The sequence below is a fragment of the Phytohabitans maris genome, from assembly GCF_031085175.1.
Classification (GTDB): domain Bacteria; phylum Actinomycetota; class Actinomycetes; order Mycobacteriales; family Micromonosporaceae; genus Phytohabitans; species Phytohabitans maris.
This window is the reverse complement of record NZ_JAVHUY010000042.1, coordinates 1-90,810: the sequence shown is the minus strand read 5'-3', so window position 1 is coordinate 90,810 and position 90,810 is coordinate 1. Positions and strand designations below refer to the sequence as shown.

The 90,810-nt window shown below is 73.3% G+C and carries 76 protein-coding genes and 1 pseudogene; 38 read left to right on the top strand and 39 right to left on the bottom strand.

Features of this window, described 5'->3' with window-relative positions:
• The first annotated feature begins 55 nt into the window (after positions 1 to 55).
• Complete coding sequence (locus RB614_RS33795) at positions 56 to 637, top strand: LURP-one-related family protein (RefSeq protein WP_308716767.1); 582 nt, start codon at positions 56 to 58, stop codon at positions 635 to 637.
• Between the two features lie 588 nt (positions 638 to 1,225).
• Here RB614_RS33795 and RB614_RS33790 read toward each other — a convergent pair.
• Both RB614_RS33790 and RB614_RS33785 read right to left on the bottom strand, forming a co-directional pair.
• Positions 1,226 to 1,741, bottom strand: a complete 516-nt coding sequence (locus RB614_RS33790) for a class I SAM-dependent methyltransferase (RefSeq protein ID WP_308716766.1) — start codon at positions 1,739 to 1,741, stop codon at positions 1,226 to 1,228.
• A 27-nt stretch (positions 1,742 to 1,768) separates the two neighbouring features.
• A complete protein-coding gene (locus RB614_RS33785) occupies positions 1,769 to 2,161 on the bottom strand; it encodes a hypothetical protein (protein ID WP_308716765.1) in 393 nt (130 codons plus the stop codon).
• Between the two features lie 60 nt (positions 2,162 to 2,221).
• Between RB614_RS33785 and RB614_RS33780 the strand changes: the two genes are divergently transcribed.
• The 6 genes from RB614_RS33780 (at position 2,222) to RB614_RS33755 (ending at position 6,215) form a co-directional block, all read left to right on the top strand.
• A complete protein-coding gene (locus tag RB614_RS33780; protein ID WP_428983155.1) occupies positions 2,222 to 2,500 on the top strand; it encodes a hypothetical protein in 279 nt (92 codons plus the stop codon).
• 176 nt (positions 2,501 to 2,676) lie between these two features.
• The gene (locus tag RB614_RS33775) at positions 2,677 to 3,501 is read left to right on the top strand and encodes an alpha/beta fold hydrolase (RefSeq protein ID WP_308716764.1); all 825 of its coding nucleotides are present in this window, start codon (positions 2,677 to 2,679) and stop codon (positions 3,499 to 3,501) included.
• 73 nt (positions 3,502 to 3,574) lie between these two features.
• Complete coding sequence (locus tag RB614_RS33770) at positions 3,575 to 3,916, top strand: hypothetical protein (protein ID WP_308716763.1); 342 nt, start codon at positions 3,575 to 3,577, stop codon at positions 3,914 to 3,916.
• A 261-nt stretch (positions 3,917 to 4,177) separates the two neighbouring features.
• On the top strand, positions 4,178 to 4,879 hold the full coding sequence (locus RB614_RS33765; protein WP_308716762.1) for a TetR/AcrR family transcriptional regulator: 702 nt from the start codon (positions 4,178 to 4,180) through the stop codon (positions 4,877 to 4,879).
• On the top strand, positions 4,876 to 5,712 hold the full coding sequence (locus tag RB614_RS33760) for a YndJ family transporter (RefSeq protein ID WP_308716761.1): 837 nt from the start codon (positions 4,876 to 4,878) through the stop codon (positions 5,710 to 5,712). Before RB614_RS33765 ends, RB614_RS33760 begins: the two co-directional genes overlap by 4 nt.
• Positions 5,703 to 6,215: a DUF1990 domain-containing protein gene (locus RB614_RS33755; RefSeq protein WP_308716760.1), complete on the top strand. Its 513-nt coding sequence runs from the start codon at positions 5,703 to 5,705 to the stop codon at positions 6,213 to 6,215. The genes RB614_RS33760 and RB614_RS33755 overlap by 10 nt, the downstream gene beginning before the upstream one ends.
• A 20-nt stretch (positions 6,216 to 6,235) precedes the next feature.
• Here RB614_RS33755 and RB614_RS33750 read toward each other — a convergent pair whose 3' ends face one another.
• The 4 genes from RB614_RS33750 to RB614_RS33735 all read right to left on the bottom strand — a co-directional run bounded on the left by RB614_RS33750 (position 6,236) and on the right by RB614_RS33735 (position 8,165).
• Positions 6,236 to 6,430 carry a hypothetical protein gene (locus RB614_RS33750; protein WP_308716759.1) on the bottom strand — a complete coding sequence of 65 codons (195 nt, stop codon included), beginning with the start codon at positions 6,428 to 6,430 and terminating at the stop codon, positions 6,236 to 6,238.
• Between the two features lie 33 nt (positions 6,431 to 6,463).
• The gene (locus tag RB614_RS33745) at positions 6,464 to 7,165 is read right to left on the bottom strand and encodes a 4a-hydroxytetrahydrobiopterin dehydratase (protein ID WP_308716758.1); all 702 of its coding nucleotides are present in this window, start codon (positions 7,163 to 7,165) and stop codon (positions 6,464 to 6,466) included.
• 67 nt (positions 7,166 to 7,232) lie between these two features.
• Positions 7,233 to 7,811 (bottom strand): hypothetical protein, encoded by a 579-nt coding sequence (locus tag RB614_RS33740; protein WP_308716757.1) that lies wholly within the window; start codon positions 7,809 to 7,811, stop codon positions 7,233 to 7,235.
• A 9-nt stretch (positions 7,812 to 7,820) separates the two neighbouring features.
• Entirely contained in the window at positions 7,821 to 8,165 is a 345-nt protein-coding gene (locus RB614_RS33735; protein WP_308716756.1) for a hypothetical protein, read from the bottom strand.
• A gap of 689 nt (positions 8,166 to 8,854) precedes the next feature.
• On the opposite strand from RB614_RS33735, the gene RB614_RS33730 reads away from it, so the two are divergent.
• Positions 8,855 to 9,145 carry a DUF2795 domain-containing protein gene (locus RB614_RS33730; RefSeq protein ID WP_308716755.1) on the top strand — a complete coding sequence of 97 codons (291 nt, stop codon included), beginning with the start codon at positions 8,855 to 8,857 and terminating at the stop codon, positions 9,143 to 9,145.
• A gap of 253 nt (positions 9,146 to 9,398) precedes the next feature.
• On the opposite strand, the gene RB614_RS33725 is transcribed toward RB614_RS33730, so the two are convergent.
• Positions 9,399 to 9,743, bottom strand: a complete 345-nt coding sequence (locus RB614_RS33725; RefSeq protein ID WP_308716754.1) for a DUF3140 domain-containing protein — start codon at positions 9,741 to 9,743, stop codon at positions 9,399 to 9,401.
• Positions 9,744 to 9,812: 69 nt separating this feature from the next.
• Here RB614_RS33725 and RB614_RS33720 point away from each other — a divergent pair, with 69 nt between their 5' ends.
• Entirely contained in the window at positions 9,813 to 10,748 is a 936-nt protein-coding gene (locus RB614_RS33720; protein ID WP_308716753.1) for an AEC family transporter, read from the top strand.
• A gap of 522 nt (positions 10,749 to 11,270) precedes the next feature.
• Here the strand turns inward: RB614_RS33720 and RB614_RS33715 are convergent.
• Together RB614_RS33715 and RB614_RS33710 are read right to left on the bottom strand one after the other, a co-directional pair.
• Positions 11,271 to 11,753 carry a universal stress protein gene (locus RB614_RS33715; protein ID WP_308716752.1) on the bottom strand — a complete coding sequence of 161 codons (483 nt, stop codon included), beginning with the start codon at positions 11,751 to 11,753 and terminating at the stop codon, positions 11,271 to 11,273.
• A 7-nt stretch (positions 11,754 to 11,760) separates the two neighbouring features.
• Entirely contained in the window at positions 11,761 to 13,425 is a 1,665-nt protein-coding gene (locus RB614_RS33710; RefSeq protein WP_308716751.1) for an MDR family MFS transporter, read from the bottom strand.
• Between the two features lie 120 nt (positions 13,426 to 13,545).
• Here RB614_RS33710 and RB614_RS33705 point away from each other — a divergent pair, with 120 nt between their 5' ends.
• A complete protein-coding gene (locus RB614_RS33705; RefSeq protein ID WP_308716750.1) occupies positions 13,546 to 14,145 on the top strand; it encodes a TetR/AcrR family transcriptional regulator in 600 nt (199 codons plus the stop codon).
• 7 nt (positions 14,146 to 14,152) lie between these two features.
• Here RB614_RS33705 and RB614_RS33700 read toward each other — a convergent pair whose 3' ends face one another.
• Entirely contained in the window at positions 14,153 to 16,153 is a 2,001-nt protein-coding gene (locus tag RB614_RS33700) for an alpha/beta hydrolase (protein WP_308716749.1), read from the bottom strand.
• 246 nt (positions 16,154 to 16,399) lie between these two features.
• Here RB614_RS33700 and RB614_RS33695 point away from each other — a divergent pair, with 246 nt between their 5' ends.
• The gene (locus RB614_RS33695) at positions 16,400 to 18,550 is read left to right on the top strand and encodes a bifunctional diguanylate cyclase/phosphohydrolase (protein ID WP_308716748.1); all 2,151 of its coding nucleotides are present in this window, start codon (positions 16,400 to 16,402) and stop codon (positions 18,548 to 18,550) included.
• A 10-nt stretch (positions 18,551 to 18,560) separates the two neighbouring features.
• On the opposite strand, the gene RB614_RS33690 is transcribed toward RB614_RS33695, so the two are convergent.
• On the bottom strand, positions 18,561 to 19,532 hold the full coding sequence (locus tag RB614_RS33690; protein WP_308716747.1) for an alpha/beta fold hydrolase: 972 nt from the start codon (positions 19,530 to 19,532) through the stop codon (positions 18,561 to 18,563).
• 70 nt (positions 19,533 to 19,602) lie between these two features.
• On the opposite strand from RB614_RS33690, the gene RB614_RS33685 reads away from it, so the two are divergent.
• Positions 19,603 to 22,785: an ATP-binding protein gene (locus tag RB614_RS33685; protein ID WP_308716746.1), complete on the top strand. Its 3,183-nt coding sequence runs from the start codon at positions 19,603 to 19,605 to the stop codon at positions 22,783 to 22,785.
• A gap of 15 nt (positions 22,786 to 22,800) precedes the next feature.
• On the opposite strand, the gene RB614_RS33680 is transcribed toward RB614_RS33685, so the two are convergent.
• The gene (locus RB614_RS33680; protein WP_308716745.1) at positions 22,801 to 23,481 is read right to left on the bottom strand and encodes a GntR family transcriptional regulator; all 681 of its coding nucleotides are present in this window, start codon (positions 23,479 to 23,481) and stop codon (positions 22,801 to 22,803) included.
• A gap of 77 nt (positions 23,482 to 23,558) precedes the next feature.
• Here RB614_RS33680 and RB614_RS33675 point away from each other — a divergent pair, with 77 nt between their 5' ends.
• The 5 genes from RB614_RS33675 to atzF are packed head-to-tail and all read left to right on the top strand — an operon-like array spanning position 23,559 to position 29,795.
• Complete coding sequence (locus RB614_RS33675; protein ID WP_308716744.1) at positions 23,559 to 25,046, top strand: ABC transporter ATP-binding protein; 1,488 nt, start codon at positions 23,559 to 23,561, stop codon at positions 25,044 to 25,046.
• On the top strand, positions 25,043 to 26,107 hold the full coding sequence (locus RB614_RS33670) for an ABC transporter permease (protein WP_308716743.1): 1,065 nt from the start codon (positions 25,043 to 25,045) through the stop codon (positions 26,105 to 26,107). Before RB614_RS33675 ends, RB614_RS33670 begins: the two co-directional genes overlap by 4 nt.
• Entirely contained in the window at positions 26,104 to 27,018 is a 915-nt protein-coding gene (locus tag RB614_RS33665) for an ABC transporter permease (protein WP_308716742.1), read from the top strand. Before RB614_RS33670 ends, RB614_RS33665 begins: the two co-directional genes overlap by 4 nt.
• Positions 27,019 to 27,030: 12 nt before the next feature.
• Entirely contained in the window at positions 27,031 to 28,161 is a 1,131-nt protein-coding gene (locus tag RB614_RS33660) for a BMP family ABC transporter substrate-binding protein (protein WP_308716741.1), read from the top strand.
• Positions 28,158 to 29,795 carry an allophanate hydrolase gene (atzF, locus tag RB614_RS33655; protein ID WP_308716740.1) on the top strand — a complete coding sequence of 546 codons (1,638 nt, stop codon included), beginning with the start codon at positions 28,158 to 28,160 and terminating at the stop codon, positions 29,793 to 29,795. Before RB614_RS33660 ends, atzF begins: the two co-directional genes overlap by 4 nt.
• Positions 29,796 to 29,865: 70 nt before the next feature.
• On the opposite strand, the gene RB614_RS33650 is transcribed toward atzF, so the two are convergent.
• A complete protein-coding gene (locus RB614_RS33650; RefSeq protein ID WP_308716739.1) occupies positions 29,866 to 30,387 on the bottom strand; it encodes a hypothetical protein in 522 nt (173 codons plus the stop codon).
• 63 nt (positions 30,388 to 30,450) lie between these two features.
• Between RB614_RS33650 and RB614_RS33645 the strand changes: the two genes are divergently transcribed.
• Entirely contained in the window at positions 30,451 to 31,335 is an 885-nt protein-coding gene (locus RB614_RS33645; protein ID WP_308716738.1) for an alpha/beta fold hydrolase, read from the top strand.
• Between the two features lie 31 nt (positions 31,336 to 31,366).
• Here the strand turns inward: RB614_RS33645 and RB614_RS33640 are convergent, their stop codons facing one another.
• On the bottom strand, positions 31,367 to 31,903 hold the full coding sequence (locus RB614_RS33640; protein WP_308716737.1) for a DNA mismatch repair protein MutL: 537 nt from the start codon (positions 31,901 to 31,903) through the stop codon (positions 31,367 to 31,369).
• A gap of 199 nt (positions 31,904 to 32,102) precedes the next feature.
• Here RB614_RS33640 and RB614_RS33635 point away from each other — a divergent pair, with 199 nt between their 5' ends.
• The 5 genes from RB614_RS33635 (at position 32,103) to RB614_RS33615 (ending at position 36,319) form a co-directional block, all read left to right on the top strand.
• Complete coding sequence (locus tag RB614_RS33635) at positions 32,103 to 32,786, top strand: response regulator transcription factor (protein ID WP_308716736.1); 684 nt, start codon at positions 32,103 to 32,105, stop codon at positions 32,784 to 32,786.
• Positions 32,783 to 34,057: a sensor histidine kinase gene (locus RB614_RS33630; protein WP_308716735.1), complete on the top strand. Its 1,275-nt coding sequence runs from the start codon at positions 32,783 to 32,785 to the stop codon at positions 34,055 to 34,057. The genes RB614_RS33635 and RB614_RS33630 overlap by 4 nt, the downstream gene beginning before the upstream one ends.
• 91 nt (positions 34,058 to 34,148) lie before the next feature.
• Entirely contained in the window at positions 34,149 to 34,910 is a 762-nt protein-coding gene (locus tag RB614_RS33625; RefSeq protein WP_308716734.1) for a lytic polysaccharide monooxygenase, read from the top strand.
• Position 34,911: 1 nt separating this feature from the next.
• On the top strand, positions 34,912 to 35,505 hold the full coding sequence (locus RB614_RS33620; RefSeq protein ID WP_308716733.1) for a DUF305 domain-containing protein: 594 nt from the start codon (positions 34,912 to 34,914) through the stop codon (positions 35,503 to 35,505).
• A gap of 73 nt (positions 35,506 to 35,578) precedes the next feature.
• Positions 35,579 to 36,319 (top strand): SDR family oxidoreductase, encoded by a 741-nt coding sequence (locus tag RB614_RS33615; protein ID WP_308716732.1) that lies wholly within the window; start codon positions 35,579 to 35,581, stop codon positions 36,317 to 36,319.
• Between the two features lie 126 nt (positions 36,320 to 36,445).
• On the opposite strand, the pseudogene RB614_RS33610 reads toward RB614_RS33615, so the two are convergent.
• Positions 36,446 to 37,138 (bottom strand): annotated as a pseudogene (locus RB614_RS33610) (DivIVA domain-containing protein); the annotation flags it as partial.
• A 235-nt stretch (positions 37,139 to 37,373) separates the two neighbouring features.
• On the opposite strand from RB614_RS33610, the gene RB614_RS33605 reads away from it, so the two are divergent.
• On the top strand, positions 37,374 to 38,174 hold the full coding sequence (locus tag RB614_RS33605) for an SDR family oxidoreductase (protein ID WP_308716731.1): 801 nt from the start codon (positions 37,374 to 37,376) through the stop codon (positions 38,172 to 38,174).
• Between the two features lie 94 nt (positions 38,175 to 38,268).
• Here RB614_RS33605 and RB614_RS33600 read toward each other — a convergent pair whose 3' ends face one another.
• Positions 38,269 to 39,123: a transposase family protein gene (locus RB614_RS33600; RefSeq protein WP_308716730.1), complete on the bottom strand. Its 855-nt coding sequence runs from the start codon at positions 39,121 to 39,123 to the stop codon at positions 38,269 to 38,271.
• A gap of 112 nt (positions 39,124 to 39,235) precedes the next feature.
• Between RB614_RS33600 and RB614_RS33595 the strand changes: the two genes are divergently transcribed.
• The 4 genes from RB614_RS33595 to RB614_RS33580 all read left to right on the top strand — a co-directional run bounded on the left by RB614_RS33595 (position 39,236) and on the right by RB614_RS33580 (position 43,295).
• Positions 39,236 to 40,486 carry an HNH endonuclease signature motif containing protein gene (locus RB614_RS33595; RefSeq protein ID WP_308716729.1) on the top strand — a complete coding sequence of 417 codons (1,251 nt, stop codon included), beginning with the start codon at positions 39,236 to 39,238 and terminating at the stop codon, positions 40,484 to 40,486.
• Between the two features lie 897 nt (positions 40,487 to 41,383).
• Positions 41,384 to 41,755 carry a VOC family protein gene (locus tag RB614_RS33590; RefSeq protein WP_308716728.1) on the top strand — a complete coding sequence of 124 codons (372 nt, stop codon included), beginning with the start codon at positions 41,384 to 41,386 and terminating at the stop codon, positions 41,753 to 41,755.
• A 10-nt stretch (positions 41,756 to 41,765) separates the two neighbouring features.
• Positions 41,766 to 41,927 (top strand): hypothetical protein, encoded by a 162-nt coding sequence (locus RB614_RS33585; protein WP_308716727.1) that lies wholly within the window; start codon positions 41,766 to 41,768, stop codon positions 41,925 to 41,927.
• Positions 41,928 to 42,098: 171 nt separating this feature from the next.
• Positions 42,099 to 43,295, top strand: a complete 1,197-nt coding sequence (locus tag RB614_RS33580; protein WP_308716726.1) for a metallophosphoesterase — start codon at positions 42,099 to 42,101, stop codon at positions 43,293 to 43,295.
• A gap of 266 nt (positions 43,296 to 43,561) precedes the next feature.
• On the opposite strand, the gene RB614_RS33575 is transcribed toward RB614_RS33580, so the two are convergent.
• From RB614_RS33575 to RB614_RS33560, 4 genes are all read right to left on the bottom strand, one after another.
• Entirely contained in the window at positions 43,562 to 47,527 is a 3,966-nt protein-coding gene (locus RB614_RS33575) for a ThuA domain-containing protein (protein ID WP_308716725.1), read from the bottom strand.
• A 16-nt stretch (positions 47,528 to 47,543) separates the two neighbouring features.
• On the bottom strand, positions 47,544 to 48,716 hold the full coding sequence (locus RB614_RS33570; protein WP_308716724.1) for a multicopper oxidase domain-containing protein: 1,173 nt from the start codon (positions 48,714 to 48,716) through the stop codon (positions 47,544 to 47,546).
• 14 nt (positions 48,717 to 48,730) lie between these two features.
• Positions 48,731 to 51,826: an OmpL47-type beta-barrel domain-containing protein gene (locus RB614_RS33565; RefSeq protein ID WP_308716723.1), complete on the bottom strand. Its 3,096-nt coding sequence runs from the start codon at positions 51,824 to 51,826 to the stop codon at positions 48,731 to 48,733.
• Positions 51,827 to 52,358: 532 nt separating this feature from the next.
• On the bottom strand, positions 52,359 to 53,129 hold the full coding sequence (locus RB614_RS33560) for a phosphotransferase (protein WP_308716722.1): 771 nt from the start codon (positions 53,127 to 53,129) through the stop codon (positions 52,359 to 52,361).
• Positions 53,130 to 53,281: 152 nt separating this feature from the next.
• On the opposite strand from RB614_RS33560, the gene RB614_RS33555 reads away from it, so the two are divergent.
• The gene (locus RB614_RS33555) at positions 53,282 to 54,007 is read left to right on the top strand and encodes a DedA family protein (RefSeq protein ID WP_308716721.1); all 726 of its coding nucleotides are present in this window, start codon (positions 53,282 to 53,284) and stop codon (positions 54,005 to 54,007) included.
• Here the strand turns inward: RB614_RS33555 and RB614_RS33550 are convergent.
• From RB614_RS33550 to ppk2, 3 genes are all read right to left on the bottom strand, one after another.
• Positions 53,985 to 54,704: an SDR family oxidoreductase gene (locus RB614_RS33550; RefSeq protein ID WP_308716720.1), complete on the bottom strand. Its 720-nt coding sequence runs from the start codon at positions 54,702 to 54,704 to the stop codon at positions 53,985 to 53,987. The two genes, RB614_RS33555 and RB614_RS33550, sit on opposite strands and share 23 nt — an antisense overlap.
• Before the next feature lie 10 nt (positions 54,705 to 54,714).
• Entirely contained in the window at positions 54,715 to 55,518 is an 804-nt protein-coding gene (locus tag RB614_RS33545; RefSeq protein ID WP_308716719.1) for an AraC family transcriptional regulator, read from the bottom strand.
• Between the two features lie 665 nt (positions 55,519 to 56,183).
• Entirely contained in the window at positions 56,184 to 57,098 is a 915-nt protein-coding gene (gene ppk2 / locus RB614_RS33540; RefSeq protein WP_308716718.1) for a polyphosphate kinase 2, read from the bottom strand.
• A gap of 176 nt (positions 57,099 to 57,274) precedes the next feature.
• Between ppk2 and RB614_RS33535 the strand changes: the two genes are divergently transcribed.
• Both RB614_RS33535 and RB614_RS33530 read left to right on the top strand, forming a co-directional pair.
• A complete protein-coding gene (locus RB614_RS33535; protein ID WP_308716717.1) occupies positions 57,275 to 58,339 on the top strand; it encodes a MerR family transcriptional regulator in 1,065 nt (354 codons plus the stop codon).
• A 131-nt stretch (positions 58,340 to 58,470) separates the two neighbouring features.
• Positions 58,471 to 58,827 (top strand): hypothetical protein, encoded by a 357-nt coding sequence (locus RB614_RS33530; RefSeq protein ID WP_308716716.1) that lies wholly within the window; start codon positions 58,471 to 58,473, stop codon positions 58,825 to 58,827.
• Between the two features lie 201 nt (positions 58,828 to 59,028).
• On the opposite strand, the gene RB614_RS33525 is transcribed toward RB614_RS33530, so the two are convergent.
• Positions 59,029 to 60,045, bottom strand: coding sequence for a LacI family DNA-binding transcriptional regulator (locus RB614_RS33525; protein WP_308716715.1), 1,017 nt, complete (start codon positions 60,043 to 60,045; stop codon positions 59,029 to 59,031).
• Positions 60,046 to 60,301: 256 nt separating this feature from the next.
• Between RB614_RS33525 and RB614_RS33520 the strand changes: the two genes are divergently transcribed.
• Both RB614_RS33520 and RB614_RS33515 read left to right on the top strand, forming a co-directional pair.
• Positions 60,302 to 63,868 carry a LamG-like jellyroll fold domain-containing protein gene (locus tag RB614_RS33520; protein WP_308716714.1) on the top strand — a complete coding sequence of 1,189 codons (3,567 nt, stop codon included), beginning with the start codon at positions 60,302 to 60,304 and terminating at the stop codon, positions 63,866 to 63,868.
• 25 nt (positions 63,869 to 63,893) lie between these two features.
• Entirely contained in the window at positions 63,894 to 65,600 is a 1,707-nt protein-coding gene (locus tag RB614_RS33515) for a hypothetical protein (protein ID WP_308716713.1), read from the top strand.
• Between the two features lie 83 nt (positions 65,601 to 65,683).
• On the opposite strand, the gene RB614_RS33510 is transcribed toward RB614_RS33515, so the two are convergent.
• The 5 genes from RB614_RS33510 to RB614_RS33490 all read right to left on the bottom strand — a co-directional run bounded on the left by RB614_RS33510 (position 65,684) and on the right by RB614_RS33490 (position 72,035).
• Positions 65,684 to 67,309, bottom strand: coding sequence for a family 43 glycosylhydrolase (locus tag RB614_RS33510; RefSeq protein ID WP_308716712.1), 1,626 nt, complete (start codon positions 67,307 to 67,309; stop codon positions 65,684 to 65,686).
• Positions 67,306 to 68,820 carry an arabinosylfuranosidase ArfA gene (gene arfA / locus RB614_RS33505; RefSeq protein WP_308716711.1) on the bottom strand — a complete coding sequence of 505 codons (1,515 nt, stop codon included), beginning with the start codon at positions 68,818 to 68,820 and terminating at the stop codon, positions 67,306 to 67,308. The genes RB614_RS33510 and arfA overlap by 4 nt, the downstream gene beginning before the upstream one ends.
• 47 nt (positions 68,821 to 68,867) lie before the next feature.
• Positions 68,868 to 69,788: a carbohydrate ABC transporter permease gene (locus RB614_RS33500; RefSeq protein ID WP_308716710.1), complete on the bottom strand. Its 921-nt coding sequence runs from the start codon at positions 69,786 to 69,788 to the stop codon at positions 68,868 to 68,870.
• Entirely contained in the window at positions 69,785 to 70,666 is an 882-nt protein-coding gene (locus tag RB614_RS33495) for a carbohydrate ABC transporter permease (RefSeq protein WP_308716709.1), read from the bottom strand. The genes RB614_RS33500 and RB614_RS33495 overlap by 4 nt, the downstream gene beginning before the upstream one ends.
• Before the next feature lie 76 nt (positions 70,667 to 70,742).
• Positions 70,743 to 72,035, bottom strand: coding sequence for an ABC transporter substrate-binding protein (locus RB614_RS33490; RefSeq protein WP_308716708.1), 1,293 nt, complete (start codon positions 72,033 to 72,035; stop codon positions 70,743 to 70,745).
• Between the two features lie 365 nt (positions 72,036 to 72,400).
• Here RB614_RS33490 and RB614_RS33485 point away from each other — a divergent pair, with 365 nt between their 5' ends.
• Positions 72,401 to 73,444, top strand: a complete 1,044-nt coding sequence (locus RB614_RS33485; protein ID WP_308716707.1) for a LacI family DNA-binding transcriptional regulator — start codon at positions 72,401 to 72,403, stop codon at positions 73,442 to 73,444.
• Positions 73,441 to 74,178 (top strand): SDR family NAD(P)-dependent oxidoreductase, encoded by a 738-nt coding sequence (locus tag RB614_RS33480; RefSeq protein ID WP_308716706.1) that lies wholly within the window; start codon positions 73,441 to 73,443, stop codon positions 74,176 to 74,178. Before RB614_RS33485 ends, RB614_RS33480 begins: the two co-directional genes overlap by 4 nt.
• A gap of 4 nt (positions 74,179 to 74,182) precedes the next feature.
• On the opposite strand, the gene RB614_RS33475 is transcribed toward RB614_RS33480, so the two are convergent.
• From RB614_RS33475 to RB614_RS33465, 3 genes are all read right to left on the bottom strand, one after another.
• Positions 74,183 to 74,551: a hypothetical protein gene (locus RB614_RS33475; protein WP_308716705.1), complete on the bottom strand. Its 369-nt coding sequence runs from the start codon at positions 74,549 to 74,551 to the stop codon at positions 74,183 to 74,185.
• A 566-nt stretch (positions 74,552 to 75,117) separates the two neighbouring features.
• The gene (locus RB614_RS33470) at positions 75,118 to 75,777 is read right to left on the bottom strand and encodes a YceI family protein (protein WP_308716768.1); all 660 of its coding nucleotides are present in this window, start codon (positions 75,775 to 75,777) and stop codon (positions 75,118 to 75,120) included.
• A 238-nt stretch (positions 75,778 to 76,015) separates the two neighbouring features.
• Complete coding sequence (locus RB614_RS33465; RefSeq protein WP_308716704.1) at positions 76,016 to 76,387, bottom strand: hypothetical protein; 372 nt, start codon at positions 76,385 to 76,387, stop codon at positions 76,016 to 76,018.
• 302 nt (positions 76,388 to 76,689) lie between these two features.
• Here RB614_RS33465 and RB614_RS33460 point away from each other — a divergent pair, with 302 nt between their 5' ends.
• Positions 76,690 to 77,028, top strand: coding sequence for an ArsR/SmtB family transcription factor (locus tag RB614_RS33460; RefSeq protein WP_308716703.1), 339 nt, complete (start codon positions 76,690 to 76,692; stop codon positions 77,026 to 77,028).
• Between the two features lie 65 nt (positions 77,029 to 77,093).
• Here RB614_RS33460 and RB614_RS33455 read toward each other — a convergent pair whose 3' ends face one another.
• From RB614_RS33455 to RB614_RS33430, 6 genes are all read right to left on the bottom strand, one after another.
• The gene (locus RB614_RS33455; protein ID WP_308716702.1) at positions 77,094 to 80,579 is read right to left on the bottom strand and encodes a ThuA domain-containing protein; all 3,486 of its coding nucleotides are present in this window, start codon (positions 80,577 to 80,579) and stop codon (positions 77,094 to 77,096) included.
• 288 nt (positions 80,580 to 80,867) lie between these two features.
• Positions 80,868 to 81,611, bottom strand: coding sequence for a cellulose binding domain-containing protein (locus RB614_RS33450; protein WP_308716701.1), 744 nt, complete (start codon positions 81,609 to 81,611; stop codon positions 80,868 to 80,870).
• Between the two features lie 44 nt (positions 81,612 to 81,655).
• Positions 81,656 to 85,138: a WD40 domain-containing protein gene (locus tag RB614_RS33445; RefSeq protein ID WP_308716700.1), complete on the bottom strand. Its 3,483-nt coding sequence runs from the start codon at positions 85,136 to 85,138 to the stop codon at positions 81,656 to 81,658.
• Positions 85,139 to 85,236: 98 nt separating this feature from the next.
• A complete protein-coding gene (locus RB614_RS33440) occupies positions 85,237 to 85,632 on the bottom strand; it encodes a carboxypeptidase-like regulatory domain-containing protein (RefSeq protein ID WP_308716699.1) in 396 nt (131 codons plus the stop codon).
• A 113-nt stretch (positions 85,633 to 85,745) separates the two neighbouring features.
• Positions 85,746 to 86,753, bottom strand: a complete 1,008-nt coding sequence (locus RB614_RS33435; RefSeq protein WP_308716698.1) for a trypsin-like serine peptidase — start codon at positions 86,751 to 86,753, stop codon at positions 85,746 to 85,748.
• 172 nt (positions 86,754 to 86,925) lie between these two features.
• Complete coding sequence (locus RB614_RS33430; protein ID WP_308716697.1) at positions 86,926 to 87,342, bottom strand: winged helix-turn-helix transcriptional regulator; 417 nt, start codon at positions 87,340 to 87,342, stop codon at positions 86,926 to 86,928.
• A 64-nt stretch (positions 87,343 to 87,406) separates the two neighbouring features.
• On the opposite strand from RB614_RS33430, the gene RB614_RS33425 reads away from it, so the two are divergent.
• The gene (locus tag RB614_RS33425; protein WP_308716696.1) at positions 87,407 to 88,306 is read left to right on the top strand and encodes an LLM class flavin-dependent oxidoreductase; all 900 of its coding nucleotides are present in this window, start codon (positions 87,407 to 87,409) and stop codon (positions 88,304 to 88,306) included.
• On the top strand, positions 88,303 to 89,613 hold the full coding sequence (locus tag RB614_RS33420) for an FAD-binding oxidoreductase (RefSeq protein WP_308716695.1): 1,311 nt from the start codon (positions 88,303 to 88,305) through the stop codon (positions 89,611 to 89,613). The genes RB614_RS33425 and RB614_RS33420 overlap by 4 nt, the downstream gene beginning before the upstream one ends.
• 9 nt (positions 89,614 to 89,622) lie before the next feature.
• Here the strand turns inward: RB614_RS33420 and RB614_RS33415 are convergent.
• Positions 89,623 to 90,810: UDP-glucose dehydrogenase family protein (locus RB614_RS33415; protein WP_308716694.1), on the bottom strand; the 1,188-nt coding region annotated here is incomplete at its 5' end.

Below are 90,810 nucleotides of genomic sequence, written 5' to 3'. Positions count from 1 at the left end.
GCGCCCCCCCGGGGGGCCCCCCCCGCTTGCGGGTCTGTGGCAGACTCGCGCACTTATGAGCACCCAACAACTTCAGAGCCTGCAGACGCTCATCGTGCGGCAGCGCATCCGCATGATGGTGAACCAGTACGAGGTGCACGCGGCCGGGCCGGACGGGTCCGAGGCCGGGATGATCGCGTTCGCCCAGCAAAAGCGGATGGCCTTCAAGGAGCAGGTCACCCTATACACCGACGACACCAAGCAGCAGCCGGTGCTCGGGTTCAAGGCCCGCAAGGTGATGGACCTCGGCTCGGCGTACGACGTGACCGACCCGTCCGGCGCCGCGATCGGCGTGTTCCGCAAGGACTTCAAGCGGTCGCTGCTGCGCTCGACCTGGATCCTGGAGCAGCCCGGCCTGCCCGCCGCGACCGGCCAGGAGCGCAGCCAGCTCGTGGCGATCCTGCGCCGCTTCATGGACTCGCTGTCGTGGCTGCCGTACCACTTCGACTTCGTCTTCGAGGGCGAGCAGCCGGCGTTCTCGGTCGTGAAGAAGTGGGGCCTGCGCGACAAGTACGTCGTGACGATCCACGACCCGCGCCTCGACCGGCGGATGGTCATCGCGATGGCGGTGGCGCTGGACGCGCTGCAGAGCCGCTGAAACTCCGTTGCCACAACGGATCGGGCGGCCTACGTTCGATACCAACAGCTTGTGGCTAGCTGCGGCCGGCACCCTGTGGCGGGTGCCGGCCCCCGCGGCCGGCGGACACCTCTCTCGCCCGCCGGCCGTCGTGGGCTCAACCCACCGGACCGCTCTGCCCTCGCTCAGGGCACCGGAATCCAGGCGCCCTGCTCGGCCGTCCAGGGGCTGTCCGTCCACGAACCTCGCCGCCGGGCGGGGTGGATGTGTGTGCGCGGGAAGCTCTCGAGCTGCCCCGTCTGTGCGTGCGGCCTTCCGGCTTCCACACACCCGCCGCGGGCGGTGAGCGCGGGGTTCGGCGCGAGCCTCGCTCGTGCTGCCCCGTCGGATCTGACCAGGCACGCGCGGCGGGCGGTGGGCGCGAGCCTCGCCGCGAGCCTCGCTCGTGCTGGCGCCGGGATGGGCTTGTCGCGCGGAGCCGGCAGCGGAGGCCGGGGATCTCGGTGAGCGCCAGCTCGCCGCCGGCCGCAGCGGTGCCCGCGGGAGCATGCGGTCCACAGCTCAGGCGGACCGGGGAAAATCCCGTCTGGCCGCTTCCGAAAGCTCTTCCTAGGCGTTCGTGGCGGTGACCGCGGCGCGGGTGCCGGTGACGGTCGCGGTCACCAGGGTGAAGGCGCGCGTGCGGAGCGCGGCCGCGGCCTGGCCGGCGACCGCCTCGACGGCGGCGTGGGTAGGGCGCTCGGCGAAGACGCGCAGCGTGCCGCCGGGGACGAGGAGGCGGCCGATCCGGTCGAGCAGGCGGGGCGGGGTGGCGAGCCAGAAGAGGCTGACGTTCACCGCGAAGACCGTGTCGAACGACCTCTCCGGCAGCTCGACCGCCGTGATGTCCGCTTGCCGGACCTCGACGGTGCCGGCGCGGATGTGGGCGGCGTTCCGCTCCCGCGCCCGGCGCACCGCGCTGGCCGCCCGGTCGATCGCGAGGACGTGGCCGCCGCGGAGCCGCTCGGCGGCCAGCGCGGTGGCCGTGCCGCCGCCGCAGCCGATCTCGAGCAGCCGGTCGTCCGGGCCGACGGCGAGCGCCTCCACCACCCAGCGCCGCCGGTCGACCGCGCTGACACCCGCCATGGTCGCGAGCCTACGTGTGGTGGGAGCTCACCCCGTGTTGAAGTTGTCGTCCACGTCGTCGCAGAGCTGGCACATGGTCTCGTCCAGCACGTCCCGTACGCTGCGCGGGTCCAGGTCGACGCCGTCGGCGCTGACCACCACGTGCACGCGGCTGCCGCCCGCCGGGTCGTCCTCGACGACGGCGGTGCCCTGCACGCGCGGCGCCTCGACGGAACGCAGCGTCAGCCGCTTGTCCTCCACCGCCGTGTCGACCTCACACTCGGCCGAACCGAGCGGCGCCACGACGCGTACCCGGTCGGGGCCGCACCGCTCCAGGCTCACGCCGAGCGGCAGCCACCGGTGCACCCGGTCGGGGTCGGTGAGGTTGTTGAAGACCACCTCCGACGGCGCGTGAAACCCGTACCTGCCACTGATCTCCATGCCTACGTCATACCCAGTGTGGCGGCGGTTACCGGGGACCGCGGCGGGTATCCCGAACACATGTCTGAGCGCACCCCTGGTGAGAGCACGGAGACGATGGACGAGGCGACCCGCCGCGACGGCGGGCCGACGCACGGGCAGGGCGCGGTGACCACGACCGGCGGTACGGCCGGCCCGGCCAGCATCCGCCGCCGGACAAACCGGGACACCGGTGACGGCAAGGTGGCGCCGACCACCACCGGCGACGCGACCAGCGGCGGGATGAGCACGCCCGCGAGCGGCACGACCAGCGACGGTACGAGCAGCGGGGCGACCGCCGGCAACTTCACCGACCGCTGACTTTCGTTCCGGCCGGTCCTTGCTTCCGGCCTTTGGGTGCCGCGCGTTTCGCGCCGGCCGTCGTTTTCGTGCCGACCGCCGTTTGGTGCCGGCTTTTCGCGCCGGCGGCGATGAGTTCGGCGGCGCCGCGGAGTCTGACCCGGCAAGTACGAGCCACGACTCCGAGGAGCGACACCATGAGTGACACCACGACCGGCCGGTACGCCGACGTCAACGGGATCAGCCTCTACTACGAGACGCACGGCACCGGCCGGCCGCTGGTCCTGCTGCACGGCGGCCTCGGCTCGGGCGAGATGTTCGGCCCGATCCTGCCCACGCTCGCCGAACGCCACCAGGTGATCCTGCCCGACCTGCAGGCCCACGGCCGTACCGCCGACATCGACCGGCCGATCGACATCGCGCTGATGGCCGACGACGTCGCGGCGCTCATCGACCACCTGGGGCTCGACCGCCCGGACGTGGTCGGCTACTCGCTCGGCGGCGGCGTGGCGCTGCAGGTCGCGGTGCGGCACCCGGAGAAGGTGGGGCGCCTGGTCACCGCCTCCGCGCACATAAGCACCGACGCGATTCCGGCGGAGATGCGCGAGCAGCAGGGCCAGGTGAACGCGGCGGCGGCCGAGTTCATGAAGGAGACCCCGATGTACCAGTCGTACGTCCGGGTCGCGCCCCGCCCGGAGGACTTCCCGCGGCTGCTCGACAAGATCGGCGAGGCGATGTCGCACGACTTCGACCTCACCGAGGAGGTACGCGGCCTCCAGGTGCCCACACTCATCGTGGCCGGCGATGCCGACATGGCCCCGCCGAGCCACTACGTGGAGGTCTTCAAGCTGCTCGACGGCGGCCTGCGGGACGGCGGCTGGATGGGCGAGGGGCGCCCGAAGGGTGGGCACGCGCTGGCGATCCTGCCCGGCCTCACGCATTACAACCTCTTCGCGTCGCCGCTCTTCGCCGCGGTGACGCTCGCGTTCGTCGACCCGGAGGAGCAGGCCTGGGTGGGCTAGCGCGGGACCTTCCATGCCGCCGATCGTCGGACTTTCCGGGCTTAACGCGCCCGTGCGTGGGTACGGTCAGGGCGTGGAAGGACTCGGCGAACCGGTGGCCTACACCGTCCTGCCGGACGGCGTACCCGTCTACGACCGCAACCGGGTCCTCGTCGGCGAGGTGGAGCACGTCCTCGCCGACGAGGGACCGGACATCTTCCACGGCCTGATCGTGCGGACCCCGGACGGCCACGGCTTCGCCGACCGCGAGCAGATCGCCGAGCTGCACCGGCGCGGCGTACTGCTCACCGTCCCCGGGACCGACCTGCGCGCGCCGAGCGCCGACCCGGTCGCCGCCGACGCCGACCGCCCAGCTGGCGAGCAGCTACAGGAGGGCCTGCGCCGCGCCTGGGACTGGCTGAGCCAGCCCCGCTAGGCCTGCCGGGCTTGTCCTCGGGGTTCCGCCGGCGTTCTCGCAAGGGTTCCGCCCGGCTTCCCGGATGGGCGGGCGCGCGTCGTTCGGGCCGGAGAGCCCGTGGGGTGAGCGCGCGTGGTGCGCCGGAGGATCCGCGGGGTTCGCGCGCGTGGTTCGCGCGGGAGTGCCTGTGGGGTGAGCGCGCCCACTCTTGAACTAGTTCAAATCCAGGGCTACCGTAAGCGTGATTTGAACTAGTTCAAGTCCGGAGGTGCCGTGGGGATGTCCGAGCCGGCCGGCGTGCCACCGGGGCGGGTGGGCGAGCGGCGACCGCCCGCGCACGGCGAGCGCACGCGTGAGCTGATCGTGCGGACCGCGCTGCGGCTCTTCGCCGAGCGGGGCTACGAGCGCACGACGATGCGGGCGATCGCCGACGCCGCGGGCCTGTCGGTGAGCAACGCGTACTACTACTTCCGCTCCAAGGACCACCTGGTCCAGGAGTTCTACGCGGACATCCAGCACCGCCACCGCGAGGAGGCGGCGGAGGCGTTGAGCCGCACGGGTTTCGTCGACCGCCTCCGGGGCGTGCTGCACGCGGGCGTGACCGTGATGGCGCCGTACCACGGGTTCGCCGGCTCCTTCGTCGGCGTCGCGATCAACCCGAGGTCGCCGTCGAGCCCGTTCAGCGACGCGTCGGCAGCGGCCCGCGAGGCGGCGATCGGCCTCTTCCGCGACGTGGTCGAGGGCGCCAAGCCGGCCGTCGACCGGCAGGTCCGCGCCGACCTGCCCGAGCTGCTCTGGCTGGCCTACCTGGGGCTGACGCTGTACTGGGTGCACGACATGTCGTACGAGCAGGACCGCACGCGGCGGCTGATCGACCTGGCGACCCCGTTCGTCGGGCGGCTGATCCGCATCTCCCGGCTGCCGGGCATGCGCCCGATCACCACCGACCTGCTGTGGCTGGTGCGGAAGGTGCGGTCGTGAGCGCCTGGAGCCACGCGCTGCTCGGCGCGCTGATCTGCGTCGGGCTGCTGGTGGTGATGCCGCTTGGCCTGCGCCTGGTGGCGGCGCCCGGCCTGACCCTCGTACACCGGCTGTGGTTTGCCGCCGCGGTGCCGGCCGCGGCCTCGGTGTGGCTGCCGCGCGGCTGGCTCGCGGCGGTGTCGGCCGCCGCCTACCTGCCGGCCGCCGCGGCGCTGCTGCTGAGCGCGGGCCGCGTGGTTGGCGCCGGGCACGGCCGCCTTCCCGGGCCGCGCGCGGTCGCCGTCGCCACCGCGCTGGCCGCGCCGTCGGTGGCGGGGTGCGCGCTGGTGGCGGAGCGGGCCGGGATCCGGCTGTTCGGGTTCGAGCTCGACGTGCTCGCGCTGACCGTCGCCCACTTCCACTACGCCGGCTTCGCCGCCGCGCTCGTCGCCGGACTCGTGTGCACTGTGGACGGTGACGGACCGGCCGGGCGGGTCGCCGCGCTCTGCGTGCCGGCCGGGGTCGCGGTCGTGTTCGCCGGCTTCTTCACCAGTGAGTGGGTCGAGCTCGCCGGCGCCGCCGTGCTCACCGCCGGCATGTGGCTGGTCGGCTGGCTCACCTGGCGCCGGGCCCGCGCCGGCGCGGCCACCCGCGGGCTGCTGGTCACCTCGGCGCTCACGCTGGCCGCGACGATGGTCCTGGCCCTGGACTGGGCGCTCGGGCAGGCCGCCGGCCTCCCGCACCTGCCGGTCTCCTGGATGGTCGCGACGCACGGGCTGGCCAATGCGCTCGGCTTCGCCCTGTGCGGGCTCGTCGCCTGGCGGCGGTTGGGGGTGCGCGCGGGATGGCGCTGACCACGTACCCGGAGGCCGGCGCCACCCGGCGCGGGCCGCTCCCGGCGGGCTACCGCCACCTGCGTTACCGCACGCGGGTGGGTGCGGGCGCCACGGCGTTCGCGGGTGCGGTGGAGGCGGTGCTGAGCTGGCGGATGCACGAGGCGATGGGCGTACCCGTGCGGGCCGACGCCCCGCGCGCCGCGCCCGGCGTCTCGGTATCGACCCGCCCCGGCCTCGGCCCGTTCCGCATGGACGCCCCCTGCGTCGTGGTCTGGACCGAGGAGGGCGAGCGGCGGGGCGGCTTCGGGTACGGCACGGTGACCGGCCACCCGCTGCGCGGCGAGGAGGCGTTCGTGGTGACGCGGGACGCGGACGGCGTGGTGTGGCTCGAGGTTGTCGCGTTCAGCCGAGCGGTGCGCTGGTGGGTGTGGCTGGCCGGCCCGCTGCTGCCGCTGTTTCAGCGCTTCTACGCCCGCCGCTGCGGCGCCGCGCTGCGCCGCCTCACCACTGCCCGCCGCTGACCGACGCCCACGGCGGTCGGTTACACGTAGCGGAAGTTCCACACACCGGTGGGGTCGGCGACCGGCTCCGGCACGTCGCGCTTGGGGTCGACCTCGACCAGCTCGACCCGCTCGGCGGGGAGCACGCGGTCGGGCAGCCGACCGAAGCGCAGGAAGCGGAAGAGCGCCGCCTCCTCGTCGCCCATCGGACCGATCCGGTCGGACTCGATGCTCATACGGTCCATCGTGGCGCACCCGCCGCCCGTTTGTCACGGCCCGGCCATGCCGGCCCCCGCCTCGACGATCGCGTCGTCGACCTGGTGGGCGAGGTCGACGTCGAGGCGGGTGACGGCGTCGACAGATCCCGTGTACACGGTGAGGGTCGCCGTCTCCCCGTCCCGCTCGACGTCCGGCGCCCGCCCCGTCTCGGCGCGCAGCCCCTCGACGCGTTCGAGGACGCGGCGCAGGTTCTCCTCGGGCAGCTGGATGGTCCGCCGGATGGCACGGTGGCCGCCGGTCCAGTACGGCAGGTTGGCCAGCGCGGCGGCGAGCTCGTCGTCGGTGAGCGGTGCGGTGCGCCCGCGCGGACCGGTGATGCCACCGCCGGGCGCGGGGTCGCTGATCAGGTCGCGGATGTCGCCCGGCAGCTCCAGCTCCCCCACCAGCCGCGGCTCCTGTCGCGATAGTACGTAAAGCACCGCCTGCACCCGTTCGCGCGCCTCCTCCGGCGCGGTGCCGGTCAGCCACGACACCTCGGCGACGAAGTCGTCGTGGTCCCACGCCGGCCCGGGCGCCTCACCGACCTCCTCGGCGAGCAGGGTGGGTACCGCGTCCAGGACCCGCTGCCGCTGCGGCTCGTCCACCGTCCGTACGAGGGTCGCGATAGTCGCCTCGGCGGCCCGCCGCGCCTCGTCCACGCTGACGCCGATGTGGTCGGCCACGGTCGTGACCAGGTCTCGATGCTGCACCATGTCAGAACTTCTCCCTCCGGCCCGCCGGTCCCGCTCCCCGTGGCGGGCCAAGCCCTTCCCGTCTCGCCTACGTATCCGGCCACTCGCCCGCCGCGGAAGTCCCGCGCGGCCAGCCGGGCTCGCGGGCCGCACTGGCCTCGCCTGTCGCGGCGGGCTCCTGCGCTGCGGCGGCCTTGCCTGGTGCGGCGGGCTCGCCTCGTCTGGCGGGCTCGCATTCCGCGGTGGCCTCGCCTGCTCCGGCGGGCTTCTGCGCTGCGGCGGCCTTGCCTGGTGCGGCGGGCTCGCCTCGTCTGGCGGGCTCGCCTGGCCTGGCGGGCTCGTCTTCCGTGGTGGCCTCGCCCGATGCTGCGGCCTCGCCTGGTCCTGCGGGCTCCTGCGCTGCGGCGGCCTCGCCCGGTCCGGCGGGCTCGCCCGGTCCAGCGGTTTCGCCTGGTGCGGTGGCCTCCTCGGGCTCGTGGAAGATGTCGGGTTGGCCGCCGGGCTCCGTCGGTGCCAGGTCAGGTGCGGGCGCGTCGTCGTCGACCGCGGCGGCGGTCCGCTCCAGCTCCTCGACCGGCCGGATGCGCGGCTCCCCCGGCGGTTCGGCGCCCAGCTCCCGGGCGGCCTCTTCGAAGTCCTCGTAGTCGCGGCTGCCGGCCTCTGTCACGGGCCCTCCTCACCGCGGCACGGCGCCTGACCGCCCGGTCAGGCCACCACCCGGCGACGTGCGCGACCCGGCGGTCGGATCGCCAGCGTGGGTGGCGTGGCCCGGGGAGCCGCCCGGATCGCCGGCGCCGGCCGCCCGGCGGGTGGAGCCGGTCGAGTCGCTCGGATCGCCGGCGCGGGCCGCCTGACGGGCGGGACCGGTCGGGTCGGTGGGCGACGGGCCGGGCGGCGGTGGGGGTACCGGGGCCGGATCGGGTGCCGGCCCCGGCGGCGGCTCGGCCGGTGAAGGCGGCCGCGGCGGCGGACCCGGCTGCGGCGGTGCCGGCGGGGCCGGTGGCTCGGTCACTGTGCTCATGACGTCGGGGTACCCCGGCGGCGCGCGCCGAACCCCTTCCCCAGCCGGGTGGGCCTCACGGTCCCGAGGCGAGCCTGCCCGAGGCGAGCCCGCCCGAGGCGAGCCCGCCGGACGCGAGCCCGCCGGACGCGAGCCTGCCGGACGGGGGCCTGCCGGACGCGAGGCCGCCGGACGCGAGGCCGCCGGACGGGAGCCTGCAGGACGTCGCTCACCGTGCGGCCGGGTCGGCACGCCCCCGCCGGACCGGCCGCTTGCGGGGTCCGCCGCGGACCGGGCCGGGTCGCCGAACCGCCGCACGCCAGACCGGCCGGCTCGCGGGACCGCTGCGGGCCAGGCCTGCGGGTCGAGTCGGACGCGGACCGACAGCGCCGAAACGGACCGGACCAGCACGGCCCAAGCCGACCGGACCAGCGGACCGAGACGGCCCAAGCCGGCCGGGCCGACACGGGCCAAGCCGACCGGGCCGACACGGGCCAAGCCGACCGGGCCGACACGGGCCACGCGGACCGGACCGGCAGGGCCGGCACGGGCCGGCCGGCACCGCCGAAGCGGGCCGAACCGGCGCGGCTGGCCGCTGTCGGACCGGACCGACAGGGCCGACACGGGCCGGCCGGCACCGCCGACGCGGGCCGGACCGGCGAGGCCGCTGGCCGCTGGTTGGGGCGCGCCAGAGCGGGTAGCCCAGCGCCATGGACGAGACCGGCTGGAACGGTGTGCGCGCGGCGCTCGACGACCTCGACTACCCGGCGCGCAAGGAACAGGTGGTGGGGCACGCCGAGCGGCGGGGAGCGCCGGCGGCGGCGATGCGGTTGCTGCGCGGGCTGCCGCTGGAGACGTACCGCAACTTGGACGAGATCCGGAGTTCGGTGCCGCTCGACCCGGCCGCCGACGACGGGCAGACGCCGGACGAGAGGGCCCGGCGGGCCCGGTCGCCGCACAACCACCGGATCGCCCAGCACCTGCGGGACCTGCGCACCTGACCGCGGGTTGGCCTCCAAGGCCAAAGGTCCAAGCGGCCCTCAGCGGCCCCAGGCCCGCAGGCCGCAGTCATCAGCCCCGCAGTGCCCCAGGCCCGCAGTCGCCCCAGGCCCGCAGGCCGCAGTCATCAGCTCCGCAGCGCCTCAGGCCCAGCGCCTCAGCGGCGCAGACCAAAGGCTCCAGGCCGCCAAAGGCGTCTGGCCCCAGGCCCCAGCGGGCCCAGCGCCGCCGGCCGCAGGCCAAGAGGCCGCAGCCCTACCGCAAGTCGCGCCAGGGGTCGTGGCCCACCGCCATCAGGCTGTGCCGCCACGGTTCCAGGTCCACGTCGTCCGCCGGGCGCTGGGACAGGCGGCGGTTGATCAGGTCGGTCACCTCGCGCATCAGCGTGACGTCGTCGCCGGTCAGGTCCACCCGCCGCTTGCCCAGTACGCGCAGGACGTGGTTACCGAGGTCCATCACATCGACGTCCGGTTCGGGCGGGTACGTGTCGTTGAGCGCGGTCTCGGCCAGCAGCCAGTCGCGCAGCTGGGGCGAGGTCATGTTGACCGCCGCGTGGAAGTCCTGCCACACGCGTTCCAGCTCCGGATCAGCACCTGCCATCTGTGGTCACCCCCTCAACCCCACCCCTACCCAGTCGGGGGCCCGGCAACCGCCCGCCATGCTTACCCGGTGCGTGGCGTGCTGGCCGGCTTCGCGGCGATCTGGGTCGTCACCCTGGTCGGGTACCTGATCGGGCGGTTCGAGCTGCTCGGCCCCTCGGGCCCGACCGTGCTCGCCCGCCTCGTGTTCTTCGTCGCCGCGCCGGCGCTGCTGCTCACCACGCTGGCCCGCTCCTCGCCCGGGGAGGTGTTCACCCCGGCACTGGCCGCGTTCGTGCTGAGCACGGTGCTCACCGCCGGCGCGTACCTGGCGATCACGCTGCTGGCACACCGCGGGCGGGACCGGCCGGACACCGGGACGCTGACCGTCGGCACGCTCGCCGCCTCGTACGTGAACGCCGGCAACCTGGGCATCCCGGTCGCCGCGTACGTGCTGGGCGACGTGTCGTTCATCGCGCCGGTGCTGCTCTTCCAGACCATGCTGGCGGCGCCGCTCGGGCTGGCCGTGCTCGACGTCACCACCGGCGGGCGGCGGCCGTCACCGCGGGCGCTCGCGGTGCTGCCGCTGCGCAGCCCGCTCACGCTCGCCTCGGCGGTGGGGATCACGGTCGCCGCGACCGGGTGGCGGCCGCCGGACGAGGTGTTGCGGCCGTTCGACCTGGTGGCCTCGGCCGCGGTACCGCTGGCACTGCTCGCACTCGGGATGTCGCTGCCGGGCAGCCGACCGTTCCAGGCCGGGCCGGACGGGCGAAGCCGGTACACCGCGGTGGTCCTGAAGGCGGTCGGGCAGCCCCTGCTCGCGTACCTGATCGGAAGGCACGCCCTCGGCCTCGACGGGCCGGCGCTGCTCGCCGCGGTCGTGACCGCGGCCCTGCCCACCGCGCAGAACATCTTCGTCTTCGCCAGCCGCTACGACCGCGCGGTGACCCTGGCCCGCGACACGATCGTGCTCACCACCCTGGCCGCCGCCGCGACCCTCGTCCTGATCGCGGCCTGGCTGGGCTGAAGGCGCCGATGGTCTGTGATCGAAGCTCCCTTCACGTCGTTCTAGCGACTTGAGGGGAGCTTCGATCACGGCCGTGGGGGACCGCGCCGTCTCCAGAACCGGAAGACCAGATTTCGAGCTGCCGCGACGTCCGCGGTGGTCCGGACCGTTGCGCGGGGCCCCCGGGGAAACGTGGAGCGCAGCGGAGCGTTTTCTTGGGGTGCTTTCCCGCGGCCGCACCCTTCGCGGTCGGCGGCCGCCACCCCGGCCCCTGCGGGGAGCCGGCGGACGCCCGGGCGTCCGCATCCGCCACACTCACCCGCCGCGCCAGCGCCGGGCTGTGTGCCGGCGGGAGGCTCTCGAGCTGCCCCGTCCATGCGTGCGGCGCGACAGCTTCCGCCCGCACAGGCCGCGCGTGCCGCACGGGGCTTGCCCCGTCTGTGCGTGCAGCTCGAGAGCTCCGCCGGCCTATGCCCGATCCGCCGGCGGCGCGGGGAAACCTGCGGACCGGCAGCGGAGGCCGGGGACCCTACCCACGCTCGGTCAGGGCACCACCGTGATCGGCCAGCGGCCGAGGCGGACCAGGCGGTTGGCCACCGAGCCGCCGAACAGCCGGTGCGCCTGGGTCGACGCGCCCACCACCACGATGTCCGCCTTGACCTCGCCGGCGACCTCGCGCAGGCAGCCGTACGCGTCGCCGCGGCGGCAGACGAAGCTCACCGGGATCCGCATCTCCTCGGCCAGCTGCCGGATCTCCGCGCGCAGCTCGGCCTCCAGCTCCTCGTGCGCGGCGACCAGCATGGGCGCGGCGCCGGGGATGGCCCAGGCCCAGGTCTGCACGGGCGCCGCGTACGCCACGACCAGCCGGCAGCGTTGCCGCCTCGTGAGGCCGCAGGCGTACGCGGCGGCGCGCATCGACGTGTCCGAACCGTCCACGCCGACGAGGATCACCCGAGGTCCGTCGGTCCCGCGCTCGAACGGCGGCGGCGCCCACCGCGGCCCGTACTGCTCGACGGCGGATCGCATGACCCCGCTACCGGCCCCTCGCGTTGGACACGGGCTCGTCCGCTTCGCCCCCGGAAGCGGACGACGAGCCGGAGGCGGCAGCCGAGTCGGGAGCGGCAGCCGAACCGGAAGCGGACGACTGCGGGGCCGACGGGCCGGCGGGCGGGGCGGAGTCGAGGCTGGTGCGCAGCGGCGCCGGCTTGAGCAGCGCGGCGGCGATCACGCCGAGGACACCGATCGCGGCCGAGATGAGGAAGATGTGGCCGGTCGCGTCGCCGTACGCGGCGCGCACGATGTGCTGCACCGTGTCCGGGAGCGCGTTGAGGTTGAGCGTGCTGGTGCCGCCCCCGCCCGAGGTGGGGAGCCCGGCCGCGGCCAGGTCGTGGGTGATGCTGTCGGTGACCCGGTTGGCGAGCACCGCGCCGAGCACCGAGACGCCGATCGTGCCACCCAGCGAGCGGAAGAACGTCACCGAGGAGCTGGCCGCGCCGACGTCGCGCAGGGGCACGGTGTTTTGCACGGCGAGGATCAGGTTTTGCATCGACATGCCGACGCCCGCGCCGACCAGGAACATCGCCGCGCCCACCACGACCAGCGAGGTCTCGTGGTCGATGATCGACAGCAGCGCGAACCCGGCGACGAGCAGGATGGTGCCGGCCAGGATGTACGGCTTGACCCGCCCGGAGACGCTGATCAGCCGGCCGGCGACGATGGAGGTGATCAGCACGCCGGCCATCATCGGGATGGTGAGCAGGCCGGCCTCGGTGGGGCTGTAGCCGCGGCCGATCTGGAAGTACTGGCCGAGGAAGACCGCGCCGCCGAACATCGCCGTGCCGACCGCGAGGCTGGCCACGATCGCGAGGGCGGTGGTCCGCTCGCGCACGATGCGCAGCGGGATGACCGGCTCGGCGGCCCGCGACTCGACCCGCAGCGCGGCGGCGAGCAGCACGACCGCGCCGCCGACCATCGCGCCGGTCTCCCAGGAGAGCCAGCCGAACGAGTGGTCGACGAACGAGACCCAGATCAGCAGGATGCTCACCCCGGCCGCGATGAGCGTGGCGCCGAGATAGTCGATCTTGACCTTGCGGCGGATGGTGGGGATGTGCAGGGTGGCCTGGAGCAGCAGCAGCGCGACGATCGCGACCGGTACGCCGACGAAGAAGCACCAGCGCCAGCCGAGCCACGCGGTGTCCGCGATCAGGCCGCCGAGCAGCGGGCCGCCGACCGTCGCGAGGGCCATCGTGCCGCCCAGGTAGCCGTTGTAGCGGCCCCGCTCGCGCGGTGGGATGATCGCCGCGATCACGACCTGGACCAGCGCCTGCAGGCCGCCGACCCCGATGCCCTGGAACGCGCGGGCGGCGATCAGCTCACCCGCGTTCTGCGCGAACCCGGCGACCATCGAGCCGACGACGAAGATGCCGATCGCGATCTGCACCAGCAGCTTCTTGTTGAGCAGGTCGGCGAGCTTGCCCCAGATCGGCGTCGACGCGGTCGCGGTCAGCAGGGTCGCGGTGACCACCCACGTGTACTGGGTCTGGCTGCCGTTGAGGGCGCCAATGATCTTGGGGAGCGCGGTCGAGACGACGGTGGAGCTGAGCAGGGCCACGAAGAGCACCAGCAGCAGGCCGCTGAGGCTCTCCAAGCGCTGCCGGTGGCTCATGACCTCGGGAGCGACAGAAGCGGACGCGGTCATACGACGCGGGCCTCCAGGGGAGTGGACGGATTGGTTCACGGCAAGCATCCCGCAAAACATGCTCAGTGCGCAAGTTTTCTCACTGGGAAGAACGTCACGCGGCGCGTAGGCTGCGAGGCGATGACGGTGACGACGAACCCACCCGGGCTGCGGGAGCGGAAGAAGGCCGCGACGCGGCAGGCCCTGCACGAGGCCGCCGTGCGGCTCGCGGCCGAGCACGGCGTGGAGCACGTCACCGTGGAGGCGATCGCGGACGCGGCGAACGTGTCGCGGCGCACGTTCTCCAACTACTTCGCCAGCAAGGAGCGGGCGCTCCTGCACACCGACTACGCCCGGGTGGGCCGGCTGATCGAGCTGGTACGCGACCGCCCGGCCGGCGAGGCGGCGTGGACCGCGCTCACCCGCGCGATCGAGGCGTCGGCCGCGGAGAACGCCGACGAGGACCCGGAGTGGCGGGCCCGGTACCGGACGCTCCGCCGCGACCCGGCGCTCGCCGGCGAGCTGGTCAGCTCGTACGCGGTGGCCGAGCGCGAGCTCGCCGGCGTGATCGCGGGACGGCTCCCGGCCTCACCGGACGCCCCGCTGCGCGCCCGGCTGCTGGCCGCGCACTTCCTGGCGGCCGTCCGGGTGGCCAACCAGATGTGGCTGGAGCACCCGGACGAGCCGCTGGCCGACGTCGTCCGCCAGGCCCTGGCCACGACGGCCGAGCCGTTCACCTAGCCGGTGATCAAAGCTCCCTCGAAGTCGCTAGAACGACGTCAGGGGAGCTTCGATCACGGGAGCGCGCGGTGCGAGCCACGTCCAGCGCGAGCACGGCGAGGTTGGCGGCCAGGACCGCGCCGAGGATCCCGGCGAGCGCGCCGGCCAGGCCCGCTACCGCGTGCGCGCCGAGCCAGGCGCCGGCCAGGCCCCAGGCCACCGCCGCGCCGAGGGCGCCGTACCGCAGGCCCGGCCGGACGCCCCGGCGGAGCCAGGCCAGGTACACGCAGAGCCCGACCGCGAGCCCCGACGCCACCATCGCGAGCCCGCCGCTGGCGAACAGCCCGGGCCACACGGCCGCCGCTACCAGGATCGCCAGGAACCACCCGCCGAGCCCCGCCACGGCCGCCGCGAGGCTGCGCAGCAGTACGCTCGCCACCACCCCGAAGCCGCCCCGGCGCCACACCCACAGCGCCATCCCGCCGAGCAGCGCCAGCGCGAGCAGCGCGCCACCGGCCAGGACGGCGAGGACCACCCGCGCCACCGCCGGCATCGACGTCCCCACTTCGAAGTCGACCGGCTGTGTCGTGTACCCCGAACGGTCCACGACGCCGCGGTCGTAGAACGTGTTCAACAGCCGCTTGCCGGCCGCCGGCTGGTTGCCCCAGAAGTCAGCCGTGTGGCCGAGCTCGGCGAGCACGACCTGGTGGCCGTTGGGCAGCGCGGGCATCAGCTCGGCGGTGGCCACGGTCGGCGGCGCGGTGAAGTCGACCGTCCCGCCGATCACCAGCGTCTCCACATCGGACGGTCGGACGCGCTGGTAGTCGGCGTGGTCCGGGCTCGGCGGCCACGCCTCGGCCATCTGCCCGCGGGCCCAGATGAAGTCGGTGGCCGCGTTGCCGAGGATCGTTCCGGGGTCGCCACCGCCCGCGTAGTACGCCTCGACGGCGGGCGCGTCGATGCTGACCGTCGCCGCGGACTCGCCCCACACGAACGACTCCGGGAAGACCAGGTCGGCCAGCACGCCGAGGGCCCAGAGCCCGCTCGGGTCGCCTTCCGCCGCGCTCAGCCAGGCGTCGAACGTGGTCGGCCCGTTGAGCGGGGCCGCCGCGCCGGTGCTCTCGTGCAGCCCCCACATCGTCGCCGCCCGGACGGTGCCGGTCTTGACCCGCAGCGGACCCCACCGGTCCGGTGCGTCCGCGACGGTGGCGCGCAGCTCGGCGGCCAGATCCGGGGTACGGGCGGCGCAGCCCTCGTCCGCGGCGCAGAGTCCGGCGTAGTAGCGGATCTGCTCGTCGGTGATCTCCGGGTCCCACACGAAGTGGCCGGGCGGGTTGGCGCCGATCATCACCGAGCGGTGCAGCGCCTCCGGGTACCGCCACGAGTAGATCATCGCGGTGCGCGTGCCGGCGCTCTGGCTGAGCAGGTCGATCCGCCCGTAGCCGAGCGCCTCGCGGGCCGCCTGCAGGTCGTCGACGCGCTGCGGCAGCGAGTACCCGTCGAGGTCGACGCCGTCGCCGGTCAGCCGCTGGCGGCAGTCGGTCAGCGCCGCCGCGAACCGCTCGGCGGTCGCCGCGGAGGTGAAGTCGGCCGAGCGGCGCAGGGCCCCGGTCACCTCCGGGCAGTCGAGCCGGACCGACCCGTCGACGCCCCGGTAGCCGACCAGCACGACGTCACGGCCGCCGGAGATCCAGCCGGCCTCGGGAAAGTCCATGTTGGACTGTCCCGGCCCGCCGACCAGCCGGAAGACCGGCTCCGCGGCCGGTCCGGCGGTCGCCCGGACGCGTACCACCGGCAGCGCGATCAGGCGCGAGTCGGGGTCGCGCCGGTTCTCCGGTACGACGAGCGTGCCGCAGTCGGCCGCCCGGCTCCCGCCGTCGGTCTCGTACGCGCACGGCTCCAGCGCCAGGTCGCCGGCGTGCGCGCCGTCCGGCACCGCGGGCCGGGAGTGGCCCGACCATCCTATGTAGACCAGACCGAGCGCCAGGAGCCCGATCACCGCCAGGGCCACGGCCCTTCTCCACACCATGACTCTCGAGTCTGGTGTGGATCGGCGCCCGGTTCGATGGTGCCAACCGGCGTATCCGAGGTAAGGAGAACCCCACCCCCGTCGATGGTGCCGGCGCGACAGCAGTCCTCTCGTGTGGCGCACGTTCTACCCGGATGCGCCCATATTTGTGCGCATTTAGGGGTACACAGAATCTGAGAATGTGATCCACAATACTTTCCGTGGCCCTGGTCGAGGGCACGGAAGGCGACCACAGCGGAGGCGGACGTGAGGGTCGATGGTGACCAGCGGCGTTTCGTACGCCGGGCAGCCGGCGCCGCCGTGGCGTGGCTGGCGCTCTTCGCACTGCTCACCGGGGTGAGCCAGGGCTCGGAGACGCTCGCCAGGTTCGTCGGCAACGTGGTGTACGTGGTGCCGGTCGCACTCCTGGCCCCCCTCTCCTACCTCGCCGCCCGGCGCGCCCGCGGCCGGCTGCGCACCGCCTGGCGGCTGCTGGCCGTCTCCAACCTGCTGTGGCTGGCCGGCGAGCTCACCTGGAGCGGGTACGCCTACCTCCGGCCGGGCGGCGCCCCGACGCCCTCGTTCGCCGACGTCGCCTACCTGGCCTCGTACGCGGTGGCCCTGCCGGCCATCGTGATCGGCTTCGGCGGCGCCCAGGCGCTGCGCCGCGCGCGGGGCATCGTCGACTCGGCCCTGATCACGCTCGGCGTCGGCGCGGTGGGGTGGGCGCTGGTCATCGGCCCGCTGCTGCCCGGCACGACGAAGGCCGGCGCGATCGTCACGTTCGCGCAGCCGCTGCTCGCGGTCTCGATCGTCACGGCGCTCGTGGTGGTCGGGCTCTGCTGCCACCGCGGCGTGCCGCCCTCGTTCCTGCTGGCGGGCGCGAGCTTCGCGGTGGCCGGCCTGACCGACGCCGGCTACGCCTACCTTTTCATGATCCACTCGTACGGGGACGCGAGCTGGCTCAACCTCGGCTGGCAGCTCGAGGCCGTGCTGCTCTGCCTGGCCGCGGCGGTGGCCGCGCGGCGCACCGAGCCCGAGCCGGAGGTACGCGGGCTCGACCGCGACCTGGCCGTGCTGCCGGCCGCGGTGGCCGTCCTCTCGATCGTCGGCCTCGCCGCCGCCGACCGCTTCAACGACGGCCGGCTGACCCGGTCGACCCTGGTCATCGCCGTGCTGCTGGTCAGCGGCCTGCTGCTGCGGCAGGTGCTGGTCACCCGCGACCGCACCCGCCTCGCCGCGGCCCTCACCGTCGCGCTGCGCGAGCAGGAGCGGCTGGCCGTCACCGACGGGCTGACCGGCCTCTACAACCGGCGGTTCTTCCAGGAGATGCTCCGCCTCGATGCCGAGCGCGCCGAGCGGGACGGCCACGCGGTCAGCCTCGTCATGATCGACCTCGACCGCTTCAAGCGGATCAACGACACCTGCGGCCACCCGGCCGGCGACCGCGTGCTGGTGGAGGCGGCCGACCGGATCCGCCGCGCGGTGCGCCCCAACGACCTGGTCGCCCGGTACGGCGGCGAGGAGTTCGTCTGCCTGCTGCCGGGCGCCGGGGAGGAGACCGCGCTGGAGGTGGCCGAGCAGGTACGCCGCGCGCTGTCCCGCACGCCGCTGTCGGTGCACGACGGCCACGACGTGCGGCTCACCGCCTCGCTCGGCGTGGCCAGCGCCGGCACCCGCGGCGGCCGGGCGCACGGTGACCTGGAGGGCCTGATCCACGACGCGGACGGCGCCCTGTACCGCGCCAAGGCCCGCGGCCGCGACCAGGTCGCCGCCGCCAGCCGGGTGGCCGACCTGGCGCTGGACACCGACCCGGACCTGCCGCCCGCGCTGGTGTGGCTGGCCGACCAGATCGACGCCAAGCTCGGCAGCCACGAGCACAGCACCGCGGTCTCCCGCTGGTCGCTGCTCACCGGCGCGCGCCTCGGCCTGCACCAGGCCACCCTCCGCCGGACCGCCGCGGCCGCCCGCCTGCACGACATCGGCAAGATCAACGTCGACGACGCGATCCTCACCAAGCCGGGCCGGCTCGGCCCGGCCGAGTGGGACGTGCTGCGCCGCCACCCCGAGGAGGGCGCCCGCCTGCTGACCGAGCTCAGCGACCGCGCCGACCTCGCCCCGCTGGTCGGCGGCCACCACGAGCGGTACGACGGCACCGGCTACCCGTCCCGCCTCCGCGGCGACGGCATCCCGATCGAGGCCCGGATCATCGCGGTCTGCGACTCGTGGGCCGCCATGCGGGCCGACCGGGCGTACGCCGCCGCGCTCTGCGAGGAGGAGGCCCGCCAGCAGATCCAGCGCGGCCGGGGCACCCAGTTCGACCCGGCGGTGGTGGACGCGTTCCTGGCCCTGCTGGACGAGGGGGCGATCGACGACCTCGCCCCGCTGCGGCACGTGGAGGCGCCTACCCACGCGTGACCCGGACGCGCTACCGGGCCAGCAGGGCGCGGAGCGCCTTCACCACCTCGGCCGGCGCCTCCTCGGCCATGAAGTGTCCACAGGAGACGGTCTCGTGGCGCAGGTCGGGCGCCCAGGCCCGCCAGATGGCCGCCGCGTCGAAGCCGAGGGCCGCGCCCCAGTCCTGCTGCAGCACGGTGACCGGCATGCGCAGGGTGTTGCCGGCGGCCCGGTCGGCGCGGTCGTGCTCGACGTCGATGCCGGCCGAGGCGCGGTAGTCGGCGACGATCGACGGCACCGCCGCGCGGGACGCGGCCAGGTACGCGGCCCGCACCGGCGCCGGGATCGCCTCCGGGTCCCGGGACCGCGCCTGCTGGCGCTCGCGTTCGGTCCCGGCGGCCGGCTCGGCTCCCTCTCGTCGCTCCGCTCCTCGTGCCGGGCCTTGCCCGCCCCGGGACCAGATGTCCAGGAAGTGGCCGAAGAACGCGTCCGGGCTGGCGCCGATCAGCCGCTCCGGCAGCCCCGGCGGCTGGGCCATCAGGTACAGGTGGAAGCCGACCGCCGCGGTCGTACCGCGCATCACGTCCCACATGTCGAGGGTCGGGAGCACGTCGAGCGAGGCCAGGTGGGTCACCGTGTCCGGGTGGTCGAGGCCGGCCCGGATCGCGACCAGCGCACCCCGGTCGTGCCCGGCCAGGGCGAACCGCTCGTGCCCCAGCGCGCGGGCCAGCGCCACGATGTCGGCGGCCATCGTCCGCTTGCTGTACGCGCCGCCGTCCGGGTCGGCGGGCTTGTCGCTGTCGCCGTACCCGCGCAGGTCGGGTGCGATGACCGTGTGGTCGGCGGCCAGGTCGGCGGCGACGTGCCGCCACATCAGGTGGGTCTGCGGGAAGCCGTGCAGCAGCACGACCGGGCGGCCCGAGCCGCCGACGGCCGCGTTCAGCGCGACCCCTTCGGCGACCGGCACCCGGTGGTACTCGAAACCGGTGATCTGAGGTGTCATGCGGCCCAGCCTGCGCGGCGGGGATCAGCAATCGCTGAGCGACGGATGAGTACCCGCTACCGTGGTGGCCGTGACCAGGCCCGGCGTGACGTTCACCGTGCTCGGGCCCCTCGCGGCGGCGCGCGGCGACGACCCGGTCGCGGTGAAGGGCGGCCGGCAGCGGGCCATCCTCGCCCGGCTGCTGATCGCGCGCGGCCGGGTCGTACCGGTCGACCGCCTCGCCGGCGACCTGTGGCCGGAGCCGCCGGAGGGCGCGGTCGCGGCGATCCGCACGTTCGTGGCCGACCTGCGGCGCGCGCTGGAGCCGGACCGCCCGCCCCGGCAGCCGGCCCACCTGCTGGTGACCGCCCCGCCCGGGTACGCGCTGCGGGCCGCCCCCGACGCCGTCGACGCCGGCCACTTCGAGGCGGCGGTGGCCGGGGCCGGGCTGCTGCTCGCGAGCGGCGACGCGGCGGCCGCGCTGGAGCTGGCCGAGGCGGGCCTGGCCCGGTGGCGCGGCCCGGCGTACGCGGAGTTCGCCGCCGAGCCGTGGGCCCGCGCCGAGATCGACCGCCTGGACGAGCTGCGGATGCTCGCCGTGGAGCGGCGCGGCGAGGCGCTGCTCGCGCTCGGCCGGGCCGCCGAGGCCGCCTCCGACCTGGGCGCCCACGCGGCCGCGCACCCGCTGCGCGAGGAGGCCTGGCGGCTGCTGGCCACCGCCCTGTACCGGGCCGGCCGCCAGGGCGACGCCCTCGCCGCGCTGCGCCGGGCCCGGGAGACGCTCGCCGGCGAGCTCGGCCTGGACCCCGGGCCGGCGCTGCGCCGGCTCGAAGCCGACATCCTCGCCCAGGCGCCACACCTGACCCCGGCCGCTCCCCCGCTCCCGCCGCCCGCCGCCCCGCCGCCTCGCATGTCCCTTCCGGCTCCCACGGCCCTTCCGGCTCCCACGGCCCTTCCGGCTCCCACGGCCCTTCCGGCTCCCACGGCCCTTCCGGCTCCCACGGCCGGTTTCTTCGGGCGGGGCGAGGAGCTGGCCGAGCTGGTCGCGGCCACCGACACCGTCCGCCGGCGGCGGGAGCCGGGCCTCGCGCTCGTCTCCGGCGAGGCCGGCGCCGGCAAGACCGCCCTCGCCGAGGAGCTCGCCCGCCGCCTGGCCGGCGCCGGCTGGTCGGTGGCGTGGGGGCGCAGTCCCGAGTACGACGGCGCGCCCATCGCCTGGCCCTGGGCGCAGGTCACCGGGGCGCAGGAGCCCGGCGACCCGGGCGCCGATCCCGCCGCCGCCCGCTTCCGACTGCACCGGGAGACCGCCCGCCGCCTCGCCGAGACGGGCCGGTGCGGGCCGTTCCTCGTCGTCCTCGACGACCTGCACCAGGCCGACGAGGGCACCCTCGACGTGCTCGCCGCCGTACTCGCCGGGCCGGAGCCGGCCACCGGCCCGCTCCTCGTCATCGGCACCTACCGGGCCACCGCCATCCCCGCCACCCTCACCGCGGCGCTCGCCCGCCTGGCCCGCGTCGAGCCGGTCCGGGTGTACCTCGGCGGGCTCCCCGAGGCAGCGACCGGCGAGCTGGCCCGGGCGGCCGCTGGGCGGGACCTCGACGCTCGGCAGGTGCGGCTGATCCACGAGCGCAGCGGCGGCAATCCGTTCTTCGTCCGGGAACTGGCCCGGCTGCTGGCCACCGAGCCCGGTGCGGTCCCGGCCGGCGTACGGGACGTGATCCGGCACCGCCTCGCCCAGCTGCCCGAGCCGGCGCGCGACGTCCTGCGCCGGGCGGCGGTGCTCGGCCGCGAGGTCGACCCGGAGGTGCTGGTCGCGCTCACCGGCGACGAACCCTCCACACTGGACGCCCTCGACCGCGCCGTCGAGGCCGGCTTTCTCGGCGGCGACGGGCCGGAGCCGCGGTTCACCCACATCCTGGTCCGGGACACGCTCTACGGCGACATCTCCGCGCCCCGCCGGGCTCGCTGGCACGCCGCCGCCGGCGCGGCGATCGAGCGCGTACGCCCCGACGACGCCGCCGCCCTCGCCCACCACTTCGCGCTCGCCGCGAGCCGGGCCACCGCACCGCGCGCCGCCCGGTACGCGCGGGCCGCCGCCCAGGACGCGGAACGCCGCGCCGACCCGCACGCCGCCGCCCGGCTGTGGCGCCAGGCCGTGGCGGCGTACGACCGGGCCGGTGGCGGGGACGTGCGCGGGCGGCTGGAGGCGGTGATGGGGCTGGGCCGGGCGCTCGCCGTCACCGGGCACCTCGACGAGGCGCGGCGGCTGCGCGGCGAGGCGGTCACGGCGGTGGCCACAGTGGACGATCCGGCGCTGGTCGCGGACGTGCTCGCCGCGTTCGTCGTACCGGCGGTCTGGACCCGCAACGACGACGAGGCGCTCTCCCGGCGGATCGCCGCCGCGGCCGAGCGCGCCCTGCCCGCGCAGGCCGGCGCCCGGCGGGCCCGCCTGCTCGGCACCCTCGCCCTCGAACTGCGCGGGGACACCACCGGCCGCGGTGCCCGGGCGGCCCGCGCGGCGGAGGACCTGGCCCGCGCGGCCGGCGACCCGACGCTGCTCGCGTTCGCGCTCAACGCCCGGTTCATGCACACCTTCGGGCGCGCCGGGCTGGCGGCCGAGCGGGCCGGCATCGGCGCCGAGCTGGTGGAGGTGGCCGCCGGGCACGACCTGGTGACGTTCGAGGTGCTCGGCCACCTCGTCGCGATGCAGGCGCAGGCGGCGCTCGCCGACCTCGCCGCCGCGGACCGGCACGCGCGGGCCGCCGACGACCTCGCCGCCCGCTATGAGCTCCCCCTCGTCGGCGTCTTCACCGCCTGGTACGCGGGGCTGCGCCAAGCGGTCGAGGGGCGGCCGGGCGAGGCGGAGGAGGCGTACCGGGCGGCCCAGGCGAAGCTCGCCGGCGGCGGCATGCCGGGGATGGCGCACGGCCTGCTCCCGCTCGCCCTCCTCTCGCTGCGCGAGCCGACCGCGGCGGAGTGGTCCGGGTGGGACTTCGGCCCGTACGAGCCGTGGGTCCGCCCCCTCGCGCTGCTCGCCGGGGGGCGCGCCGGCGCGGCGGCCGAGGCGCTGCGGGCGCTGCCGGAGTCCCCGCACGACCTGCTCCGCGAGGCGCGCCTGTACCTGGCCGCCCGCGCGGCCATCGCCCTGGGCGACCGCGCGGCGATGCGCCGGGTGCGCGACGAGCTGCTGCCGGCCGCCGCCGAGCTGGCCGGGGCGGGCAGCGGGGTGCTCACGTTCGGCCCGGTGGCCGACCTCCTCCCGAAACTGGACTGACCCGCGGCCTGCGGCTCACGGGGTGGCCGGCGGCGGTGCGGTCAGGGCGCGGTGCAGGTCGCGGCGGGTGCTGGCCACGTGGGACCGGCCGAGCCGCTCGGCCTCGGCCGCGTCCCGCCGGCGCAGGGCGTCGACGATCGCGCGGTGGTCGGCGAGCGACGCCTGCCGGCGGCTGGGGGCGACCGCGGAGAAGTAGAAGCGGGCGCGCAGGCTCAGCGCGCGGACGAAGCCGGCCATCAGGTGGTTTTGCGAGCAGGCCGCGACCGCGATGTGGAACTCGGCGTTGAGCGCGGCCAGCACGACCGGGTCGGCGGCGCCCGCCTGGCGGGCGAGGATCGCGTCCAGGGCGGCGAGCTGCTCGGCGGTACGCCGCTCGGCGGCCATCGCCGTGGTGCGCCCCTCGATCTCCAGCCGCGCCTCGAAGAGGTCGGCGAGCTCCTGCTCGCTGCGCTCCCGGACGTACGCCCCCAGGTGCGGGCGGTAGTCGATCCAGCCGTCCGCGCCCAGCGACCGCAGCGCCTCGCGGACCGGGATGTGGCTGACGCCGAGCCGCTTGGCAAGCGCGTCCGCGTTGAGGTGGGTGCCGGGCGGGAGGGCGCCGGCCAGGATCGCCTCGACCAGGGCGTCGCGGACCCGGTCGCCGGTGCCACCCGCGCCGGCGCCGCGCTCGATCGGGGCCAGGCTGGTCAGTGTCACGCGACCATCCTATAGGGCACTCGGAGCTTTACTCCCGCGACACGGGATCGTAACCAAGCGACCGTCCTATAGGACGCATGCAGGGGACAGCGGTCGCCGCGGCGGCGCCACTCCTCGCCGTACGCGGGCTGACGTGCCGGTTCGACGAGGTGGTCGCGAACGACGCCGTGGACTTCGAGGTGGCACCGGGCGAGGTGCACGCGGTGCTCGGCGAGAACGGCGCCGGCAAGAGCACGCTGATGAAGCTGATCTACGGCGTCTACCGGCCCGACGCCGGTGAGGTACGGGTCGACGGCGTGCCCACGCCACTCGGCTCGCCGGCCGCCGCCCGGGCCGCCGGCATCGGCATGGTCTTCCAGGACATGCGGTTGATCCCGGCGCTCACCGTCGCGGAGAACATCGCGCTCGCGCTGCCCCGCGGCCGCCGGCGCCGGGGGATCGCCAAGGAGATCGCCGCGGCCAGCCAGCGGTACGGGCTCCCGGTGCACCCGACCGCGCTGGTGCGCCGGCTCTCCATCGGCGAGCGGCAGCGGGTCGAGATCCTCAAGGTGCTGATGAGCGGGGCGCGCCTGCTCATCCTCGACGAGCCGACCAGCGTGCTGGCCCCGCAGGAGGTGGACGCCCTCTTCGCCGCGATGCGGTCGCTGCGCGCGGCCGGGCTGTCGCTCGTGATCATCACGCACAAGCTGGGCGAGGCGCGGGCGATCGCCGACCGGGTGACCGTACTGCGCGGCGGGCGGGTGGTGCTGCGCGACGCGGACCCCGCCGGCCTCCGCGACGCCGAGCTTGTCGAGGCCATGGTCGGCCGGGCCGTACCGCCCCTGCGGGAGGGGCGCGACGGGGCGGGCCGCCCCGCGACGAAGGCCGTCGTGGAGCTGCGCGGCGTCGGGGCCGGCCACGCGCTGCACGGCGTCGACCTCGACCTGCACCCCGGCGAGCTGGTCGGCGTGGCGGGCGTCGCCGGCAGCGGCCAGCGCGAGCTGTGCGAGGTGCTCCTCGGGCTGCGCAAGCCGAGCGCGGGCACGGTACGGCTCGCCGGCGAGCCGCTGCACGGACCCCGCCAGGCGCTCGCCGCCGGCGCGGTCGGTGTGCCGGAGGACCCGGTCAGCGACGCCGTCGTACCCGGCCTCACCGTCCTGGAGCACTTCGCGCTGGCCGCGCGGCGGCTGGACTGGCGGTCCGTGGGCGCCGAGGCCGACCGCCGGGACGCGAAGGCCCGGCTGCGGATGGCCGCCCGCCACCGCGTCCTGGGCGAGCTCTCCGGCGGCAACATCCAGCGGGTCGTACTGACCCGGGCGCTGGGCGCGCCGGCCACGGTGGTCGTCGCCGCGTACCCGAGCCGGGGGCTCGACATCGCCACCACCCGGCGCACCCAGGAGCTGCTGCTGGAGCAGCGGGACGCGGGCGCGGCGGTGCTGGTGGTCTCCGAGGACCTCGACGAGCTGCTGTCCATCTCGGACCGCGTCGCGGTGCTGCACGCCGGCCACCTCGCCGGGATCGTGCGGCCGGGCGAGACCGACCGGTACGCGATCGGCCAGCTCATGCTGGGCGGCGGGCCGGCATGACCGGGGCCGCGGTGGGGGCGGCCGAAGTCCGCCCACAGACTGTAGACAATCGACAAAGAAGCTGGCCACGGTGGGCGGCCGCCGTCCTCGCCGCACCGCTGATCTTCGGGGCGTTCGCGGCGGTCAAGGGCGTCGACCCGGTCGCCATGTACGCGGACATGCTGGCCTCCCTCGCCGACCCGGCCCAGGCGCAGACGGTCCTGGTACGCGCGGCGATCCTGCTCCTGGCCGGACTCGCGGTGGCCGTGCCCGCCCGAGCGGGCCTGCTCAACGTCGGCGGTGAGGGCCAGATCGTGATCGGCGCGGTCGCCGCGGCGGGCGTCGGCCTCGTCACCGACCAGCGCCTCCCCGGCGGCCTCGCGCTGGTCCTGATGGTCGTCGCCGCGATGGCCGCCGGCGCCGCCTGGGCCGGGATCGCCGCCGGGCTCCGGCTCACCGCCAACGTGAACGAGGCGATCAGCACGCTGCTGCTCAACTTCGTCGCGATCGACATCATGCTCGGCCTCATCTACGACCCGTGGAAGGACGCCGCCGGCTTCGGCCAGCCCTCCTCCCGCCCCCTCGAAGAGACCGCGCGGCTGCCGCTCTTCGTCACCGGCGGCACCCTCAACGCCGGCATCCTGCTCGCCCTGCTCGCGCTGGCCGGTGTCTGGTTCGCGACGCGGCGCACCGCGTGGGGCTTCCGGCTGCGGGTGGTCGGTGGCAACCCGGAGGCGGCGCGCCGGGCCGGCATGCGGGTCGGCCCGCTGCTGCTCTCCGCCATGCTCGTCGGCGGCGCGCTGGCCGGGCTCGCGGGGCTGGTGCACTTCGCCGGGACCGAGTTCAAGCTGCGCCCGGGCATGACCACGAGCTTCGGGTACGTGGGCTTCCTGGCCAGCTGGCTCGCCCTGCACCGCCCGCTGCGGGTCGGGCTCGCCGCGCTGCTGCTGGCCGCGATCGCGATGGGCGGCGACAGCCTGCAGATCGACTCCGGCCTGCCGGCCGCATCGCTCAACGTGCTCATGGCGGTCGTCCTGCTCGTCGTGCTCGGCACCCGTCGCCACCCGGGGAGGAAGTCATGATCTTCGTCGACGTGCTGGCCGGCGGGGTGCGCGGCGGTACCGCGATCCTGTACGCCGCGCTGGGCGAGACCCTCGCCGAACGGGCCGGTGTGATCAACCTCGGCACCGAGGGGAGCATGCTGACCGGGGCGCTCGCCGCGTACGCGGTCACCGCCGGCACCGGCGACCCGTGGGCCGGCGTGCTCGCGGGCGCGTGCGCCGGGGCGCTGCTCGCCGCGGTGCACGCGTTCACGGTGCTCAGCCGGGGCGCCAACCAGCTCGCCACCGGGCTCGTGGTGCTCTTCCTCGGCGCCGGGCTCACCTCGATGTTCGGCGCCGCGTACGTGGGGCGCGCGATCAGCCCCTTCCAGCCGTACCCGATCCCGGGCCTGTCGCGGATCCCGTGGGCCGGACCGATCCTCTTCGACCACGACCCGCTGGTCTACGCCTCGTACCTGCTCGCGCCCGCCCTCTGGTGGCTGCTGTTCCGCAGCCGGTGGGGCCTGGTCGTACGGAGCGCCGGCGAGCGTCCGGCGGTGCTCGCGACGTACGGCCACTCGCCGCTGCTCGTGCGCTACCTGGCCGTCGTCGGCGGCGGGCTGCTGGCCGGCATCGGCGGCGCGCACCTGTCCACCGCGTACGCGAACGCCTGGTTCGAGAACATGACGGCCGGTCGCGGGTTCATCGCCGTCGCGCTGGTCATCTTCGCCGCCTGGCACCCGCTGCGCGCGGTCGGCGGCGCGTACCTCTTCGGCGCGGCGCTCGCCCTCTCCCCCGCACTGCAGGCCCGCGGCTACGGCTTCAACCAGTTCGCCCTCGACGCCCTGCCGTACCTGGTCACGATCGCCGCGCTGATCGTGCTGGGCCGCCGCCAGACCGGAGCGGCCCCAGAAGACCTATCGCGAGTGTTCCAGCTGACCCCGACCCGATAAGAGGTGCCGATCGTGAAAAGACTCGTCGCGGTCACGGCGTGCGCCGTGCTCCTGACCGCCTGCGCCACCAACACCACCTCGTCGAGCAAGACCTCCGAAAGCGCGCCCGGCACCGGCGGCACGAAGATCGGCTTCATCTTCGTCGGGCCCAAGGACGACTACGGGTACAACCAGGCCGCGTACGAGGGGAGCCAGGCGGTGGCCAAGGCGTACCCAGACCTGGAGGTGCTGACCGCCGAGAACGTGCCCGAGGACGACAACGCCGCGCGCGTGATGGAGGGCATGGTCCGCAAGGGCGCGAAGATCATATTCGCCACCTCGTACGGCCACCGCGACCCGGCGCTCAAGGTCGCCGCGGCCAACCCCGACGTGGTCGTCCTGCAGCAGGGCAACATCGTCGACGGGCCCATGCCACCAAACTTCGGCACGTACTTCGGCACGGTCTACGAGCCGGTCTACCTCGCCGGCATCGTCGCGGGCAAGGCCACCAGGAGCAATAAGCTCGGGTACGTGTACGCGTTCCCGATCTCGCAGACGCTGGACAACATCAACGCGTTCCAGCTCGGGGCGGCGTCGGTCAACCCGGCCGCGAAGACGTACGTGGTGAACACCTCCAACTGGTGCGACCCCGCCAAGCAGGCCGAGGCGGCCAAGAGCCTGCTCTCCCAGGGCGTCGACGTGATCAGCCAGCACCAGGACTGCACGGCCACCGTCATCCGGGCCACCGAGGCGGCCGGCGCGTACACCGTCGGGTACCACGCCGACGCGAGCCCGCTCGCCCCGAAGGGGTGGCTGACCGGCTCCGAGTGGGACTGGGGCCCGCTCTACACCAAGATGATCCAGACGGTCGTGGCCGGGCAGTTCACCGGCTCGCCGTACAACGCGAACTTCCGGGTCGGCCTCAAGACCGGCGACAACCCGTTCGTCCAGTCGCCGTACGGTCCCACTGTGGACGGCGCGACGAAGAAGCTCGTCGACGACGCGAAGGCGAGGATCAGCAAGGACGGGTCGCCGTTCCTCGGGCCGGTCGTCGACCAGGCCGGCACGGTGCGGGTGCCGGCCGGCACGGTGCCCGACTACAAGACCATCGAGTCGATCGACTACTTCGTCGGCGGCGTCGTCGGCAAGATCCCGGCGTCATGAGCGAGCAGCCACTGTGGACACTCCGGCTCGATCCGTCCGAAGTGGAGGAGCTGGCCGCCCGGGCCGACCCGGAGGGGCCGCTGGCCGGGGTCCGCTTCGCGATCAAGGACAACATCGACCTGGCCGGCCACCCCACCACGGCCGCCTGCCCCGCGCTCGCCGGCAAGCCGGCCGGGTCCTCGGCGACGGCGGTGCGGCTGCTCCTGGAAGCCGGGGCGGTGCCGGTGGGGAAGACCAACCTGGACCAGTTCGCGACCGGGCTGGTGGGCACGCGCAGCCCGTACGGCGCGTGCCACAGCGTCGCCAGCCCCGCGCACGTCTGCGGCGGCAGCAGTTCGGGGAGCGCGGTCGCGGTGGCCAGCGGGGCGGTACCGCTCGCGCTCGCCACGGACACGGCCGGCTCCGGGCGGGTACCGGCCGCGTTCAACGGGCTCGTGGGGGTCAAGCCCACCCGCGGGCTCGTCTCGAACGCCGGCGTGATGCCCGCGGTCGCCGACCTCGACTGCGTCACCACGCTCACCCGCACGGTCGCCGCGGCCCGCCCCGCGATCGCCGCCCTGACCTGGGCGGATCCGGACGACCCCCGGTCCCGCCCGACACCGCCCCGGCCGCCGGCCGCGGTGGCCGCCCGGATGCGCGTGATCGCCGTACCAGATGCCGGACCGGAGCTGGACCCACCGCACCAGGAGGCCTGGCGGGCGGCGCTGGACCGGCTCCGCGGCGTCGCCGCGCATGTGGTGCCGGTGGACGTCGGACCGTTCCTGGACGCGGGCCGGCTGTTGTACGAAGGTCCGTGGCTGGCCGCGCGGTACGCGGCGGTCGGCCGCTACCTGGAGCCGGACGGCCCGCACCTCGACCCCACCGTGCGCGGCATCGTGCTGCGCGGCCGGGACATCGCCGGGCCGGCGGTCTTCGCCGGGTTCGAGCGCCTGGCGGCGCTGCGCCGGCAGACCGAGGCGGTGTGGGCGGACGTCGACGCGCTGATGCTCCCTACCACGCCCGGCCACCCCCGCCTCGCCGACGTGGCGGCCGACCCGGTCGGGGTGAACGCGCGGGTGGGGACGTTCACGACGTTCGCGAACCCGCTGGACCTCTGCGCGGTCGCGGTGCCGGCCGGCGAGCGGGCGGACGGGCTGCCGTTCGGCGTGCAGTTCGTCGCCCCGGCCTTCGCCGACGCGCCGCTGCTGGATCTCGCCGCGGCCTGGTGCGGCGAGCCCGTCCCGGCACCGCCGGCCGCGCCCGGCACGACGCTGCTCGCGGTGGCCGGCGCCCACCTGTCCGGCCTGCCGCTGAACCGCGAGCTGGTCTCCGCCGGCGGCCGGCTGGCGTTCCGGGCCCGGACCGCGCCCGGCTACCGGCTCTTTCGGCTGAACCTGCCCGGCGTGCCCCGGCCGGCCCTGGTGCGCACCGGCGACGGGCCGGCCGAGGGGATCGCGGTCGAGGTGTGGCGGGTGCCGCACCAGGCGGTGGGCGCCCTGCTGGACACGGTGCCGGCGCCGCTGGGGCTGGGGCAGCTCGGGCTGGACGACGGCACGTCGGTGGCCGGCTTCCTGGCCGCGGAGCACGGCGTCCGCGACGCCACGGACGTGACCGCCGCCGGCGGCTGGCGCGCCGCCCTCGCCGCCCGGCGCTGAGCCCGCGTTGCCGGGCCAGCGTGATCGAAGCTCCCTTCATGTCGTTCTAGCGACGTGAGGGGAGCTTCGATCATGAGCGGCCGGTGAAGAGGGTGGGCTGTTCGGCGGTCGTCACCGGGGTTGTGTGGGCGGGCGGAGGCAGTTGGCGCGGGGGCTGCCGGGTGTACCGGTGCGCCGCACCGCGGCGGACCGTCACCGGGCAGGTCACCAGGTGGACCGGGGCCGGCGGCGCCGCGAACGGCCCGGCGCCCCAGCGCAGCCAGATCGCCACCCGGCCGGCCTCCGCCTCGGCGCGGAGCTTGTCGACGGTCCGCTGCCGGTCGGTGCGGTCCAGCTCGACGGCGATCGGCGGCCCCTCGGGCCGGGCGCACCCGACGTCGATCCAGGAGTGCCGGTGCGCGTAGGGCGGCGGCAGCGGCATGACGCTCGGCGCCCGCCGGTACGCGCGCCAGCCCTGCCCCTCGGCCCACGCCACCACGGCGTCGACCAGCAGGGCGGTGACCTCGTCCGCGTCCAGGTCGGCGAAGGTCAGCCCGGCCACCCACTCCGCCAGCGACGCGGCCACCCGCTCGCCGTCCGGCACACCCTCCATCCGGGGAACGCTAGCGCGGCGCCCCGCACGTGTCATCGCCGCGGCGCCGGGTACTCAGATCGGGTGTTCGAGGGTTTCGAGGAGTTCACGGTCCCGGTGTCGGGGACGTCGATCCACGGGGTGAAGGGTGGGTCCGGGCCGCCGGTCCTGCTCCTGCACGGCATACCGGAGACGCACCTGATGTGGCACGCGGTGGCGCCGGCGCTCGCCGAGGACCACACCGTCGTCGCGACGGACCTGCGCGGGTACGGCGCGAGCGGGAAGCCGCCCAGCGCCGCCGGCCACGGGCCGTACGCGATGCGGGCGATCGCCGCCGACCAGGTGGAGGCGATGGGCGCGCTGGGCTTCGAACGGTTCGCGGTCGTCGGGCACGACCGGGGCGCCCGGTGCGCGTACCGGCTGGCGCTGGACAACCCCGGCGTCGCCAGCCACCTCGCGGTGCTCGACATCGTGCCGACCGGCGACGCGTTCGCCCGCGCGGACGGCGAGTTCAGCCACGCCTACTGGGTCTGGTCGTTCCTGTCCGCGCCGGAGCCGGTGCCGGAACGGCTGATCGGCGCCGCGCCGCACGTGCTGGTCGACTACATGCTCGACACCTGGACGGCCCGGCCGGGGGTGTTCTCCGACGAGGTGCGGGCGGCGTACGTCGAGCCGTTCACGGACCCGGGGACCGTCCACGCGATCTGCGAGGAGTACCGCGCCGCCTCCACCCTCGGCGTCGCCGACGACGAGGCCGACCGGGGCAAGCGCCGCGTCGAGTGCCCGACCCTCGTGCTCTGGGGTGCCGAGGGCATGGTGGCCCGCCTGTACGACCCGCTCGCCATCTGGTCGGCCTGGGCCCCGGACCTGGACGGCGCCCCGGTCGACGCCGGACACTTCCTGCCCGAGGAGGCACCCGAGGAGACCCTGCGCCACCTGCGCGCCCTGCTCAGCCGCCGACCTCACTGACCGGCTTGCCCTGCCGGCCTGCGCCGCCCGCTCAGCCACCGACCTCACTGACCTGGGCCACCGGTTTGCCCTGCCAGACCGCGTGGATGACGAAGTAGTGGTTGGGCTCGGTGAACTGGATCGCCAGGTTGCCCGGCTCGTTCTGCACGGTGTCGACCGTGAAGCCGGGGTTGGGCGTGGCGGTGACCAGCTGGACGCGGCCGGGCGTCATGCGGATCACCGCCTGGCCACCGCCGACGCGGAACGAGCGCGTGTACGTCGTCTGCCCGTCGTCACCGGTCGTCACCGTCCACCCGTCGACGACCGTCGCGGGGGTGGGCGTGGGGGACGGCGACGGCCGCGACCTGGAGGGTGACGGCGAAGGGGACGGCGAGGGCGAAGCCGGCGGGGACACCGCGGATGGCGTCGTGACGGCGGGCGGGGCGGCGGCCGCGCGGTCCAGCGGCGCCGAGGCCAGGTCGGGTGTGGCCGTGCGCAGCACCGGCTGGAGCGCCACCGTCGCCACCCCGATGCTGGCGAGGGTGGCCGCGCACCATCCGAGCACCGGGACCCAACCGCGCAGCCGCATGCCGGCCATTGAACCACCGACCCGGTGCCACCCGGCGCCCGCCGCCGGCGAGCGGCCCGTCTCGGACGCCGCCGGTAAGCAGCGGGGTGCCACCTGGCGCCCGTCGCCGGCGAGCGGCGCGTCTGGGACGCCGCCCGTAAGCAGCGCGCCTCGCCCGCCGCCGGCGAGCGAAGCGCGCCGAGCCCATATGGTGAACCGCATGGCGATGATCCTGCTGGTCGAAGACGACCGCATCGTCTCGGCGGCGCTCACCCGCGCGCTGGTCGACGCCGGTCACGTCGTACGCGGTGCGGCGCAGGCGGTAGACGCCCTGCGCATCGTCGCCGACGACCGGCCCGACCTGGTGATCCTCGACCTGGGGCTGCCGGACATCGACGGCGCCGACGCGCTGCGGATGATGCGGAGCGTCTCGGACGTACCGGTGATCGTGGCCACCGCCCGCCGCTCCGAGGTGGACATCATCAACCTGCTCAACGCGGGCGCCGACGACTACGTGACCAAACCGTTCTCCAGCGGCCACCTGCTGGCCCGGATCGCGGCGGTGCAGCGGCGCGGGCGGCCGGTGCCGGAGGAGACGCCGAGCATCACCGTGGGTTCGCTGGTCATCGACCCGCAGCGACGGGAGGTGCGGCTGGACGGGGCGCCGATCCGGCTCACCCGGCGGGAGTTCGACGTGCTCGCGTACCTGGCCGGGCGGGTCGGCCGGGTGGTCAGCCGGCGGGAGCTGCTGCGCCAGGTGTGGCAGCAGGACCGGATCGGCGAGGAGCAGACCATCGACGTACACATCTCGTGGCTGCGCCGCAAGCTCGGCGAGACGGCCGCCCGGCCCCGGTACCTGCACACGGTGCGGGGCGTCGGCGTAAAGCTGGTGGAGCCCGAATGAGGCTCACCCTCACCCGGCTCGCGCTGGCCATCACGTCGATGGTGGCGCTGGCGTTCCTGGTGCCGCTCGCCATCCTGACCCGGCAGATCGCGCACGACCGGGCGGTCGGCGACGCGCGGCAGCAGGCCACCGCGATCGTGGTCGCGCTCGCCGTCGACACCGATCCGGCCCTGCTCGACCAGGCGGTGGCGAGCACCGCCGCGGGCAGCGACGGGCGGCTCGCGGTACACCTGCCGGACCTCGGTGCGATCGGATCGCCGCGCGCCGCGGCCTCCGACGTCGCCGCGGCCTCGCGTTCCCGGCGGCCGTCCATCGTGGAGTACGACGGTGGCCTGGCCTACCTCCAGCCGAGTGTCCTCGATGGAGGGAGGACGGCGGTGATCGAGGTGTTCGTGCCCGACGAGCAGATCCAGCGCGGCGTCTGGCCAGCCTGGCTGGCGCTGGCCGGGCTCGCCGTCGTGCTGGTGGCGGGCTCCACGCTTGTCGCCGACCGGCTCGGCGCCCGCCTGGTACGGGCCACCCGCGAGCTGGCGGCCGGTGCGCGCCGGCTCGGCGGCGGCGACCTCAGCGTACGGGTGGAGCCGGCCGGGCCGCCGGAGCTGACCGACGCGGCCCGCTCGTTCAACACGATGGCCGACAACATGCGCCAGCTCATCGACAACGAACGCGAGCTCGCCGCCGACCTCTCGCACCGGCTGCGTACCCCGCTGACCGCGCTCCGCCTGGACGCCGAGGCGCTGCCGCGCGGGCCGGTGGCGGACCGGATGGCGCAGGCGTTCGACCTGCTCGACGACGAGCTGGAGGCCATCATCACCGGCGCGCGGCTCAGCTCGGGTACCCGGGCCAGCCACTCCACCGACCTGGTCGAGGTGCTGGCCGACCGGCTGGCATTCTGGTCGGTACTCGCCGAGGACCAGGGACGACCGACCACAGTGGTCGGTGGCGACCATCCGGTGCCGGTGCCGCTCCCCCGCGGCGAGCTGATCCTGGCGATCGACGCGTTGCTGGGCAACGTGTTCGCGCACACTCCGGAAGGGACCGCGTTCCTGGTCGGCGTCTCCCCCGAGGGGCTGGTGGTGGACGACGCCGGCCCCGGCATCCCCGATCCGGCCACGGCGGTGCGGCGCGGCGTGAGCGGCAGCGGCTCCACGGGCCTGGGCCTGGACATCGCGCAACGCATCGCCCACTCGATGGGCGGCCGCCTGGACATCGGCCGCGGCCGCCTCGGCGGCGCGCGGGTCGCCCTGCTCCTCCCGACCGCTCCCCCATGACCTGTGGACCTCTCCTGACGCTCGACTCCACGGCTGGATTTATTTGACGTTTAAGGTCTGTTTATGGTCACGGTTCGTAGCGTCCCTGGGCATGCGTAAGGTTCTCGTATATCCCCTGGTAATCGCCGGCACCGCCGCCGCGGGCCTGGTCGCGACCGGTACCGCCGCCTCCGCCCACGGGTACGTCTCCGCCCCACCCAGCCGCCAGGCGCTCTGCGCGTCACGCGCCGTCGCCGACTGTGGACAGATCCAGTTCGAGCCGCAGAGCGTGGAGGGCCCGAAGGGGCTGCGCAGCTGCGACGGCGGCCTGTCCCAGTTCGCCGTGCTCAACGACGAAAGCCGCAACTGGCCGGCCCGCGCGGTCGGCTCGTCGGTGACGTTCACGTGGGTCTTCACCGCCCGCCACCGCACCGCGAACTGGGAGTACTTCGTCGGCGGCACCCGCGTGGCGGTGGTCGACGGCGGCAACCAGCAGCCGGACGCGGTCGTGTCGCACCAGGTCGACCTCTCCCGCTTCCCCGGCCGCCGCACGGTGCTGGCCATCTGGAACATCGGCGACACCGCGAACGCCTTCTACAGCTGCATCGACCTCAACGTGGGCGGCGGCGGTACCCCGCAGGACCCGCCCCCGGCCACCACCGCTCCCCCGTCCACGGCGCCGACCACCCGCCCCCCGGCGACCACCCCGCCGCCGGCCGGGAACGCGGGCGGTACCTGGGCGACCGGCACCTCGTACAAGATCGGGGACGAGGTCACGTTCCAGGGCAAGCGGTACCGCTGCCGCCAGGCGCACACCTCGCTCTCCGGCTGGGAGCCGTCGATCTTCACGCTCGCCCTCTGGCTGCCGGTCTGAGATGCGACGCGTCCTCTTCGCCGCCGCCACCGCGCTCCTGCTCGCGACCGGCTGCTCGACGGAGCCGTCGCCGCCGCCCGCCGCGCCGGCCGACGCCGCTCAGGCGGCCGACACCCTCCCGGCCGCCGACGCGGAGCACAACGCGGCGGACGTGATGTTCCTGCAGATGATGGTCGCCCACGACGGGCAGGGGCTGGAGCTGACCGGCCTCGCCGCCGACCGCACGGTGAGCGAGGAGGTCCGCCTCCTCGCCGCCGCGATCGACACCACCCAGCGGGAGGAAGTCAAGATCATGCAGTCGTGGCTGACCGGTTGGAAGGAGGCCACCGAGGCGAGCCAGGACATGTCCGCGCACGCCAGCCACGGCGGCCTTCCGGCCACCGGCCCGGAGCAGATCGAGGCCCTCCGGAACGCCTCCGACGCGGACTTCGAGGCCACCTTCCTCAACCTCCTGACCGGCCACCAGAACAGCGCGGTCGAGCTGACCAACCTCGCCGCCGACGGGGTGAACCCGCAGACGAAGGACCTGGCCAAGCGGATCAAGGAGTCCCGCGCCGACCAGGTGGCTCAGATGCTCCGCCTGATCGGAGGCTAGCCATGAGCGAGCGAATCATCGCGCACAGCGCGCTTGGCGCCTCATGCCCGCCCGCGGCGAAGCGAGGACGGGCATGAACGTTGCTGATCCGCGGGTTGCCGTCGTCACCGGCGGCTCCCGCGGCATCGGGCGGCAGGTCGTGCGCTGGCTCGCCGCCGAAGGCTTCGCCGTCGTCGTGGGCTACGCCACCGACGCGGACCAGGCCGCGGTGACCGTCAAGGAGATCGTCGAGGCCGGCCGCAGGGCCATCGCGGTACGGGCCGACGTCGCCGACGAGACCGCCGTGGCGGCTCTGTTCGACCGCGCGGAACGGGAGTTCGGCGGCGTGGACGTGGTGGTGCACGCGGCCGCCCGGACCGGTACGGGGTCGATCGCCGAGCTGGATCTGTCCGAACTGGACGAACTGCACCGGGTCAACATCCGCGGCACGTTCGTGGTCAACCAGCAGGCCGCGCGGCGGGTACGCCCCGGCGGCGCGATCGTCAACTTCTCCTCCTCGGACGTGGGGCTTGCCCCGGAAGGGCTCGGCGCCTACACGGCCAGCAAGGCGGCGGTCGAGGCGATCACGCTGATCCTCGCCCGCGAGCTGCGCGGCCGGGACGTCACCGTGAACGCGGTCGCGCCCGGACCCACCGCCACCGACCTGTTCTTCGACGGCAAGGACGAGGAGACCATCGCGCTCCTGGCCGCCCGCCCGCCGCTGCAACGGCTCGGTACGCCCGAGGACATCGCCGAGATCGTCGCGTTTCTGGCCGGCCCGGCCGCCCGCTGGGTCAACGGCCAGGTCCTCCGCGCCAACGGCGGCATCGTCTGAACACACCCCATCGCGCGTTGATCAGGGAGTTCGTGGGGCGTGTCGCCGGCGCGCCACTCCATGGACTCCCTGATCAACCGCGGCTGGGTGGGGCCGCGGACGTCGCGGTAGCTAGATGTCGAGGGCGCCGTCCGCGGCCGGGAGGGCCGCCTTCTCTCCGCCGCCGAGGTCGCGCATCTGGCTCTCGATGTAGGCGGTGAGGCGGCCGCGGTACTGCCGCTCGAACTGCTGCAGCTCCTCGATGTGCCGCAACGTGGCGGTGCGCTTGGCGTCCAGGCCGCCCATCGCCTCCTGGTGCCGCTGGCGCGCGTCGCGCTCGAGGGCGTCGGCTGCGGCGCGGGCCTCGCTGGTGACGTCGGCCGCGCGGGTGCGGGCGTCGGAGAGCACGCTCTCCGCCTCGCGGCGGGCGTCGCCGAGGTGGTCGTCGGCGGTGCGCTGGGCCATCATCAGCACGCGGGCGAGCTGGTCGCTGTCGCCGCCGCCACCCATCGGCGCCCCCTGCGAACGCGCCCGCTCCAGCTCCATCTGCGTGGACCGCGCGGCCTGCTCGGCGGCCGCCCGGTCGCGCTGGGCGCGGTCGAGCTGGACGCGCACCTCGTCGAGCTCGGCGTCGAGCCAGCGGTCGGGCGCGGGGTCGAGGCGGCCACCACCGGAGCGCTCCAGCTGGGCGCGCAGGTCGTTGTTTTCCTCGATGAGGCGGATCAGCTCCTGCTCGACCTCGTCGAGGAAGGCGTCGACCTCTTCCTCGTCGAAGCCCCGCTGGCCGAGCGGTGGCTTTTTGAAGGCGACGTTGTGCACATCGGCCGGCGTGAGCGGCATCGAAACTCCTCGTAGTCGGTCGCAGCCCGTGCGGCGACCGGGCCAAGCGCCGCGACGGCCAGCTCGCACCGACAGTACCAACTCCCGCTGGGCGCGCGCCGACCCCCTCGGCGTGATGTATCCCGCCGCCGCACCCGCACCGCCGTCGATGCGCGCGGACCCGGCCGCCCATCCCGCGCTGGCCGGCGGAAACTCCGTTGCTGCGACGGCCGGCCCGCCGCCAGACTGCCCGGCTATGAGCGGACACGTCGCCATCGTCACGGGTGCGAACCACGGTATCGGCGCGGCGACCGCCACCGCCCTGGCGTCCGCCGGCGCGGCGGTGCTGTGCGCGTACTGGCCGGTCCGCGACGCCCACGACCCCGCGGTCCCGCAGGCCTACCGCGACAGCCGCCTGCGCGGCGCCGACCACGTCGTCGCCGGCATCGAGGCCGCCGGCGGCCGCGCCGTCGCCGTCGCGGCCGACCTCACCGACCCCACGGCCCCCGCCCGCCTCTTCGACACCGCCGAGGAACGGCTCGGCCCGGTCGACATCCTCGTCAACAACGCCACGGGCTGGGTCCAGGACACCTTCACGCCCGCCGAGACCGACCACCACGGACGGGCGCTGCGGCCGGTGAGCGAGCGGACGTGGTCGCAGCAGTTCGCGGTGGACGCGATGGCGCCGGCCCTGCTGATCGGCGAGCTGGCCCGCCGCCACGCCGCCCGCGGCGCCACGTGGGGCCGCATCGTGGGCCTGACCTCCGGGGGCGAGCTGGGCTTTCCGGAGGAGGTCTCGTACGGGGCGGCCAAGGCCGCCCAGACCAACTACACGATGTCCGCGGCGGTCGAGCTGGCGCCGCTGGGCATCACCGCCAACATGGTCCATCCACCGGTCACGGATACCGGCTGGGTCACCGACACGGTGCGCGAGGTGGTGGCGGCGAGCCCTCGCCTGTTGCACGTGGCGACGGCGGCGGAGGTCGCCGAGGTGGTCGCGTACCTGGCCTCCGACGCCGCCCGCCTCATCACCGGCAACGTCATCACGCTCCGCTGAGCCGCCCGGCCCTCGCGCCTCTCCCGCGCCGCTGGCCCGCACGTGTTGATGTCTTTGGCGGTGTCGGCCTTCCGCCATCCAGTTCTTGATTTTCTCAGGTTTCTTGAGTCTTTTTCAACCTCATGAGTCGGGTCCGAGTTCGAGGGTGAGGACGGCCTTGGCGAGGGTGCCGACGTGTTTCGGGCAGCTGCGGACCTTGGTAGCCCTTGTCAGCCAGCAGCTCCACGTCCGCCCATCGCGCGGTGGTGATCACATCGTGGGTGCGGGCGGCGGTCAGGTCGCGGGTGGAGCCAGGCAGTCCGCCAGAGATCCACACCAGGCCCCCGCGGCGCGGATCGACCAGTCCTTGCAGGTTGACGCCGTGATGATGGTGCTTGCCGGAGTAGTACAGCCGGTCCAGATCACCGCGCAGTCGGTCGATGCGTACCACCGTGCCGTCCAGGACGCCGAGGCGGTGGCCGTTGCCGGCCAGCCGCCACAGCGCCGCCGTCAAGCTCGGTGCCCGCGCGGCGAGTAGGTCGGTCGCCTCCCGCACGTACCGGTACACGGTGGCCAGGCCGACCTCGAACCCGGCCGCGAGCCGGGTGTACGTGTCGCCGTTACGCAGGTGAGCCAGCACCAGCAACGCCTGCCGGCCCGGCGTGAGCCCGCGCCACCGGCTACCGATCCGGACCCGATGGCCACGAATCAGGTCCGCGAGGTGGGTCAGATGCGCGCGGGACAACGACAGCGTGCCAGGATAGGTCACCGAGGCTCCTTGGGACGCGGAAATGCAGGCTTCGACAACCCGCAGTCCTACCGGGAGACTCGTCTCATGTAGACGATCGACACGCCACCACCACCCACCCTGATCACCGCCCCAGATCAGGTTGGAAATGGCTCCTTGTTTCTCGGGCCGCTTACAGCTCCTGGTATTGTTTTTCTGCTTCCGCGCATAGTTGGCGTTCATCCCACACGTGACACTCGGCCCCATTCATTTTATGAGCGAAAGGCGTAACCAATTTCCCTTGATCGACGAATATGACTGGTGGTCTTGGGTGTGGGTGAGGGAGAATCAATGAGTGTTGGTCGACGTGTTGGCAGAGCTTCAAACGCTCGCCGGTAAATGCGCCGACGCGCCGACCTGGCCGCTTTCCGACACCGCGCTAGTCGATTCTCTGGACACCATCCACCAAATCACCGCGACCGTTGCCGCGGTGCAGGTGCATCTGGTTCGGGAAATCGACGGCCGTGGCCTACCCGTCGCCCAGCACGCGTCGGGCACCGTCCAGTGGCTGCGTGAGCATCTGCGGATCAGCATCCACGCCGCCAAACGCCTCGTCGACCTGGCCCACGCCCTCGACCAACGCCCCGCCCTCGACACCGCCCTCGCCTGCGCCGCGGTCAACGTGGAGCAGGCCACTGTGGTAGCCGCCGCGCTGGCGGATCTGCCCGCCGACCTCGGCCCGCCGTTGGTCGACGAGGCCGAGGCGGTGCTGATCGGGCAGGCCAGCCGCTACGAGCCCACCATCCTGCGCAAAGCCGGGCAGCGGATCCTCTTCCACGTCGCACCCGAAATAGCCGACGCCGCAGACGCCGCCGCCCTACAACGCCTGGAAGCCCGAGCCCAGCAAACCCGCGCGCTGCACCTGACCCGCCAAGGTGACGGTCGGGTCCGACTCACCGGCTGGCTCGACGAAACCGCCGCCGCCACCGTCAACGCCGCCCTGGACCCGTTGTGCGCACCCCGCCACGACCATGAGCCCCGCACCCCCGCCCAACGCCGCGCCGACGCCCTGGTCGAGGTCTGCGACCTGGCCACCCGCACCGACTCGTTGCCCGACAACGGCGGGCAGCGGCCGCACGTGGTGGTCACCGTCCCCTACGACCTACTCCACCAACAACTCGGTGTCGGCACCCTGGACACCGGCGGACAGCTCAGCCCCGAACAGGTCCGCCGGCTCGCCTGCGACGCCCACATCCTCCCCGCCGTGCTCGGCGGCGACGGGCAAATCCTCGACCTGGGCCGCACCCGCCGGCTGATCACCGGACCACTACGCCGCGCGCTGGAACTACGCGACCGCGGCTGCGCCTTCCCCGGCTGTGACCGACCACCCCGCTGGTGCCACGCACACCACATCCGCCCCTGGGTCGACGGCGGACCCACCACCCTGGACAACAGCGTCCTACTCTGCGGCTACCACCACCGTGTCGTCCACCGTGGACACTGGACCGTCCAACTCGCCACTGACGCACGGCCCGAGTTCATCCCACCCTCCTACGTCGACCAGCGACAACGTCCCCGCCGCAACCTCTACCACCACCGGACGTGACAGACCAGGCCATTGGCGGGGCGAGGCGTGGGTTTGCGGTCTTGCTTTGGTGAATGGATTGTCGATGTCACGTGCGGACGGGGCGAAGGCGGTAGTCGCGTCCGTCCGCATCCGGTCCACGGCGAGCCAGTGCCCGCGCATCGCGGCTTCCTCTACGACCGGCACGCCGTTGCAGCGGCGCATCGGGTCGGCGCCCCGAGCGAGCAGGAACGCCGTGACGTCGGCGTGTAGCGGTTCGCCGGTCTGGACGTGCCCCTCGTGCTCTACGTCGATGGCATGGCGCAGCAGGGTCCACCCGTCGCCGCAGTCGTCTTCGACGTCGTGGCCGGCGTCGAGGAGGTCACGCGGCCGGGGCAGGTCTTGGTGCTCGACCGCTTGATGAGCTTCGGACTCTTCCAATGTCATGGTGACCGACTCCTCGTGCGACAGCCCGGGGATTCGTTTGGGTAGATGGTCGCCGACGATGCCGCGGGCCGGTCGGACTGGTCGGCGTGGCGCCAGGCGCGGTGGGCGCCGGGGCGCCATCGATGGGCTTGTGGAGACAACCCGGCGACCACGGCGGGTGCGTTCGGGTCGGCGGCCACGTCGCGCAGGTCGGAGCAGGCGGGCCACGCCGTGTCCTCGACATAGCCGGCGCCGCCGAGATCACGCGGAAGCCGCCCGGCAGAGACTAGCCGTTCAGGAGTGGCTGGCCGAGTTCGACACCGGGTTCGCGGGCCAATTCCGCAGGGTGGAGCCGCGCCGGCATGCGCGTGCGTTCCTTGCTCGGGTCGCTGTCCGATGTGGATAGCCAGTGGGTTGGCAGGTGGCCGAGCAGGCCAGCGACGCGTCGCCCCCATGCGATGCGGCACCCGCTGGGCGAGGCGGTGCGGGATGGAGGAGTGCCAGTATCGGGTGGTGATCGGTCGTTTGGAGAAGACGGTGCTCGACTGTCCAGATCCCCGCGCGCTCGCCGCCTTCTACGCCGCGGTCCTGGGCATGCGCGTCAACGAGGAGAGCGACGACTGGGTCGTCATCGGCGCCGAACCGGGTGCCCGCCAGCTGGCGTTTCAACGTGTCCCGCATTGGACCGCGCCGGTCTGGGGCGATCCGCGGCGGCCGCAGCAGCTGCACCTGGACATCCGCGTCGACGACGTGGACGCGGCGGAGCGGGCGGTGCTGGCCCTCGGCGCGAAGCGGCTGCCGGGCGAGTTGGAGGGCCGCTACCGCGTCTTCGCGGACCCGGTGGGCCACCCGTTCTGCCTGGTGTTCGGACGGCACCGCCCGTAGCGGCACCCCCGTGCGGGTCGCCGACCGCGGTCCGGCCGAGCACGCAGGCCACCGCGGCGGCGAGGCCGAGCCGGTCGCCGCGCCGTCCGGGTCGCGCTGGAGCAAGGGCACGGCGTACCGCACGGCCACCGCCACCACGGCCACCGCCACCGCAGCACCACGGCGACCGTGAGCGCGGTCACCGTGAGGAGCGGCACGCGCGGTCACGCCGATCCACGACGCCGCGGTCTGCCACTTCCTGAGTCTGGGCTGAGAGCCACCGCCGTCGCGGCGTTGGTCGGGGCCGCCGTACCGGTGTCATGCTGCACTGACGACGGACGACCGGCGACCGAGGAGTACACGCGTGGCGGTCAGTGAGGCGGTGGAGGCGGCACCTGCCCGGCGGTGGGCGCGTGCCCTCCGGTTCGGGGCGATCCTGACCGCGATCCTGCTCCTGCTCTTCGGCGTCCCCTGGTGGACCCTCGTCGCCTCGGGCGCGGCCTGGCCGACCGGGGTCGCCGTGGCCGGCACGACGCTGTTCGCGGTGGCGCTGCTGGCGTTCCCGGCGCTCATGGTCCTCGGCCACGGACCGCGCCGCCTCGACGCGGCGGCCGTGGCGGGCGACACGCTGCTCGGAGTCGTCTGGGTGCTCTTCGTCTGGGCCGTCGCCGGCAACGTGCTGCGCCTCGCCCTCGCGGCCGCCGGTGTCGCGGACCCGGCGCGGTCGCGGGCGGTGACCGGCGCGGTCCTCGGCGTCTCGGCCGTGCTCGTGGCCTGGGGTTACGTCGAGGCGATGCGGGTGCCGCGGGTCAAGCGGGTCGAGGTCGCGATCCCCCGGCTCGGCGCCGGGCTGGACGGGCTGCGGGTCGTGCTGCTCACCGACACCCACTACGGGCCGATCGACCGGGCGCGCTGGTCGCACCGGGTGACCGAGGTCGTCAACGGGCTGGACGCCGACGTGGTCTGCCACACCGGCGACATCGCGGACGGCGGTGTCGACCAGCGGCGGGAGCAGGCGGCGCCGCTCGGCGCGGTGCGGGCGCGGCTGGCCCGGGCGTACGTGACCGGCAACCACGAGTACTTCGGCGAGGCCGAGGCGTGGCTCGGTCACATGCGGGAGCTGGGCTGGGAGGCGCTGCACAACCGGCACCTCGTGGTCGAGCGGGGCGGCGACCGGCTCGTGGTGGCCGGGGTCGACGACCGGACCGCGGCCGGTTCCGGGCTGGCCGGGCACCGCGCGGACCACGCGGCCGCGCTCGCCGGGGCCGACCCGCGGCTGCCCGTGCTGCTCCTGGCCCACCAGCCGAAGCAGGTCGCCGCGGCCGTCGCGCACGGCGTCGACCTGCAGCTGTCCGGGCACACGCACGGCGGGCAGATCTGGCCGTTCCACTACCTGGTGCGGCTCGACCAGCCGACCGTCGGCGGGCTCTCCCGGCACGGCGCGCGCACCCAGCTGTACACGAGCAACGGCGCCGGCTTCTGGGGCCCGCCGCTGCGGATATTCGCCCGCAGCGAGATCACGCTGCTCACCCTCCGAGCGAATCAGAAGCAAGCGGACTAGAGGCACAAGAAAGACTTGGGCTACCGCGACGTCCGCGGTGGTCCGGACCGTTGCGCGGGGGCCCCGGGGAAACGTGGAGCGCAGCGGAGCGTCTTCTTGGGTGCGTTCCCGCGGCCTCACTGGCCGCGGTCCACAGACGACGGGGGCCCCGCCCCCCCCGGGGGGGGGGGGGGGGGCCCCCCCCCCCCCGGCCCCCCGCCCCCCCCCCCCCCGCCCCCCCCCCCGGGGGGGGGGGGCGGGGGCCCCCCGACCCCAGAACCCCGGTACTAGAGCTCGCGCACGCGCACGTTGCGGAACTCCATCAGGTCGTTGGTGCCGTGGTTCTGCAGCCCGATGAACCCGCTGAGGAACTGCCGCAGGTCCGTCGGCGGGTCGCCCGCGCGGGACGACTGCTTGCCGGGCGTGTTGTCGAACTCGTTGATCACGACACCGTTCCGGATGATCGTGTAGTGCTGGCCCTCCACCTTGATCTCGTAGTCGTTCCAGACGTTCTTCGCGCTGGCGCCGGACTGGGCCAGGTTGTTCGGGTCGAAGTTGTACACCGACCCGGTCTTCTGCGGCTCACCCGTGTCGCCGTCGTACAGCTGGATCTCGTGCCCGCAGAAGATCGCCACCCAGGCGGGTGAGGAGGCCGCCGAACCGACCGTGCCGCAGCTGCCCGGGGGCCGTTGCGCCAGCGGTGTGCGCGGGTCCGGGAAGCGGACGAACACACCGCTGTTGGCGCGCGTGCCCTCCGGCGACACGTCCCGGAACTGCAACCTGATCGAGTAGTCGGCGAACTGCTGGTCGGCGTACCAGAGCATGCCGAGACCGCCCTGGGTGCGCATCGTGCCGTCCGGCCGCACCTGGAACGACCCGCTGGGGGCCTGGCGCCATCCGGAGAGCGAGTACGCCGTGCCGTCGAAGATGCTCTTGTACCCGGGGATCGACCCGATCGCCGACTGCGCCCCGGCCCGGCGGATCACGCCGGACTCGCGGTTGTCGATCACGTGCGCCGCGGTAAGCTCGGCCAGCACCTCGTCGAGGTGGTTGACGAACTCGTTGTGGTTGGGCCAGTTGCCCTCGTCGTCGATCAGGTCGTTGATCGTGCAGCCGCCGCCGGCGACCCGGTTGGCGACACCTGTCTCGATCTCGAGGAGCTGGACCGTCGACCGGGCGTCCGGCGCGGCACACCCGGCGTTCACCGGGATCTTGGCGGTGACGACCTGGCCGTCGGCGTACGTGACCTTCAGCGTCGCCTCGAACGTGCCGTACCGCTTGTAGGTGTGGGTCGGGTGCGGCGCCGTCGACTTGTTGGTGCCGTCACCGAAGTCCCACTCCCAGGCCACGCCGCCGGCCTTCGCGGCCGAGAACGAGACCGTCCGCGGCTGGGCCTGCGCCACCGAGCGCGCCGTCGCCAGGCTCGGGTGCGGGGTGGCCGGACCGCCCTGGTACACGACGCGGTTCAGCTTCTGGCGGGCGTGCAGGCTGAAGAAGCCGTCCGCGTAGTCGAGCAGGTACAGCGCGCCGTCCGGCCCGAACTTGGCGTCCATCCAGGAGTCGAGCTGGTTGTCCGCGTTGCCGGGCACGATGTACGGCTTCAGGTCCTCGGCGAACGCCGGTGCGCCGGCCTGGGCGACCGTGTCCGGGTTGACCGTGATGGCGACGCGGTTGTTGCCGTTGGACTGGTCACCGATGAACCACTTGTCGTCCCAGTACGCCGGCCACGCAACGCCGCTGTTCGTGTCCACATTGGAGCGGTGGTAGGTCGGGCCGTCCATGACCGCCTGCCCGCCACCGGTCAGGTACGGCATGGTGTACGTGGACTGCGACTGCACGTAGGTCGGGATGCCGCTGCCGTCGCTCCGCTCCGGGAAGACCGGGCCACCGCCCTGCGGCGAGTACCAGATCATGTTGTCGCGGATCGGCGGCAGGTTGACCAGACCGGTGTTGCGCGGCGACTCGTTCTTCGGGTTGTCGCAGTCGTACCAGCCGGTCAGCACCGTGGCGTCGGTGTTCGACCGGTCGCGGTACGGCTGCCGGTTGCCCATGCAGTACGGCCAGCCGTGGTTGCCCGCCGACGTGATGATGGTCGCGGTCTCGTACTTCGCCGGGCCCAGCTCCGGGCTCGGCGCGCCCGCGTCCGGTCCGACCCAGGCGGCGGTCAGCCAGTCGTTCACCGGGTCCCAGGCGATCCGGGCGATGTTGCGCACGCCCATCACGTAGATCTCCGGGCGGGTCTTGCCGCCGCCCTCCTCCTGGCCGGTGAAGAGGTTGCCCTCGGGGATCGTGTACGTCCCGTCGGCCTCCGGGTGGATCCGGATGATCTTGCCGTTGAGGTCGTTCGTGTTGCCGGCGGTGCGGCGGGCGTCCTGGAACGAGGTGCCGGCGAACTCCTGGGTCCAGTTGTTGCCGGAGTAGCCGTCCGAGCCGCCGGAGGAGTTGCTGTCACCGCTGCCGATGTAGAGGTTGCCGGACTCGTCGAAGGTCATGCCGCCACCGGCGTGGCAGCAGCTGTGGATCTGCACGTCCCAGGAGAGCAGGTCCTTGCGGCTGCTCAGGTCGATCGTCGACGCGGCCGCGTTGTACGTGAACCGCGAGACGGTGCGCTTGCCGATCCGCTTCTCCCGGTCGATGGAGGCGTGCGGCATCCAGTACACGTACATCCAGCCGTTCTCGGCGAACGTCGGGTCGAGCGTGATGCCGAGCAGGCCCTCCTCGTTCTTGACCAGCTCGCTGCCGCTGCCCCGGTTGCCCATGACCTCGAGCGTGGTCAGGAGCTTGACCTGCTTGGTCTGCGGGTCCCACTGGTGGATGGTGCCGCAGCCCTTGCCCACGTTCGGGTCGTTCCAGTCGACGATCGGCCCGCTCGGGCAGGCGGCCTTGCCGACGTAGAAGACCCGCCCGTTCGGGGCGATGGTCAGGCCGTGCGGCTCACCGATCTGGTCGAGCTGCCCGGCGGTGTTGGTGGTGGTCAGCCGCTCGGTGCGGTAGTTGCTGGCGATGGTCGCCTGGCAGTCGCCGCGCACCAGGCCGGCGGTCCACTGGATCGCGCCGAGCAGGTGCCCCTGGAACTGGGCGTCGCTGGTGTAGCTCGCCTCGGTGCGCCCCATGCCGGTGTAGAAGGAGCGGCCGCCGTCGTAGTCACGGCACCACGAGACGGGGTGGAACGCACCGTTGCCGCTCAGCCCCGCGTTGTACGTGTGCTCCTGCACCTGGGCGATGGTGTGCACGCGCCCGACCGGGCTCGGGTTCCAGTTGATCCACTGGTCGGCGCGCTTGACCGTGAGCGGCAGGCCCTTGTTGGCCGGGTGCTGCCGGTCGGTGACGCTGACCGTCGCCTGCTGCACGGTCGACTCCGGCGGCGGGCCGGCGTCCGGGCCGATCAGCCACAGCTCGGCGAGCTGGGTCGCCGACTCGCCGCTGTTCGCGGTGATGTTCAGCCGGTAGTGCTGGTACGCCGTGGTGTTGGTGAACGTGTACTGCTTGGTCTCGAACCGGCCCGCGAACGTCTCGCCGGTACGGGTGTCCAATGTGGTCCAGCTCTGCCCGTCGGTGGAGCCCTGCAGCTGCCAGTCCCGCGGGTCCCGGCCGGCGAAGTCGTTCGCCGAGGTGAGCGCGTACCGGGAGACGACGACCGGCGCGGCGAGCTTGCCGGCGAGCCAGCCGCTGCGGGCGAAGGCCAGCCACTTGGTACTGGTCAGGCCGTCGAAGACCTGTGTCACGGTCTCGTTCGGCGGGTTGTTGGCGCTGGCCGAGGACTCCACGACCCGCTCGGCGTTCGGCAGGCTCGCCGCCGGCCGGGTGCCGATCAGGCCGGTGAACCACTCCGAGCTCGGCTGTGCGCGGGCCGCGTCGTGTACGCCGACGAAGCCGCCGCCGCCCTTGACGTACGCCTGGAACGCCGCCTCCTGCGTGTCGTCGAGCGTCACGCCGTTGGCGGAGAGGAAGACGACGCTGCGGTACCGGGCGAGGTTGGTGGGGTTGAAGACCGCCGGGTCGGCGGAGTCGTGCACGTAGAAGCCGTTCTCCCGGCCCAGCTTGCGGATCGCGGCGACGGCGCGGGTGACGGGGTCGTCCTGCTCCGCGACGGGCCCGTGGAACACCAGCACGTTGACCGCGTTCTTGCCCCAGGTGGGCGGCAGGTCGACCGGTGCGGGCGCCGCGGACGCGACGGACGGCACGGACAGCACGCCGAGCGCCAGCGTGGCGGCCGAGGCGAGCGCTGCCGCGCGCCTCCAGATGGGTCTCATCTCGTCTCCTCCGGGATCAACCGTGGTTTCCGTGGGCGGCCGGTGCCTGGCCGCCGTCTGCCGGTGCGGCCTGGACCGGGTTTCCCGGTGCGTGGCCGGCGTGCGCTGTCATCGCGCCGTTCTCGTCCAGGACGTGGAACGTCGTGGACATGCCGAGGTCGGAGTGGAACTGCATGTGGCAGTGGAGCATCCAGTGGCCGGGACCGACCGACTCGCCGGCGATCACCCGGGCGCCGAACGTGTCGCCGGGGCCGACGGTCTTGTTGTCGATGATCGGTACCGAGTTGACGATCGCGGCGCTCCCCTCGACCACGCCGGTGCGGGTGTCCGCCCAGGAGTGGCCGTGCACGTGGAACGTGTGCATGTCGTCGCCGATGCCGATGACGAGGAACTCGACCTTCTCCCCGACCTGCGCGACCACGCAGGTCGGGCCCGGCACCGGGTTCTCCTCGTCACAGGTGTCGGCCTCGCTGCTGCGCCGCAGGTTGATGGTCTGCCGGTCGCCGAAGGCCAGCACGTACGTGCGGTCCGGCCGGGGGTCGCCCTGCCGGCGCACGACGACCCCGCCGAAGAGGCCGGAGCGGATGCCCACCGTGCCGTGCGGCCCGCCGACCACGTGGTCGTGGTACCACCAGTAGCCGGCCGTGCCCTGGGCGCCGGTGGTCGTGTTGCGCGGCTGGGCGTACCAGATGTAGGTGCGCGACCCGCCCGGCGGCACGAACGAGTTGCTGTGCACGGTGCCGTCGGACAGCTGGGTGTACTTGACCCCGTGCGTGTGCAGCGACACGCCGACCGGGTGGTTGGGGTCGGTGCGCAGCGCCTCCAGCGTCGCCGCCGGCACCTGGTTGTAGAGGGTGATCGCGAGGCACTGCCCCTCGATCATCTCGATCAGCGGCCCCGGGTACGAGGCCGTCTCCGGGGTGAGGCCGTAGCCGAGCCGGACCTGGTTGGTGACCGGGTCCTTCGGCAGCTCCACCGCGTACAGGCTCATCCGGCGGTCGATGGCGGTGCAGCCACCGGGCCGCTCGGCCCCGGCGGGGGCGGCCGCCGCCGCGTTGACGGCGGCCACCCCACTCGTGCCGGCACCGGCAGCGGATCCCGGGCCGCTCCCACCGGCACGGGCCAGCCCGCCCGCGACCGCGAGCGTCACCAGCAGTACCGCGAGGACGAGTCCCCTTCTCGCGTTCACTTTGGCTCCCAATCTCACGGCGTCAGCGGGGCGATCCGGATGTTGCGGAAGCTCACGATGTCGGTGGCACCGTGGTTCTGCAGTCCGATGTAGCCGGTGGTGTGCTGCCGGCCGTCGGTGCCCGGGTCGTCCGGCCGCGGCGGGTCGAAGACCGCGCCGGGCGCGTTCACGTACTCGTTGACGAGCACACCGTTGCGGAACAGCGAGTAGTGCTGCCCCACCACCCGGATCTCGTAGTCGTTCCAGGTGCCCTTCGGCGTGACGTCCGCGCCGGCCAGGTCGACCCGGTCGAAGCCGTACACCGACCCGCTCTTGTACATGTCGCCGTCGGCTCGGTCGAAGATCTGCAGCTCGTGGCCGTACTTGATGGCGACCCACTCGGGGCGCGGCTCCTGCGGGTGCTGGTGCACCTGCGGGAAGCGGACGAAGACGCCGCTGTTGACCCGGCCGTCACCCGGCGCGTCGTCCCGCCACTGGAGCTTGAGCGAGAAGTCGCCGTACTCCCGGACCGGGAACCACAGCATGCCGAGCCCGTCGACCGCCTGGCTGGTGATCGACCCGTCGGCGTTGCGCCGGAAGCCGCCGGCGCCGACGTGCTCCCACAGGTTGTACGAGGCGGTCGTGCGGTCCAGCAGCGGCTGGTAGCCCTGCTTGTCGTCCGGCTTGCCGACGCCCGACTCGCGGGCGGTGCGGACCAGCGTGTTGCGCTGCTGGTTGGTGACGACGCCGCGGTGGTGCAGGTGCTCGGCGACCTCCTGGACGTGGGCGATGAAGTCGGCGGCCGTGGCCCACGGCTTCTCGTCCTCGATCAGGTTGTTGATCCAGCAGCCGCCGGAGACCAGGCGGTTGGGCACGCCGCTGTTCTTCGTGCCGATCCAGACGGTCGCCCGGGTGTCGGCAACCCGGCAGGTCATCGGCGGGGCACCGCTCTCGACGACGTTGAACACGGTCGAGCCGGTGGTCGAGACGTTGCCGGCCCGGTCAGTGGCCCGGTAGCTGATCGTGTGCTGCCCGGGAGTGTTCACCGTGACCGGTCCGGTGTAGACGATGTAGCCCCGCCCGTCGAGCGCGTACTCGAGGCGGAGCAGCCCGGAGCCGCCGGTGTCGGCCGCGGTCAGCGTGACGGTGGCACTGCCCACATAGGACCAGCTGCCGTCGAGCTGCCCGGAGACCACCGCGGTCACGGTGGGCGGCGTGGTGTCGCCGGGCGGCGCGACCACGCTGAACGAGGCCGACTGCGCGGTCGACGTGTTGCCGGCCTTGTCGGTGGCCCGGTAGCCGACCGTGTGCTGGCCCGGCTGGTTGACCGTCACCGGCGCGGTGTACGCGGCGTACGCCCCGCCGTCCAGCGAGTACTCCACCCGGTCGACCCCGGAGCCGGCGTCGGTGGCGGTGACCGTGACGGTGGCGGCGCCGACGTACGCGCCGTTGGCGTCCCGCTGCCCGGTGACCGTGGCGCTCACGGCCGGCGGGTCGGTGTCCTGCTGCGGCGCCACGACCGTGAACGACACCGACTGCGCCGTCGAGGTGTTGCCGGCGGCGTCGGTCGCGCGGTAGCTGACCGTGTGCTGGCCCACCGTGTTGACGGTGACCGGGGCGGTGTACGCGGCGTACGCCCCGCCGTCCAGCGCGTACTCCACACTCTCCACACCGGACTCGGCGTCGGTGGCGGTGAGCGTGACCGTGGCGGCGCCGACGTACGCGCCGTCGCCGTCCTGCTGTCCGGTGAGCGCGGCGGTCACCGTCGGCGCGGTGGTGTCCGGCTCCGAGTCGTCGACGACCGTGAACGACACCGACTGCGGCGCCGAGGTGTTGCCGGCGTTGTCGGTGGCCCGGTAGCTGACCGTGTGCTGGCCCGGCTGGTTGACCGCGACCGGCGCGCTGTAAACCGCGTAGGGCTGGCCGTCCAGCGAGAACTCGACGCGGTCCACACCGGACTCGGCGTCGCTGGCGGAGAGCGTCACCGTGGCCCCGCCGATGTAGTTGCCCTCTCCGTCGGGTTCGCCGGCGATCTGGGCGTTCACCGTGGGCGGTGTGGTGTCCGGGTCGGGCTCGTCGACGACGGCGAAGGACACGGCCTGCGGCGCGGAGGTGTTGCCGGCGACGTCGGTGGCCCGGTAGTTGACGGTGTGCTGCCCGACCGCGGTGACGCTGAGCGGGGCGGTGTACTCGGCGTACGCCGCGCCGTCCAGCGAGTACTCGACGGTGTCCACACCGGACTCGGTGTCGGTGGCGGAGAGCGTCACCGTGGCCGTCCCGATGTAGGCGCCGTTTCCGTCCCGGTTTCCGGTCACCGACGCGGTCACCGTGGGGGCGGTCGTGTCCGGGTCCGGCTCGTCCACGACGGTGAACGACACCGACTGCGGCGCCGAGGTGTTGCCGGCGACGTCGGTGGCGCGGTAGCTGACCGTGTGGTTGCCGACCGCGTTGACGGTCACCGGGCCGGAGTACGTGCCGTACGCCCCGCCGTCGACCGCGTACTCCACCTTGGACACGCCGGAGCCGCTGTCGGTGGCGTCGAGCGTGACGGTCGCGGCGCCGACGTAGTCGCCGTCGTCGTTGCGCTCGCCGGTCACCTGCGCGGTCACGGTCGGCGGCGTGGTGTCCTCGCCGCCGCCGCTCACCACGAGCAGCCCGGTCATCGTGCCGTGCCCGGGGATCGCGCAGAAGTACCGGTACGTGCCCGGGGTGAGCGTCACGTCCGCCGTGTGCCGGCCCTGGTTGGCGTCGAACGGGTCGGCCAGGATGTTGACGTTGACGTCGCTGTTGTACCGGGGGTCGCCCGTCTCGAACGTGAGCGTGTGCTGCATCCCGGTGGTGTTACCGGTGGCCTGGCTGTTTTCGAAGACGATGGTGGTCGGTCCCGCGACGGCGGTCGTGGGCGCGGAGGCGTAGGCCTGGGTGCTGTCGCCAGCGGTCCACGTAAGAGTCTGGGCCAGGAGCTGCCCCGGTGCCGCGGCGGGCGCGGCGTCCACCGGGCGGGCGCTCACCGGCGCGGCGGCCAGTACGGAGCTCACCAGCAGGACGGCGACCGCGGCGAACACCGTCAGCGGCCGGCTCGGCCCCCGGGGTGGTCTCCGGCGGCCGCGCCGCACAGGGATGAGTGGCATTGTCCGACACAACCTTTCGCGAGTCTTCTGCCGGCGGACGTGCACAGTGGACGGATCGCGTTACGCGCGCAGCGTCAGCCGACCCGCGGTGCCGAGCCGGGCGGTGTCGGCCGCCGGCCCGCACGCGGGCAGGGGGGTTTCTGGGTCGTGGGGTGGAGCTTGTCGGCGGTTGAGCGCCAGCCGGTGACTACCGGAGAGAGCCGACCCCGGGCCGGGCTGACGTGGTGCGGCCAGGGCGCGCGCCGACGCGCCAATATCGACAGCAGGCTATGCCATCGTCAAGGAGGTGCCACTCCCCCGGCAAGGACACAACCCTCGGACTCGAGGCCACCGCGCCGCCGGCCACCTCGATGCGACTAACGTTGTCAGACCCTAGCGGACTTGCCATCGAGATGTCTACATCTTCCGCTAGGACCAGCCACACTTTTGTTTTTTACGGCGAAAGACTCGGCGGGTCAGCCGCGCACTTCCCGCCGGCCGGGCGCGCCGGCACCGGGACGATCGTGCTGCTCGGGGCCGCCTCGGCAGGCGCTCAGCCGGTCGGGAAGTCGGCGAGCTCGTCCGCCGCGGTCTCCAGGTCGGTGTCGACGCCGTGCTCGAGCATCATCACGTACGCCGGGTCGCCGTCCGCCGCGATCCGCCGGATGCCCCGGGCCGAGTCGGCGACCCGCCGCCGCACGGTCTCGATGAACGGAGCGAGCGGGCCGGTCCACCCGTACGCGTCGAGCATCAGCCGCAGCCGGGCCGGGCGCTGGGCGAAGGCGGTGAAGCCCTCCTCCCCCACGACCCGGCGGGCGTGCAGCGGCACCCAGGCCAACGCGGTGAACGCGAGGTCGTACTCGCGGGTCACCGGGGAGGCGAAGTCCCAGTCGAAGAAGCCGGCCAGCCGCCCGTCCGCCCAGGCCGCGTTGTACGGCGCCGCGTCGTTGTGCCCGACGATCAGCCCCGGCCGCCAGGTGCCGCCCTCGCGCCACACCGCGTCGGCGGGCGGGACGAAACCGGCCACGGCGTCGTGGTACTCGCGCAGCCAGCCGGCCACCTCGCGGAGCGCGTGCTCGCCGTACACCCAGGTGGGCCACGGCCGCGCGTCGCCGACCACCTCGCCCGGCAGGTACGAGAGCACCTCCCGCCCCCGCTCGTCGAAGCCGAGGGCGCGCGGGGCCCGGTCGAAGCCGACGGACTCCAGGTGGCGCAGCAGGGCGTGCACGGCCGGCGTCCACCGCCCGGCCGCCCGGCGCACCGTGTCGCCGACCCGGACGGCGCCGCCGGTGCTCCCGCCCGGCAGCCGCTCCTCGACGCTCACGTCGCCTCCCTGCCGGCTCCACGGGCGATGGTTCGCACCCACCGATACTGCCCGCCGGGCGACCCCGCCGCGAGCCGCCACTGGGGTTTTCCGCAGTCGATCCGGAGGTCGGCCTCATGGTTACCGGCAATGGCCGTTCATAGCGTCGAGGCATGACTTTGGCGGCGTACACCGATGTCCTGTCCCGGCGCTCCGACCCGCCGGAAGGCGGCCTGGTCGGGCTGGTCACCGACCTCGTGGAGCGGCTCGGCGGGCCCGGCGCCGGGCTGGCCGTGGCGCTGGAGAACCTCTTCCCGCCGATCCCCAGCGAGGTGATCCTGCCGCTCGCCGGGTTCACCGCGAGCCGGGGTGAGATGAGCCTGGCCGGCGCGATCGCCTGGACCACGCTCGGCTCGGTGCTCGGGGCGCTCGCCCTCTACTACGTCGGCGTGGCGCTGGGGCGGGAGCGGATCCGGGCGGTCGCGGCGCGGCTGCCGCTGGTGAAGGTCGCCGACGTCGACCGGACCGAGGCGTGGTTCGCGCGGCACGGCGGCAAGGCGGTGTTCTTCGGGCGGATGATCCCGATCTTCCGGAGCCTGATCTCGGTACCGGCGGGCGTGGAGCGGATGCCGGTCGGGCGGTTCCTGCTCTACACCGCCGCGGGCAGCCTGATCTGGAACACGCTCTTCGTGATGGCCGGCTACCTGCTCGGCGAGAACTGGCAGTCGGTGGAGGGGTACGCCGGCGCGTTCCAGAAGGTCGTGATCGTCGCCTGCGCGCTGGCCGTGGGGTGGTTCGTCGTCACCCGCCTCGCGCGCCGGCGGCGGGCGAGGAACGCCGCGGAGCCGCGCGGCACGGTCTACCGGACGCGGCGATTCAGAGGAGGAAGCCGCCGGTAGCGCGGATGTTCTGGCCGGTGATCCAGCGGCCGTCCGGGCCGGCGAGGAACGCGACCACGGCGGCGATGTCGTCCGGCGTGCCCAGCCGCCCCAGCGCCGTCATCGCCGGTACCCGCTCCAGGTTCTCCGGCGGGTTGGTGCCGCGCAGCAGATCGGTGTCGGTGGCGCCGGGCGAGACCGCGTTCACCGTGATGCCGCGCCCGCCCAGCTCGCGGGCGGCCACGGCGGTGAACTGCTCCAGCACCGCCTTGCTCGCCCCGTAGAGCGCGTGCCCGGGCGCCGGCAGCACGGTGTTGAGCGTGGAGATGTTGACGATAGTGCCGCCGTCGCGCAGCAGCGCGGCCGCTTCGCGCATCGCCAGTACCGGAACCTTGGCGTTGACGGTCATCACCCGGTCGAAGTCGGCGGCGGTGAGTTCGGCGAGCGGCCGCCGCGGGTTGACGGCGGCGTTGTTGACGAGGATGTCGAGGCCGTCCCGCACCGGCGCGAACATCTGCGCCACCGCGCCGACCTCCGCCTGGTCGGCGCGGACCGCCACCGCTGCGGGCAGCTCGCCGGCCAGATCCTCGGCCGCGGCGGCGCTGTCCCGGTAGGTGAACACGACCCGCGCGCCGTCGCGGGCCAGCCGCCGCACGACCGCCCGGCCGATCCCCCGGGTACCGCCGGTCACCAGTGCCGTCTTACCGGAAAGGCTCATACGGCGGACGCTAGCGGGGCGCGAGCTCCCGGTATTGAAGGAATGCGCAGAGCTGCCCCGGGGTCAGCCCGGCCATCGCGCGCACCTCGCGGTTGAAGTGCGGCTGGTCCGCGTACCCGCTGTCCTGGGCGGTCGCGGGCAGGTCGCGGCCGGCGGCGAGCAGCCACACCGCCCGCTGGAAGCGGGCCACCCGGGCGACCGTGGCCGGCGAGAGCCCGACCTGCCGCCGAAACCGCACCTCCAGGCCGCGCCGGCTCACCCCCAGCTCCGCGGCCAGCGCGCCCACCCGGGGCGCGCCCGGCTCCTGCAGCCGCGCCCAGGCCCGCAGCGCCAGGCCGTCCGCCGCCCACCCGCCGTCGCGGTCCAGGCGCGCGGAAAACAGCTCGTCGAGTACCGCGAACCGCGCCGGCCAGTCCGGCGCGGCGTCGAGCCGCTCGGCCAGGATCTCGCCGTCGTGGCCGAGCAGGTCGGCCAGCGGGACGGACCCGCCGGCGAGCTCCCGCATGGGTACGCCGAGCAGCGCGCTCGCCCCGAGCGGCGTGAGCCCGACGCAGACCCCGTGCCCCCACCGGGTCCGCTCGAAGACGGCCGGAGCGCTCCGCGGCCCGGTGACCACCCGCCCGCCGGCCGCGTAGTCCACGATCATCGTGGTCGAGTTGATCGGCAGGACCCGGTGCGCCAGCGCGGCGCCGTCGCCGGAGCGGAAGCCGGCGTAGCCGAGCACGTACGGCCGCAGCCGCGGGTGCGCCCGCCCGCTGAACGTCTCGCACGGCCGCGGATGGGGGCGCGCCGGCACCGAGTGCAGATGAGCCACGCACCCCATCATGCCCGCGACGGTGTCCGGCCAGGTCCGGCCAGGTCCGGCCCGGGTATTTGCGACCGCTCGTGGGGGCCGCTCTCCTCTCGTCACCGCGACCGCGGCGTACCTGGGGTGCTTCGGCGACCCCGTGACCTCACCCTCCGCGGCCGCGGATCGTTCACCAGCGATCGTGGTATTCCAGTGCCCCTCCAGGGGCACCTCAGTACCACGATCTGACTCCGCCACACGATGTCGATCACCCGCAGCAGCCCGGCCGGTCCGCGAACCCCAGCCGAAATCCCCGGCCTCCGCTGCCGGCCCCGCGACACAAGCCCAACCCCGGGAGGCGAGGCTCACGCCGACATCGCGGTCACCGCCCACGGCGAGTGCGCGAAAGCTGTGCAGCCGCACGCACAGACGGGGCAGCTCCAGAGCTTCCCGCACACACATCCACCCGCCCAGCGGCGGCGGCGCGGTGGTGAAGTGTCGTGAACGCACAGACACCCAGACGGCCGCCGGCTCCCCGCAGGGGCCGGGGTGAGATCGCCGACCGCGCAGGGTGAGGCTGCGGGAGCAACGGTCCGGACCACCACGGACGTCGCGGTAGCCCAAAATCTCTTTCCGGGCTGGATCCGTTCCAGACCGCCAACCGCCGAGGGCACCCCGACTCCGAAAGGTCTCTAGAGCTGGGGGAACTGGCGGGTGGGGCGCTCGTCGTTCTCGAAGATCTGCGCCGCGTTGCCGACCAGCCGCGGGTCCGGCGCGCTGACGAGCTCGACGTCCTTGTTGTCGTACGGGAACAGGTTCAGCAGGTGCCGCATCGCGTTCACCCGGGCCCGTTTCTTGTCGTTGCTCTTGATGACCGTCCACGGCGCGTCGGCGGTGTCGGTGTAGAAGAACATCGCCTCCTTGGCCTCGGTGTAGTCGTCCCAGCGGTCGAGGGAGGCCAGGTCGGTCGGGGAGAGCTTCCACTGGCGAACCGGGTCGACCTGCCGGATCACGAACCGGGTCTGCTGCTCGCGCCGGGACACCGAGAACCAGAACTTCACCAGGTGGAGGCCGGAGCGCACCAGCATCTGCTCCAGCTCGGGCGCCTGCCGCATGAACTCCAGGTACTCGGTGCGCGTGCAGTACCCCATCACCCGCTCCACGCCGGCCCGGTTGTACCAGGAGCGGTCGAACAGCACGATCTCGCCCGCCGCCGGCAGGTGCGCCACGTACCGCTGGAAGTACCACTGGGTGGCCTCCCGCTCGGTCGGCTTTTCCAGGGCGACGACCCGGGCGCCGCGCGGGTTGAGGTGCTCCATGAACCGCTTGATGGTGCCGCCCTTGCCGGCCGCGTCCCGCCCCTCGAAGAGGACGACCAGGCGGGTGCCGGTGTCCTTCACCCAGTTTTGCAGCTTGAGCAGCTCGATCTGCAGCAGCCGCTTGTCCCGGTCGTAGTCGGCGCGGCTCATCCGCTCCTCGTACGGGTATCCCTCCCGCCACGTGTCCACCGGCTCGCCTTCGTGGTTGACCAGCGTGGGGTCGTCATCGTCGTCGTCGACCACCTGGTAACCGCCGAAGCGCTCCAGCAGGGACTCGTTCACGGTCATGCGATCACGCTACGGCCTGCGCCGGGCCAGCGCGGAGCGTCGAGGAAGCATGTTCACCTCACGGCCACCCTCTCGTGGCGCCGCCCGCGAACGGTGCCGGACTTGACCTTTCCCCTCGGGAAAGCCCCAGCCTGGGTCGTGCCGGTCGCGGTGGCCGGTACGAGGAGGATGGCCAGGTGGAGCTGCTGACGATCGGGGCGTTCGCCCGCGCGTGCGGGCTGACGCCGAAGGCGCTGCGCCTGTACGACGAAACGGGCCTGCTGCCGCCGGCCGCGGTCGACCCCGAGTCCGGCTACCGGCTGTACGAGCCGGCGCAGCTGGACCGGGCCCGGCTGATCGCGCGGCTGCGCCGGATCGGCATGCCGCTCGCCGAGATCCGGGACGTGTGCCGCCTGGAGCCGCCGGCCGCGGCCGCGGCGATCGGCGCGTACTGGCGGCGGGTCACCACCGACACCGCCGTACGCGGACGCCTCGCCACGCTCCTCGTCGACGACCTCTCCGGAAGGGGCTCGACCATGTCCAACCTCGCCATCCGCCACGCCGTACGCTGCGAGACCGGCGCCGCGCGGGACACTAACGAGGACGCCGTGTACGCCGGCGACCGCCTCCTCGCCGTCGCCGACGGGATGCGCGGCCCGGGCGGAGCGGCCGCCAGCACCGCCGCCGTCGACGCGCTCCGGCCGCTGGAGCTGGCCGAGGCGCCCGCCGCCGAGCTGCTCACGCTGCTCGCGGACGCGGTGGCCGAGGTCGACCGCACGGTACGCGCGGGCGCGACCGCCGACCACCAGCCGGTCACGACGCTGACCGCGATCCTGCGCGCCGGCTCCCGGCTCGCCCTGGTGCACGTCGGCGACACCCGGGCGTACCTGCTGCGCGGCGGCGAGCTGGCCCAGCTGACCCAGGACCACACGTACGTGCGCGCGCTGGTGGACCGGGGCGCCCTCAGCCGCGAGGAGGCGGCCACGCACCCGCAGCGGGCGCTCCTGGTGCGCGCGCTCGGCGCCGGCGACCACGTCGAGGCCGACCTGGCGCTGCGTACCGGCCTCGCCGGCGACCGCTACCTGCTCTGCTCCGACGGCCTCTGGGCGTACCTGGACCGCGCGACCCTGGAGTCGACGCTCGCCGCCCCGGACACCGACCCGGAACGCGCCGCCCAGCACCTGGTCGACCAGGCGTACGCGGCCGGCGCCCCGGACAACATCGCCTGCGTCGTCGCCGACCTCGTCGCGGCCGCGTCCTGACCGACGAGCCGGGCGCCGCTTCCCTGCCGCGTCGCTGAGGCGCCGTTGTCGACGGCTCCGGTGGTAATCTCTGTCCACCCTAGTTGGACAGGCGGTCCGACATGACGACGCGCGTGATAAACCATCAGCGTTTGGCGTGGGACGCGGCCCAGGTCGTGGTGCGTGTGCTCGGGTCCGACCAGGTCGGCCGGTGGCTGCACGGGCAGCTGGCCGCCCGCCTCGGTGCCGAGGTGGCGGCCGCGCTGGTCGACTCCCGGCTGCGGCTGTGGGAGAGCACCCGGCTCGACGCGCCCCAGGTCGAGGCCGGCATCTGGCGGGCCAAGCTGGCCGAGCTCTTGGCGGCCGACGCCACCCTGGAGGCGCCGTTGCGCGAGATGATGGCCGAGGCCGTCGACCGGCTCGGGATCGCCATCGACGTCCGCGTCCCCGGCCAGATCCCGCAGCCGCCGCCCGGCCCGCGCGTCATCGACCTGGACCGCTACCGCTAGGAGGTCCCTCCCGGGACAGGTGCGCGGCGCGACGACCGTCCCGTTGCGCGGGCCCGAGGGTTACGCCGAGCGATCGGATGCCCGCTGGTGAATGTAGATCTAGAACACTTAGGGCGCGATATCAGCCGTAGATGTTCTAGATCTACTTCGATCCGGTCGCGCGACGGTCCGGACCACCGCGGACATCGCGGCAGCTCGAAATCACTGTCGCGGCGCGGAGGAGGCGCGGACGACGAGGCGGCACGGCACCGTGTGGGTGCCGGGCTCGGTGCGGCCGCGCTGGATCGCCTCCAGCAGCAGCGCCCCGGCCGTGCGCCCCACCCGCTGGAGGTCGAGGTCGACGCTGGTCAGCGACGGCCGGCAACCCTCCGCGGTCGGCAGCCAGTTGTCGACGCCGACCAACGCGATGTCCTCCGGCACCCGCCGCCCGCTGTCGCGCAACCCGTCCGCCACGCCCCGACCGATCGCGTCACTGCCGCAAAAGATCGCGTCCACCTCGGGATGCTCGCGCACCAGCGCGGCGGCCGCGAACCGGCCCCACACCTCACTCCACCCCCCGTACCAGGGCTCACCGACCAACTCCACCCCCGCCTCCCGCAACGCCCGCACGGTCCCGTCGACCCGGGCGCGCACCGACGCGTGCCCGTGCGGGCCGGTCACATGCGCGATCCGCCGCCGGCCGGTGCGCAGCAGATGCCGCACGGCCAGGACCGCGCCACCCTCCTCGTCGACCACCACGCTGCAGTCGGCGGGCTCGGCCGAGCGGGCGAACGCGTACACCACCGGCACCGTCACCTCGCCGGCCAGCGGCGGGCGAGGCTCCGTGCGGCGGCCGGCCACGATGATGCCGTCGACCCGGCGGCGGGCCAGGCTACGCACATAGTGCCGCTCGCGGATCGGATCGTCCCGGGTGTCGCAGACGAACGCGAGCGTCTCGTCCCAGCCCAGCGCATCCTCGGCACCGTGCAGGATCGGCAAGCTGAAACGTCCGTGGTGGTCAGTCATGATCAAACCCACCGTGTACGTGCGACCACTGTGCAGGCTCGCCGCCACCGCACTGGGCACGAAGCCAAGCTCCTGCGCGGCGACCCGCACCCGGTCACGGGTCTCGGCGCGCAGCTGACCCCGGCCGTTGAGCGCCTTCGACACGGTGCCGACCGAAACACCGGCCCGCCGGGCCACGTCGACGATGCCCACCCGGGAGCGCTTGCCTGCCACTCTGCCTCCTGGTTCGCCGCCGGCGGTGGCCAGCGCGGCCCCGCCGGTGAGGGTGCGAAGCGGCCGCTCGGCCGGCGCCCCGTCTCCGTCCAGACGCCGCGCGCGACACCCCCACCCGACACCGTAACGACGGAAAACCTTTGCCTCAAGAGAGACGTTGACTGATCTCATCGCACCTCGTAACCTACGCGAAACCACCCCTTGCACGCCGGCAACTTTTTCCGAACCTCTTGTTAGCGTTCACAAAGGACGAGCCATGAGGCTGCCGAAGACCGCCGCCGCCCTCGCCCTCGCCGTGGTCACCGGTGCCACCGCGACGGCCGTACCGGCGAGCGCCGCCGCACCCGTTCCCCTCCTCCATTACGAGTTCGACGCCACCGACCTCGCCACCGGCACGGTCACCGACTCCTCCGGCAACGGCCTGGACGGCGCGCTCGTCAACCCCGCCACCGCCTCCCTTGTGGACACTCCCGGCGGCGGCCACGCGATCGACCTGCCCGGCGGCGCCCCCACCTCCACCGGCGCGTACGTGCGGCTGCCCCGCGCCCTCCTCGACGGCCGCACCGACCTCACCGTCCAGGTGCGCCTGCGCTGGGACGGCACCACCGCGCCGTGGCAGTGGGTCTACGCGCTCGGCAAGGACACCAGCCGCTACCTCTTCTCCACCCCGTACAACGGGGACGGTCGCCTGCGCACGGCGGTGACCTCGTCGTCCGCGGGTGGTGAGGCGCAGGTGACCGGGTACGCCGCCCTCCCCGCGAACGCCTGGAAGACGCTCACCGTCACCCTCGACACCACCGCCGACCGGGTCACCACCTACCTCGACGGCGCCGCGGTCGCCTCCGCCCGCACCACCGTGAGCGCCGCCGACCTCCTCGACGCCGCCACCACGAGCGCCGGGTACATCGGCCGCTCCTTCTACCCCGACCCGCTCTTCGACGGCGCCGTCGACGACTTCCAGGTCTTCGCCGCCGCACTGTCCACAGAGGAGGTGGCCGCGATCGCCGGCACCGAGCCGCCCGCGCCCACCGGGCTCACCCGCGACGCGTTCGACGTCCGCACCACCATCGGGACGGCGCCGCCGCTGCCGGCCGCCGTCCGCGCGGAGTTCTCCGACGGGTACGACCGGGACGTGCCGATCGCCTGGTCCACACCGGACCCGGCGGACTACGCGGAGCGCGGCACGTTCACCGTGGAGGGTGCCGCCGCCGGCCGGGCGGTCACCGCGACCGTCACGGTGATCCGCGAGGGCGAGCTCGTCGTCGACCTGGGGACGGACACGGGGCCGTTCCACGGCGGCGCCTCCGGCACGCTCTACGGCCTCTACGGACCGGGCGTGCCGTCGGACAACCTCGTCGAGGGCATGCGGCTGCGCACCGTCTCGACCAAGGCGCAGGACGGCCCGCAGCACCCCGGCGCCGACGCGCTCGAGGTGGTCCGGCCGCTCGCCGACAGCACCGGCGGCGACGTGTACGTCTACATGACCGACATCCACCGCGGCTTCCCGTACCAGTGGCCGGGCGGCACGCCGGAGGAGAAGTTGAACTTGTTCAAGCAGAAAATCGCCAAGCAGGTCGACCAGGTGCTCCAGCTCCCCGGCCGGTACCGCGGGCACGTGGTGTTCGTTCCGTTCAACGAGCCCGAGGGAAACATGTTCGGCACCGGCGAGTGGAGCTACAACCGGGTCAGCTGGCTAAGCGACCCCACCGACTACTTCCGCGCCTGGGACGACGTGTACGCGCTCATCAAGGGCAGGATGCCGGACGCGCGCATCGCCGGCCCCAACACCAGCGTGCTCTACGCGCAGGTGAAGGGCTTCCTGGAGCACACCGTCGCGGCCGGCACCGTGCCGGACGTGATGACCTGGCACGAGCTGAGCCACCCCGAGCAGGTGCGGCAGAGCGTCCAGCGCTACCGCCAGTGGGAGGCCGAGGTGCTCGGCCGCCGGCTGCCCGTCAACGTCAACGAGTACGCCTTCAACTACCACACCTCGGTGCCCGGCCAGATGATCCAGTGGATCTCGGCGATCGAAGAGTCCAAGGTGGACGCCGACATCGCGTACTGGAACATCGACGGCAACCTCTCCGACTCGGCGGTGCAGGCCAACCGGGGCAACGGCCAGTGGTGGCTCTTCAACGCGTACGGCGGCATGACCGGCCACACCGTCGCGGTGACCCCGCCCTACCCCGGGCAGAACTACACGCTCCAGGGCGTCGCCACCCTCGACCCCGGCAAGCGCCAGGCCCGGGCCATCATCGGCGGTGCCAGCTCGGCGGGGCACATCCGGTTCGAGCGGGTACCGCGGAACGTCTTCGGCCGCACCGTACGCGCGCTGGTCCGGGAGATCCCGTGGACCGGCCAGATCGGCGACTCCGCGCCGCCGCGCGTGGTGGCCGACCGGGAGGTCGCGGTCGAGGACGGCGCGGTGGTGCTGGACTTCGGCGGCGGCGACCTGCCGCGGCTCGTCGAGTCCTCCGCGTACGAGATCGTGCTCGCGCCGTCCACGCACGGCACCCGCCCCGCGCCACGGCCGCAGCTGTGGGAGGGCTCGTTCGAGGCGGAGGAGGCCACGTACACCGGCGGTGGCTACAGCCGCAACGGCCCGGAGGGCTCGCCCGCCGACGTCTCCAAGTTCTACACCTCCGGCGGCTTCGACGTCGGCGGCCTGCGCACCGGCAGCGACGGGCGGCTCGACTTCACCGTGGACGTGCCCACCACCGGCCGGTACGACCTGCGCGTCTTCGCCAACTCGTTGAACACGTTCAACCTCGTGCGCGAGCAGGGGCCGACCAACGTGTTCCTGAGCGTGGACGGCGCCGCCGAGCGGGAGCTCTTCCTGCCGCTGGGGTACAAGTGGGTGGTCTGGGACCACACCGACACCACCGTGGAGCTGACCGCCGGGCGGCACACGATCACGCTCGCCGCGCGCAGCCTCGACGGGACGCGGGCCACCAAGGGCGACGCGATCGTCGACCGGATCACGCTCGCGCTGCCCAACCCGGCCGCCGCCACCGCCGTGTACGAGGCGGAGCTCGCCGACCTGCGCGGCGCCCGCACGATCTACAGTGGACGTGATCGCGCGGTCGCCGTCGGCCGCGGCGGCTCGGTCACCTTCTGGGTCTACTCCGCCACCGACGGGGAGTCCACACTCGACCTCGCGGTGCGCGGCGGCAAGGCGGCGATGACGGTCAACGGCGTCGAGGTGCCGGCTCCGCGCGCGGCGGTATCGCTCTCCGGCGGCATCAACAAGGTGACCGTCACCGGCCCGGCCCTGGTCGACCGCCTCACCGTCACACCGTCCACAAAGCACCTCCCGGCGACCGCCTACCAGGCCGAGGCGGCGCGGCCGGGCGGCACCGCCGAGGTCGTCACCAGGACCCTGGCCAGCGGCCAGGCGGCGGTCACCGGGATCGGCGGCCCGCCCGGCAACGCCAACACGCTCACCTTCACGGTGACCGCGCCGCGCGCCGGCACGTACGCGATGCGGATCCGCTACGCCAACCCCGAGCAGTCCGAGGCCACCCACTACAACCCGGACCCGCTCGCCCGGCACGCCGACATCTCCGTCAACGGCGGGGCGGCGCGGCGGGTGCTCTTCCCGCACACGTTCCACGACAACAACTTCTGGGAGCTGACCGTGCCGGTACGGCTCGCCAGGGGCGCCAACACCGTGCGCTTCTCCGCCGCCGAGCTGCCCAACTTCGACGGCGTGACGTACGCGTCGCAGACCTTCCCCGGCATCCTGCTCCGCTCCCCGTACGCCCCCGTGATCGACCGGATCACGGTCGCCCCGTTCAGCGCCGCACTCCCCCACGGCCGCTGATTCCATCCCCTGAGGAGGCACCCCCGTGCGACCGCCCCGCGTATCCGCGGCGGCGCTGGCCACGGCCGTCACGGCCGCCGTCGCCTGCGTCGCCCTGACCGAAGGCACAGCCCACGCCGCCAACTCCACCCTCACGGTCAACGCCGCCAGCCCGTTCCGACCGGTCAGCCACGTCGGCGCCGGCGGCCTCTACGCCCTGGCCGAAAACAACCGCCCCGCCGACAGCATGCTGCTCCCGCTCAAGCTGAACACGCTCACCCAGCCGGCGCCCCGGGTCGGACAGCGCCCCAACGGCCAGCCGCCCGGCGGCGACGCGCTGCTCGTCGCGCCGCAGGCGACCCGGGTCGGCGCCGCCGAGTACATCCGGATGCCCGACATCTACCCCAACTTCCCGTACCAGTGGGTCAGCTGGAACGACTGGCTGGCCAAAGTGGACACCCAGGTCGGCGACCGGCTCGCCGCCACCGGCACCAGCAACATCGCCGGCTGGGAGCTGTGGAACGAGCCCGACTACACCTGGAACACCACGGCCGCCGGTGCCTTCAACGCCGGCTGGGTCCGCACCTACCAGCGAGTGCGCTCCCGCGACACGCTCACACCCATCGTCGGCCCTAGCACCGCCACGTACAACGAGTCGTGGATGCGCTCGTTCCTGACGTACGCCCGCGACAACAACGCGCTGCCGGACGTCATCTGCTGGCACGAGCTGCAGACCTCGGCCAACATCGCCGCACACGTCGCCAACTACCGCGCGCTGGAGGCGTCGCTCGGCATCAGCCCGCGGCGGATCTCCATCAACGAGTACGCGACGCCGACGGAGATCGACCAGCCGGGGCCGGTGGCCAGCTACATCGCCAAGTTCGAGCGGGGCGGGGTGGACAACGCCGAGCGCGCCTTCTGGTACGAGTACGGCACCGTCAACGGCCTGACCACGGGCAACCAGCCGACCGGGAGCTGGTGGCTGTACAAGTGGTACGGCGACATGTCCGGCAACATGGTGACCACCACGCCGCGCGCGCAGACCGGCCTCGACGGCTTCGCCTCGCACGACCCGACCCGCCGCATCGTCAACGTGGTCTTCGGCGGCGAGTCCGGCACCAACTTCGTACGGGTCACCGGACTGTCCTCATTGGGCAGCCAGGTGCGGGTGCTCGTCGAGTCGACGCCGGCCTCCGGGCGGAGCACGCAGGTCTCCGCCCCCACGACGGTCAGCAACACGACCGCCGCCGTGACGAACGGCGAGCTGACCGTCACCGTGCCCAACATGAACGCGACCAGCGGCTACCACATCCTCATCCAGCCGACCAGCGGCGTCCCCAGCTACCAGCAGCGGTACGAGGCGGAGAACGCGGCCATCTTCCGCGCCAACCGCTTCGGCAGCTCCAGCGCCTCCGCCGGCGCGTACGTCGGCCAGATCGACAACACCGGCGACCCGCGCACCGCCAGCTACGTCGACTTCGTGGTGAACGTGCCGTCCGCGCGGGCCTACACGATGCGCGTCGGCTACGCGAACGCCACCGGCGCCACCGCCACCCACGGCCTGGCCTACAACGGCGGCGCCTGGTCGACGCTCAGCTACCCGCCGACCGGCGCGTGGGGCCAGTTCGGCGCGACGGTGAGCACCAGCGTCAACCTGCGCGCCGGATACAACGTGATCCGCCTGGCGAAGGGGGCGCCGTCCTTCGCCGGCGGCACCGGCTACGCCGAGCTCGACTACATCGAACTGACCTGACGCTCAGGCACCAGCGTGCGTGGTCGCCGCCGGGCGCGGCGGCCACGCGCTCGGCGCCGGGCGGCCGTCGGACGACCCGCCGGTCAGGCGCCCGGCGCCAGCAGCAGCACCTCCCGGGTGGTGGCGCCGTCGCGGCTGACGAGGCGGAACGTGCCGGCGCCGGTGGCCTCGACGCGCCACTGCGACCGGCCGCCGAAGCGGTGTCCGGTCCGGGTGTCGACGATCTGGTAGAAGCCGTCGCTCACGTGGACGAAGCGCCACGTGCCGCCGAGCCGCTTGGTGTTGGCCGGGTCGGTGACGAGCACGTCGCCGACCGGCTGGAGGCGGAACTGCTGGCACGCGTCGGCCCGCCAGGTGGACGTCCGCACGGTGCCGTCGCACGCGTCCAGCACCCGGCCGGCGATCCGGTTTTCGATCCGGGACCAGCCGCCGTCGGTCGGGAGCGCGCGGAGCTTCTGGCAGTCGTTGTCGAGCCAGCCCCACTGGGCCACCCGCGCGCCGTCCGCGTCGACGCAGGCGGCGACCTCGGCGACCTTGTTGCTGTGCCGGTTGAGCAGGCTCGACCAGCCGCCGCCCCGGTACTCGAAGCGCCACTGCTGGCAGGTGTCGCCGGCGGCCGGGGCGGCGAGCCGGATGTCGGCGCCCTCGTACCCGCAGGTGGGGTTGGCGACCACGGCGCCGGTGGCCCGGTCGACCAGCGTCAGGTACGCGGGGCCGCGCCCGAAGCCGCGGTTGCCGCTGAGCGGGTCGCCGAGCGTGGGCCACCCGTCCCGCCAGGAGATCGGCCGCACCGAGCCCTTGGGCAGCGCCCCGTCGACCGCGTCGTAGTAGTGGTGTACGTAGAAGGCGTCCTCGTACACGTCGCCGCCGCCGGTGCCCTGGAAGCCGTTGTACCCCCGCAGCAGCACGGTGCCGCCGCCCTGGAGCATCGGCACGCCGTCACGGTCCACATAGGGCCCGTGGATGCTGGTGGCCCGGCCGACGACCACCTGGTAGTCGGAGTTGACGCCGCGGCAGCAGAAGTCGAAGCTGGCGAAGAGGTACCAGTACCGTCCCTTGCGGACGATCGACGGCCCCTCGGCCGCCGCCCCGCCGCGCGACGCGAGCGGGTAGAGCATGGTGTCCACACTCGACAGCAGGCCGGTGGCCCGGTCGAGGCGGCGCATCTTGACGCCGTCCCAGAAGGAGCCGAACGACAGCCACGGCACGCCCCGCTCGTCGAAGGCAACGTCGGCGTCGATGGCGTTGACGTCGTCGGTGGTACGCGACCGGAGCACCAGGCCCCGGTCGACCCAGGCGTAGTCGGGGCTCTGCGGGTCGAGCGTGGCGTTGGTGGCCAGGCCGATGACGGAGTTGTTGGTGCCGAACGAGGAGGCGGCGTAGTAGAGGTGGTACTCGCCGTCGAAGTAGTTGAGGTCGGGCGCCCAGAAGTCGCCGGGCGTGACGCCGAGCTCGTCCACCACCCACCGCGGCGGCGTGGCGAAGACCGTGCCGAGAAACTCCCAGTGCACGAGATCCTTCGAGCGGCGGATCGGCAGGTACGTGCGGGTGCCGATGTCGCCGGTGATGATCTCGTAGTAGTAGCGCCCCTGCTTGAGCAGCGTGGGGTCGTGCGCGATCGGGTCCGGCGAGGCCTGGGCGGCGCCGGCGGCGGGAGCGGGGAGCAGCACGACGGCCAGCGCGGCCAGCACCGCCAGCAGGCGCCTCATCGGGCCGGTCCCAGCCGGATCGCGCTCCACGAGACCGGCGGGAGCACGACGCGCAGCGTGCCGCCGCCGAGCGACACCCGCGGGGTGGGGTGCGGCACGACCCGGTCCGGGTCCTCGACCGTGTTGGTGGCCCGGACGTCGTCGTCGGCGAGCGTCCACGCCTCGGCGACGCCCAGATCGCCGTCGAAGAGGTGCAGGTCCACGGTGAGCTCCACGGGGTCGCTCTGGTCACGGTTGACGGCGAATACGACCACCTCGCCGCTCTCGTCGTCGTGGGTCGCGACCGCGTCCACAACGGACACCTCGCCGTGGCGGGCGGTCGTGTACGTGGGCGCGTCGAGCCGGGTGTGCAGCACGCTCCCCCGGGCCAGCGCGGCCGTCTTCGCGAACGGGTGGAAGATGGTCTGCCGCCACGCCGGCCCGCCCGGCTCGGTGTGGATCGGCGCGATGACGTTGACGAGCTGGGCCTGGCAGGCGGCGGTGACCCGGTCGCTGTGCCGCAGCAGCGAGATGAGCAGGCTGCCGACCACGACCGCGTCGGCCACGTTGTACTCGTCCTCGATCAGCCGGGGCGCGACCTCCCACTCGGTGGCCGGCTCGCGGTCCTGGAAGCGGGACAGGTACCAGACGTTCCACTCGTCGAACGAGATGTTGATCTTCTTCTTGCTGCGCAGCCGCGCGCCCACGCTGTCGGCGGTGGCGACGATGCTGTCCACGAAGTGGTCCATGTCGACCGCACTGGCCAGGAACGAGCCGAGGTCGCCGTCGTGCTCCTCGTAGTACGCGTGGCAGGAGACGTAGTCGACCACGTCGTAGGCGTGCTCCAGCACCGTCGTCTCCCAGGTGCCGAACGTGGGCATGGCTGAGCTTGAGCTGCCACAGGCGACCAGCTCCAGGCCCGGCTCGGCGGAGCGGAGCGCCCGGGCGGTCGCGGCGGCGAGCAGCCCGTACTCCGTGGCGGTCTTGTGCCCGGTCTGCCACGGCCCGTCGAGCTCGTTGCCGAGGCACCAGAGCGCGATCCCGTACGGCTTGGCCGCGCCGTTGGCCCGCCGCAGCTCGGAAAGGGTCGTCCCCTCCGGGTGGTTGACGTACTCGTGCACGTCGAGCGCCTCCTGCACGCCCCGGGTGCCGAGGTTCACCGCGTACATGATCTCGACCTCGGCCTTGCCCGCCCACCGCGCGAACTCGTCGATGCCCACCTCGTTGGTCTCGATGGAGTGCCAGGCCAGGTCGCGCCGGCGGGGTCGCCGCTCGCGCGGTCCGACGCCGTCCTCCCACCGGTACCCGGAGACGAAGTTGCCGCCCGGGTAGCGCACCACCGTCACGCCCAGCTCGCGGGTGAGCGCGAGCACGTCGGTACGAAACCCGTCCTCGTCGGCGAGCGGGTGCCCGGGCTCGTAGAGTCCGGTGTAGACACACCGCCCGAGGTGCTCCACAAAGGAGCCGAAGGTGCGGCGGCGGACCGGGGCCACCACCGCGGCCGGGTCGAGGACGCAAGATGCGGTGCGCATGTCATCCCTTCGAGGTCGAGCACGGTCAGGAACGTCTGGAACGGCGTTCACTTGAGGGCGCCGATGGTGAGTCCACCGCGCCAGTACCGCTGGAGCAACAGGAACGCGACGATCAGCGGAACGATCGCGACCAGCGCGCCCACGACGATGACGTTGAACAGTGCCGGACCGGCGTTGCCGAGGGTCGCGGACTGGTACCAGGTGCGCAGCCCCACGGTGAGCGGGAAGAGGTCGTTGTCGCTGAGCATCACCAGGGGCAGGAAGAAGTTGTTCCAGGTGGCCACCATCGTGAAGAGCAGCACGGTGACCAGCGCCGGCCGCATCGCCGGCAGGGCCACGCTGCGGAAGACGCGAAGCTCCCCGGCGCCGTCGATGCGGGCCGCCTCGAGCATCTCGTCCGGCACCGAGTCGTGCGCGTAGACCCGCAGCAGGTACACGCCGAACGGGTTGAGCAGCGAGGGCAGGATCACCGCCCACACCGTGTCGGTCAGCCCCGCCTCGCTCATCAGCAGGTAGGTGGGGAGCACCAGCGCGGTCGCCGGCACCATGATGAGGCCGAGCAGCGCGGCGAAGAGCAGGTTGCGGCCGGGAAAGCGGAGCTTGGCGAACGCGTACCCGGCGAGCGCGGCGAGCGCGGTGGCGCCGACCCCACTGACCACTGAGTACAGTGCCGAGTTGCGCAGCCACCGCAGGTAGACACCGCCGTCGTGGCTGAAGAGCGTGGAGAGGTTGTCGAAGAGCTTGAAGTCGCCGCTGAACCAGAGCGGCGCCGAGCCGAACAGCCCGTCGTTGTCCTTTGTGGAGGCGACGAGCAGCCACCAGAACGGCAGCAGGAAGTACGCGGCCATGAGCGCCATCACCGCGTGCGAGGCGATCCGGCCGCCGGTGGTCCGCCCGGTCCGGCCCGTCGCGGCGCGCTCGCTCACGGCCTCGCTCACCGTGGAGCGTTCGGTCACCGTGTCGCTCACCGCAGCGCGCTCCTTCGGCGAGTGGCGAACAGGAAGATGTACGAGCCGACGAAGACCACCGCGCCGAGCAGGAACGAGATGGCCGCCGAGTAGTTGTACTGCTGGTACGAGAAGGCCTGGTGGTAGGCGTACACGTTGGGGGTGTAGCTGTTGGTCACGGCACCCGGGTTGAGCGGCTGGAGGATCAGCGGCTCGGTGAAGAACTGCAGCGTCCCGATGATCGTGAAGATCGTGACGAGCACGATCGCCGCCGAGATCATCGGGGTCTTGATGCGCAGCGCGGTCTGCACCGCGCCGGCACCGTCGATCCGGGCCGACTCGTAGACCTCCCGCGGCACGCCCTGCAGCGCCGCGTACAGCACGATCATGTTGTAGCCGGCCCACTGCCAGGTGACGATGTTGCCGAGCGAATAGAGCACGGTGCCCGACGAGAGGAAGTCCACATCGGTCACCGAGCTGAGCGGGCCGGTGTTGGGGCTGTAGAGGAAGCCCCACATGAGCGTTCCGATGACCACCGGCACCGCGTACGGCACGAACGCCGCGAGCCGAAACAGCCGGGAGAACCGCGAGGTCACCTCGTCGACGAGCAGCGCCGCGACCAGCGCGATGCCGATCATCACCGGTGTCTGCACGAGCCCGAAGACGACCACCCGCAGCACGCCCCGGCGAAACTCGGGGTCGTCCAGGGCCTGCCGGTAGTTGTCCAGCCAGGCGAAGACCTCGCCCTCGACCAATGTGGACCGGTAGAGGCTCAGCTTCGCCGCGTACAGCATGGGCAGCAGCAGGAAGAAGACGAGCAGGACCGTGAACGGGGCGACGAAGAGCCACCCCGCCACGGCCTGCCGGCCCACCCGCGGTCGCCGGGCGACAACGCTCACGGCCGTCCTCGCTTCGCTGCGGGCGGCCGCGAGGCTCCAGAAACGCTGCGCCTGTTGATTCGCTCGCTGCGCTCGCTCATGACGCGACCTTGAAGCCCTGCTGCGCGGCGTAGGTGGTGATGTTCTGCTGTGCGGTGTCGAGCGCGGCCGTCCAGGAGGTCTTCTTCTCGATGGCCTGGTTGAGGTTGGTGCTCAGCTGGTTGAAGTAGTAGCTGTTGAACGGGCTCCACTGAAACTCGCCGATCCCGTTGTACGCCGGGACGAAGACCTCGTTGACCTTCTGGCCGCCGAAGAACTCGTACTCCTTGGTGACGAAGTAGTCCCACTCCAGGATCGGCGTGGCGGTCGGGAAGAGGAACGCCTCGTCGATGCCGATCTTCCAGGCGTCCTTGTCGGCACCGAAGATCTCCATCGCCACCTGGGTCGCCTGCTTGGGGTACTTGGTCTGGTCGGTCACCGCGAACGACGAGCCGCCCCAGTCACCCTGCGCCTTCTCCCCAGCGTTCCACTGTGGAATGGGAGCGGCCCGCCACTTGCCCGAGGTCGTCTTGGCCACGCTCGCCAGGTAGCCCGGGCCCCAGCCGGCCGCGATGTACGTCGCGTACTTGCCGCTGCCGAGCCCGCTGTACTGGTCGGTGGTGCCGTAGGCGACGGTGTCGACGAGTCCACCGTCGACCATGTCCTCCCAGTACGCCATCACCTTCTTGGCCGGGTCGTTGTTGAGCCGGACCCCGACGTTCGGCGACTGGGCGGCCGTGTACTCGAAGGGCCGCGCGCCCGCCTGCCACATGAGCCCGGTCATGAAGCCGCCGTCGTTGGCCCCGAAGTCGGTGATGAAGCTGCCCGGCGAGGCGGCCTTGAGCTTCTGCGCGACCTCCTTGTACTCCGCCCAGGTCTTGGGGACGGCGAGGTTGTGCTGCTTGAAGATGTCTTCCCGGTAGAGCATCGCCATCGGGCCGGCGTCGACCGGGATCGCGTAGACCGAGTCGCCGTTGCTGACCTGCTTCCAGGCCCAGTCGACGTAGTCGCCCTTGATGTCGTTGGCGCCGTACTTGCCCATGTCGACGAGGTGCTTGGTGAGCTGGAACGTGGGCAGCTCCTGGAACTCCAGCATCGCCACGTCCGGTGCGCCCTTGCCGGCCTTGAGCGCGGTCTGCAGCTTGGTGTACTGGTCCTGGCCGGCGCCGGCGTTCTCCCACTCGATCTGCACGTCCGTGTGGGTGCGGTTGAAGTGGTCGACAACGCCCTGGAACGCCGGGTACCAGGCCCAGACCTTGATCTTGACCGGCCCGCTCGGCTCTTCGCTCTCGTCGCCGCCCCCGCACCCCGCGGCGACCAGGGCGGTCGCGGCGAGCACGGCGGTGATCATCGTCCGGATCGGTCGGCGCTGTCTCCGTTCTACACTGAGGTGCCTGGCACTCATCGGTCCCTCCGCGGGGATTCGAAACGTTTCACTCGCGTGTCCAGGTAGGCCGGCCCGCGGTGCTGGCACACCGAGGGCCGGCCGTCGAGTCTTCGCTCCACAGCCACGCGGCACCCGTCGCGCGCGACGCGCGTAAGGCTCGCCGCGGTGGTGCCGGGGCCACGGCAGCTGTGCTGCGGGAATGGGCTTTCACCCGCCCCGCCCTGCTACGCTTTTGCAGCGCTGCAAACAGCATGCACGCATCGACGATGGTGGGCAAGGGGTAACGTGCCGGAAACTTCTGGACGAGGGGTTTCGGCAGAGGGAGACGCATGCGACGTGGACGGGAGGTGACCCTCCGGGACGTGGCGGAGCTCGCCGGCGTCTCCAGCCGGACCGTGTCCAACGTGGTCAACGGGTACGCCAACGTCACCGAACGGACCCGCCTGCGCGTGCAGCAGGCGGTCGACCAGCTCGGCTACCGCCCCAACGTCCTGGCCCGCAACCTGGCCCGCGGCCGCTCCGGGCAGATCGCCGTGGTCGTGCCCTACCTGGACACCCCGTACTTCTCCGAGCTGCTGCAGGGCATCATCCGCGCTGCCCGCGTCCAGGGGTACAACGTGCTGATCGACCAGACCGACGGCGACCGCGAGCACGAGCGGATGCTGATCAACCACGGCTCCAGCCGGCTGCTCTTCGACGGCGTCATCTTCAGCCCGCTCGGCCTGTCCCAGGAGGCCCTCGCCGACCGCGACCCGGCACTGCCGCTGGTCATCCTCGGCGAGCGGGTCAGCGACGGCACGTTCGACCACGTGGGCATCGACGACATCGCGGCGTCCCGGCAGGCGACCGAGCACCTGCTCGACCTCGGCCGCACCCGGCTGGCCGCGATCGGCGACCAGCCGTACGAGACCGGCGAGGCCGCCCAGCTGCGCACCCGCGGCTTCCGCGAGGCGCACGAGCGGCGCGGCCTGCCGGTGCGCGAAGACCTGGTCATCGGTACCCCGCGCTTCAACCGGGTCGACGGCGCCGGCGCCATGGCCCACCTGCTCGACCGCGACGACCCGCCGGACGCCGTGTTCTGCTACAGCGACCTGGTCGCGCTCGGCGCCATCCACACGCTGGTCGGGCGCGGGCTGCGGGTGCCGGAGGACGTGGCGGTGATCGGCTACGACGACATCGAGGACGGTCGCTACTCCAACCCGCCGGTCACCACCATCTCCCCGGACAAAGAGATGATCGCGACGACCGCGGTCGAACGGCTGCTGCTGCGGATCGGCAGCCCCACTCCCCCGCCCGGGCTGGAGCTGCGCGCCCCGCACCGGCTGATCGTGCGGGAGAGCACCGCCGGCCGCGCCTCTAGCATGATCACATGAGGTCTGTACTCGTCACCGGGGGCTCTCGGGGCATCGGCGCCGCCATCGTCCGCGCGTTCGCCGCGGAGGGCGACCGGGTCGCGATCCACCATCGAGCCTCCGCCGACCTGGCCGAGTCGCTCCGGGCCGACCTTCCCGGCGAGGGCCACGTCGTGGTCGACGGGGACGTCGCCGACCCGGACGCGGTCAAGCGCTTCGTCGACCAGGCGGCCAAGGCGCTCGGCGGGCTCGACGTCGTGGTCAACAACGCCGCGGTCTTTCCGCCGCACCCGGTCGTCGCCACCTCGTACGAGGAGTGGCAGCAGGCCTGGCGGCACACCCTCGCGGTCAACCTGGCCGGGCCGGCCAACGTGTGCTGGTGCGCGGTGCGGCACATGCGGGCCGGCGGCCGGATCGTCAACGTATCCTCGCGCGGCGCCTTCCGCGGCGAACCCGACCAGCCCGCCTACGGCGCGAGCAAGGCCGGCCTGAACGCCCTCACCCAGTCGCTCGCCCTCGCGCTAGGGCCGCAGGGGATCGCGGTGACCGCGGTGGCGCCCGGCTTCGTGGAGACCGACATGACCAACGAGCACCTCAAGGCGCCGCGCGGGGACGGGATCCGGGCGCAGAGCCCGTTCAACCGGGTGGCCCGGCCGGCCGAGGTCGCCGCCGCCGTGCGCTACCTGGCCTCGCCCGAGGCGGAGTGGGCCAGCGGCGCCGTCCTCGACCTCAACGGCGCCTCGTACCTGCGCTGACGGCTCAGGTGGCCGGCGAGATCGGGACCTCGTCGTCCATCCAGTTGTCGTCCGCGCCGAGCATCCGGTGCGCGGCCTCCAACGCGGTCAGCGCCGTGCCGTAGGCGGCCACCTCGCGCTGGTAGTGCTCCACTTTGGAGTACCAGAACTTGAGCTCGGGGTTCATCGACTTGAGCTCGATGTAGTTGACCACGTCCGTCTCGGGCGTGATCCCGCGCCGGGCCTGGGTGCGGTCGAAGTTCGCCTTGGCCCGGTGGTACCTGTCGTTCATCGAGGCCAGCCCGGCCTCCGCCTTGACGAGCTTGCCGCGCAGATAGTGCACGTACTCGCGGTAGGCCGGCGTGGTCACCTGCTCCGGTATGGAGATCGTCATGCCGATCACCTTCGTGTCACATAAGGGTGACACTCTCCGTACCCCACGCCGCGCGCCTTCATGCCCGTTGTGGGCGCGCTCACCGGCAAGCGGTCACCGCACCGGCAGCGCCGGCGGTCCAGCACCGTTCACCGAGCGCCTTCAAAAGACTTGAGCTACCGCGACGTCCGCCGTGGTCCGGACCGTTGCTCCCGCGGCCTCACCCTCCGCGCCCGGTCGCGGTCACCCCGCCGGCGGGCCCGCGCACGGCGCCGCCCGCGGGCGGCGCCATAGCCGCATGCGGGAAGCTCTCGAGCTGCCCCGCCCGTGCGCCCAGCTCAAGACCCGCGCAGAAACCAGGTTTCTGCGGCAACCCCGCCCAGCTCGAGACCTGGGCAGCGGATGGGGGCAGTGGACGCTGCCCGCCACGCGGGGCGGCGGAGTGGAGCGGGTCAGGGTTGCGGGGCGAGTGCCCCGTCTGTGCGGGCAGCTCCAGAGCTTCGCGCACACATGCCTCGGGTCCGGCGGGCAGCGCGACCCCAAACCCGCGCGGACCGGCAAATAAGCTGGAAATCGGGAGAGAGCGGTCAGGGTTGGCGGATGGCCTCGCCGGCGATCTCGATCTGGACGGTCCGGCCGACCAGGACGCCGCCGGTCTCCAGGGCGACGTTCCAGAGCAGGCCGTAGTCTTCGCGGTTGATCTCGGCGCTGGCGCTGAAGCCGAAGATCTCCTGCCCGTACGGGTCACGGCGGGCGCCGCCGAACTCGACCTGCAGGTCGACCGGGCGGGTGACGGCCTTGACGGTGAGTTCGCCGCTGAGCACGAACCGGCCGGCGGCCTGCCGGGAGGCCGGGCTGCCACCGTCGCGCAGCCCTTGCCGGTAGCCCTTGAGGCGGGCCCAGAAGAAGATCGGGTCCTCGGTCTCCAGGCGGCCGATGCCGGTGCTGCGGTACTCCAGCGTCGGGTAGTTGGCGACGTCGAGGAAGTCCGCGCTGCTCAGGTGCGCGTCGCGGTCGGCGCTGCCGGTGGTGATGCTCGTCGTGTCGATGGTGGCGGTCACCGACGACTCCAGCGGGTCGTCGGCAACGGTGATCTCGGCGGTCGCCGCCGCGAACTCGCCGCGCACCGGGCTGACCATCATGTGCCGGGCCAGGAAACCGATCCGCTTGTGTGCTGGATCGAGCTGGTATGTCCCCGGTGCCGGGATGGTCAGACCTTCCCACGACCGGGTGGCGAACCCACTCACGACGCGCACAACCCCCATCTCCTCGACGCGACCTCGTCGCACCCCCTCCTCACAATAAAACGGCTGCTCAGGTGCCCTGCTAGCTGATCATGACCGGCGCGTCGGCGGTCCGGCCGCGCCCCGGGCGCCGCTTCCCTTGACGCGGCAACGATTTCCGGCGCGGGCCGATCGACCGAAGATGATCTAGTGAACGGGGCCCGGGGGCGGCCGGCGTGAAGATTCTCACGCCGGTGTCCGGTCAGACCTCGACGGCGGCCTCGATCCGCCGGAGCTGGTGGCGCGCGAGGCCGAGGTTGGCCCGGGCCTTGTTGAGGGCGAGGTAGAGGAAGAGCCCGTGGGCGCCCCGGGCGCTCAGCGGGCGGATCAGGTGGTACTGCGTGTCCAGGGTGATGAGGATGTCCTCGATGGTGTCGTCGAGGTCGAGCAGCTCCATCGCCCGCATCTGGGCCCGCACGACGTCGGTGTTTCCGGCCGCCGCCACCGCCATGTCGAGCTCGGCCGAACCGCCCGCCGCGCCCAGCGTCATGCCGCTGGAGTAGTCGACGAGGGCGACACCGACCGCCCCCTCGATGGCCATCGCGTCCTTGAGCGTGGTCTCTATCGAAGCCATTGCACCCTGCCCCATCACTCTCCGTCGGCGCCCACGACGCGGCGCCCGGTCGGCTGGCAGCCTGGCACGGCCCCGAACCCCGGTGCAGCGGGAAGATGCGACTTCTGGCCGACCGGCCCGGTGGGGAGATCCGTTCACCCCCGGAAGGATGCCGTTATTACCAGTTGCTAAATTTGGCAATCTGTGAGGCCGGAAGGGTGGCCCGCCCGCCCCGACCGGCCAGAATGTGCGGCGTCACCACCGAGCGGTGCCCCTGGCCCGGGAGCGGACCCGTAGCGTGTCCCTCTGGAAGGGGTGGTCCTGTGAGTGCGCCGCTGTACCAGGTCAAGGCCGAGTTCTTCAAGACGCTGGGGCATCCGGCCCGGATCCGGGTGCTGGAGCTGCTGGCGGCCCGCGAGCACGCGGTCTCCGAGCTGCTGCCCGAGGTCGGCATCGAGGCGGCACACCTGTCGCAGCAGCTGGCCGTCCTGCGCCGGGCCAACCTGGTGGTCACCCGGCGGGACGGGTCGGCGGTGTACTACTCGCTGGTCAGCCCCCAGGTCGCCGAGCTGCTGGCGGTCGCCCGGCGGATCCTCACCGAGGTGCTCACCAGCCAGGCCGAGCTGCTCGGCGACCTGCGGGCCGGCGCCGAACCGGCGTAGCGGCTCCCGGCGCCACGCGGGACGCCGCCACCCTCAGGGCGGCGGCGTCCGTCGAACGTGGCGGCTCAGCCGCCGTAGACCTCCAGCGTGAACAGCGAGTACCCCCAGGCGGTGCCGCGAGCGGTGCCGTTGATCCGCACGTACCGGCCGGACGCCGCCAACCCGGTGTTGTCGTCCTCACCGCCGTTGCCACCGGTCACCGACCGCACCGTCGTCCACGTACTGCCGTTGGCCGACGTCTGGATCTGGTACGCCGAACCGTACGCCGCCTCCCACACCAACCGCACCCGATCGATGCCGTAGGTGGCACCGAGGTCCACCTGGATCCACTGCGGATCGGAGAAGGCGCTGGACCATCGGGTGGTCGGCGAGGCGTCCACCGCGGCCGACGCCGGGTACGCCGCCGCCTCCACACTGGACGCCGTGGCCGGCTTGTTCAGCGCGAGGTTGCCCGACTGCGGGGGCGTACCGGCGCCGAACGTGAAGGCGTCGATGTCGAAGAGCGATCCGGCCCCGCCGGTGAAGACCAGGAACAGGTTCTGCGTGCCGGACGGTGGCGTGATCGTGCCGGTGACGTCGGTCCAGGTCTCCCAGCCGCCGGTCGGCGCGACCGTCGCGGTGCCGACGACAGGCCCGCTGGCCGAGCCGGTCCGCAGCGAGATGGTGCCGCCGACGCCGGCCGAGGCGACCCGCGCGGTGAACGACGTGACCCCGCTCAGGTTGTACGGCGTGAACGAGATCCAGTCGCCGTTCTCGATGTACCCGACCGCGCTGCCGCCCTGGGCCGACGGCTTGGCCACGATCGTGGTGTTCTGCTGGCCGCCGTAGTGCTCGGCCTGCCGGGTGCGCGGCTGGAGCACCGCCTGCGGCGAGGTCACCGGCGTGGTCGAGCCGACCGGGGTGTACTCGGCGACCATGACGCCGAAGATGTTGGCGTTGGCGTCGTGCTCACCGTCCACAGTGGTCTGTATCGTGCCCGAGCATCCGGTCGCGCTGGTGATCGGGTGGCCGTGGCTGTCGTGGCCGAGGATGTAGTTGACCCGTACCCGGGTGCAGTCGACGGTCGGCGAGTTCGGGTCGCTGACCGTGACCTGGTACGGGATGGCGTCGCCGAAGGCGAAGACCCGCCCGTTGACCGGCTGGCCGAGGGTGACCGTCGGGCGGCCCACCCCGATCACCACGCTCGCCGTCGCGCTGCGGCCGGTGCTGTCGGTCACCGTGAGCGTGGCGGTGAACTCGCCGTTGGCCGGGTACGTGAACGACGGGTTGGCCGCGGTCGAGTCGGTGCTGCCGTTCGTGGTGAAGTCCCACGCGTAGCTGATCGCGTCGCCGTCCGGGTCGCTGGAGCCGGCCGAGCTGAACCGCACGGTCAGCGGCGCGTTGCCGCTCGTGGGGGTGGCGGCGGCGGAGGCGACCGGGGCCCGGCCGCTGCCGGTGTTGTACTCGATGCGGTAGAGGGCGGAGTTGGCGTCGCCGCCGAACCAGCCGGTGCCGTAGTCGAGCACGTACAGCGCGCCGTCCGGGCCGAACTCGAGATCCATCACCTGGGTGCCGGTGAAGGCCGGGAACGGCTCGATCGTGCCCACCCCGCCGGAGCCGGTCACGGTGGCCGTCTTGATCCAGCGCCGGCCGAACTCGCCGAGGAACACCCTGCCGTTCATCGACGCCGGAAACTTCACGTCCGAGGCGAGCGCGGCGCTGTAGTTGTAGACCGGGCCGCCCATCGGCGAGAGACTGCCGCAGCAGAGCGCCGGCGGGTCCTGCCCACCCCCGTACGGCAGCCAGGCCGTCTGGGAGGGCGGGAGCTGGGTGATGCCGGTGTTGTTGCGCGAGTTGTTCACCGGGCCGCCGGTGCAGTTGAACGCGGCACCCGAGGGGCCGGACGGGAACGTGAAGTCGACGTACGGGGTGTTGTAGTTCGAGCAGTACGGCCAGCCGTAGAAGCCGGGCTGGGTGATCCGCTCGAAGGAGACCGTGCCGGCCGGCCCGCGGTTGGGGTCGCTGGTGCCGGCGTCCGGGCCGTAGTCGCCGAGGTACACCGTGCCGGTCGCCCGGTCCACGGCCATCCGGAACGGGTTGCGGAAGCCCATCGCGTAGATCTCGGGCCGGGTGCCCGCGGTACCGGGCGCGAACATGTTGCCGGCCGGGACGCTGTACCCGCCGGTGGTGTTGGGCTTGATGCGCAGGACCTTGCCGCGCAGGTCGTTGCTGTTGCCCGACGTGCGCTGCGCGTCGAAGGCCGGGTTGCGGTCGGCGCGCTCGTCGATCGGGGTGTACCCGCTGGAGTCGAACGGGTTGGTGTCGTCCCCTGTGGACAGGTAGAGGTTGCCGGCCGCGTCGAAGTCGATGTCGCCGCCGACGTGGCAGCACATGCCGCGGCTGGTCGGCACGTCCAGGACCGTGACCGCCGAGTTGGGGTCGAGCGTGAAGTCGGCGTTGACGGTGAACCGGGACAGCCGGTTCACCCCGTTGAAGGGCGCGAACTGGGCGGCCGTGCCGGTCGACGGTGCGTCGCCGGGCGGGGTGGAGAGCGGCGGGGCGTAGTAGACGTAGACCCACCGGTTGGCGGCGAAGTTGGGGTCGGCCTTGATGCTCTGCAGCCCCTCCTCGTCGTGGCTGTACACCGGGATGGTCAGCGCCACCTTCGTGTTGCCGGCCGGGTCCGTGTACCGGATCGTGCCGTCCCGGGAGGTGTGCAGCACGCCCCGGTTGGGCAGCACGGTGAGGCCCATCGGCTCGCCGACCTCGCCGACGCCCTTGGCGAGGGTCACCTGGGCGTAGCCGGGCTGCGGCTGCTGGCCGGTCGAGCAGTTGCCGGTGCCCTGCGCCGCGTACCGGATGCCGCCGAGCAGGTGGGTGCGGAAGTTGGCCTCGGCGTAGCTCTCGATGGTGTGCCCCATGCCGGTGTACCAGGAGCGGCCGCCGTCGAAGCCGCGGCACCACGCGATCGGGTGGTCACCGCCCATCGAGCCACCGGTGTACGTGCTCTCGTCCAAAGTGGCCAGTACGTGCGTCTGCGAGCGCGGGTTGGTCCGGTAGTTGTACCACTCGTCGAGCCGGTTCCAGGCCACCGGCAGGCCGGCGGTCGACGGGTGGGTGGTGTCCTCGATCCGGACCGTGGCGTTCTGGTTGGCGGGGTGGCTGGCGAAGTAGGCGCCGACCAGGTTGCCGTACCAGGGCCAGTCGTACTCGGTGTCGGACGCGGCGTGGACGCCCACGTACCCGCCGCCGCCCCGGATGTAGTTCTCGAACGCGGTCTGCTGGCTGGCGTTGAGCACGTCGGCGGTGGTGGAGAGCCAGACGACCGCCTGGAAGCGGGCCAGGTTGGCGGCGGTGAACTGGGCCGCGTCCTCGGTGGCCTCGACGGTGAAGTTGTTCTGCGCGCCGAGTTGCTGGATCGCCGCGATGCCGGCGGGGATCGAGTCGTGCCGGAAGCCGGCGGTCTTGCTGAAGACCAGGACGTTGAAGTCGGCCGCGGCCTGTGCCGGGACCGCGGTGAACCCCATGGCGGCCACGAGGATGGCGACGCAGAACGCCAATCTTCGAAACATGATCGGTGGTCTCGCTTCCTGTCGTACGACTTGCAGACAGGCGTGCGCCGATCACGCCACGACACCGACCGCCCTCCCCGCCGCCCGTGCGGCGGTGCCGAGAGAGCGCTTTCGCGACATCGTTCCGAAATATTGCACCGTCATCGATGTCTTCGTCAATAGTCGCCGGGGCCGCGGACAGAAGTTTCGTCCCTGCCGACAAAAGCACCGGCGACGCCACAGTGGACGGGGGTGGCACCGAACCGGTGCCACCCCCGCGCGGGATGTCTCCCCTACCTGACCGTACCGCTATCTGGCCGTACAGCTCAGGGTCGGTGCGGTGTTCGTGCCGTTCCAGCTGCCGGTGAAGCCGAAGCTGGTCGAGGCGTTGGCCGCCAGCGCGCCGTTGTACGCGGCGTTCGTGGCGGTGATCGACGACCCGCTCGCGGTTATCGTCGCGTTCCAGGAACTGGTGATGCTCTGGCCGTTGGGCCAGGTCCAGCTCACCGTCCACCCGGAGATGGCGGCGTTGCCGGCGCGGACCGTGACGCTGGCGTTGAAGCCGCCGCCCCACTCGCTGGTCTTCGTGTACGTCGCGGTGCAGGCGCCGTTGCCCGGCGGGGGCGTGGTCACCGGCGGGGTGGTGGCCGGAGGCGTGGTCACCGGCGGGGTGGTCACCGGTGGCGTCGTCACCGGCGGCGTGGTCGGGTTGGTGCCGCCGCCGAAGATCACGTCACTGCACAGGTAGTACGGCTGGTCGAGGTGGCTCGCCTGCCAGATCGTGTACACGACGTGCCGGCCGGTGCGGCTGCCCGCGTCCACCTGGGCCTGGTACAGCCCGTTCCAGTTCCACATCGTGTTGGGGTTGGCCTGCCAGGCCTGGGCGCACATCGGGTCGGTCTGCGCCATGTTGGGGTTGAGGTGGTCGTCGCCCCACCGCTCCCAGCAGCCGTAGTTGCGCGAGGGCGGGTCGGTGACGGAGCCGTGCGCCGACGCGGGGCTGGCCTGGGTGACCACGACCGCCGTCAACGCGGCGGCGAGGGCGGTGACCACACGCGTAAATCTGTCCGTCCGGAAGCCCGGGAAGCCCGGGAGCGTCAGGGCAGATAGTCGAACAGGTAGGTGCCGTGCAGGCCGGCGGCGGCGATCCCGGTGCCGTCGGGGCGCCAGGCGCACGAGTACAGCGGTGAGTCGACCCGGAGCGCGCAGACGCAGCGGCGTTCGGCGACGTGCCAGACCCGGATGCTCTGGTCGTAGCTCGCGGTGGCCAGCAGCGTACCGTCCGGCGAGAAGCGGCAGGCGGTGATGCCGCCGGTGTGGCCGGGCAGCCAGGTGGCTTCGCCGGTGCTCCGGTGCCAGAGCCGCAGCCTGCCGTCCCCGGCGCCGCTGGCCAGCAGCTCGCCGTCGGGTGAGAACTCGCAGAAGTTGACGTCTTCGGTGTGCCCGCCGACGACCCGTTCGCGGGTGCCGGTCGCGGTGTCCCAGAGCTGCACGAGGCCGTCGTCGCCGCTGACCGCGAGGGTGCCGCCGTCCGGGCTGAAGGCGCAGCAGAACAGCTCGTAGACGCCGGACTCCAGCACGTGCGTGACCTCGCCGGTGGAGGTGTCCCAGAGCCGCGCGGTCCCGTCGCGGGCGGCGGTCGCCAGGCGGGTGCCGTCCGGCGAGAAGTCGCAGTGGGACAGGTCGGCCGTGTGCCCGGCCAGGGCGTGCCGGTGGGTCACGCCTTCGGCGTCCCAGAGGGCCACGCTCCCGGATCCGCCGGCGACGGCGATCAGCTTGCCGTCCGGGGAGAACCGGACACCGCACACCCAGTCGGGATGCTCCAGCACCCGCTCCAGCTCGCCGGTCGACGGGCGCCACAGCCGCGCGTCGACGTCGCCGCCGGTGGCCAGCAGCTCCCCGTCGGGCGCGAAGGCGCAGTCCCAGATGGCGTCGGAGTGGCCGGTCATCTCGAACACCTGACCGCCGGTGCGCGGGTCCCAGGCGCGCAGGTCGGCCTCGCCGTCCGCGCTGAACAGCCGGCCGTCGGGGCCGAAGGCGCAGGCCCACACCTCCCAGCCGTGCCCGTCCAGCGTTCGCAGGTGGGCGCCGGAGGCGGCGTCCCAGAGCCGGACCGTGCGGTCCGCGCCGGCGCTGGCCAGCCACTGCCCGTCCGCGCTGAAGGCCAGGTCGTAGACCTTGCCCTGATGCCCGGCGAGCGCACCGACCTGGGCGCCGTCGGACACCCGCCACAGCTTGATCTCGCTGTCGTCGCCGCTGGTCGCCAGCAGCCGCCCGTCCGGCGAGAAGGCGCACCCCCAGACCCGCCCCCGGTGCCCGTCGTTGGCGAAGAGCGCGGCCCCGGTGGCGGCGTCCCAGGCCCGGACGGCGCCGGCCGCGTCGACGGAGGCGACGGTACGGCCGTCCGGGCTCACCGCGCAGTTGTGCACCCGGGCGGTGTGGCCGGCCAGCTCGCGTACCAGGGTGCCGTCGTCGGTGCGGGACAGCCGCAGCGCGCCCTCTCCCCCGGCGGTGACCAGCATCGCACCGTCCAATGTGAACCGGACGGCCTGCACCCGGCCGTCGTGTCCCCGGATCGTGCGCAGGGGCGCCTGGGTGAGCGGGTCCCAGATCCGCACCGTGCCGTCCCCCGACGAGCTGGCCAGCATCGTGCCGTCGGCGGAGAAGGAACAGCAGTGGATGACCGCGGTGTGTCCACGGAGGACGCCCAGCGGGCTGCCGTCCACGGTGGACCAGAGGCGGACGGTGTTGTCGGCGCTGGCCGAGGCGAGCAGCCGCCCGTCGGGCGAGACCGCGAGGTGCTCCACGCCGGCCGAGTGCCGGTCGGCGCGGGTCGGCGTGGTGTCGGGCAGCGGCCACCGGTTGGCCAGCCGGGGCCGGGGCAGCTGCGCCGCGTACGCCGCGACGGCGCCGGCCAGCTCGGGTACGGCGCCGAGCCGGCTCGCCAGGGTCGCGCCGAGCGCGGCGGCCGGTTCCATCCGGCCGAGCAGGTGCCCGGAGCGGCGCAGGGCCTCCCGTAGGGCCGTGGCCTCGGGCGTGTCGACCAGCTCCAGATCGCCGGCGGCCGCCGCGGCGGTACCCGCGACCCGGGTCCGCGCCTCCACCCAGCGCGGGTCGCAGACCGTCGCGGCCAGCTCCCGGTCGTAGCCGGCGGCGTTCAGGTGGAACGCCAGGTTGTCCCAGAGGTACCCGCCCTCGGGTGGCAGCTGCCACCAGGCTCCGCGCCAGCCGACCGTGGACGAGGGCAGCAGGCGCCGGGCCGCGTCGACGAACCGCCGCTGCCGGGCGGCGAGCTCCGCCTCGTCCAGGGCGTGGCGCAGGTACGCGCCGATCACGTCGTGCAACTGCAGGGCCGGTCCGCCCCGCTCGGTCCAGCGCCCGCCGGCCAGCCGCAGCCGGACCAGCTTGCGGTGCACCAGGGCGACCTGGGCGCCGGTCACGTCCCGGCCGCTCCACAGCAGGGCCAGGGCCTCCTCGTCGGCCACCGCCCGGGGTGGGAGCACCGCGAGGTCCGCGTAGCACTCCCGCTCCACGTCGGAGAGCAGGCGCAGGCTGGTACCCAGGGTGGCCGCCACCGCCCGTTCGCGGCTGCCGGCGTCGTCGACGTCGACCGCGGTCGGACCGTGCCGGGCGAGCTGGTCGGCGACCCAGACGGCGGCGGCCTCGGCGGTCGCGCCGTCGGCCTGGTACGCCTCGATCGCGCCGGCCGCGAGCCCCACCAGGACCGGCCAGCGACCGGTGAGCGCGAGCAGGCGGGCCATCGTCTGCGGCGCCGTCCCCGCCGCGCCGGCGGCCAGCACCCGGGTCGCCTCCGCCTCGGTCATCGCCTCCACGTGCACCCGTTCGGCGGCCGGCGGGGCCACTGCGGCGTTGCGGGTGATGACCAGGCGCCGGCACCCGGCGCCGCCGTGCAGGAACGGTTCGAGCTGGTCGGCCCGCCAAACGTCGTCGACGACCATGAGCACCGGCTCCCGCTCGGCGAGCAGGTCGCCGAGGCGCTGGCCGGCCAGGTCCGGATCGGCGGTGCTCGGGCGGTCGCCGGAGAGCGCCTCGCAGAGCCGCCCGACCTCGGCCGCCAGCCCGGCCCCGGCCGTGCCGTCGCCGACGGTGGCCCAGAGCACCCCGCCCGGGAACCGTCCGGCGACCTCCGGCCGGTCGCAGAGCAGCATCGCCAGCGTGGTCTTGCCGAACCCGCCCGGCCCTTCCAGGCTGACCACGCCCGGCCCGGCGTCCCCGGCCAGCAGCCGCCACACGGCGTCGGCGAGGTCCGGGCGGGGCACGGTGTTGGCCGGTGGCTTGCGGGCCATCGCCGGTGCGGCGGCAGCGGGCGGCGGGGGCTGCGGCTCCACCCGGGCGGCCGGCTCCGGCTGCGACCGAGGCCCGTCGAGCCAGATCGCCAGTACCGCGGTGACCAGCACGGCCACCGCCAGGCCGATGACCAGCCACCAGTTCCAACCGTTGGTGGCCAGGTTGGTCAGGACCCCGACCAGCGCCGCCAGGACCGGGCTGGCCGCGGTCAGCAGCACCTTGCGGCTGAGCCGGCGCCCGGGTCGCGGTCGCTCGATCTGGTCGCCGGTCATCGCGTCCATTCTTCGCAACGACCGCCCCGGCGTGAACCGCCCACCAGGACGTCCGGGCAGACCGGACGGTTGACCCGCAGGCGATCCGGCCGGCCGGCTCAGCCCGCCGTCAGGTCGAGGGTGACGCTCCGGCCGGGGACCACGGTGGCGGTCCCCGCCGCTTTCACCGTGCCGGCCACGGCGGTCACCTCGTACGGGCCGGGGCGCAGCCACCACTCGTACCGGCCGTCGGCGCCGGTGCGCACCCCGATCTCCGGTACGGCCACGGGCGGGTCGTCCAGCGACGCGACGAGTACGCCGGCGTCGGCGACCGGGGTGCCGTCCGGGCGCGTGACGGTGCCGGCGATCGCGCCCATGACCGGCGAGCCGGCGGGCGCCGGGGTGGGGTCGGTGTCGGAGACCGGCCGGTCGCCGGTGGCGACGACCAGGGCCGCGCCGAGCAGGAGTGGCACCGCCGCGAGCAGGGCGATCGTCCACGGGCGTGGGATCCGCACGGGATGCTCCTTCATGGTGGCCGGCGCTGACCTTCGATCCGACGCGCCGCCGGCCGGACCGGTTCCGGGGCGACCCGCTGGGCGCGGGCCACCCCGGAGTGCGGGCCGGCCGGTCAGCCGCGCCAGGTGATCAGGTTGTTGAAGACCGCCTCGGTGATGCGGGTGCCGTGGTTGTTCGTCGAGTGCGGCGACGACCCGTGCAGCCCGTACGCGTGGATGGCCATCACGCACTGGCCGGTGCAGAACGCGCTGCCGGCCGCCCGGTTCTGGTAGACCGGGCTGCCGCTCTGGCAGCCGGCCGTGTCGTTCTGGTAGAAGACCTGCTGGGTCTGCGTGACGGTGACGGTCATGCCGGCGTGCCGCCACTGCTCGCCGAAGGTCTTGTCACACGGATAGCCGGAGACCGTCGTCGCGGCCCCGTCCAGCGAGGCGCTCTGCCACCACAGGCCGAACGTGCCGGTGCTGTTGCCGGCGCTGCAGCTGAGCCGGATCGCGCCGTAGTCGTTGCCCTCGTTGCCGCTGGCGGTCCAGCCGTTGACCGACAGCAGCTGCGTGGCCGTACAGGTGCCGAACGGGTTGGTGCCGCCGTTGCGGGCCGGGATGATCGTGAAGTTGGCGCGCGGGTAGAAGCCGTTGCCCCCGCCGCCGTCCGCCCCGCCGCCGGGGTGCACGCAGTGGCCCGCGGTCGCGACGATGCTCGCGCCGTAGAGCCAGCCGGTGCAGCCGAACGTGCTGGTGCCGGCGGTGCGGACGATCTGCACGATCGCGCTGGTCGGGTACGTCGTGGTCGGGTTGACCCGGACCCGGCTGTCCGTACCGATCACCGACTCGGTGAGGTGCCCGGCCGGCGGCTTCCCGGCGACCACGGGCGACTTGGTGGGCGTGAGGACGCCCGTGCCGGCGGTACCCGAGGCGCCGGCCCCGCCCGCGCCGGCGGCACTGGCCAGCAGGTGCCCGCCCCGCGGCGGCGCCTTGTCGTCGGCGACCGCGGCGTGCGGGTCGGCCGCCGCGGCGGGCGCGGCCACCGCGGGCGGGGCCATGCCCGCTACCGCGAGGCCCAGGACCGCCCCGCCGACCAGGACCGCCGAACGCAGCCGGCCCACCGATGGACTGAGTCGCATGTACATTCCCCCCTCTTGATCGGCCCGGCGGGAGCACCGGGCCACAGAGCGGAATGTATGCAGATGTTTAGATCGATAGGTCGTTCTGTCCTTGGTCTGACCGGCCGGCTGTCAGATCTCCGGCCGCCGCGGCCGCCGGCCGAGGGCCGCCGCCGGCTTTGTCGAGGGGCCTTTATCGAGGGGCGCCGGCCGCGCGCAGGTGGCGCCGGTAGCTCCAGTCGACGAGTGGCCGCAGCACCGACATCAGCTCCTGGCCCTCGGGGCTCAGCGCATACATGATCTGGACCGGGGTGCTGGGGATGACGGTGCGCTCCAGCAGCCCGTCCTGTTCGAGCTCCTTGAGCCGCTGGGCGAGCAGCCGGTCGGAGATGCCGGTCACGGCGGCCCGGTAGTCGCGGAACCGGCGGGCGCCGCGCTCCGCGGCGAGCAGGATCGCGCCGGTCCACCGGCGGCCGACCAGGTCGAGCGAGTCCTGGAACGTGCGGCAGCTCGGCTCGTCGATGCGCGGCTCGGGGCGGCGGTCCGCGGGCGGATGTCCAGTCGGCGGATGTCCAGTGGGCGGGCGTTCAGTCGGCGGATGTTCAGTCACTTACCAAAGATTAGTTACTCATCTCGGGTTTGCCCAGCGACGCCGGCCCCGGAGCATTGAGCCCATGACCGACTACGGACACCCGATCTCCTTCGGGCTGAGCCTCGACCCCTCCGCCGGCCGGCTGGCCGAGACGCGACGGCTGGCCGGGCTCGCGGAGGGCGGCGGGCTCGACTACCTCGCCGTCCAGGACCACCCTTACCAACCTGACTACCTCGACACGTGGACGATGATCAGCCACCTGTCCGCGGATACCGACCGGATCGCCTTCTTCACCGACGTCGCCGACCTGCAACTGCGCCCGCCCACGATGCTGGCCAAGGCCGCCGCGTCGCTGAGCGTCCTCACCGGGGGCCGGCTGGTCCTCGGCGTCGGCGGCGGGGCGAGCGCGGACGCGATCGCCGCCATGGGCGGCGTCCGGCGTCCCGGCCCGGAGATGGTCGCCTACACCGCCGAGTCGCTGCAGGTCATGCGCCGCGCGCTGGCCGGCGGCGGGGTGCGGCTGAACAGCGAACAACACCACATCGAGGGGTACGCCGCCGGCCCGGTGCCGCCGGCGCCGGTCCCGATCTGGCTGGGCAGCCAGAAGGCGCGCATGCTCGAGGTGACCGGCCGCCACAGCGACGGCTGGATCTCCCCGCTCAACATCTACGTGCCGCCGGCGCAGGTGCCGTCCCGGCAGCGGATCATCGACAAGGCCGCGCGGGAGGCCGGCCGGGACCCCGCGGCGGTACGCCGCGTCTACAACGTGATCGGCGCGATCGGATCCCACCGGGGCGGTACCGGCCTCGTCGGCGACCCGCGGACGTGGATCGACACGCTGACCACCTGGGCGGTCGACCTCGGGTTCGACACCTTCGTCTTCTGGCCGGTCACCGCGGCCGAGGCGCAGCTGAAGCTCTTCGTCGACCAGGTGGTCCCGGGCGTGCGCGAGCAGGTGCGGCAGAGGCGGGAGCAGCGATGAAACCGGCGCTCTCCACCCCACCCCGGGAGTTCGGCGGCAACGTCGTCACGCCCGGCGACCGCCGGTACGCGGCGCTGCGCTCGACGTACACGACGCGGGGCGCGCCGGCGGCCATCCTGCTGCCGCGGGACACGAGAGAGGTGGTGGCCGCCGTCCGCTTCGCCCGCGAGCAGGGGCTGCCGCTGGCGGTACGCAGTGGCGGTCACGGGCTCACCGGCGCGGGTACGAACGACGGCGGCCTGGTCGTCGACCTGTCCGCGCTCGACCAGGTCGAGGTGCTGGACCCGGGCACCCGGCTGGTCCGGGTCGGGGCCGGCGCCCGGTGGGCGAACGTCGCCAAGGCCCTGGCCCCGTACGGGCTGGCGATCAGCTCCGGCGACCACGGCAACGTCGGCGCCGGCGGCCTGGCCACCGGTGGCGGGATCGGCTGGCTGGTACGCCAGTACGGCCTCACCATCGACCACGTCCGCGCGGTCGAGGTGGTGCTGGCGGACGGCACCGTCGTGCGCGCCGACGCCGACCGCGAACCGGAGCTGTTCTGGGCGGTACGCGGCGCCGGTGCCGGGATCGGGATCGTCGTGGCCTTCGAGATCGAGGCGACCCGGGTACGGGACGTCGGCGTGGCGCAGATCGCCGTCGCGGCCGGCCCGGACGGCGACACGCTCCACCGCTGGGCCCGGTACCTCGCGGAGGCGCCACGGGAGCTCTCCACCGCGGTGATGCTGATGCCGTACGGGCCGTCGACGGTCATGTCGATCACGGCGGTGGTCGCCGACGGCAGCCCCAAGCGGGCCCGTACGCTCGTCGCGCCGCTCCTTGCGATCGGCGACCTGCTCGACCACCGCACCGACACGATGCCGTACACCGCGCTCGTGCCCACGGCGCACCTGCACCCGAACACCGGTCAGCAGCCCGCCATCACCACCAACGGACTGCTGGCCGGAATGTCCGAAGGGGACGCTCGCGCGATCATGGCGATGGCCCGCTCCGGCCGCGCGCTCGTCCAGCTCCGTTCCGTGGGCGGTGCGGTCAACGACGTCCCGGCGGACGCCACCGCGTACCCGCACCGGCACCAGGACACGCTCGTCGTCGCCTCGGTGTTTCCGCCGGACGGTCCGGCCGCCCTCGACGCCACCTGGCGCGGCGTCTCGAAACGGATGGACGGGGCCTACGTCAACTTCGAGAGCCGGCTCACCCCCGCCGCGTTCCAGCGGATCTACCCGGGCGAGACCGGCACCGCCGTGACCGAGGTGTGGCGGCGGTACGACCCGGACGGGCTCTTCCGGCCCGCCTCCCTCTCCACCTGAGCGGGGCGTTCAGGGGCGGCCGAGGGCCCGGTACTCCCAGCCCGCGGCCCGCCACTGCCCGGCGTCGAGAGCGTGCCGGCCGTCCACGATGCGGCGGTGGCTGACCGCGCGCCCCATCACCTCGGGGTCGATCTCGCGGAATTCGGCCCACTCGGTCAGCAGCACCACCACGTCGGCGTCCCGGGCCACGTCCAACGCACCCTCGCCGTAAGCCAACTCCGGATGCACCCGCCGCGCATTGTCCATCGCGACCGGGTCGAAGACCCGCACCACCGCACCCTCCTCGTGCAACGTGCTGGCCACATCCAACGCCGGCGCATCCCGGATATCGTCCGAGTTCGGCTTGAACGCCGCCCCCAACGCCGCCACCCGCACCCCCACCAGGTCACCACCGACCAGCTCACGGACCAGGTCGACGGTGCGGGCCCGGCGCCGCTTGTTGATCCCGTCCACCTCACGCAGAAACGACACCGCCTGCCCCACACCCAACTCCTCAGCCCGGTGCATGAACGCCCGGATGTCCTTCGGCAGGCAACCACCGCCAAAACCCAGACCGGGCTTGAGGAACCGGCCACCGATCCGATCGTCATAGGCGAGCGCCGCCGCCAGATCGTGCACATCCGCGCCGGTCCCCTCACACACCTCCGCCATCGCGTTGATGTACGAAATCTTCGTCGCCAGGAACGAGTTCGCCGCGACCTTCACCAGCTCCGCCGTCGCCAGGTCGGTGACCACCACCGGGGTCCCCTGCGCCAGCACCGGCGCGAAGGCGGCCCGCAGCCGCTCCTCGGCCCACGGCGACGCCACGCCGAAGACCAGCCGGTCCGGCCTGAGGGTGTCGTCGACCGCGAAGCCCTCCCGCAGAAACTCCGGATTCCAGGCCAGCTCCACTTCCTCGCCGGCGGGCGCGAGCCGCCGCACCATGCCGGTCAGCCGGGCGGCGGTACCGATCGGCACGGTCGACTTGCCGACCACCAGGCTCTTGCTCCGCAGGTGCTGGGCGAGCTCGCTGACGGCCGCGTCGACGTACTGGATGTCGGCGGCGTACGAGCCGGGGCGCTGCGGCGTGCCGACGCAGACGAAGTGCACCTCGCCGAACTCACCCGCCTCGGCATACGACGTGGTGAACCGCAGCCGGCCCGACTCCAGGGCCTTGCTCAGCAGCTCGGGCAGGCCAGGCTCGAAGAACGGCACCTC

What these genes read in the sequence shown, in the direction of transcription:
- RB614_RS33715 (WP_308716752.1), bottom strand. Translation starts at nt 11,753, where the DNA reads ATGCGATCCGCCGTCGAGCAGTACGGGCCGCGGTGGGCGCCGCCGCCG.
- RB614_RS33765 (WP_308716762.1), top strand. Translation starts at nt 4,178, where the DNA reads ATGTCCGAGCCGGCCGGCGTGCCACCGGGGCGGGTGGGCGAGCGGCGA.
- RB614_RS33675 (WP_308716744.1), top strand. Translation starts at nt 23,559, where the DNA reads ATGCAGGGGACAGCGGTCGCCGCGGCGGCGCCACTCCTCGCCGTACGC.
- RB614_RS33425 (WP_308716696.1), top strand. Translation starts at nt 87,407, where the DNA reads ATGACCGACTACGGACACCCGATCTCCTTCGGGCTGAGCCTCGACCCC.
- RB614_RS33705 (WP_308716750.1), top strand. Translation starts at nt 13,546, where the DNA reads ATGACGGTGACGACGAACCCACCCGGGCTGCGGGAGCGGAAGAAGGCC.
- RB614_RS33575 (WP_308716725.1), bottom strand. Translation starts at nt 47,527, where the DNA reads ATGAGACCCATCTGGAGGCGCGCGGCAGCGCTCGCCTCGGCCGCCACG.
- RB614_RS33520 (WP_308716714.1), top strand. Translation starts at nt 60,302, where the DNA reads ATGAGGCTGCCGAAGACCGCCGCCGCCCTCGCCCTCGCCGTGGTCACC.
- RB614_RS33615 (WP_308716732.1), top strand. Translation starts at nt 35,579, where the DNA reads ATGAACGTTGCTGATCCGCGGGTTGCCGTCGTCACCGGCGGCTCCCGC.
- RB614_RS33775 (WP_308716764.1), top strand. Translation starts at nt 2,677, where the DNA reads ATGAGTGACACCACGACCGGCCGGTACGCCGACGTCAACGGGATCAGC.
- RB614_RS33625 (WP_308716734.1), top strand. Translation starts at nt 34,149, where the DNA reads ATGCGTAAGGTTCTCGTATATCCCCTGGTAATCGCCGGCACCGCCGCC.
- RB614_RS33780 (WP_428983155.1), top strand. Translation starts at nt 2,222, where the DNA reads ATGTCTGAGCGCACCCCTGGTGAGAGCACGGAGACGATGGACGAGGCG.
- RB614_RS33455 (WP_308716702.1), bottom strand. Translation starts at nt 80,579, where the DNA reads ATGTTTCGAAGATTGGCGTTCTGCGTCGCCATCCTCGTGGCCGCCATG.
- RB614_RS33485 (WP_308716707.1), top strand. Translation starts at nt 72,401, where the DNA reads ATGCGACGTGGACGGGAGGTGACCCTCCGGGACGTGGCGGAGCTCGCC.
- RB614_RS33445 (WP_308716700.1), bottom strand. Translation starts at nt 85,138, where the DNA reads ATGACCGGCGACCAGATCGAGCGACCGCGACCCGGGCGCCGGCTCAGC.
- RB614_RS33785 (WP_308716765.1), bottom strand. Translation starts at nt 2,161, where the DNA reads ATGGAGATCAGTGGCAGGTACGGGTTTCACGCGCCGTCGGAGGTGGTC.
- RB614_RS33565 (WP_308716723.1), bottom strand. Translation starts at nt 51,826, where the DNA reads ATGCCACTCATCCCTGTGCGGCGCGGCCGCCGGAGACCACCCCGGGGG.
- RB614_RS33510 (WP_308716712.1), bottom strand. Translation starts at nt 67,309, where the DNA reads ATGAGGCGCCTGCTGGCGGTGCTGGCCGCGCTGGCCGTCGTGCTGCTC.
- RB614_RS33550 (WP_308716720.1), bottom strand. Translation starts at nt 54,704, where the DNA reads ATGAGCCTTTCCGGTAAGACGGCACTGGTGACCGGCGGTACCCGGGGG.
- RB614_RS33480 (WP_308716706.1), top strand. Translation starts at nt 73,441, where the DNA reads ATGAGGTCTGTACTCGTCACCGGGGGCTCTCGGGGCATCGGCGCCGCC.
- RB614_RS33750 (WP_308716759.1), bottom strand. Translation starts at nt 6,430, where the DNA reads ATGAGCATCGAGTCCGACCGGATCGGTCCGATGGGCGACGAGGAGGCG.
- RB614_RS33730 (WP_308716755.1), top strand. Translation starts at nt 8,855, where the DNA reads ATGGACGAGACCGGCTGGAACGGTGTGCGCGCGGCGCTCGACGACCTC.
- RB614_RS33670 (WP_308716743.1), top strand. Translation starts at nt 25,043, where the DNA reads ATGACCGGGGCCGCGGTGGGGGCGGCCGAAGTCCGCCCACAGACTGTA.
- RB614_RS33745 (WP_308716758.1), bottom strand. Translation starts at nt 7,165, where the DNA reads ATGGTGCAGCATCGAGACCTGGTCACGACCGTGGCCGACCACATCGGC.
- arfA (WP_308716711.1), bottom strand. Translation starts at nt 68,820, where the DNA reads ATGCGCACCGCATCTTGCGTCCTCGACCCGGCCGCGGTGGTGGCCCCG.
- RB614_RS33665 (WP_308716742.1), top strand. Translation starts at nt 26,104, where the DNA reads ATGATCTTCGTCGACGTGCTGGCCGGCGGGGTGCGCGGCGGTACCGCG.
- RB614_RS33635 (WP_308716736.1), top strand. Translation starts at nt 32,103, where the DNA reads ATGGCGATGATCCTGCTGGTCGAAGACGACCGCATCGTCTCGGCGGCG.
- RB614_RS33700 (WP_308716749.1), bottom strand. Translation starts at nt 16,153, where the DNA reads ATGGTGTGGAGAAGGGCCGTGGCCCTGGCGGTGATCGGGCTCCTGGCG.
- RB614_RS33435 (WP_308716698.1), bottom strand. Translation starts at nt 86,753, where the DNA reads ATGCGACTCAGTCCATCGGTGGGCCGGCTGCGTTCGGCGGTCCTGGTC.
- RB614_RS33650 (WP_308716739.1), bottom strand. Translation starts at nt 30,387, where the DNA reads ATGGAGGGTGTGCCGGACGGCGAGCGGGTGGCCGCGTCGCTGGCGGAG.
- RB614_RS33640 (WP_308716737.1), bottom strand. Translation starts at nt 31,903, where the DNA reads ATGCGGCTGCGCGGTTGGGTCCCGGTGCTCGGATGGTGCGCGGCCACC.
- ppk2 (WP_308716718.1), bottom strand. Translation starts at nt 57,098, where the DNA reads ATGACCGTGAACGAGTCCCTGCTGGAGCGCTTCGGCGGTTACCAGGTG.
- RB614_RS33630 (WP_308716735.1), top strand. Translation starts at nt 32,783, where the DNA reads ATGAGGCTCACCCTCACCCGGCTCGCGCTGGCCATCACGTCGATGGTG.
- RB614_RS33795 (WP_308716767.1), top strand. Translation starts at nt 56, where the DNA reads ATGAGCACCCAACAACTTCAGAGCCTGCAGACGCTCATCGTGCGGCAG.
- RB614_RS33555 (WP_308716721.1), top strand. Translation starts at nt 53,282, where the DNA reads ATGACTTTGGCGGCGTACACCGATGTCCTGTCCCGGCGCTCCGACCCG.
- atzF (WP_308716740.1), top strand. Translation starts at nt 28,158, where the DNA reads ATGAGCGAGCAGCCACTGTGGACACTCCGGCTCGATCCGTCCGAAGTG.
- RB614_RS33600 (WP_308716730.1), bottom strand. Translation starts at nt 39,123, where the DNA reads ATGAACGCCAACTATGCGCGGAAGCAGAAAAACAATACCAGGAGCTGT.
- RB614_RS33620 (WP_308716733.1), top strand. Translation starts at nt 34,912, where the DNA reads ATGCGACGCGTCCTCTTCGCCGCCGCCACCGCGCTCCTGCTCGCGACC.
- RB614_RS33755 (WP_308716760.1), top strand. Translation starts at nt 5,703, where the DNA reads ATGGCGCTGACCACGTACCCGGAGGCCGGCGCCACCCGGCGCGGGCCG.
- RB614_RS33420 (WP_308716695.1), top strand. Translation starts at nt 88,303, where the DNA reads ATGAAACCGGCGCTCTCCACCCCACCCCGGGAGTTCGGCGGCAACGTC.
- RB614_RS33710 (WP_308716751.1), bottom strand. Translation starts at nt 13,425, where the DNA reads ATGACCGCGTCCGCTTCTGTCGCTCCCGAGGTCATGAGCCACCGGCAG.
- RB614_RS33465 (WP_308716704.1), bottom strand. Translation starts at nt 76,387, where the DNA reads ATGGCTTCGATAGAGACCACGCTCAAGGACGCGATGGCCATCGAGGGG.
- RB614_RS33735 (WP_308716756.1), bottom strand. Translation starts at nt 8,165, where the DNA reads ATGAGCACAGTGACCGAGCCACCGGCCCCGCCGGCACCGCCGCAGCCG.
- RB614_RS33790 (WP_308716766.1), bottom strand. Translation starts at nt 1,741, where the DNA reads ATGGCGGGTGTCAGCGCGGTCGACCGGCGGCGCTGGGTGGTGGAGGCG.
- RB614_RS33690 (WP_308716747.1), bottom strand. Translation starts at nt 19,532, where the DNA reads ATGACACCTCAGATCACCGGTTTCGAGTACCACCGGGTGCCGGTCGCC.
- RB614_RS33475 (WP_308716705.1), bottom strand. Translation starts at nt 74,551, where the DNA reads ATGACGATCTCCATACCGGAGCAGGTGACCACGCCGGCCTACCGCGAG.
- RB614_RS33605 (WP_308716731.1), top strand. Translation starts at nt 37,374, where the DNA reads ATGAGCGGACACGTCGCCATCGTCACGGGTGCGAACCACGGTATCGGC.
- RB614_RS33725 (WP_308716754.1), bottom strand. Translation starts at nt 9,743, where the DNA reads ATGGCAGGTGCTGATCCGGAGCTGGAACGCGTGTGGCAGGACTTCCAC.
- RB614_RS33490 (WP_308716708.1), bottom strand. Translation starts at nt 72,035, where the DNA reads ATGATCACCGCCGTGCTCGCCGCGACCGCCCTGGTCGCCGCGGGGTGC.